Source organism: Stenotrophomonas sp. 1337, from assembly GCF_031455455.1.
GTDB classification, from domain to species: Bacteria; Pseudomonadota; Gammaproteobacteria; order Xanthomonadales; family Xanthomonadaceae; genus Stenotrophomonas; species Stenotrophomonas indicatrix.
Window position 1 is genome coordinate 680,058 of sequence record NZ_JAVDSR010000001.1, and the last position, 115,343, is coordinate 795,400.

General features: G+C 67.1%; 96 protein-coding genes and 1 pseudogene (2 of these 97 cut by a window edge). 73 read left to right on the forward strand and 24 right to left on the reverse strand.

All coding sequences use genetic code 11. The features are described from left to right. The 3 genes in view from flgJ to flgL are tightly spaced (at most 8 nt apart) and all read left to right on the forward strand, a layout consistent with a single transcriptional unit that may run on beyond the window. On the forward strand, positions 1–820 hold the 3' portion of the coding sequence (gene flgJ, locus J2X70_RS03085) for a flagellar assembly peptidoglycan hydrolase FlgJ (RefSeq protein WP_025879102.1). It extends 374 nt beyond the left edge of the window; 820 of the gene's 1,194 nt are visible here — the last part of the coding sequence; its start codon lies beyond the left edge, outside the window; the stop codon is at positions 818–820. Positions 821–828: 8 nt separating this feature from the next. Then, positions 829–2,709 carry a flagellar hook-associated protein FlgK gene (flgK, locus tag J2X70_RS03090; protein ID WP_025879101.1) on the forward strand — a complete coding sequence of 627 codons (1,881 nt, stop codon included), beginning with the start codon at positions 829–831 and terminating at the stop codon, positions 2,707–2,709. Next, the gene (gene flgL / locus J2X70_RS03095) at positions 2,706–3,908 is read left to right on the forward strand and encodes a flagellar hook-associated protein FlgL (RefSeq protein WP_033831049.1); all 1,203 of its coding nucleotides are present in this window, start codon (positions 2,706–2,708) and stop codon (positions 3,906–3,908) included. Before flgK ends, flgL begins: the two co-directional genes overlap by 4 nt. A 318-nt stretch (positions 3,909–4,226) precedes the next feature. Here the strand turns inward: flgL and J2X70_RS03100 are convergent, their stop codons facing one another. Next, the gene (locus J2X70_RS03100) at positions 4,227–4,409 is read right to left on the reverse strand and encodes a hypothetical protein (protein ID WP_144435750.1); all 183 of its coding nucleotides are present in this window, start codon (positions 4,407–4,409) and stop codon (positions 4,227–4,229) included. 31 nt (positions 4,410–4,440) lie between these two features. On the opposite strand from J2X70_RS03100, the gene J2X70_RS03105 reads away from it, so the two are divergent. The 53 genes and pseudogenes from J2X70_RS03105 (at position 4,441) to J2X70_RS03365 (ending at position 62,201) form a co-directional block, all read left to right on the forward strand. Then, a complete protein-coding gene (locus J2X70_RS03105) occupies positions 4,441–5,661 on the forward strand; it encodes a flagellin (RefSeq protein ID WP_309908898.1) in 1,221 nt (406 codons plus the stop codon). 72 nt (positions 5,662–5,733) lie between these two features. After that, on the forward strand, positions 5,734–6,930 hold the full coding sequence (locus tag J2X70_RS03110) for a flagellin (RefSeq protein ID WP_059064146.1): 1,197 nt from the start codon (positions 5,734–5,736) through the stop codon (positions 6,928–6,930). Positions 6,931–7,016: 86 nt separating this feature from the next. Beyond that, positions 7,017–8,186, forward strand: a complete 1,170-nt coding sequence (locus tag J2X70_RS03115; RefSeq protein ID WP_059064145.1) for a flagellin — start codon at positions 7,017–7,019, stop codon at positions 8,184–8,186. Between the two features lie 443 nt (positions 8,187–8,629). Then, the gene (fliD, locus tag J2X70_RS03120; protein ID WP_222389696.1) at positions 8,630–10,048 is read left to right on the forward strand and encodes a flagellar filament capping protein FliD; all 1,419 of its coding nucleotides are present in this window, start codon (positions 8,630–8,632) and stop codon (positions 10,046–10,048) included. A 129-nt stretch (positions 10,049–10,177) separates the two neighbouring features. Then, positions 10,178–10,594: a flagellar export chaperone FliS gene (gene fliS / locus J2X70_RS03125; RefSeq protein WP_025879005.1), complete on the forward strand. Its 417-nt coding sequence runs from the start codon at positions 10,178–10,180 to the stop codon at positions 10,592–10,594. Beyond that, positions 10,591–10,884, forward strand: coding sequence for a hypothetical protein (locus J2X70_RS03130; protein WP_025879004.1), 294 nt, complete (start codon positions 10,591–10,593; stop codon positions 10,882–10,884). Before fliS ends, J2X70_RS03130 begins: the two co-directional genes overlap by 4 nt. Next, positions 10,881–11,459, forward strand: a complete 579-nt coding sequence (locus J2X70_RS03135; protein ID WP_025879003.1) for a PilZ domain-containing protein — start codon at positions 10,881–10,883, stop codon at positions 11,457–11,459. The genes J2X70_RS03130 and J2X70_RS03135 overlap by 4 nt, the downstream gene beginning before the upstream one ends. A gap of 91 nt (positions 11,460–11,550) precedes the next feature. After that, positions 11,551–12,183 (forward strand): response regulator transcription factor, encoded by a 633-nt coding sequence (locus tag J2X70_RS03140; protein WP_059064142.1) that lies wholly within the window; start codon positions 11,551–11,553, stop codon positions 12,181–12,183. Positions 12,184–12,483: 300 nt separating this feature from the next. Further along, positions 12,484–13,893, forward strand: coding sequence for an RNA polymerase factor sigma-54 (gene rpoN, locus J2X70_RS03145; RefSeq protein WP_025879001.1), 1,410 nt, complete (start codon positions 12,484–12,486; stop codon positions 13,891–13,893). Positions 13,894–13,907: 14 nt separating this feature from the next. Further along, positions 13,908–14,285, forward strand: coding sequence for a response regulator transcription factor (locus J2X70_RS03150; RefSeq protein WP_025879000.1), 378 nt, complete (start codon positions 13,908–13,910; stop codon positions 14,283–14,285). Further along, positions 14,282–15,787 carry a sigma-54 dependent transcriptional regulator gene (locus J2X70_RS03155; protein ID WP_309908906.1) on the forward strand — a complete coding sequence of 502 codons (1,506 nt, stop codon included), beginning with the start codon at positions 14,282–14,284 and terminating at the stop codon, positions 15,785–15,787. Before J2X70_RS03150 ends, J2X70_RS03155 begins: the two co-directional genes overlap by 4 nt. 249 nt (positions 15,788–16,036) lie before the next feature. Continuing rightward, positions 16,037–16,453, forward strand: a complete 417-nt coding sequence (locus J2X70_RS03160) for a hypothetical protein (RefSeq protein ID WP_025878998.1) — start codon at positions 16,037–16,039, stop codon at positions 16,451–16,453. A 451-nt stretch (positions 16,454–16,904) separates the two neighbouring features. Continuing rightward, entirely contained in the window at positions 16,905–17,270 is a 366-nt protein-coding gene (gene fliE, locus J2X70_RS03165; protein WP_025878997.1) for a flagellar hook-basal body complex protein FliE, read from the forward strand. Between the two features lie 12 nt (positions 17,271–17,282). Next, positions 17,283–18,929, forward strand: coding sequence for a flagellar basal-body MS-ring/collar protein FliF (fliF, locus tag J2X70_RS03170; RefSeq protein WP_025878996.1), 1,647 nt, complete (start codon positions 17,283–17,285; stop codon positions 18,927–18,929). 10 nt (positions 18,930–18,939) lie between these two features. Beyond that, a complete protein-coding gene (fliG, locus tag J2X70_RS03175; protein WP_025878995.1) occupies positions 18,940–19,926 on the forward strand; it encodes a flagellar motor switch protein FliG in 987 nt (328 codons plus the stop codon). Further along, positions 19,923–20,564, forward strand: a complete 642-nt coding sequence (locus J2X70_RS03180) for a FliH/SctL family protein (RefSeq protein WP_032974835.1) — start codon at positions 19,923–19,925, stop codon at positions 20,562–20,564. The genes fliG and J2X70_RS03180 overlap by 4 nt, the downstream gene beginning before the upstream one ends. After that, positions 20,561–21,961 (forward strand): FliI/YscN family ATPase, encoded by a 1,401-nt coding sequence (locus J2X70_RS03185; RefSeq protein ID WP_309908910.1) that lies wholly within the window; start codon positions 20,561–20,563, stop codon positions 21,959–21,961. The genes J2X70_RS03180 and J2X70_RS03185 overlap by 4 nt, the downstream gene beginning before the upstream one ends. Next, complete coding sequence (fliJ, locus tag J2X70_RS03190; protein ID WP_025878992.1) at positions 21,958–22,425, forward strand: flagellar export protein FliJ; 468 nt, start codon at positions 21,958–21,960, stop codon at positions 22,423–22,425. Before J2X70_RS03185 ends, fliJ begins: the two co-directional genes overlap by 4 nt. After that, positions 22,425–23,588 carry a flagellar hook-length control protein FliK gene (locus J2X70_RS03195; RefSeq protein WP_309908912.1) on the forward strand — a complete coding sequence of 388 codons (1,164 nt, stop codon included), beginning with the start codon at positions 22,425–22,427 and terminating at the stop codon, positions 23,586–23,588. The genes fliJ and J2X70_RS03195 overlap by 1 nt, the downstream gene beginning before the upstream one ends. Positions 23,589–23,786: 198 nt before the next feature. After that, a complete protein-coding gene (locus J2X70_RS03200; protein ID WP_105164006.1) occupies positions 23,787–24,302 on the forward strand; it encodes a flagellar basal body-associated FliL family protein in 516 nt (171 codons plus the stop codon). A 10-nt stretch (positions 24,303–24,312) separates the two neighbouring features. Then, entirely contained in the window at positions 24,313–25,317 is a 1,005-nt protein-coding gene (gene fliM / locus J2X70_RS03205) for a flagellar motor switch protein FliM (protein ID WP_025878989.1), read from the forward strand. Beyond that, the gene (gene fliN, locus J2X70_RS03210) at positions 25,314–25,649 is read left to right on the forward strand and encodes a flagellar motor switch protein FliN (protein WP_025878988.1); all 336 of its coding nucleotides are present in this window, start codon (positions 25,314–25,316) and stop codon (positions 25,647–25,649) included. The genes fliM and fliN overlap by 4 nt, the downstream gene beginning before the upstream one ends. Further along, on the forward strand, positions 25,646–26,050 hold the full coding sequence (fliO, locus tag J2X70_RS03215) for a flagellar biosynthetic protein FliO (protein ID WP_033831039.1): 405 nt from the start codon (positions 25,646–25,648) through the stop codon (positions 26,048–26,050). The genes fliN and fliO overlap by 4 nt, the downstream gene beginning before the upstream one ends. Position 26,051: 1 nt before the next feature. Continuing rightward, positions 26,052–26,831, forward strand: a complete 780-nt coding sequence (gene fliP / locus J2X70_RS03220) for a flagellar type III secretion system pore protein FliP (protein ID WP_025878986.1) — start codon at positions 26,052–26,054, stop codon at positions 26,829–26,831. Positions 26,832–26,940: 109 nt separating this feature from the next. Continuing rightward, a complete protein-coding gene (locus J2X70_RS03225; protein ID WP_005413254.1) occupies positions 26,941–27,210 on the forward strand; it encodes a flagellar biosynthetic protein FliQ in 270 nt (89 codons plus the stop codon). 16 nt (positions 27,211–27,226) lie between these two features. Continuing rightward, on the forward strand, positions 27,227–28,018 hold the full coding sequence (gene fliR / locus J2X70_RS03230) for a flagellar biosynthetic protein FliR (protein WP_025878985.1): 792 nt from the start codon (positions 27,227–27,229) through the stop codon (positions 28,016–28,018). 161 nt (positions 28,019–28,179) lie between these two features. After that, positions 28,180–30,309: an EAL domain-containing protein gene (locus J2X70_RS03235; protein ID WP_309908917.1), complete on the forward strand. Its 2,130-nt coding sequence runs from the start codon at positions 28,180–28,182 to the stop codon at positions 30,307–30,309. 166 nt (positions 30,310–30,475) lie between these two features. After that, positions 30,476–31,606: a flagellar biosynthesis protein FlhB gene (gene flhB / locus J2X70_RS03240; protein ID WP_033831035.1), complete on the forward strand. Its 1,131-nt coding sequence runs from the start codon at positions 30,476–30,478 to the stop codon at positions 31,604–31,606. Then, positions 31,603–33,705 (forward strand): flagellar biosynthesis protein FlhA, encoded by a 2,103-nt coding sequence (flhA, locus tag J2X70_RS03245; RefSeq protein ID WP_059064124.1) that lies wholly within the window; start codon positions 31,603–31,605, stop codon positions 33,703–33,705. Before flhB ends, flhA begins: the two co-directional genes overlap by 4 nt. Positions 33,706–33,850: 145 nt before the next feature. Continuing rightward, on the forward strand, positions 33,851–35,476 hold the full coding sequence (gene flhF / locus J2X70_RS03250; RefSeq protein ID WP_309908920.1) for a flagellar biosynthesis protein FlhF: 1,626 nt from the start codon (positions 33,851–33,853) through the stop codon (positions 35,474–35,476). Next, positions 35,463–36,350 carry a P-loop NTPase gene (locus J2X70_RS03255; RefSeq protein WP_025878980.1) on the forward strand — a complete coding sequence of 296 codons (888 nt, stop codon included), beginning with the start codon at positions 35,463–35,465 and terminating at the stop codon, positions 36,348–36,350. The genes flhF and J2X70_RS03255 overlap by 14 nt, the downstream gene beginning before the upstream one ends. Further along, a complete protein-coding gene (locus tag J2X70_RS03260) occupies positions 36,347–37,090 on the forward strand; it encodes an RNA polymerase sigma factor FliA (RefSeq protein WP_025878979.1) in 744 nt (247 codons plus the stop codon). Before J2X70_RS03255 ends, J2X70_RS03260 begins: the two co-directional genes overlap by 4 nt. Positions 37,091–37,109: 19 nt before the next feature. After that, a complete protein-coding gene (cheY, locus tag J2X70_RS03265) occupies positions 37,110–37,502 on the forward strand; it encodes a chemotaxis response regulator CheY (protein ID WP_005413247.1) in 393 nt (130 codons plus the stop codon). Further along, a complete protein-coding gene (locus tag J2X70_RS03270) occupies positions 37,502–38,107 on the forward strand; it encodes a protein phosphatase CheZ (RefSeq protein WP_025878978.1) in 606 nt (201 codons plus the stop codon). Before cheY ends, J2X70_RS03270 begins: the two co-directional genes overlap by 1 nt. Before the next feature lie 2 nt (positions 38,108–38,109). Beyond that, positions 38,110–39,936 carry a chemotaxis protein CheA gene (locus J2X70_RS03275; RefSeq protein WP_309908923.1) on the forward strand — a complete coding sequence of 609 codons (1,827 nt, stop codon included), beginning with the start codon at positions 38,110–38,112 and terminating at the stop codon, positions 39,934–39,936. 146 nt (positions 39,937–40,082) lie between these two features. Beyond that, the gene (locus J2X70_RS03280; protein WP_025878976.1) at positions 40,083–40,823 is read left to right on the forward strand and encodes a flagellar motor protein; all 741 of its coding nucleotides are present in this window, start codon (positions 40,083–40,085) and stop codon (positions 40,821–40,823) included. A gap of 1 nt (position 40,824) precedes the next feature. Next, positions 40,825–41,721, forward strand: a pseudogene (motD, locus tag J2X70_RS03285) (flagellar motor protein MotD); the annotation flags it as partial. A 121-nt stretch (positions 41,722–41,842) separates the two neighbouring features. Then, the gene (locus J2X70_RS03290; protein ID WP_100436239.1) at positions 41,843–42,625 is read left to right on the forward strand and encodes a ParA family protein; all 783 of its coding nucleotides are present in this window, start codon (positions 41,843–41,845) and stop codon (positions 42,623–42,625) included. Then, a complete protein-coding gene (locus tag J2X70_RS03295) occupies positions 42,622–43,986 on the forward strand; it encodes a chemotaxis protein CheW (protein ID WP_309908926.1) in 1,365 nt (454 codons plus the stop codon). Before J2X70_RS03290 ends, J2X70_RS03295 begins: the two co-directional genes overlap by 4 nt. Before the next feature lie 94 nt (positions 43,987–44,080). Beyond that, positions 44,081–44,389: an STAS domain-containing protein gene (locus J2X70_RS03300; protein WP_032975458.1), complete on the forward strand. Its 309-nt coding sequence runs from the start codon at positions 44,081–44,083 to the stop codon at positions 44,387–44,389. Then, complete coding sequence (locus J2X70_RS03305) at positions 44,386–44,751, forward strand: response regulator (RefSeq protein ID WP_025878971.1); 366 nt, start codon at positions 44,386–44,388, stop codon at positions 44,749–44,751. The genes J2X70_RS03300 and J2X70_RS03305 overlap by 4 nt, the downstream gene beginning before the upstream one ends. Before the next feature lie 45 nt (positions 44,752–44,796). Then, the gene (locus J2X70_RS03310) at positions 44,797–46,776 is read left to right on the forward strand and encodes a chemotaxis protein CheA (RefSeq protein ID WP_025878970.1); all 1,980 of its coding nucleotides are present in this window, start codon (positions 44,797–44,799) and stop codon (positions 46,774–46,776) included. A 386-nt stretch (positions 46,777–47,162) separates the two neighbouring features. Then, the gene (locus tag J2X70_RS03315) at positions 47,163–49,409 is read left to right on the forward strand and encodes a methyl-accepting chemotaxis protein (protein ID WP_025878969.1); all 2,247 of its coding nucleotides are present in this window, start codon (positions 47,163–47,165) and stop codon (positions 49,407–49,409) included. A gap of 213 nt (positions 49,410–49,622) precedes the next feature. Next, entirely contained in the window at positions 49,623–50,396 is a 774-nt protein-coding gene (locus J2X70_RS03320) for a flagellar brake protein (RefSeq protein ID WP_025878968.1), read from the forward strand. A 292-nt stretch (positions 50,397–50,688) separates the two neighbouring features. Then, a complete protein-coding gene (locus tag J2X70_RS03325) occupies positions 50,689–51,180 on the forward strand; it encodes a chemotaxis protein CheW (RefSeq protein WP_025878967.1) in 492 nt (163 codons plus the stop codon). Positions 51,181–51,317: 137 nt separating this feature from the next. After that, positions 51,318–51,701 (forward strand): hypothetical protein, encoded by a 384-nt coding sequence (locus J2X70_RS03330; protein ID WP_025878966.1) that lies wholly within the window; start codon positions 51,318–51,320, stop codon positions 51,699–51,701. Between the two features lie 98 nt (positions 51,702–51,799). Then, complete coding sequence (locus J2X70_RS03335) at positions 51,800–54,175, forward strand: methyl-accepting chemotaxis protein (RefSeq protein WP_263930286.1); 2,376 nt, start codon at positions 51,800–51,802, stop codon at positions 54,173–54,175. A gap of 518 nt (positions 54,176–54,693) precedes the next feature. Next, a complete protein-coding gene (locus tag J2X70_RS03340) occupies positions 54,694–56,958 on the forward strand; it encodes a methyl-accepting chemotaxis protein (RefSeq protein WP_309908931.1) in 2,265 nt (754 codons plus the stop codon). A gap of 32 nt (positions 56,959–56,990) precedes the next feature. Next, on the forward strand, positions 56,991–57,860 hold the full coding sequence (locus J2X70_RS03345) for a CheR family methyltransferase (protein ID WP_032975462.1): 870 nt from the start codon (positions 56,991–56,993) through the stop codon (positions 57,858–57,860). After that, positions 57,857–58,453 carry a chemoreceptor glutamine deamidase CheD gene (cheD, locus tag J2X70_RS03350; protein WP_025878962.1) on the forward strand — a complete coding sequence of 199 codons (597 nt, stop codon included), beginning with the start codon at positions 57,857–57,859 and terminating at the stop codon, positions 58,451–58,453. Before J2X70_RS03345 ends, cheD begins: the two co-directional genes overlap by 4 nt. Further along, on the forward strand, positions 58,450–59,523 hold the full coding sequence (locus J2X70_RS03355) for a chemotaxis response regulator protein-glutamate methylesterase (RefSeq protein ID WP_099783897.1): 1,074 nt from the start codon (positions 58,450–58,452) through the stop codon (positions 59,521–59,523). Before cheD ends, J2X70_RS03355 begins: the two co-directional genes overlap by 4 nt. Before the next feature lie 87 nt (positions 59,524–59,610). Further along, positions 59,611–61,206 carry a hypothetical protein gene (locus tag J2X70_RS03360; protein ID WP_309908934.1) on the forward strand — a complete coding sequence of 532 codons (1,596 nt, stop codon included), beginning with the start codon at positions 59,611–59,613 and terminating at the stop codon, positions 61,204–61,206. Positions 61,207–61,250: 44 nt separating this feature from the next. Then, the gene (locus tag J2X70_RS03365; RefSeq protein WP_309908936.1) at positions 61,251–62,201 is read left to right on the forward strand and encodes a hypothetical protein; all 951 of its coding nucleotides are present in this window, start codon (positions 61,251–61,253) and stop codon (positions 62,199–62,201) included. 178 nt (positions 62,202–62,379) lie between these two features. Here J2X70_RS03365 and acnB read toward each other — a convergent pair whose 3' ends face one another. Genes acnB through J2X70_RS03380 form a run of 3 tightly spaced genes read right to left on the reverse strand, consistent with a single transcriptional unit; the run spans position 62,380 to position 65,644 of the window. Beyond that, the gene (gene acnB, locus J2X70_RS03370) at positions 62,380–64,971 is read right to left on the reverse strand and encodes a bifunctional aconitate hydratase 2/2-methylisocitrate dehydratase (protein WP_105163998.1); all 2,592 of its coding nucleotides are present in this window, start codon (positions 64,969–64,971) and stop codon (positions 62,380–62,382) included. Between the two features lie 40 nt (positions 64,972–65,011). Beyond that, positions 65,012–65,413 carry a type II toxin-antitoxin system VapC family toxin gene (locus tag J2X70_RS03375; RefSeq protein ID WP_025878956.1) on the reverse strand — a complete coding sequence of 134 codons (402 nt, stop codon included), beginning with the start codon at positions 65,411–65,413 and terminating at the stop codon, positions 65,012–65,014. 6 nt (positions 65,414–65,419) lie between these two features. After that, positions 65,420–65,644 carry an AbrB/MazE/SpoVT family DNA-binding domain-containing protein gene (locus tag J2X70_RS03380; protein WP_025878955.1) on the reverse strand — a complete coding sequence of 75 codons (225 nt, stop codon included), beginning with the start codon at positions 65,642–65,644 and terminating at the stop codon, positions 65,420–65,422. Positions 65,645–65,834: 190 nt separating this feature from the next. On the opposite strand from J2X70_RS03380, the gene bamE reads away from it, so the two are divergent. Then, positions 65,835–66,206: an outer membrane protein assembly factor BamE gene (gene bamE / locus J2X70_RS03385; RefSeq protein WP_025878954.1), complete on the forward strand. Its 372-nt coding sequence runs from the start codon at positions 65,835–65,837 to the stop codon at positions 66,204–66,206. A gap of 257 nt (positions 66,207–66,463) precedes the next feature. Continuing rightward, complete coding sequence (gene acnA, locus J2X70_RS03390; protein ID WP_309908940.1) at positions 66,464–69,217, forward strand: aconitate hydratase AcnA; 2,754 nt, start codon at positions 66,464–66,466, stop codon at positions 69,215–69,217. A 120-nt stretch (positions 69,218–69,337) separates the two neighbouring features. Here acnA and J2X70_RS03395 read toward each other — a convergent pair whose 3' ends face one another. Further along, entirely contained in the window at positions 69,338–70,888 is a 1,551-nt protein-coding gene (locus tag J2X70_RS03395; protein ID WP_025878952.1) for a BCCT family transporter, read from the reverse strand. Between the two features lie 170 nt (positions 70,889–71,058). Here J2X70_RS03395 and betI point away from each other — a divergent pair, with 170 nt between their 5' ends. The 5 genes from betI (at position 71,059) to J2X70_RS03420 (ending at position 77,920) form a co-directional block, all read left to right on the forward strand. Then, complete coding sequence (gene betI, locus J2X70_RS03400; protein WP_025878951.1) at positions 71,059–71,649, forward strand: transcriptional regulator BetI; 591 nt, start codon at positions 71,059–71,061, stop codon at positions 71,647–71,649. Positions 71,650–71,690: 41 nt separating this feature from the next. Further along, positions 71,691–73,163 (forward strand): betaine-aldehyde dehydrogenase, encoded by a 1,473-nt coding sequence (gene betB, locus J2X70_RS03405; protein ID WP_088101334.1) that lies wholly within the window; start codon positions 71,691–71,693, stop codon positions 73,161–73,163. A gap of 101 nt (positions 73,164–73,264) precedes the next feature. Continuing rightward, positions 73,265–74,947: a choline dehydrogenase gene (gene betA, locus J2X70_RS03410; RefSeq protein ID WP_309908943.1), complete on the forward strand. Its 1,683-nt coding sequence runs from the start codon at positions 73,265–73,267 to the stop codon at positions 74,945–74,947. A 262-nt stretch (positions 74,948–75,209) separates the two neighbouring features. Next, positions 75,210–76,886: a long-chain fatty acid--CoA ligase gene (locus tag J2X70_RS03415; RefSeq protein WP_059064111.1), complete on the forward strand. Its 1,677-nt coding sequence runs from the start codon at positions 75,210–75,212 to the stop codon at positions 76,884–76,886. A 161-nt stretch (positions 76,887–77,047) separates the two neighbouring features. After that, positions 77,048–77,920, forward strand: coding sequence for a crotonase/enoyl-CoA hydratase family protein (locus J2X70_RS03420; RefSeq protein ID WP_025878947.1), 873 nt, complete (start codon positions 77,048–77,050; stop codon positions 77,918–77,920). 96 nt (positions 77,921–78,016) lie between these two features. On the opposite strand, the gene J2X70_RS03425 is transcribed toward J2X70_RS03420, so the two are convergent. The 8 genes from J2X70_RS03425 to J2X70_RS03460 form a co-directional block, all read right to left on the reverse strand. Continuing rightward, a complete protein-coding gene (locus J2X70_RS03425) occupies positions 78,017–80,188 on the reverse strand; it encodes a response regulator (protein ID WP_032975476.1) in 2,172 nt (723 codons plus the stop codon). Then, entirely contained in the window at positions 80,185–81,330 is a 1,146-nt protein-coding gene (locus tag J2X70_RS03430; RefSeq protein WP_025878945.1) for a two-component system response regulator, read from the reverse strand. Before J2X70_RS03430 ends, J2X70_RS03425 begins: the two co-directional genes overlap by 4 nt. 203 nt (positions 81,331–81,533) lie before the next feature. After that, on the reverse strand, positions 81,534–83,045 hold the full coding sequence (gene lysS, locus J2X70_RS03435) for a lysine--tRNA ligase (protein WP_309908946.1): 1,512 nt from the start codon (positions 83,043–83,045) through the stop codon (positions 81,534–81,536). Positions 83,046–83,222: 177 nt separating this feature from the next. After that, a complete protein-coding gene (locus tag J2X70_RS03440; RefSeq protein ID WP_025878943.1) occupies positions 83,223–84,863 on the reverse strand; it encodes an acetolactate synthase large subunit in 1,641 nt (546 codons plus the stop codon). A gap of 75 nt (positions 84,864–84,938) precedes the next feature. Beyond that, entirely contained in the window at positions 84,939–86,330 is a 1,392-nt protein-coding gene (locus tag J2X70_RS03445; RefSeq protein ID WP_309908948.1) for an NAD-dependent succinate-semialdehyde dehydrogenase, read from the reverse strand. Positions 86,331–86,963: 633 nt separating this feature from the next. Beyond that, positions 86,964–87,746: a helix-turn-helix transcriptional regulator gene (locus tag J2X70_RS03450; RefSeq protein ID WP_025874707.1), complete on the reverse strand. Its 783-nt coding sequence runs from the start codon at positions 87,744–87,746 to the stop codon at positions 86,964–86,966. Between the two features lie 99 nt (positions 87,747–87,845). Beyond that, positions 87,846–88,971, reverse strand: a protein-coding gene (prfB, locus tag J2X70_RS03455) for a peptide chain release factor 2 (protein WP_099783880.1) whose coding sequence is annotated in 2 segments (ribosomal slippage) — positions 87,846–88,895 and positions 88,897–88,971 — 1,125 coding nt in all. Because the reading frame shifts where the segments join, the coding sequence is not laid out codon by codon here. 90 nt (positions 88,972–89,061) lie between these two features. Further along, positions 89,062–89,904 (reverse strand): LytTR family DNA-binding domain-containing protein, encoded by an 843-nt coding sequence (locus tag J2X70_RS03460; RefSeq protein ID WP_309909065.1) that lies wholly within the window; start codon positions 89,902–89,904, stop codon positions 89,062–89,064. Between the two features lie 197 nt (positions 89,905–90,101). On the opposite strand from J2X70_RS03460, the gene J2X70_RS03465 reads away from it, so the two are divergent. Next, a complete protein-coding gene (locus J2X70_RS03465; protein WP_309908950.1) occupies positions 90,102–91,310 on the forward strand; it encodes an acyltransferase family protein in 1,209 nt (402 codons plus the stop codon). A gap of 76 nt (positions 91,311–91,386) precedes the next feature. Here J2X70_RS03465 and J2X70_RS03470 read toward each other — a convergent pair whose 3' ends face one another. Next, positions 91,387–94,296, reverse strand: a complete 2,910-nt coding sequence (locus tag J2X70_RS03470) for a VIT domain-containing protein (protein WP_309908952.1) — start codon at positions 94,294–94,296, stop codon at positions 91,387–91,389. A 133-nt stretch (positions 94,297–94,429) separates the two neighbouring features. Between J2X70_RS03470 and J2X70_RS03475 the strand changes: the two genes are divergently transcribed. Beyond that, positions 94,430–95,479 (forward strand): DUF1176 domain-containing protein, encoded by a 1,050-nt coding sequence (locus J2X70_RS03475; RefSeq protein WP_309908954.1) that lies wholly within the window; start codon positions 94,430–94,432, stop codon positions 95,477–95,479. Between the two features lie 40 nt (positions 95,480–95,519). Here the strand turns inward: J2X70_RS03475 and recJ are convergent, their stop codons facing one another. Further along, positions 95,520–97,277, reverse strand: a complete 1,758-nt coding sequence (gene recJ / locus J2X70_RS03480; protein ID WP_279207859.1) for a single-stranded-DNA-specific exonuclease RecJ — start codon at positions 97,275–97,277, stop codon at positions 95,520–95,522. A 121-nt stretch (positions 97,278–97,398) separates the two neighbouring features. On the opposite strand from recJ, the gene J2X70_RS03485 reads away from it, so the two are divergent. Further along, positions 97,399–98,442 carry a DUF1176 domain-containing protein gene (locus J2X70_RS03485; protein WP_309908957.1) on the forward strand — a complete coding sequence of 348 codons (1,044 nt, stop codon included), beginning with the start codon at positions 97,399–97,401 and terminating at the stop codon, positions 98,440–98,442. Then, entirely contained in the window at positions 98,339–99,508 is a 1,170-nt protein-coding gene (locus tag J2X70_RS03490) for a DUF1176 domain-containing protein (protein ID WP_309908958.1), read from the forward strand. Before J2X70_RS03485 ends, J2X70_RS03490 begins: the two co-directional genes overlap by 104 nt. Positions 99,509–99,625: 117 nt before the next feature. Here J2X70_RS03490 and J2X70_RS03495 read toward each other — a convergent pair whose 3' ends face one another. From J2X70_RS03495 to dapB, 6 genes are all read right to left on the reverse strand, one after another. Then, the gene (locus J2X70_RS03495) at positions 99,626–100,546 is read right to left on the reverse strand and encodes a phosphoglycerate mutase (protein WP_025874723.1); all 921 of its coding nucleotides are present in this window, start codon (positions 100,544–100,546) and stop codon (positions 99,626–99,628) included. A gap of 3 nt (positions 100,547–100,549) precedes the next feature. Then, positions 100,550–101,014 carry a transcription elongation factor GreA gene (gene greA / locus J2X70_RS03500; RefSeq protein WP_025874725.1) on the reverse strand — a complete coding sequence of 155 codons (465 nt, stop codon included), beginning with the start codon at positions 101,012–101,014 and terminating at the stop codon, positions 100,550–100,552. An 8-nt stretch (positions 101,015–101,022) separates the two neighbouring features. Then, positions 101,023–104,265, reverse strand: coding sequence for a carbamoyl-phosphate synthase large subunit (gene carB / locus J2X70_RS03505; protein ID WP_309908960.1), 3,243 nt, complete (start codon positions 104,263–104,265; stop codon positions 101,023–101,025). A gap of 54 nt (positions 104,266–104,319) precedes the next feature. Then, complete coding sequence (locus J2X70_RS03510; protein ID WP_309908962.1) at positions 104,320–104,868, reverse strand: hypothetical protein; 549 nt, start codon at positions 104,866–104,868, stop codon at positions 104,320–104,322. Then, positions 104,868–105,998, reverse strand: a complete 1,131-nt coding sequence (carA, locus tag J2X70_RS03515) for a glutamine-hydrolyzing carbamoyl-phosphate synthase small subunit (protein ID WP_080148846.1) — start codon at positions 105,996–105,998, stop codon at positions 104,868–104,870. The genes J2X70_RS03510 and carA overlap by 1 nt, the downstream gene beginning before the upstream one ends. A 289-nt stretch (positions 105,999–106,287) precedes the next feature. Then, entirely contained in the window at positions 106,288–107,016 is a 729-nt protein-coding gene (dapB, locus tag J2X70_RS03520) for a 4-hydroxy-tetrahydrodipicolinate reductase (RefSeq protein WP_080148847.1), read from the reverse strand. 159 nt (positions 107,017–107,175) lie between these two features. On the opposite strand from dapB, the gene J2X70_RS03525 reads away from it, so the two are divergent. Together J2X70_RS03525 and J2X70_RS03530 are read left to right on the forward strand one after the other, a co-directional pair. After that, positions 107,176–107,571: a MerR family transcriptional regulator gene (locus J2X70_RS03525; RefSeq protein ID WP_059064101.1), complete on the forward strand. Its 396-nt coding sequence runs from the start codon at positions 107,176–107,178 to the stop codon at positions 107,569–107,571. A 55-nt stretch (positions 107,572–107,626) separates the two neighbouring features. Then, positions 107,627–108,208: an NAD(P)H-dependent oxidoreductase gene (locus J2X70_RS03530; protein WP_059064100.1), complete on the forward strand. Its 582-nt coding sequence runs from the start codon at positions 107,627–107,629 to the stop codon at positions 108,206–108,208. Between the two features lie 184 nt (positions 108,209–108,392). On the opposite strand, the gene J2X70_RS03535 is transcribed toward J2X70_RS03530, so the two are convergent. From J2X70_RS03535 to J2X70_RS03545, 3 genes are read right to left on the reverse strand one after another with little or no spacing between them, the layout of a single operon-like run. Beyond that, complete coding sequence (locus J2X70_RS03535) at positions 108,393–108,647, reverse strand: DUF6587 family protein (RefSeq protein WP_025874739.1); 255 nt, start codon at positions 108,645–108,647, stop codon at positions 108,393–108,395. Then, the gene (gene feoB / locus J2X70_RS03540; RefSeq protein ID WP_032975492.1) at positions 108,647–110,509 is read right to left on the reverse strand and encodes a ferrous iron transport protein B; all 1,863 of its coding nucleotides are present in this window, start codon (positions 110,507–110,509) and stop codon (positions 108,647–108,649) included. Before feoB ends, J2X70_RS03535 begins: the two co-directional genes overlap by 1 nt. Continuing rightward, positions 110,506–110,760 carry a FeoA family protein gene (locus J2X70_RS03545; RefSeq protein ID WP_025874743.1) on the reverse strand — a complete coding sequence of 85 codons (255 nt, stop codon included), beginning with the start codon at positions 110,758–110,760 and terminating at the stop codon, positions 110,506–110,508. Before J2X70_RS03545 ends, feoB begins: the two co-directional genes overlap by 4 nt. Positions 110,761–110,880: 120 nt before the next feature. On the opposite strand from J2X70_RS03545, the gene J2X70_RS03550 reads away from it, so the two are divergent. The 4 genes from J2X70_RS03550 to J2X70_RS03565 all read left to right on the forward strand — a co-directional run. Further along, positions 110,881–111,669, forward strand: coding sequence for an enoyl-CoA hydratase-related protein (locus J2X70_RS03550; protein ID WP_033831003.1), 789 nt, complete (start codon positions 110,881–110,883; stop codon positions 111,667–111,669). 1 nt (position 111,670) lies between these two features. Further along, positions 111,671–112,057 carry a VOC family protein gene (locus J2X70_RS03555; RefSeq protein ID WP_025874747.1) on the forward strand — a complete coding sequence of 129 codons (387 nt, stop codon included), beginning with the start codon at positions 111,671–111,673 and terminating at the stop codon, positions 112,055–112,057. Between the two features lie 172 nt (positions 112,058–112,229). Continuing rightward, the gene (locus tag J2X70_RS03560) at positions 112,230–113,123 is read left to right on the forward strand and encodes a hydroxymethylglutaryl-CoA lyase (RefSeq protein WP_080148851.1); all 894 of its coding nucleotides are present in this window, start codon (positions 112,230–112,232) and stop codon (positions 113,121–113,123) included. Continuing rightward, on the forward strand, positions 113,120–115,343 hold the 5' portion of the coding sequence (locus J2X70_RS03565) for an EAL domain-containing protein (RefSeq protein WP_088100900.1). It continues 350 nt past the right edge of the window; only the first 2,224 of its 2,574 coding nucleotides appear in the window; it begins with the start codon at positions 113,120–113,122; its stop codon lies beyond the right edge, outside the window. The genes J2X70_RS03560 and J2X70_RS03565 overlap by 4 nt, the downstream gene beginning before the upstream one ends.

Consider the following 115,343-nt stretch of genomic DNA (forward strand, 5'->3'; position numbering starts at 1 on the left):
CGTGCGCATGCTGCAGCAGATGGCGGCCGGTGTGCAGGATGGCGCGCAGTCCTCCGTCGCCCCGATGGAGCAGGCGCTGGACCTGATTGCGGGCCGGGAAAGCAGCGGCATGCACCGTTCGCTGGGGACCGACGATCCCTATGCCGGTGCCATCGGTGGCGCCGATTGGGCCGCTGCCAGCGACCAGTGGGCGCCGACCGCCAGCAACCGCGGCAGCAGCGGCACCCCGGCCGATGCACTGGCCACGCGCACCGCCGTCGCCCAGTTGGGCGCACACACCCCGGAAGGCTTCGTCGCCAGCATCTGGCAGCACGCACAGAGCGCGGCCAAGGAACTGGGCGTGGACGCCCGCGCCCTGGTTGCCCAGGCAGCGCTGGAAACCGGCTGGGGCAAGCGCCAGATCAAGCATGCCGATGGCAGCACCTCGCACAACCTGTTCGGCATCAAGGCCACCGGCTGGAAGGGCCAGAGCGCTACCGCCGGCACCCATGAGTATGTCGATGGCGTGCGCCGCAACGAGACCGCCAGCTTCCGCGCCTACACCTCGCCTGCAGAGAGCTTTGCCGACTACGTGCGCCTGCTGAAGACCAGCCCGCGCTACCAGCAGGCGCTGCAGGCCGGCACCGATGTGCAGGGCTTCGCGCGCGGCCTGCAACGCGCCGGCTACGCCACCGACCCGCGCTACGCGGCCAAGATCGCCGCGATCGCCGGCGGCCCGACCATCGAGCGCGCCGTGGCCGCCGTGGCCGACGCCGGCTCACGCATCGGCCAGACCTTCGCCAGCACCGCAACCGCGGCGCTGGGTATCACCCGTCGTTGAGGAACCCCATGTCCAGCGTACTTTCCACCGGTACCAGTGCCCTGCTCGCCTTCCAGCGTGCGTTGGCCACCACCAGCCACAACGTGGCCAACCTCAACACTCCCGGCTACAGCCGGCAGAAGGTCGACTTCGCCACCGCCACCCCGCAGAACTACGGCTATGGTGACGTTGGCAACGGCACCCGCATCGTCGACATCCGCCGCGCCGCCGACCAGCTGGCGATCTCGCGCCTGCTCGACAGCGGCGGCGAACTGGCACGCCTGAAGCAGCTCTCGGGCATGGCCGACCGGGTCAATGCCCTGTTCTCCGACGCGGCCACCAACGTGGCCGGGGTCTGGTCGAACTTCTTCGATACCGTCAGCGGCCTGTCCTCCAATGCAGCGGGTACTGCCGACCGGCAGAACATGCTCGATGGCGCCAAGGCCCTGGCCAACCGCTTCAGCCAGCTCAACACCCACCTGAACAACCTCAATGGCGAGGTCAACAATGGATTGATGGCCGGTGCCACCGAAGTCAACCGGCTGGCGTCGGAGATTGCGCAGATCAACGGTGCCATCGGCACCAACATCGCCAACGCCGCGCCCGACCTGCTGGACCGCCGCGACCAGCTGATCTCGCAGCTGGTGGGCTACACCGGCGGCACCGCGGTGATCCAGGACGGCGGCATCATGAACGTCTACACCGCCGGCGGCCAAGCGCTGGTGGTGGGCACCACTGCATCGAAGGTCACCACGGTGGCCGACCCATACCAGCCGGAGCGCCTGCAGCTGGCGCTGCAGACCCAGGGCGGCACCATCACCCTGGACCCGAAGGCCGTGGGCGGCCAGATCGGCGGCCTGCTCGAGTTCCGCGACACCGTGCTGACTCCGGCCCAGGCCGAACTGGGCAAGCTGGCCGTGGGCCTGGCCGAGACGTTCAACAGCACCCATCGCCAGGGTGTGGATCTGTACGGACAGATGGGCGGCGACTTCTTCAACATCGGCACGCCGCGTGTCACCGGCAATGCCGGCAACACCGGCACCGGCGCGATCACCGCCAGCTACGGCGACCTCGGCAAGCTGGAAGCACAGAACATCGTGCTCAAGTTCGATGGCAGCAACTGGGCCGCCAGCCGCGCCGACACCGGCGCCAGCGTGCCGCTGACCGGCACCGGTACCGCTGCCGACCCGTTGATCATCAACGGCGTGAAGCTGGTGGTGGGCGGTGCCCCGGCGGCCAACGACCGCTTCCTGCTGCAGCCGACGGCTGGCGTAGCCGGCAGCCTGGAGATGGCGATCACCGATCCGTCGCGCATTGCCGCGGCCGCCGCCATCAAGGGCGCTGCCGCACTGGCCAACACCGGCACCGGCAAGCTGAGCGGCGTGACCGTGACCGATGCGGCCAACGCCAACCTGCGCAATCCGGCTGCGATCGTGTTCACCTCGGCCACCACCTACACCATCGATGGCGGCCCGCCGCAGACCTATACGCCCGGGCAGACCATCAGCGCCAACGGCTGGAGCTTCGTGCTCGATGGCGTGCCGAAGAATGGCGACACCTTCAACATCACCCCGACTCCGGCCGGCTCGTCGGACAACAGCAATGCCACCAAGCTGTCCAAGGTGGAATCGGCCAAGGCGTTCAACGCCGGCACGGTGACGCTGGGCGGCGCATTGGGCGGGCTGACCACCCAGGTCGGTGCAGCAGCGCGTTCGGCGGAGTATTCGCTGGGGGCGCAGCAGGTGATCGCCGACCAGGCACAGGCAGCGCGTGACGAAGTGTCCGGCGTCAACCTCGATGAGGAGGCGGCCGACATGCTGCGCCTGCAACAGGCCTACCAGGCCGCCTCGCAGCTGATCTCCACCGCCGATTCCATGTTCCAGACCATCCTGGGAGCCGTGCGCCGATGAGCAACCGCATCTCCACCGGAATGATGTACAGCCAGTCGGTAGCGCTGATGATGGCCAAGCAGGCCAAGCTCAGCCACCTGGAACAGCAGATCGCCACCGGCAGCAAGATCGTCAGCGCCAAGGACGATCCGGTCGCTGCAGGCGCTGCGGTGGGCCTGGACCGCAGCCTGGCCGCACTGGAACGCATGAAGCTCAATGGCAACAACGTGCAGAACCGCCTGGGCGTGCAGGAAAACACCCTGGCCCAGGTCAACGACCTGATGGCGCGCGTCAACGATCTGACCATCCAGGCCAGCAATCCCGCCTTGAGTGCGCCCGACAAGAAGACCCTGATCACCGAGTTGAACCAGATCCGCGAGGGCCTGCTGTCGCTGGCCAACAGCAGCGACGGCACCGGCCGCTACGTGTTCGGCGGCACCAACGACAGCGATCCGCCCTTCGCCAAGATTGACGGCAAGGTCGTCTATCGCGGCGACCAGACCCAGCGCCAGGTGGAAGTCGGCCCGGATACCTACGTGCGCGACGCCCTCCCCGGCAGCGAGATCTTCCTGCGCATCCCCACCGGCGATGGCTTCGTCGATGGCAGCGCAGCGGCAGGCAACGCCGGCAACGGCGTGCTGACCAATATCACCCGTGATGGCAGCGACAGCTGGAACGGGCAATCGTTCAGCGTGCGCTTCACCGCGGCCGACCAGTACGAAGTGCTCGACGGCGCCGGCAACGTAACCGGCACCGGCACCTACAAGGCCGGCAGCGAACTGGAGATCAATGGCGTTCGCCTGCAGATCGCTGGCGCGCCAGCAACAGGTGACAGCTTCAACGTGCAGGCCGCCAGCAGCCGCGACATCTTCGGCACCATGGACAAGCTGATCGCCGCACTGGATGCCGATACCGGTACCCCGGCGAAGATGGCCGCGCAGCAGAACGAACTGCAGAGCGCATTGCGTGATGTCGGCCGCGCGGCGGAACGGATGATCGATTCGCGCGCTGCCGGTGGCGCGCAGCTGAAGGCGCTGGACAACGCGGCGGAGATGCGTGAGGCCAACGGCGTGACGCTGAAAACCACGCTGTCGGAGATGCGCGACCTGGACTACGCCGATGCGTTGAGCCAGTACCAGCTGGAAAGCACCGCACTGCAGGCGGCACAGACGCTGTTCTCGCAGATGCAGTCGATGTCACTGTTCAACAAGATCCGCTGATTCCACGCGCCAGCGCTGGAGCCCAAGGCCGCGATGCCCTGCATCGCGGCCTTTTTCGTTTCTGCGGTCATGTACCGCTGCGCTCGCCGGGCATGGCCCGGCGCTACCGAAGGGTTGGCTCTGGTAGCGCCGGGCCATGCCGGCGGATGTTCCGAAGCGCTGGCCCTGGTAGCGCCGGGCCATGCCCGGCGGATGTTCCGAAGCGTTGGCTCTGGTAGCGCCGGGCCATGCCCGGCGGATGTTCCGAGATCGCCCATCAAGCCCAGCCGGCCCCCGCCGATACCTTCATCAGCGTGGGTTGGGCATGCCCGACCGCCCCTACCAGGAGTTGCCTTGACGCTTCTCCAGGGCGGAAATCCCCGGAAAAACAGCTTTCAGCGAAGAAATTCGGTTGCAACGAAATTCCCGGCTAAAGGTTGTTGACAAAGCGCCGTTATTCATTTGGCAACGGCGAAGCACACAGCCAAACAAAAAAATCAGGCGGCGCTTCGTTTCATTCACCAACGGGTTCCACATAAGAGGAGACGACCCCATGGCACAGGTAATCAACACCAATACGATGTCGCTCAACGCTCAGCGCAACCTGAGCACCAGCGGCAGCTCGCTCGCCACCACCATCCAGCGCCTCTCGTCCGGCCTGCGCATCAACAGCGCGAAGGACGACGCCGCCGGCCTGGCTATCAGCGAGCGCTTCACCACCCAGATCCGTGGTCTGGACGTGGCCATCCGCAACGCCAACGACGGCATCTCGCTGGCCCAGGTGGCCGAGGGCTCGCTGAACGAAGTGGGCAACAACCTGCAGCGCATCCGCGAACTGGGCGTGCAGGCCTCCAACGCGACCAACTCGGCCAGCGACCGCAAGGCGCTGCAGGCTGAAGTGACCCAGCTGGTCAGCGAAATCGACCGCGTCGCCAAGCAGGCCGACTTCAACGGCACCAAGCTGCTGGACGGTTCGTTCACCAGCCAGCTGTTCCAGGTGGGCGCCAACGCCGGCCAGGCCATCGCCATCAACAGCGTGGTCAACGCCAAGGCCGATTCGCTGGGCGCGGCCAGCTTCGCCAACGGCTACACCGGCACCAGCCTGGCTGCAGCCGACAAGGCCACCGCCGATACCACCTTCTCCGGCCTGCAGATCTCGGTGACCCCGCCGGGCGGCGCCGCCACCACGGTCACCGTCAGCGACTTCACCGTGAAGGCAGGCGAATCGATCACCTCGGCCACCGCGGCCGCGATCAACAACAAGCTGGGCGAAACCGGCGTGGTCGCCTCCGTCAACGCCGGCGTGGTCAGCCTGGCCTCGGTCAAGGACGGCCAGACCTTCGCTCTGGGTGTCAGCGCGGCGACCCCGCCGGCCGGCGCCACCGCCGCCACCATCGCCGGCCTGGGCCTGACCGAGACCAGCACCAACGGCGGCACGCTGACCGGTGCAACGGCCAGCTTCGTCAAGGACCTGAACGTCACCACGGCCGAAGGCGCACAGAAGGCGATGTCCATCGTCGACAAGGCCCTCGAATCGGTCAACAGCGTGCGCGCCGACCTCGGCGCGATCCAGAACCGCTTCACCTCGGTGGTCGCCAACCTGCAGACCTCCTCGGAGAACCTGTCCGCATCGCGCAGCCGCATCCGCGATACCGACTTCGCCAAGGAAACCGCCGAGCTGACCCGCACCCAGATCCTGCAGCAGGCCGGTACGGCCATGCTGGCCCAGGCCAACCAGGTACCGCAGAACGTGCTCAGCCTGTTGCAGCGCTGACATGAGCCGCCCCCGGGGCACGTCGGGGGCGTCTAACCCAACTCACGTGCAACCGCTCAAGGACCTCTCCTCATGGCACAAGTAATCAACACCAACACGATGTCGTTGAATGCTCAGCGTAACCTGAGCACCAGCGGCAGCTCGCTGGCCACCACCATCCAGCGCCTGTCCTCCGGTTCGCGCATCAACAGTGCCAAGGACGATGCGGCCGGTCTGGCGATCTCCGAGCGCTTCGGCACCCAGATCCGCGGCACCGACGTGGCCATCCGCAATGCCAATGACGGCATCTCGCTGGCACAGGTCGCCGAAGGTTCGCTGACCGAAATCGGCAACAACCTGCAGCGCGTCCGCGAGCTGTCGGTGCAGGCCTCCAACGCCACCAACTCGGCCAGCGATCGCAAGGCGCTGCAGGCCGAAGTGACCCAGCTGGTTTCGGAAATCGACCGCGTCGCCAAGCAGTCGGACTTCAACGGCACCAAGCTGCTGGACGGCACCTTCTCCAGCCAGCTGTTCCAGGTCGGCGCCAACGCTGGCCAGGCCATCGCAATTGATAAGACCATCGATGCCAAGGCCAATGCCCTGGGCGGTGCGCAGTTCGCCACCGGCGCTCTGGCCGTCACCGTGCCGGCTGACGGCACCACCGCTGGCACCATTACCGGCCTGTCGATCACCGACAGCAAGGGCAACGCCGTCAGCTTCGCCGACCTGAAGGTAGAGGCTACCGGCACCGCCGCCGGCACCCAGAAGGCTACGGCCACCGCGCTGTCGGCGGCGATCAACGCCAAGATCGGTGAGACTGGCGTCTACGCCGAAGTCAACGCGGCCGGCACCGGCGTGGACCTGACCTCGGTCAAGGACAGCGTGGACAAGGACGGCGCCTTCAAGGGCTTCGCCGTGGCCGTCACCGGTGGCACCTTCGCCGCTGGCCAGACCGCGCCGGCCGTAGCTGCCAAGCAGTTCGCCGACAAGATCGACGTGTCCACCGTTAAGGGTGCACAGCAGGCGATGGAAGTGGTCGACAAGGCCCTGGGTGCGATCAACAGCACCCGCGCCGACCTCGGTGCGATCCAGAACCGCTTCACCTCGGTGGTGGCCAACCTGCAGACCTCGTCGGAAAACCTGTCGGCGTCGCGCAGCCGCATCAAGGACACCGACTTCGCCAAGGAAACCGCTGAGCTGACCCGCACCCAGATCCTGCAGCAGGCCGGTACGGCCATGCTGGCCCAGGCCAACCAGGTGCCGCAGGGCGTGCTCAGCCTGCTGCGCTGATCCGCTTCTTGATCGACCACCGGGCGGCGGCCGAGCTGCCGCCCGGTTCCTGAAATACGTTCCACCTTCGCCAAAGGAAAAGCACCATGGCACAAGTCATCAACACCAACACCATGTCCCTGAATGCTCAGCGCAACCTGAGCACCAGCGGCAGCTCGCTCGCTACCACCATCCAGCGCCTGTCCTCCGGTTCGCGCATCAACAGCGCCAAGGACGATGCGGCCGGCCTGGCGATCTCCGAGCGCTTCGGCACCCAGATCCGCGGCACCGACGTGGCCATCCGCAATGCCAACGACGGCATTTCGCTGGCCCAGGTCGCCGAAGGTTCGCTGACCGAAATCGGCAACAACCTGCAGCGCGTCCGCGAGCTGTCGGTGCAGGCCTCCAACGCCACCAACTCGGCCAGCGACCGCAAGGCGCTGCAGGCCGAAGTGACCCAGCTGGTTTCGGAAATCGACCGCGTTGCCAAGCAGTCGGACTTCAACGGCACCAAGCTGCTGGACGGCACCTTCTCCAGCCAGCTGTTCCAGGTCGGCGCCAACGCTGGCCAGGCCATCGCCATCGACAAGACCATCGATGCCAAGGCCAACGCCTTGGGCGGTGCGCAGTTCGCAACCGCAACCGCTGATGTCGGCGGCGCTGATGCTGTCGATACCACCATTGCGGCCTTCACCATCACCGACAGCAAGGGCACCGTTGTCAATTTTGATGCGATGACCGTCAAGAGCGTCGGCGACGCTGCAGCCAACGCCATCGCAGCTGGCAAGGCCGCTGCTACTGCAATCAACGCAAAGATCGGCGAGACTGGCGTCTACGCAGAAACCGCAGCCGATGGCGCCCTCACGCTGACCTCCGTCAAGGACAGCGTGAACAATGCTGGCGTCGCAACTGCTTTCACCTCGACCATCCTCGGCTTCACGGCCGGTGCTGCTGCCACCAACCAGTACGCCGACAAGATCGACGTGTCCACCGTGAAGGGTGCACAGCAGGCAATGGAAGTGGTCGACAAGGCCCTGGGTGCGATCAACAGCACCCGCGCCGACCTCGGCGCGATCCAGAACCGCTTCACTTCGGTCGTTGCCAACCTGCAGACCTCCTCGGAGAACCTGTCGGCGTCGCGCAGCCGCATCAAGGACACCGACTTCGCCAAGGAAACCGCTGAGCTGACCCGCACCCAGATCCTGCAGCAGGCCGGTACGGCCATGCTGGCCCAGGCCAACCAGGTGCCGCAGGGCGTGCTCAGCCTGCTGCGCTGATCCACGGCAAGAAGGCGCCGCTACCGTCGGGTTGAACCGACGGTAGCGGCAACCCGACAGCCACGGCGTACTCAGGTGCCGGCCATGCCCGGCCCGGGAAGCTTCCCGAACCGGCTTGGCATCGCCCGCCCCTGCGGACCTCTCTTTCAGCGTTGTGCATGTTGACTGTACGTACCGGGCGGCTTCGTCTCCCCCCGATTGTCAGTAGCCTGATCCCTCCCCTGCATTGGGGGAGGGTTTTTTACAGACCCCCGGCAGCCCGCGGTGAACCCACCCGCACCCTGCCCCAGACCTCCTGCAACCGGCGTGCCAGAACCGCCCCACCGGCCAGTGGCACGGCGCATGCATCAACGAAGTCCTCAAGACCCAGCGGCACAGGCCGCTATTTTCGTTGACGACGGGCCGCCGTACGACGGCCAGGCCCGTATACCAGGAGAAACGACGTGGCAGACTTTGGATACGGTGGCATTGGCTCAGGGCTGGACATCTCCAGCATCGTCAACCAGCTGGTCGCAGCGGACCGCAAGCCGGCCGACAATGCGCTGAACCTGCAGCAGTCCAAGACCAAGATGCAGCTGTCGTCGCTCGGCACGGTCACCTCGGCCTTCGACAAGCTGAAGACCGCCCTGACCGCGTTGAAGGCCACCACCGCTTTCGACACCCGCACGGTAACCGCCTCGGGCAAAGCACAGCCAGGCAATACCGAGGATGTGCTGACGGCATCGGTGGCGCTGTACGACCTCGGTACCAGCAAGGCGGCCGCAGCCAACGGTACCCACAAGGTCGAGGTGAAGAACCTGGCGTCGGCGCACAAGCTGATCGCCGACACGTCGGTGCCCAAGACCGATACCTTCGGTGCCGGAACCTTGACGCTGACCGTCGGCGTGGGCGACAAGGCCAAGACGATGAACGTGCAGGTGGAGGAAGGCGACACGCTTACCACCGTCCGCAACAAGATCGACGCCGCCGGCCGCAAGGAAGGCGTGCAGGCCACGCTGATCAGCTCCGGCGACAACCAGTACCTGTCCATCGCCCAGGAAAAGACCGGCGCGGCCAGCGCGATCAAGCTGGAATACGCCGGCAGCGATCCGAAGCTGGGCGCACTGGTCGGCAGCCTGAAGGAAAACAGCCCCGCCAAGGATGCGGTGTTGACCATTGACGGCGTGGAAGTGGTGAGTGCCAGCAACACCGTGACCGACGCGGTGCCAGGCCTGACCCTGAACCTGAAGGTGCCGGGCCTGAGCACCGTCACCATCAGCACCGACACCACCGCCGCAACCAAGGTGATGCAGGAGTTCGTCACCGCCTACAACGCGGCCATCGCGGCGATCAACACCGAAACCAAGTACGACGCGAAGACCAAGGAAGCCGCCGCGCTGACCGGCGATGCGCAGATGCGGGGTGCGATCGCCCAGCTGCGTTCGACGATGTCCGGTGTGCTCAAGGACCTGGCAGGCGACCAGCTGGATGCCAAGGCACTGGGCCTGCAGACCCGCGGCTATCCCAACGCCGATGGCACCCTGGTGCTGGACAGCACCAAGTTCGCCGCAGCCCTCGCCGCGCAGCCGGAGAAGATCCGCCAGGCGGTCACCGGCGATACCGGCGGTGCCGGCCGGCTGTATTCACTGGTGGACGGCTACGTCAGCACCACGGTTGGCAAGGAAGGCGCCTTCGTCGCCCGCACCAAGGGGCTGAACACCACGCTGGACAACATCGACAAGCGCCGCAAGGACCTGGACGCGCGCATGGTCGGTGTCGAGGCCCGTTACAAGAAGCAGTTCGTGGCATTGGACAGCCTGATGGGCAAGCTGCAGCAGAGCAACACCGCCCTGCAGCAGCAGCTGGCCCAGTTGAACCGCTGAGGAAACACGCACGGCGCTCAAGTTTGGCGCCGTACGCACCGATAACGGACGCAACAGCAATCATCGCAGTGCCGGCGTCAACGGTCCCTTCGACCGCACCCCGGCACCCCGCGCAAGGGAGAATCACGAATGTACGGTTCCAGCCGTCAGTACGCCGAGCAATACCGCCAGGTGGGTGTGACCAGTGCGGTCGCCGATGCCGATCCGCACAAACTGGTGGCGCTGCTGCTGTCTGGCGCGCTGGAGCGCGTGCGCCGTGCACAGGCCACCCTCGACCAGGGCGACCAGGCCGGCAAGGGCAAGGCGATCGGCGAAGCGTGCGCGATCGTCGCCCACCTCAACGGCTCGCTGGACCATGAAGCCGGCGGCGAAATCGCCGGCAACCTGTCGGCGCTGTACGACTACCTGCTGCAGCGCCTGACCGAAGCCAACCTGCACAACGACCGCGCTGCGCTGGACGAATCGCTGCAGCTGCTGGGCGAGATCGACGGTGCCTGGAATGCCATTCCGCACGAACAGCGCCGTCCCGCGGCGGTGGCGCCATGAGCCTGCTTGAACTCAACGCGCAGCTGGATGCCTTCGAGAAGGCCCTCGACGAAGAGGCCTTCGAACAGGCCGACAGCCTGCTCGATGGCCATGACAGCACCCTGCACGCACTGCTGAGCCAGCCGCTGGGCAGCGCCGACCACGCGCCGCTGTCGGCCCTGCTGGAGCGCCAGCAGAGCCTGCTCGGCCTGCTGCGCCAGCGTCGCGACGCAGTCTCCGTGCAGATGCAGGACGGCCGCCGCTCCCTTCGCGCCGCGCATGCCTACCTGCAGGCAGAATCGCTGGCATGACCGTGCTGCCGACCACGTCCCTGCACCACCCGGCTGAAAGCGAGCTGTTCGACGAAACGCTCAGCTGTGAACTGGCCCTGCCCGCCGAGTTCCAGGCCGGCAGTGCAGTGGGCCGGACCAGCAGTGCCGAAGGCCTGCTGCGCAGCCTGGCACTGGTCGAAGACAGCCGCATCGACGAACACGAAGAACGCAGCGAAGCCAGCTTGCAGCTGCAGCGCCTGGAAGCCAAGGTGGACCTGACCATGGTCCTGCTCGGCCGCCTGATCCGCCAGCAGGGCCAGGAACCCACGCTGCGCCCGGTGCGCTGGTCGCGCCGTGGCATCCGCCTGCAGCTGGGCCCACGCAGCGGCAGCACGCCCGGCCAGGCCGGCGTTGTCCGCCTACAACCCAGCGACTGGCTGCCCGACCATATCGACCTGCCGGTGGAAGTGATCGCCGAAGCGGCCGATGGCGGTGGTGGTCACTATCTGTGGCTGCGCTTCCATCGCCTCGGCGATGGCCTGGAAATGGCGATGGAGCGGCATCTGTTCCGGCTGCACCGCCGGCAGGTGGCCGAGGCCCGCCGCGCACGCTGAAATCTGCCACCATGCAGGCGGACGGACAGCCCTTGGCGTGCCCGTTCAGCTAAGTTAAGGTGGATACCCCTCCCCAACCTCCAGCGTGCCTGTGCGAGTTCTCATCGTCGACGATCACACCCTGGTTCGCGCCGGCCTGGCGCGGCTGCTGCAGGGGTTTGCCGACGTGCACCTCGTCGCCGAGGCCAGCAATGCCGAACAGGCACTGCAGATGGCCCTGCAGCACGCACCGGACGTGGTGTTGATGGACCTGTCGCTGCCCGGCCGCACCGGCCTGGAAGCGCTGAGCGACATCCGCCTGCGCGCACCCGGCACGCGCATCGTGATGATGACCATGCACGACGACGCCGCCCACGTGCGCGACGCCCTGGATCGGGGTGCCGTCGGTTTCGTGGTCAAGGATGCCGCACCGCAGGAGCTGGAACTGGCGCTGCGTGCCGCGCATGCAGGCCAGGTATTCCTGAGCCCGCAGATCTCGGCCAAGATGCTGGCGCCGATGCTCGGTCGCGAAAAACCGACCGGCATTGCCGCACTGTCGCCGCGCCAGCGCGAGATCCTTCGCCGCATCGGCAAGGGCGAGAGCAACAAGGAAATCGCCGCCGATCTTGGTATCAGCGTCAAGACGGTGGAGACCCATCGCGCACGCATGATGGAATCGCTGGGTTGCCGTCGCGCCAATGATCTGCTGCTGCTGGCCGCGCGCCACCAGCACGAACTGGAATGACGTCCCCGCGTCGGCGGTAACGCCGCAGCGCCACTGGCAGGGCCGGCGCCGAAATACCGTCACCCACGCGCATCCCGACGGGATTCCGTACAGCACGCACGACCTGCCGCCGTGGCCGCTGACCACGAATCAATGACTTGGTGCGCGTAATCGTCAAAATCCCGCGCTTGTGTAGGGGTTTTCCCTACACGGTGTCGGGAACACCACCAACACCCTCAGGAACCCCCCGATTCCGCCCTTGCCGGATCAAAAGCAAGATGTGTTCCACAAGGCGTCGGGGAGCGGCGCCGGGGAACCACGATGAAGGCTTCACTCTCGACCCAGCTGGGCCAACAACTTCACCTCACCCCGCAGTTGCTGCAGTCGATCCGGCTGCTGCAGCTCGACGGCCTGCACCTGGAACAGGAAATCCAGCGCCTGCTGGACTCCAATCCGCTGCTGGAAATCGAAGACGCCGAAGCGCCCGCCGCCGAAGCTACCGATCCGGCCACCACCACGCTGGATACGGCCGCGTTCGACGAACTGCCCGAATCCTCGATGTGGGAGGTGTCCGGCGCCAACTGGCAGGACGGCGACGACGACCGCATGGCGCGCATCGCCGCTGGCGAGTCGAGCGACCCGCAGCTGCGCGTGCTGCAGCGCCTGGCGCTGGATCTGGACGAGCACGAACTGGCCGTGGCCGCCTTCTGGCTGGAACACTGCGACGATGCCGGCTACCTGCAGGCACCGCTGGCGCAGCTGCAGCTGCTGGCCAGCGCGCAGTTCGACATCGATGCCGACGGCGTTGAAGCTGTCCGCCAGCACCTGCTGCAGGGCGAGCCGGCCGGCATGGCCGCGCAGGACCTGCGCGAATCGCTGCTGGCCCAGCTGTGCAGCCTGCACGGCGTGGTGCCGGCCCGGCATCTGGCTGCGCGCATCCTGCAGGGCGCGCTCGATGCCTTGGCCGCGCACGACTACCCCGCCCTCGCCCGTCAGCACGATGCCGAGATCGAGGACGTGCGCGAAGCCGTCCGCCTGATCCTGTCGCTGCAGCCGCGCCCGGGCGACAGCCTGCTGCCCGAGCGCAATGCAGTGGTGGTGCCGGACGTGGTCGCCTGGCACGCCGACGAACAATGGAAGGTGGCGCTGAACCCGGCCACCAGTCGCAGGGTGTCGATCAACAGCCAGTACGAACAGGCTCTGGCTGACAGCGGTGAGGCGGCCCCGGCACTGCGCGAGATGCTGCAGGAGGCACGCTGGTTCAGCCGCGGCCTGTCGATGCGTTACGACACCCTGCTGCGCACCGCGCGGGTGATCGTCGAGCGCCAGGCAGCCTTCCTGGTGCGTGGCGAGGAAGCCATGGCACCGCTGACCCTGAAGGAAGTGGCCGAAGAAATCGGCATGCACGAATCCACCGTTTCGCGCATCACCACCGGCAAGTACCTGCAGACCCCGCGCGGCACCTTCGAACTCAAGCACTTCTTCGCCGTGCGCCTGGAAGGGGCCAGTGTGTCCGGCCAAGCGGTCAAGGCCATGGTCCGCCGCCTGATCGACGCCGAACCGGCCGGACGCCCGCTGGCGGACGAGGCCATCGCTGGCCTGCTGTCCCGTCAAGGGGTGAACATTGCCCGTCGAACCGTCGCAAAATACCGCGAACAACTGGATATCGCCCCGGCCCGCGAACGGCGCCGGGTCAACGCCAGGCAACCGCAGCTGGCCCGGGTGGGCTGAAAAGGATGTTGGACATGAACAAGCTCACAGTTCTGCTGGTCGATGACCACGAGGGCTTCATCAACGCGGCCATGCGCCACTTCCGCAAGATCGACTGGCTGCAGATCGTCGGCAGCGCCGGCAACGGCCTGGAAGCGATCGAACGCTCGGAAAGCCTGCGCCCGCAGGTGGTATTGATGGATCTGGCGATGCCGGAAATGGGCGGCCTGCAGGCCACCCGCCTGATCAAGTCGCAGGATGATGCCCCGTACATCGTGATCGCCAGCCACTTCGATGACGTCGAGCATCGCGAGCACGCACTGCGCGCCGGCGCCGACAACTTCGTCAGCAAGCTGTCCTACATCCAGGAAGTCATGCCGATCCTGGAAGGCCTCAGGGAGGAACGGTCGTGAGCGAATCGCGCATCCTGGTACTGGACAACGACGCGGTGCGTGCCGAGCGCACCGTGGCCCTGCTGGAATTCATGGACTTCAACCCGCGCTGGGTTTCCGACGCGGCCGATTTCGACCTGACGCGCCAGCGCCAGAACGACTGGATGGCGGTGATCGTCGGCAGCCTGGACGACAGTGCCGCCAGCACCGCCCTGTACGCCTGGCTGGGGGGCAGCAGCCTGCCGCCGCCGGTGCTGCTGGCCGACGGTGACGCGACTGCGTTCGCGCAGCGGCATGGCCTGCACGAAGCCAACATCTGGCCGCTGGAAGCACCGCTGCGTCACGCACAGATGGAAGCCCTGCTGCGCCGCGCCAGCCTCAAGCGCCTGGATGCCGAACACCAGGCCGGTGCCGTGCAGGACCAGGGACCGACCGGCAACGGTCCGGCGGTCAGCGGACTGCGCACGATGATCGAGCAGGTCGCCGCGTTCGACACCACCGTGCTGGTGCTGGGCGAATCGGGCACCGGCAAGGAAGTGGTCTCGCGCAGCATCCACCAGCGCTCGCCGCGCCGCGATGGCCCGTTCGTGGCGATCAACTGCGGCGCGATTCCGGCCGAACTGCTGGAAAGCGAGCTGTTCGGCCACGAAAAGGGCGCCTTCACCGGCGCGCTGACCGCACGCAAGGGCCGTTTCGAAATGGCCGAGGGCGGCACCCTGCTGCTCGATGAGATCGGCGACATGAGCCTGCCGATGCAGGTCAAGCTGCTGCGCGTGCTGCAGGAGCGCAGCTTCGAGCGCGTCGGCGGCAACCAGACCATCCGCTGCAACGTGCGGGTGATCGCCGCAACCCATCGCGACCTGGAAAGCCGCATTGCCGATGGCAAGTTCCGCGAGGACCTGTTCTATCGCCTCAACGTGTTCCCGATCGATGTGCCGGCCCTGCGCGAACGTCGCGAAGACCTGCCGGCGCTGGTGGAAACCATCGCCACCCAGCTGGCCCGCACCGGCCGCGGCGAAGTGCGCTTCACCCCGGAAGCGCTGCAGGCGCTGGCCGGCTACGAGTGGCCGGGCAACGTGCGCGAACTGACCAACCTGGTCGAGCGCCTGGCCGTGTTGCACCCAGGTGGCTCGGTGCGCGTGCAGGACCTGCCGGCACGCTACCGCGGCGACGCCGCGCTGGCCGTACCCGCTGTGGTCGCGGCCGCTCCGGTGGTCGCCAGCGAAGAACGCCTGGACCTGCGCAGCTTCTCGTTCCACACCCCGGGCAGCGGCAACCAGCCGTCACTCGAGCATGGCATCGCCGTCAACCGCGCCGCAGCGCCGGCCGCGTTGCCGGACGACGGCCTGGACCTGCGCAACCACATGGCCAACATCGAACTGGGCCTGATCAACGAAGCACTGGAACGCACCCAGGGCGTGGTTGCCCACGCCGCCCAGCTGCTCGGCCTGCGCCGCACCACCCTGGTGGAAAAGCTGCGCAAGTACGGCATCGAACGCGAAGCGGCCGAACTGGCCAGCTGACACGCGTTGCCAGCATGAAGGGGGCACGAGCGCCTGGGCTTGCCCGGGCGTTGGTGTTTGTGGGGGTCCGCCTGATGCGCGGGCGGGTCCGACGGTTCCATGGCAGCGGCCGGATTGCTCAGTAGATCCACGCCATGCGTGGATGACGGGCGACGGTACCGGGAATATTTCGCTGCATTTGCACGTTTTCCTACAGACAACGCAACCGCACCGCGGAGCATGGCAAGGACGTCCCAACGAGGTTCCGCCATGCATCGCCTGACTCTGCTTGCCGCCCTACTCTTCCCTGCTCTGGCCACAGCCGCCGACTGCGCCCTGCCCACCACACTCGACCAGCGCCAGTTCACCAACCTCAGCGATCCGCTATACCAGCCAGATAATCCGAATGCCGGACGCATGGTGCAGGTCAGCTTCGGCAGCAATCAGTACGTGCTGCACATCCTCGGCACCGACCTCCGCATCGGCGGCAGCTACCGTTACCAGCAACTGGCTCCGCACATTGCGGAAATCCAGATGACAGAAGCCCACCCCGCCGGCCCCGCCCGCTACACCCTGCTGCTGACCTGCCTGACCGACCACCAGGGTCGCTTCATCTACACCCAGCACGACGGCCCCATCGCCCCACGCCAGCGCCAGAATTCCGGCCGCTGGACCCTGCAGCCATAGGCCAAAAAACCGACGCCGGTGAAATGACGCGTCACACGCCTCGAGAGCAGCATTCATGCATGGCGTGGATCAAGCGTGTCGACCAAGGTCGACACCTACCAAGCGCAGCGTGCCGACCAACGGTCAGCACCCACCAACAGCAGCAGGAACCTGTCGAAGGCGGGGTGGGTCCGGTTGCGGGGGTGTCCGCGGCATGGATGCCGCGGCCAAGCCCCCATGGACGGGTTTACGGCGTCCCCCGCAACCGGACCCACCCCGCCATCCCTCAGGAAACCCGCTTTGGCTGTTGCTGTTGAGGTTGCCGGCCAGCGGCCGGCACTACCGCGGGGCGCGGGGTGCAACCCCGCAAAGCAATACCCCCCTCACTTCACTGAACCGATCAGCCATTTCGGCACGGCACTTGCACTAGCTCCAGCAGACACCCCCATCCCTGTTTCTGGAACCGTTGCAGATGTCCCACTCCGTCACTTCGATCCTTTCCCAGATCCGCTCCTACCAGACCCAGGTGGGACAGCCCGCGCTCAACCCGCTGGCCGAAGCGCCGCGTAGCAATGCCCTGCCGGGCACGGTGCTGGATGCGCCGCAGGTCCAGCCTGCCAGCTTCACTGAAACCCTGCGCGGCGCCATCGCCGGCGTCAACGATGCGCAACAGAAATCCGGCGCGCTGGCCAAGGCCTTCGAACTGGGTGAACCCGGTGCCGACCTGGCCAAGGTGATGGTCGCCTCGCAGCAGTCCCAGATCGCCTTCCGCGCCACCGTGGAAGTCCGCAACCGTCTCGTCCAGGCCTACCAGGACGTGATGAACATGCCGCTGTAAGGATAGAACCGCATGGCCCTGTCGCTCTCCAAGGAATCCCTGAACGCCGAAAAGGCGGGCCAGTGGTTCGATCGGCTGCAAAGCCTGCAGATCACCCGTCGGCTCGGACTGATGGCGATGATCGCCGTGGCCGTCGCGGCCGGGCTGTTCGTGTTCTTCTGGTCGCAGAAGCCGGGCATGGTGCCGCTGTACACCGGCCTGGACCAGAAGGCCACCGCTGAAGCGACCGATCTGCTGCGTGCCGCACAGATTCCGTTCCAGCTGGACCCGGCCACCGGTGGCATCACCGTGCCGGAGAAGAACCTGCATGATGCCCGCCTGAAACTGGCGGGCTCGGGCCTGACCGACAGCGGCAAGCTCGGCTTCGAGCTGATGGAGCGCGACCCCGGTTTTGGTGTCAGCCAGTTCGTGGAAAGTGCGCGCTACCAGCACGCGTTGGAAACCGAGCTGTCGCGCACCATCAACACGCTGCGCCCGGTGCGCGATTCGCGCGTGCACCTGGCCATTCCCAAGCCCAGTGCGTTCACCCGCCAGCGTGATGTGGCCAGTGCCTCGGTTACCCTTGAACTGCGTGGCGGCCAGCAGCTGGAACGCAGCCAGGTTGATGCGATCGTGCACATGGTTGCTGCAGCCATTCCCGATCTGGCGCCGGAACGGGTGACCGTGGTCGACCAGAGCGGTCGCATGCTCAGCGTCAGCGACCCCAACAGCGAAGCGGCCGTCAACGCCGCCCAGTTCGAACAGGTGCGCCGCCAGGAAACCTCGTTCAACCAGCGTATCCGCGAGCTGCTGGAACCGATGACCGGCCCCGGCCGGGTCAACCCCGAAGTCAGTGTCGACATGGACTTCTCGGTGACCGAGGAAGCGCGCGAGCTGTACAACGGCGAGCCGCAGAAGCTGCGCAGCGAGCAGATGAGCGAAAACACCAGCAGCACGCCGGGCCCGCAGGGCGTACCGGGTGCCACCAGCAACAGCCCGCCGGGCCAGGCCGCCGCACCGGCCACCGCGCAGGCACCGACCGAAAGCAGCAAGAACGCGACCCGCAACTACGAGCTGGACCGTACCCTGCAGCACACCCGCCAGCCGGCCGGCCGCATCAAGCGCGTGTCGGTGGCGGTGCTGGTGGACAACGTGCCGCGCGCCGGCGCCAACGGCAAGGTTGCACCGCAGCCGCTGTCGGCGGCCGAACTGACCCGGGTCGAGGCACTTGTCAAGCAGGCCGTCGGTTTCAGTGCCGAGCGTGGCGACACCGTGTCGGTGATGAATGCCCCGTTCGTGCGTGACACCACGCCGGTGGAAGGCCCGGCCTGGTGGGAACTGCCGTGGGTGCACGATGCCGGCCGCATGCTGCTGGGTGCGCTGGTGGTGATGGCGTTGCTGTTCGGCGTGCTGCGCCCGGCACTGCGCGGCATCACCGGGCAGAACCGCAAGAACGAAGAACTGGCGCTGGAACCGCACACCGCGGACGTGCAGCTGGTCGATGACGATGGCACCCCGCTGCCGGCGCTGGGCGCCGACCGGGTCAGCCTGGGCGGGCCGGAAGCGCTGGCCCTGCCGGTGGATTCTTATGAGGAACGATTGCGGATGGCCCGTGAAGCCGTGAAGACCGACTCCAAGCGCGTGGCCCAGGTGGTCAAGGGCTGGGTGGCCAATGACTGAGGTCGCGCCCCTGACCGGCGTGCAGCGCGCCGCCGTCCTGTTGCTGTCGCTGGGTGAACTGGACGCGGCCGAAGTGCTGCGCCACATGGAGCCGAAGGAGGTGCAGAAGATCGGCATCGCCATGGCCACCATGTCCGACATCACCCGCGAACAGGTGGAACGGGTGATGGACCAGTTCAGCCAGGAACTGGGCTCGAAGACCTCGCTGGGCGTGGGCTCGGACGACTACATCCGCAACATGCTGGTGCAGGCGCTGGGCAGCGAAAAGGCCGGCAACCTGATCGACCGCATCCTGCTGGGCCGCAACACCACCGGCCTGGACGCACTGAAGTGGATGGACCCGCGTGCGGTGGCCGACCTGGTGCGCAACGAGCATCCGCAGATCATCGCCATCGTGATGGCGCACCTGGAAACCGACCAGGCTGCCGACGCGCTGAAGCTGCTGCCCGAGCGCACCCGCGTGGACGTGCTGCTGCGCATCGCCACCCTCGACGGCATTCCGCCCAATGCGCTGAACGAACTCAACGAGATCATGGAACGCCAGTTCGCCGGCAACCAGAACCTGAAGTCGTCCAACATCGGCGGCGTGCAGTGCGCGGCCAACATCCTCAACTTCATGGACAGCGGCCAGGACCAGGCGATCCTGGGCGAGATCGCGCGCATCGACGCACCGCTGAGTGGCCGCATCCAGGACCTGATGTTCGTGTTCGACGACCTGGTGGACCTGGACGACCGCGAGATGCAGCTGGTGCTGCGCGAAGTGAGCGGCGAGCGACTGGGCCTGGCCCTGCGCGGCGCCGACATCAAGGTGCGCGACAAGATCACCCGCAACATGTCCCAGCGTGCAGCCGAGATCCTGCTGGAAGACATGGAAGCGCGCGGCCCGGTCCGCCTGTCCGACGTGGAAGTGGCGCAGCGCGAGATCCTCGCCATCGTCAAGCGCATGGCCGATGAGGGCACTGTCACCATCGGCGGCAGCGCGGAGGCGATGCTGTGAGCAACGTCGTGCGCTGGCTTGCCCCGGACCTGCTGGCCCAGCCCGAACCGGTGCTGGACCACGACGAGGCCTTCGAACTCACCGAGCCGGACCCGGAGCATGAGCCGGAGCCGCCGTTGCAGCTGCCGACCCTGGAGGAAATCCAGGCGATCCAGGACAGCGCCGAGAAGGAAGGTTTCGACCAGGGCCATGCCGATGGCTTCAGCCAGGGCCAGGCCGAGGTGCGCCGCTTGGTCGCGCAGATCGAGGGCATCCTCGACAACTTCGGCCGGCCGCTGGCACGCCTGGAAAATGAAGTGGTCGGCGCCCTCGGCGAACTGGCGGTACGCATCGCCGGTGCGCTGGTAGGCCGTGCCTACGAGGCCGATCCGGCGCTGCTGGGACAACTGGTCGGCGAGGCGATTGACGCCGTCGGCGGCAGCAACCGCGAGGTGGAAGTACGCCTGCACCCCGATGACATCAACGCCCTCGCCCCGTTGCTGACCCTGTCGCCGCAGCAGCGCCTGGTGCCTGACACCAGCCTGAGCCGTGGCGACCTGCGCGTGCATGCCGAAGCGGTACGCATCGACGGCACCCTGGAAGCCCGCCTGCGCGGCGCGCTGGACGCCGTGATCCGCCAGACCGGAGCCATCGCATGAACACACATACCGCTTCGCAGCCGTCGCCGCCGGCCGACTGGGCCGTGGCCCGCAACCTGCGTCTGGCCAACCGCCTCGACGGCCTGAAAGTCGACACCGCGCACGGTCGCGGGCTGATCCGCGAAGGCGTGCTGCGGCGGGCGGTCGGCCTGACCCTGGAAGCGGTCGGCTGCGAAGCGCCGCTCGGCGCCAGCTGCAAGGTGGAAGTGGTTGACGGCGGCTGGGTCGATGCTGAAGTGGTCGGCTTCGCCGGCGAACGCACCTACCTGATGCCCAGTGCCGAACTGCACGGGCTGCTGCCGAATGCGCGGGTGGTGCCCTCGGCACGTCGTGGCGGCGTGGAAGTGGGCGAAGGCCTGCTCGGCCGTGTCATCGACAGCGATGGCGTACCGCTGGATGGCAAGGGGCCGATCCGCGCTGAAGGCCACGTCGGCATGGCCGGCGTTTCGATCAATCCGCTGGCGCGCGAACCGATCACCCAGCCGCTGGACGTGGGCGTGCGCGCGATCAACGCGCTGCTGCCGATCGGCCGCGGCCAGCGTGTGGGCCTGTTCGCCGGCTCCGGCGTCGGCAAATCGACGTTACTGGGCATGATGACCCGCTACACCGCCGCCGACGTGATCGTGGTTGGCCTGATCGGTGAGCGTGGCCGCGAAGTGCGCGATTTCGTTGAAAGCACGCTGGGCGAGGAAGGCCTGCGCCGCGCGGTGGTAGTGGCCAGCCCGGCCGACCGGCCGCCGCTGGCCCGCCTGCATGGCGCCTACCGTGCCACGGCCATCGCCGAGTGGTTCCGCGACCAGGGCCTGAACGTCCTGCTGCTGATGGATTCGCTGACCCGCTTCGCGCAGGCGCAGCGCGAGATCGGCCTGTCGGTGGGCGAGCCGCCCACCACCCGCGGCTATCCGCCATCGGTGTTCGCCAAGCTGCCGGCACTGGTGGAACGTGCAGGCAACGGCGCCAAGGGGCGCGGTTCGATCACCGCCTTCTACACCGTGCTGACCGAAGGCGACGATCCGCAGGATCCGATCGCCGATGCAGCGCGCGCGATTCTTGACGGCCACATCCTGCTCTCGCGCCGCGTGGCCGACAGCGGCCTGTACCCGGCCATCGATGTGGAATCGTCGGTCAGCCGCGTGGTCACGGAAATCGCCGACGAACCGTGGCGCCTGCGCATCCGCAAGCTGAAACGGCTGGTGTCGGCCTACTCGGCCAACCGCGACCTGATCGCCATCGGCGCCTATCAGCGCGGCAACGACGCGGCAACCGATGAAGCCCTTGAGCGCTGGCCGGAAATCATGGAATTCCTCGGCCAGGATGTGGCCAAGGCCGCAGATCTACCGCACAGCCAGGCGGCGTTGCAGCGCCTGGTGGAACAAGAGAACGAGAGGCTGACATGATCCAGTCCAAGCGCATCGACCCCCTGCTGAAGCGGGCCCAGGAACACGAGGACGCGGTCGCCCGCGACCTGGCCGAACGCCAGAACGTGCTCGACACCCATCTGTCGCGCCTGGACGAACTGCGGCGCTACGCCGAGGAGTACGCCAACGCGCAGATGGCCGCGACCAGCCCGGCGCAGCTGTTGAACCGGCGCGCATTCCTGGACCGGCTGGACAGCGCGGTGGAACAGCAGCAGCAGACCGTCAACGGCAACCTCGAAAAAGTGGAGGCCGAACGCGCGCGCCTGATCCTGGCCAGCCGTGACAAGGCCGTGCTGGAGCAGCTGGCCGCCAGCTACCGCGCGCAGGAAAAAGTGGTGACCGACCGCCGCGACCAGCGCGAGATGGATGACATCGGCGCACGCCGCGCGCGCCTGGCACAGACCGAAGACCAGGACGATGGCGAGCAGGGAGGCCGGTCGTGATGCCCTCCCCGTTGAGCAGCAACGCCAGCGCACCGACGCCCGGCGGCAGTGGCAATGCCGGCAGCGCACGTGCCTCGCGCAGCGATTCCGGCAAGGATTTCGGCCAGATGCTGCAGGGCGGCAGCGCCTCGACCGGCACGCCCGCTACCGCCACAAACGCCAGCAATCCGGCAACACCGGCCAACGCTGCAACACCACCCGACGGCAACCCGGGCAAGGCGACGCCGCGGCCGACCGACGGCGAAGCAGCCGCCACGGACGCCAGCACATCGACACCTGCTGTACCGGCAACGTCGGCTGCCAGCGACGACAAGGACACCCCGGCCAACGCGGACGACGCGCCCTGGCCGCCACTCGGATTGGCCGGCCTGATGCTGGCCGTGCCCGCCGGCGTCGATCCGGCGCCTGTGCTGCCGCCGCCAGCGGCCAGCGATGCCGAAGGCGGCGCGCTGCCCTCCGCTGCACTGGCACCCGCGACCGCCGCAGTGGCGACCAACGCGAGCCAGGGCGCGGCAGCGCCGACCGCCAGCGCTCCGGCATCCGCTGCCGGCGATGATGAGGCCAGTGGCCTGCCGCTGCCGGAGCTGGTGATGAGTGGCAAGGCATTGGATCGTGCTGACGACGGTGACAGCCTGCAGATCGGCGACCGCGCACCTCCGGCGCCGCTGCAGCCCCCCCTGCCCGCCGCCCTGCAGGACCTGAAGGCCGCACTGGCCAGCAATGCCGTCTTCAATGGCGAACCGACTCCGAAGCCGGTGCTGGGCGATGATGGTTTCGACCAGGCCATCGGCGCGCGCATCGGCTGGCTGGCCGACCAGAAGATCGGCCATGCCCACATCCGCCTCAATCCGGAAGACCTGGGGCCGGTGGACGTGCGCCTGCAGATGAACGGTGACAAGGTCCATGCCAGCTTCAGCAGCCCGCATGTGGATGTACGCCAGGCGCTGGAAAGCAGCCTGCCGCGCCTGCGTGAACTGCTCGGCGAGCAGGGCTTCCAGCTGGCCCATGCCGATGTCGGCCAGCAGCACAGTGGCGACGGCACTCCGGGCAGCCCGGCGGGCGGCGGCGGTCGTGGTGGTGACGGAGAACCGTCACTGGGCGACACCACGGTGTCGGCGTCGCAGCTGATCCGCCAGCGCGGGTTGTTGGACGCGTACGCCTGACCGTGCGTGCCGACCAAGGTCGGCACATGGCAGTACACGGGTAGCGCGGGCCATGCCCGGCGGATTCCCGACATTCCGCCGGGCATGGCCCGGCGCTGCCGATATGAACACCCGACGGAATTCCGTCACCGCCCTCCCCGGCCGCTCCGGCACACCCCTTGCATATCCCGGTGAAGCAACCCTCAGGAGCTTCACCCCGTGGCCGCAGCCGCTGACAAAACCAAGAAGACCGCCGACAAGGACAAGACCGCCAAGCCGCGCAGTCCGATCCTGATCACCGCCCTGGTCGCCATACTGGCCGCCGGTGCCGCCGGTGGCGGCGTCTGGTTCTTCACCCAGTCCAAGCACGAAGACAAGGCCGCGCAGGCGCCGAAGAAGACCACCACCCCGGCCCCGGCCCAGTACTTCGCGCTGGAACCGGCATTCGTGGTCAACCTCAACGGCTCGATCGACGGCCCGCGCTACCTGCAGGTGGAAGTGCAGCTGATGACCCGCGATCCGGCCGCGCTGGAAGCGATCAAGACCCATGCCCCGGCCATCCGCGCGCGCCTGCTGATGCTGTTCTCGCAGGTCAGCCCGCAGCAGATCGCCGACATCGCCGGCAAGCAGAAGCTGCAGGCCGATTCGCTGGCCGAAGTGCAGAAGGTGCTGAAGGCCGAGACCGGCAGCAACGGTGCCGACGACCTGCTGTTCACCAGCTTCGTGACCCAGTAAGGGCTCCCCGATGAATGACCTGCTGTCCCAGGATGAGATCGATGCCCTGTTGCATGGCGTGGACAGTGGCGCGGTCGAAACCGAGCCGGACGCCCCCAGTGGCGAAGCACGCTCCTACGATTTCGCCAGCCAGGACCGCATCATCCGCGGTCGCATGCCGACCCTGGAAATGGTCCACGAGCGTTTTGCGCGCCTGTGGCGGATCGGCCTGTTCAACCTGATCCGGCGTTCGGCCGAACTGTCCGTGCGCGGCATCGAGCTGATCAAGTTCAACGACTACATGCACTCGCTGTATGTGCCGACCAACCTGAACCTGATCCGCTTCAAGCCACTGCGCGGTACCGGCCTGATCGTGTTCGAACCGACCCTGGTGTTCGCCATCGTCGACAACTTCTTCGGTGGTGACGGGCGCTACCCGACGCGTATCGAAGGCCGCGAGTTCACCGCCACCGAAATGCGGGTGATCCACCTGCTGCTGAAGCAGACCTTCGCCGACCTGCGTGAAGCGTGGGCACCGGTGATGGACGTGGAATTCGAGTACATCAACTCGGAGATCAACCCGCACTTCGCCAACATCGTGACGCCGCGCGAATACGTGGTGGTGTGCCGCCTGCATGTCGAACTCGACGGCGGTGGCGGTGACATCCACGTGACCCTGCCCTACTCGATGCTGGAGCCGATCCGCGAACTGCTCGACGCCGGCATCCAGAGCGACCGCAACGACCGCGACGAGAGCTGGGGCCGCACCCTGCGCGAGCAGCTCAACGTGGCCGAAGTCACCCTGTCCAGCGTACTGGCCAGCAAGCGCATGACCCTGCGCGACCTGACCCGGCTGAAGGTCGGCGACATCCTGCCGATCGACCTGAGCCCGCAGGTGCCGCTGTGCGTGGAGAACATCCCGGTGTTCACCGGTGAGTTCGGCGTCGCCAACGGCATGAACGCCGTAAAGATCACCGCTACCCATCCGCCGGGCACCCGTCCGCGCGTACCCGTCATCCAGGAAGACCCGCAATGAACGATATCGACGCCCTCGAACCGACCCCGGCCCAGTTCAGCAACCTGCAGGCCGATGAAGCGACCGGCCCGGATTTGAACCTGGACGTGATCCTCGATGTGCCGGTGACGCTGTCGCTGGAAGTCGGCCGCGCCCGCCTGCCGATCCGCAACCTGCTGCAGCTCAACCAGGGTTCGGTGGTTGAGCTGGAACGGGGTGCCGGCGAATCGCTGGACGTGTTCGTCAACGGCACGCTGATCGCCCATGGCGAAGTGGTGGTGATCAACGACCGCTTCGGCGTGCGCCTGACCGATGTGGTCAGCCCCAGCGAGCGGATCCGGAGACTGCGTTGAGCCTGCTCGCCACCACTCTGGCCGTCGCCAAGACGGCCCCGCAGATCGGCCAGCATGCGCCGGCCGCACCGAGCCTGTTCGGTGCGGTACTGGCCCTGCTGGCAGTGCTGGCCCTGGTCATCGGCCTGGGCTGGCTGCTCAAGCGCCTGCCCGGCAGCGGCTTCCGCCCGGCCGAGGGCATGAAGCTGGTGGCGAGCCTGAATGTCGGCGCCAAGGAACGCGTGGTGGTGGTCGAGGTCAATGGCCAGCAACTGCTGCTGGGCGTCACCGCCGGTGGCATCAACGCCCTGCACACCCTGCCCGAACCGCTGCCACCGCCTGCGCCGGTACGCGTACCCGACCTGAAGAACCTGCCGAATTTCGCCCAGCTGCTGCAACAGCGGCTGCGCAAGGACCCCTGACATGCGTGTTACCCGTTCCCGTCTTGCCACCCTGCTGCCGTGGCTGAGCCTGATCGCCCTGTGCCTGCTGCCTGCGTTGGCGTTCGCCGCCCCGGGCGCGCCGACCACGCCGCTGCCGGACATCAACGTCGGCAAGATCGGCGGTGCGCCGGTCAGCCTGCCGTTGCAGACACTGCTGTTGATGACGGCGATCACCCTGATCCCGTCGATGCTGCTGGTGCTGACCTCCTTCACCCGCATCATCATCGTGCTGGGCCTGCTGCGGCAGGCGCTGGGCACCGGCCAGACGCCGTCCAACCAGGTCCTGCTGGGCCTGGCCCTGTTCCTCACCGCGATGATCATGCTGCCGACCTGGGACAAGGCCTGGAGCACCGGCATGGCGCCGTACCTCAATGGCGAGATCGACTTCCAGACTGCCTGGACGCTGACCACCACGCCGCTGCGCGCCTTCATGCTGGCGCAGATCCGCGAGACCGACCTGATGACCTTCGCCGGCATCGCCGGTCACGGCACCTACGCCAGCCCTGATGCGATTCCGTTCCCGGTGCTGGTCGCGTCGTTCGTCACCAGCGAACTGAAGACCGCCTTCGAGATCGGCTTCCTGATCTTCATCCCGTTCGTGATCATCGACCTGGTCGTGGCCAGCGTGCTGATGTCGATGGGCATGATGATGCTGTCGCCGATGCTGGTCTCTGCGCCGTTCAAGATCCTGCTGTTCGTGCTGGTCGATGGCTGGGTACTGACCGTCGGCACGCTGGCGGCCAGCTTCAATCCGGCCTGATCCGAAGGTCAGCCGAGCATGGCTCGGCTCTACAGAGGCGACGCCGGGCAGTGCCGGCCGCCGCATTGACCACCGCCGGGCCTGGCCCGACGCTACCGATGGAACCATGATGTCCCCCGAACTTGCCTTGACCGAACTGCGTGGTGGCCTGATTACCGTGCTCTGGGTGGCCGGCCCGCTGCTGCTGACCGTACTGGTGGTCGGCGTGGTGGTGGGCGTGGTGCAGGCGGCGACCCAGCTCAACGAGCCGACCATCGCCTTCGTTGCCAAGGCCGCGGCCCTCACAGCGGTGTTGTTTGCACTGGGCAGCCTGCTGATCGGCCATCTGGTCGAATTCACCACGCTGCTGTTCCAGCGCATCCCGCACCTGATCGGCTAGACGGACGCGCACGCAGATGGACGCCGCCACCCAGATGGCTGCCGATGGCCTGAACGCCTTCGGCATGATCGGCACCGTGCTGTGGACCATGCTGCGCATCGGCGCAGTGGCCATGGCGATGCCGATGATCGGTACCCGCGCGGTGCCCGGCCGGGTGCGGGTGATGCTGGCCGGCACCCTGGCCATCGCGTTGGCGCCGCTGCTGCCGCCGGTACCGGACTGGACTGGCTTCGACGCCGCTACCGTGCTGACCATCGCCCGCGAGCTGGCGATCGGCGTGGCCATCGGTTTCATGCTGCGGCTGGTGTTCGAGGCTGGTGCCATGGCCGGCGAACTGGTCGCCCAGGGCACCGGCCTGGCGTTTGCGCAGATGAGCGACCCGCTGCGCGGCGGCACCTCCGGTGTCATCGGCCAGTGGTTCTATCTGCTGTTCGGCCTGCTGTTCTTCACCGCCAACGGCCACCTGGCGCTGATCTCGCTGGTGGTGGACAGCTACCGCGCCCTGCCCATCGGCGCGCCCCTGCCCGACCCGCACGCCTTCTTCAGCATCGCCCCGACCTTCCTGCTGACCGTGCTGCGTGGCGCGCTGAGCCTGGCCATCCCGCTGACCGTAGCGATGCTGGCGGTCAACCTGGCCTTCGGCGTGCTGGCCCGCGCCGCACCGGCGTTGAATCCGATCCAGCTGGGCCTGCCGGTCTCGCTGCTGCTGGGCCTGTTCCTGCTGACCCTGCTGGTCGGTGAAATGGGGCCGCCGGTGCAGCGCCTGTTCGATGCAGCCTTCCAGGCGGCCGGTGCGGTGACCCGCTGACGTGGTCGTCACGTTCTGCTGCTTGCCGTCCCCCCCGGTGCCCGCGTTAGAGTGAATGCGCAGCGACCGGGGGGACGCTGCAACCGGCGGCTCTGGTCGCCTGCCTTGCGCATGCCCCACCGTAGTTTTTCCGTTGACAGGCAGGTCCGGGAGACTGACGAATGCTGGTAGGCACGTACAACCCATGGCTGGTGGCGACCTCACTGCTGGTTGCAGTGATGGCGTCCTACACCGCACTGGCGATGGCCGGGCGCACCGTCACCGCGCCCGGCAAGGGCGCGACCTGGTGGTGGCGCCTGGGCGGCGGTTTTGCGATGGGGCTGGGCATCTGGTCGATGCACTTCATCGGCATGCTGGCCTTCGACCTGCCCATTCCCTTGGGCTACGACCTGCCCATCACCCTGCTGTCGCTGGCACTGGCAATCGGCTCGTCGGTGTTCGCGCTCTGGCTGGTATCGCTGCGCACCCTGCCCCATCCTCGCCTGGCCGGCGGTGCGCTGCTGATGGGCAGTGGCATCGCCAGCATGCATTACGTGGGTATGGCCGCAATGCGCATGCAACCGGGCATCGACTACCAGCCGGTGTGGCTGCTGCTGTCGCTGCTGGTCGCAGTGGCCGCGTCGTGGACTGCCTTGTACGTGGCCTTCCGCCTGCGCGCACAGCACACCCGCATCGGTGACCGCCTGGCCGCCGCCGGCCTGCTCGGCCTGGCCATCGTCGGCATGCACTACACCGGCATGGCCGCCGCCCGCTTCCCGGAAGGCAGCGTCTGCGGCGCAGCGGTGGGCGATGGCCTGCAGAACAACTGGCTGGCGATGCTGGTGGTGGTGCTGACCGTGGCGATCCTGGCGGTGGTGCTGGTGGTGTCCTGGCTGGACCAGCGGGTGGAGGCGCAACTGTTGCGCCTGCGCAATTCGCTGCTCAGCACCTCCTTGACCGACGCCCAGCAGGAACTGACCCAGGCCGCGCTGCACGACCCGCTCACCCGCCTGCCGAACCGGCTGCTGCTGCAGCGGCGCATCCTGCAGGCCCTGGCCGAGGCCGAACAGGGCGGCAGCCGCTTCGCGGTGATGTTCATGGACCTGGATGGCTTCAAGCAGGTCAACGATGCCTATGGCCACCAGGCCGGCGATGCGCTGCTGGTAGCCGTGGCAGAACGCACCCGCCAGCTGCTGCGGCCGCACGACATGCTGGCACGGCTGGGCGGCGACGAATTCGTGCTGGTGGTGCGCATCGAACAGGACGAGGACCTGCCGACCCTGGCCCGGCGCATCCTGCAGGCGGTGGGCAGCGGCCCGCTGCTGCCGGACCACGAGCTGCAGGTGAGCGCCAGCATCGGCATCGCGATCTGCCCCGACCATGCCGCCAGCGAACGCCAGCTGATGGCCTTCGCCGATGCCGCGATGTACCAGGCCAAGGAGTCGGGCCGCAATGCGTTCGTGCTGTTCGCCGACTGGATGAACGACAGCGCCGAGCAGCAGTTCCGCCTGCTGGCCGACCTGCGCCGCGCGATCGGCAGCGAGCAGCTGTTCCTGCATTACCAGCCGAAGATCCGCGTGGCTACGCAGAAGGTGGCTGGTGCCGAAGCGCTCATCCGCTGGCGTCATCCGGAACAGGGCCTGATTCCGCCGGACCGCTTCATCCGCCTGGCCGAGCGCAGTGGCGCGATCAACGAGATCGGCCGCTGGGCGCTGGACCAGGCCTGCCAGCAGCTGCGCCACTGGCACGATGCCGGCCACGAAGGCTGGACGATGTCGGTGAACCTGTCACCGGTGCAGTTCAGTTCGCCGCACCTGCTGCAGGACGTGCGCGAGGTGATCGAGCGCTACGCGATCGCCCCGCGCAACCTGGTGCTGGAGATCACCGAAAGCACGGTGATGCGCGATACCGATACCAGCCTGCGCCTGCTGCAGAGCTTCTCCGCCCTGGGCGTGGGCATCTCCATCGATGATTTCGGCACCGGCTACTCCAGCCTGCTGTACCTCAAGCGCCTGCCGGCCACCGAAATCAAGATCGACCACGCCTTCGTGCGCGACCTGGAACACAGCGCCGAAGACGTGGTGATCGTGTCGGCCATCGTTGCGCTGGGCCATGCGCTGGACATGGATATCGTGGCCGAGGGCGTGGAGACCGCCGCGCAGCGCGCCTACCTGGAACGGCTGGGCTGCGACTACCTGCAGGGCTTCCTGCTGGGCCGGCCAGTGGACGCGGCCCGCTTCATGCAGCTGCACGACCTGCCGCGGCCACGGGTGGAACTGGCGCAGAGCCCGCAGGCCCGGCCCCCGGGGTAGCGCCGGGCCATGCCCGGCGGATGCAATGATCCAGGCTGCCCGCTCGCCGGGCATGGCCCGGCGCTACCGGTACCTGCTCCGGCAGGCGCCAACTGCGGTTGGCACATGCACCCGTAACGGAACGATTCTTGCACGCACCCCGGCATTCCCTGCTGCAGTGCCTGTGATGTCCGAGAACGAATCCGCCGGCGAAAAAACCGAACAACCGACCGAAAAACGCCTGCGCGACGCCCGCGAACAGGGCAACCTGCCGCGCTCGCGTGAACTGGGCACGGCCGCCGTGTTCGGCGCCGGGGTGATCGCGGTGATGGCCATGAGCGGCTCGATGGCCAGCGGCGCCAGCGCCTGGATGCGCCATGCGCTCAGCCCCGAACAGAGCCTGCGCCAGCACCCGAAGGCGCTGTTCGGCCACTTCGGCGACCTGCTGCTGCAGCTGATGTGGGTGATCGCCCCGCTGGTGCTGGTCTGCCTGCTGGCCAGTTTCCTGGCGCCGGTGGTGATGGGCGGCCTGCGCTGGTCGGCCAAGGCGATGATGCCCGACATCAACCGCATGAACCCGATGAGCGGGCTCAAGCGCCTGTACGGCCCCGAAGCCATCGCCGAGTTCATCAAGTCGCTGCTGCGGGTGGCCTTCGTCGGCGTCGCCGCCGGCATGGTCGTATGGACCAGCTTCAACACCCTGCGCGGGCTGATCCACCAGCCGCTGGAAACGGCCATCGGCGACGGCCTGGGCTTCACCCTGCGGCTGCTGCTGGCCACCGCCGGGGCGATGCTGGTGCTGGCCGCCATCGACGCGCCGTACCAGCGCTGGAACTGGATGCGCAAGCTGAAGATGACCCGCGAGGAGCTGCGCCGGGAGATGAAGGAAAGCGAAGGCAGCCCGGAAGTGAAGGGCCGCATCCGCCAGCTGCAGCAGCAGATGGCCAACCGCCGGATGATGGAGGCGGTCCCCACTGCCGACGTGGTGGTGGTCAACCCCACCCACTACGCGGTGGCCCTGAAGTACGAAGGCGGGGCCATGAATGCCCCCACCGTGGTCGCCCTGGGCGTGGATGAAACCGCCCTGCGCATCCGTGAAGTGGCCGACGGCAACAAGGTCGCCATCGTCTCTGCCCCGCCTTTGGCACGCGCCTTGTATCGGGAAGGCCAACTCGGCAAGGAAATCCCCGTGAGACTGTATTCAGCCGTCGCCCAGGTCCTCTCTTACGTCTACCAGCTGCGCAGCTGGCGGACCGGCCCGATGCCGTCCACGCCGCACATCCAGGTTGATGAGTTCGGCAACGGGGGCCGTCCATGAGCGCCCAGGCATCCAGCTTCAATACCCGCCGCGCGCTTGAAATGATCCGCCAGGGCCTTGGCGCGCCGCTGATCGTGCTCGCCCTGCTGGCCATGGTCGTGGTGCCGCTGGCCGCGCCGGTGCTCGATGCGCTGTTCACCTTCAACATCGCCATCTCGCTGATGGTGCTGCTGGCGGTGGTCTACGTGAAGCGCCCGCTGGACTTCACCATCTTCCCGATCGTGCTGCTGATCACCACCATGCTGCGGCTGGCGCTGAACGTGGCCTCCACCCGCGTGATCCTGCTCAACGGCCAGAACGGCCACGAAGCGGCCGGCAAGGTGATCGCCGCATTCGGCGAGTTCGTGATCGGCGGCAACTACGCCGTCGGCATCGTGGTGTTCGCGATCCTGACCATCATCAATTTCGTGGTCATCACCAAGGGCGCCGGCCGCGTCTCGGAAGTGACCGCGCGCTTCATCCTCGACGCCATGCCCGGCAAGCAGATGGCGATCGACGCCGACCTCAACGCCGGTTTGCTGACGCGCGAGGAAGCCAAGCTGCGCCGCGAGGAAGTACGCGAGGAAGCCGACTTCTACGGTGCGATGGACGGTGCCAGCAAGTTCATCCGCGGCGACGCGATCGCCGGCATCCTGATCCTGTTCATCAACATGCTGGGCGGCCTGGCCGTGGGCGTGCTGCAGCATGGCATGCCGTTCGGCGATGCCGCCGCCACCTATACGCTGCTGTCGATCGGTGACGGCCTGGTGGCGCAGCTGCCGGCGCTGCTGGTCTCCAGCGCGGTGGCGATGCTGGTTACCCGTGCCTCGCGCTCGCAGGACATGGCGCAGGCGATGACCGGCCAGGTGTTTGGCCAGTACCGTGCGCTGGCCATCACCGCCGGCATCCTCGGCGTGGTCGGCCTGGTGCCGGGCATGCCCAACGTCGCTTTCCTGACGCTGGCGGCCATCCTCGGCTTCATCGCCTGGAAGGTGTACCGCAAGGGCCTGGTGCCGGCGCAGGCCGACACCGCTGCAGGCGACACCAACGCACTGAACGCGCTGGGCCGCCCCGCGGCCCCCGCACCCACCGCGGAACTGAGCTGGGACGAGCTGCGCCCGGTCGATCCGCTGGGCCTGGAAGTGGGCTATCGATTGATTTCGCTGGTGGACAGCAACCAGGGCGGCGAGCTGATGCCGCGCATCAAGGGCGTGCGCCGCAAGCTGACCCAGGACGTCGGCTTCCTGATTCCCTCGGTCCACATCCGCGACAACCTGGAACTGCCGGCCAACGGCTACCGGGTACTGGTGCATGGCGTGCCGGTGGCCACTGCCGAGATCCATCCCGACCGCGAACTGGCGCTGGACCCGGGCAGTGCCCTCGGTCCGCTGGAAGGCATCGCCGGCAAGGACCCGGCCTTCGGACTGGACGCGACCTGGATCCAGCCACACCAGCGCGCCCAGGCCGAAACCCTGGGCTATACCGTGGTCGACCCGGCCACGGTGGTGGCCACCCACCTTTCGCACCTGATCCGCGAGCACGCACCGGAACTGCTCGGCCACGAGGAAGTGCAGCACCTGCTGGCCAACCTGGCCAAGAGCGCGCCCAAGCTCGTCGAAGATCTGACGCCGAAGGCGCTGCCGCTGTCGGCGGTGGTGCGCGTGCTGCAGAACCTGCTGGTCGAGCGCATTCCGATCCGCCAGCTGCGCAAGATCGCCGAAGCACTGGTCGAACACGCCCCGCACAGCCAGGACCCGGCCACGCTGACCGCCGCCGTGCGCACCGCACTGGGCCGCTTCATCGTGCAGGAGATCGCCGGAATGTCGGCGGAGCTGCCGGTGTTCACCCTCAACCCGCAATTGGAACGTGTCTTGCAGGAGTCCACGCAGGGCAACGGCGCCGCGCTGGAACCCGGACTCGCTGAGCGACTGCACCAGAGCCTGGCCGAATGTGTCAGCAAGCAGGAAGCCCGCAACGAGCCCGCGGTCGTGCTGGTACCAGGCCCGGTGCGTGCCGCGCTGGCCCGCCTGGTCCGCCACAGCGTTCCGTCGCTGTCGGTCCTGGCCTACAGCGAGGTGCCGGAGGACAAGCGCCTGAAGCTGGTCGGAACGATCAGCTGACGCCGCCCTGCAACGCGCCAGAAAACAGACACCACTTTCAAACACCCGCAACAGACAGATTCCAAGGGGAACCCGAACCGTGCAGACCACCGACCATCCGCGTTCTCCGACCGCCACTCCGCCGACTTCGTCCCGTGACCACAGCATGAAAATCAAACGATTCGTCGCCGCCGACATGCGCTCGGCCATGAACCTGGTGCGCAAGGAACATGGTCCTGATGCCGTGATCCTGTCCAACCGCCGGATCGAGGAAGGCATCGAGATCGTGGCCGCCGCCAACTACGATGAGAGCGCCGTGCAGCGCGCCCTGGAAGCGTCGCGCCGCGACGTGGCACCGCCGCCCGCGCCGAAGCCGCGCAGCGCCGCCGACGCAGTGATCGCCGCGGTCACCCGCCGTCGCAGCGGCGCCCCGGCACCGGAGCCGGTGGCCGCCACCACCTCGGCCGTCGCCGCCCTCGCCCGCGCCGCCGTCGGCGCTACCGGCCGCACGCTGGACAGCGCCGACGAGATCGTGCCGACGCGTGGCAGCACCGGCTTCGCCGCCACCCTGGCGCGCGCCGCCGTCAATGAATCGACGCTGCCGGAACAGATCTTCGCCCCGTTCGCCGACGCCATCGTGGCGCCCTCACCCTCGCCTGCGGCAGCCGCGCCGGTGAACCGCGCCCGCTTCCAGATCGACCCGCCGCTGGAAGACAGCGCGCAGATGCCGGCAGTGACGCCGCCGCCGTTGCCGGTTGCCCTCCAGGCCACCACGGCACCCGAAGACGAAGCCTCACGCGCGCAGGTTGCCGTGCAGCCGACCGAGGCTGCACCGGCACCGATGCCGGCGCTGGCGCCAGCACCCGCGCTGACCCTGGTCGCCGATGACGCCGAGATCCGCCACCTGCGCCAGGAAGTGGCCGGCATGCGCCAGGTGATCGAGCGCGAGATGAACCGCTTCACCGACGAGCGCCTGCGCGGCAGCCCGGTGCGTGCCACCGCGCTGGACCTGATGGACGAGTACGGCTTCGATGCCGGCATCGCCCGCGACGTGGCCATGCAGATCCCGCTGGAAACCGAAGCGCATCGCGGTCGCGGCCTGATGCTGGGGCTGATCTCGCGCAAGCTGCCGATCGCCCCGGTCGATCCGATGGAGGAAGGCGGCGTGATCGCCCTGGTCGGCCCGACCGGCGCCGGCAAGACCACCACCATCGCCAAGCTGGCCTCGCGCTTCGCCGAAGCCCATGCCGCCCGCGACGTCGCCCTGGTCACCACCGATACGATGCGCATCGGCGCCCGCGAACAGCTGTACGGCTACGGCCGCCAGCTCGGCATCGCCGTGCACGAGGCCAACAGCGGCACCGACCTGGACCAGCTGCTGGAACGCCTGAAGGATTACAAGCTGGTGCTGATCGACACCGCCGGCCTGGGCCCGCGCGACCGTGCGCTGGCCGCCCAGCTGCAGTGGCTGCGCGCCGCCCGCCAGGTCCGCACCCTGCTGGTACTGCCGGCCAACACCAGCTTCGGCGACATGGACGAGGTGGTCCGCCGCTTCGGCGCGGCCAACCTGCAGGGCCTGGTGCTGAGCAAGCTGGACGAGACCGGCCGCTTCGGCAACGCCCTGTCGGTGGCGGTGGACCACAAGCTGCCGATCACCTGGGTGACCGATGGCCAGGACGTCCCGGACGACCTGCACCGGGCCAGTGCGGCCAATCTTGTACTTCGCCTTGAAGATTTGCGCCGCGCGGCCGATATGCCCTGCAACCCGGAGTTGAACCATGCCGTCGCGTGAGTACGCCAAGCTGACCACCACCTTCCCGCTGACGGCGACCCGCAGCGAGCCGCTCGGCCCTGTGCGCACGATTGCCGTGACCGGCGGCAAGGGCGGCGTCGGCAAGACCAACGTATCGGCCAACCTGGCCGTGGCGCTTGCGGGAATGGGCAAACGCACCCTGTTGCTGGACGCCGACCTGGGCCTGGCCAACATCGACGTGATCCTGGGCCTGAGCCCCACCAACACCCTGGCCGACCTAGTCGCTGGTCGCTGCAGCCTGGATGACGTGATCATCGAAGGCCCGAACGGCGTGCTGGTGGTACCGGCTGCGTCCGGCCGCCGGCACATGGCCGAGCTGGCCCCGGCCGAGCATGTCGGCCTGGTCAACGTGTTCTCCGAACTGGAGCGCGAGCTGGACATCATGGTGGTGGACACCGCCGCCGGCATCACCGATGGCGTGCTGACCTTCTGCCAGGCCGCGCAGGACACCGTGGTGGTGGTCTGTGATGAACCGGCCTCGATCACCGACGCCTATGCGCTGATCAAGGTGCTGTCGCGCGAACGTGGCGTGGACCGCATCCAGGTGGTGGCCAACATGGTGCGCGACCCCAACGAAGGCCGCGTGCTGTACGAGAAGCTGACCCGCGTCTGCGAGAAATTCCTCGCCGACGTCTCGCTGAACTACCTGGGCTGCGTGCCGCAGGACGACTGGCTGCGCCTGTCGGTGCAGCGCCAGCAGCCGGTGGTGAAGGCCTATCCGTCCAGCCCGTCGGCACTGGCGATCACCGAGATCGCCCGCCGCACCGCCCGCTGGCAGGCACCGACCGAGCCGCGCGGTGGCGTCGAGTTCTTCCTCGAACGCATCATCAAGCAGCGTGGGGTGGCAGCATGAAAGGCGCCGCCCAGTACAGAGAGGTCCAGCGCACGGCGGCCAACGAGGTCATCGCCCAGCACTCGGACCTGGTGCGGCGCATCGCCCACCATCTGGCCGCACGCCTGCCGGCCAGCGTTGAGGTGGACGACCTGATCCAGGCCGGCATGATGGGCCTGATCGAAGCCTCGCGCAGCTACGACGCCGACCAGGGTGCCTCGTTCGAGACCTACGCTTCGATCCGCATCCGCGGTTCGATGATCGATGAGATCCGTCGTGGCGACTGGGTACCGCGTTCGGTGCACCGCCGTGCACGTGACGCTGCGGCCACCATCCGCCGCCTGGAGCAGAGCACCGGCCGCGCCGCCAGTGCCACCGAGGTGGCCGCCGCGATGGAGATGCCGCTGCCCGAGTACCTGCGCCTGATGGAGGACGCCTCGCGCGGCCAGGTACTGAGCCTGGAGTCGCGCATTGAAGACCAGGGCGAGCTGGACACCGTCGCCCAGGGCGGCCCGACCCCGCAGCAGGTACTGGAACGTGGCGAGTTCGGCCGCGAGCTGGGCAATGCCATCGGCCACCTGCCCGAGCGCGAACAGCTGGTGCTGTCGCTCTACTACGAGCAGGAACTGAACCTGAAAGAGATCGGCGCAGTGCTCGGCGTGAGCGAGTCGCGGGTCTGCCAGATCCACGGCCAGGCGGTCCTGCGCCTGCGTGGCCGACTGAAGATTTTCGAGGCGGCCGACGCCGGCCTCGAGAGCTGATCAACAAAGGAACTCTGCTTTGAACAAGAACATGCGCATCCTGATCGTCGACGATTTCTCGACCATGCGTCGTATCGTCAAGAACCTGCTGGGCGATCTGGGCTTCACCAATACCGCCGAAGCCGAGGACGGGCATGCCGCGCTGTCGCTGCTGCAGAGCCAGCCGTTCGACTTCGTGGTCACCGACTGGAACATGCCGGTGATGACCGGCATCGAACTGCTCAAGGCCATCCGTGCCGATGCCAAGCTGAAGACCCTGCCGGTGCTGATGGTGACTGCCGAAGCCAAGCGCGAGCAGATCATCGAAGCGGCGCAGAACGGCGTGAACGGTTACATCATCAAGCCGTTCACCGCACAGACGCTGGAAGAGAAGCTCGGCAAGATCTTCGAACGCCTGGCGGCCAGCGCTTGATGGATACCACGGTCGACAAGAGCGCCCTCGCCCTGCGCCTGCAGGAAGCCCTGGATGCACTGGAATCCGGCGACGAGGCGGCATGGCGCCAGCGCATCGACGGCCTGGTCGCGCTGCGCACCCAGCCGATGATGAGCGGCCTTTCGCGGCTGGCCCGCGAGCTGGGCCAGGCGCTGGGCGAACTGCCGACCGTGCCCGATGAAGCCGGCGAGCTGGACGATGCCTGCGCGCGCCTGGACCACGTGGTGGCGATGACCGAACAGGCCACCCACCGCACCCTGGACCTGGCCGAAGAGTGCCGCAGCCTGACCGAACAGCTGCGCGCCGACGGCCTGCAGCCGGGCCAGGACGTGCAGCTCGACCGCATCCGCCACAACCTCACCGAGATCGCCCTGACCCAGAGCTACCAGGACCTGACCGGGCAGATCATCCGTCGCGTGGTGGGCATCGTCCGCCGCGTGCACGAAGGCTTCGGCGCGCTCGGTCTGCCGCCGGAACAGCATCGCACCGATCCGGAACTGGCTGGGCCGGCACTGAAGGGACTGGACCGCCATGCGGTCTCGCAGAACGACGCCGACGACCTGTTGTCGGATCTGGGGCTGTAACCATGGGCGCAGTAGCCGACGACATCACTGCCGATTTCATCATCGAGGCCCAGGAGATCCTGGATCGCCTCGGCGAACAGCTGGTGTCGCTGGAACAGGCACCGCAGGACAATGAACAGCTCAACGCGGTGTTCCGTGGCTACCACACGCTGAAGGGCGGCGCAGGTTTCCTCGGCATCACCGCAATGGTCGAGCTGTGCCACGCCGCCGAGGAAGCGCTGGGCGCCGCACGCGCCGGCCAGGCCGTCCTGCAGGCGCATCACTTCGATGCCGCCCAGCAGTCACTGGACTACCTGCAATCGATGCTTGACGCGGTGTCTTCGGGCACCGAGCCGGGCTTTGCGCCGCCCGAACTGGTCGCCCAGTTCGACGTGCATGGCGGCGGCGCGGCCGCGCCTTCGGCCGCGACGCCGGGTGCGGGCGGTGGCGACCTGATCACCGACGACGAATTCGAGGCCCTGCTCGACCAGCTGCATGGCGGCAAGGCGCCGACAACCGTGGCGGCGGCGAAGAAGGCCGACGACATGATCAGCGAGGACGAGTTCGAGGCATTGCTCGACCAGCTGCATGGCGGCGCCGCCCCGGGCAGCAACACCACCGCAGCGGCTGTTGCGGTACCGGCACCGCGACCGGCGCCCACGCCGGCCCCGCCCGCTGCCAAGCCCGCACCCAACAAGCCTGTCGCCGAAGCCGAACACACCGTGCGCGTGGACACCAAGCGCCTGGACGCCATCGTCAACCTGATCGGCGAACTGGTGCTGTCACGAAACCGGTTGAAGACGCTGCGCGCGCGCCTGCGCGATGAAGAGCTGGACCGCGCCGTGTCCACGCTGGATATCGCCACCGCGCGCCTGCAGTCGGCGGTGATGCGCACCCGCATGCAGCCGGTCGGCAAGGTGTTCTCGCGCTTCCCGAAGGTGGCGCGCGACGTTGCGCGTTCGCTGAAGAAGGAAGTGGACCTGGAACTGATCGGCGCCGAAACCGAGCTCGACCGCAACCTGGTCGAAGCGTTGGCCGACCCGCTGGTGCACCTGGTCCGCAACGCCATCGACCATGGCGTGGAAATGCCTGACCTGCGCGAAGCGCAGGGCAAGCCGCGGATGGGCCACGTGCGCCTGTCGGCACAGCAGGAAGGCGACTACGTCAGCATCGAAGTGCAGGACGATGGCGCCGGCATCGATCCGGAAAAGCTGCGCGCCAAGGCGCGCGAGAAGGGCCTGATCGATCCGGAAGCCGCCGCTCGCCTGAGCAGCGAGGAATGCCTGCACCTGGTGTTCCTGCCAGGGTTCTCGACCAAGCAGCAGGTCACCGACATTTCCGGCCGCGGCGTCGGCATGGACGTGGTGCAGTCGCGCATCCGTGAGCTGAGCGGGCAGATCCAGATCCAGTCGGAACTGGGCCGCGGCAGTCGTTTCATGATCCGCGTACCGCTGACCCTGGCGATCCTGCCGACCCTGCTGGTGCAGGCCGGCGAAGACGTCTACGCACTGCCACTGGCCCGTGTGATGGAAGTGCTGCATGCGCCGCGCACCTCGTTGGGCTGGTTCGACGGCCGCGCCGTGCTCGACCGCCGCTCGCACACGCTGGCGCTGGTCGACCTGCGGCAATGGCTGGATGTGACGCCGGCCACCTCGCCCCTGCTGACCATCGTCGTGCTGCAGGCCGGTGAAGCACGCTTCGGGCTGGTGGTGGACCAGGTGCGCGGGCGTGAGGAAGTGGTCATCAAGCCACTGCCCAAGGCCCTGCGCGGCCTGCGTGGTTATGCCGGTGCAACCCTGATCGGCGATGGTCGCATGGCGCTGATCCTGGACGTGGACGGGCTGCGCTGAAGCCCGCCGGGCATGGCCCGGCGCTACCGGAAACGTCCCCGCAGGGTAGCGCCGGGCCATGCCCTGCAACCCGAAAACTGTGACTACCGTCTGTACACGACCTACCGGTGTCTCAAGTCCCATTCATACAAGCCGATACCGGACCCATGGATAGACTCAGCCTCATTGGACTTTTCCTCGCCCTGGCCTCGCTGGTCGGTGGCAGCATCCTCAAGGGCGCCGGCCTGGCGTCGTTGTGGTCGCCTGCGGCGTTCGTGATCGTCATCGTCGGCACCATCGCCGCCATCCTGCTGCACACCTCGCCAGCGGTGTTCAAGCACGCCTTCAAGATCGTGCGCTGGGTCGTGCGGCCGCCGCACAGCGACCGTCGCGAACTGATCCAGCAGATCGTGGAATGGAGCAACATCGCCCGCCGCCAGGGCCTGCTCGGCCTGGAATCGCAGGTGGAAGCGCAGCAGGACCCGTTCCTGCGCAAGGGCCTGCAGCTGCTGGTGGACGGCGTTGAACCCGAATCGATCCGGCACATGCTGGAGATCGAACTGGGCAGCCAGGAGCACCAGGACCAGGCCGCCGCCAAGGTGTTTGAAAGCATGGGCATCTATGCACCCACGCTGGGCATCATCGGCGCCGTGCTCGGCCTGATCGCGGTAATGAAGAACCTCGCCGACCCGAGCAAGCTCGGCCACGGCATCGCCGCCGCGTTCACCGCCACCATCTACGGCATCGCCTCGGCCAACCTGCTGTTCCTGCCCATCGCCGCCAAGCTGAAGGGCGTCATCGCCCATTCCAGCCGCGACCGCGAAATGGTCATCGAAGGCCTGATCTCGATTGCCCAGGGCGAGAACCCGCGCAACATCGAAACCAACCTCTCCGGCTTCCTGCACTGACATGGCCCGCCGCAAGCACCACGAAGAGCACGCCAATCACGAGGCATGGGCCATCCCCTATGCCGACCTGATGACGCTGCTGCTCGCCTTCTTCGTGGTCATGTACGCGATCTCCTCGGTCAACGAGGGCAAGTACCGGATCATGGCCGACGCCCTCACCGATGCCTTCGGTGGCGCGCCGCGCACCATCAATCCGGTGCAGGTGGGCAACAAGCAGGTGCAGGGCGGCGGCTGGGACAGCCCGTCGGTGATCAAGTCCGGCACCACGATCGGGCCGTCCGCTCCCGCGCCCTCGCACGACCCCACCCTGCTGCCGGCGATGGCCTCGCAGATGCGCATGCCGGTGTCGGTGCACAACCAGGAACAGATCGCGCGTGCCGAGCGCCAGCTCAACAGCATCGCCGACCGCCTGACCGCCGCGCTGGCGCCACTGATCGACCGCGGCATGATCAGCGTGCGCCGCACCGAGCTGTGGATCGAAGTGGAGATCAACAGCGACATCCTGTTCCCAACCGGCTCGGCGGCGCTGGACGTGCATGCGCGCGACACCCTGGCCAGCCTGGCCGGCGTGCTGCGCGACGTGCCCAACAGCGTTCGCGTGGAAGGACACACCGACAACGTGCCGATCGCCACCGCCACCTTCCCGTCCAACTGGGAACTGTCGGCCGGGCGCGCGGCCAGCGTGGTGCATCTGTTTGCCGACCAGGGGCTGCAACCATCGCGGCTGGCGATGGTCGGCTACGGCCAGTTCCGCCCCCGCGAAGACAACGACAGCGCACAGGGCCGCAATCGCAACCGGCGGGTGATGGTCATCATCCTGGCCGACACCAGTCATTCGGTGGACCCGCTCGGCGAACGCCTGAATGCCGCCACCGGCACTGCCCGCGGCGCCAGCGAACAGGCCACCGCAGCACCGGCCACCACCCCCACTTCCCCCATCGCACCGGTGCAGTTGCCACCGGTGCCGGCTGGCAGCCGTGTCGGCGCCGCCGTTCCCCCGGCAATGAAGGAGTAATCCGATGCGCATCTGGGCAGTCGCCAACCAGAAGGGCGGAGTCGGCAAGACCACCACCACCCTCGCCCTCGGTCGCGGCCTGGCCGCGCTCGGCCACCGCGTGCTGCTGATCGATCTCGATCCGCATGCGTCGCTGACCCGCGCCTTCGGCGTGCCGATCGAGCCGGCACCGGCCGGCGTGCTGGAACTGTTCGGCGCACCGCCGGGCGAGCTGTCCACGCTCAGCCATGCCAGCAACATCGGTGGACTCGATTACGTGTGCGCGCAGGCCTCGCTGGCCACGCTGGAACGACGCAGCGCCAACCAGCCCGGCCTCGGTCTGGCCCTGCAGAACGCGCTTGCCCGTCACCAGGGCCAGCACGACTACATCCTGCTGGACTGCGCACCGACCCTGGGCCTGCTGATGATCAACGCACTGGCCGCGGCCGATCGGCTGATCATTCCCACCCAGGCCGAGCCGTTGGCCCTGCACGGCCTGGATGGCATGGTCCGCACTGGCGAGATGGTCGAGCGTTCGCGCCGCCGCCCGCTGCCGATCTCGATCCTGCCAACGCTGTTCGACCGCCGCACCCGCACCGGCAATGAATCGCTGCGCGCCATGCAGGACCGCCACGCGAGCCGCGTCTGGGAAGACGCGATTCCGATCGACACTCGCATCAGCAACGCGGCCGGCCTGACCCTGCCGAGCATCGGCGAGGACTACCCGGGACGCGGCCTGGCGGCCTATCGACGCGCGTTGAACTGGATCCTCGGTGAGGACGCACGTGCCCTGGAGCAGGCGGCATGAACACCACTGGCATGCTGGACGACTATCTGGACGAACTGCTCGGCGACATTGCCGTCGCACCGGTCGCCACTGATGCCGCGCCACGCCCGACGAGCGCAGCGGCCGACGGCGAGCGCGAGCCGACCTGGGATGATCTGCCGGCCGAAGTGGTCTACGAAACCGACGCCGTCGCAGTGGCTCCGGCCAACGACGATGCTTCGCTCGAAGCCGCCTTCGACGCCGTTGCCTTGCCTGCAGCCGATACCGGGCGCGAGCCGACCTGGGACGATCTGCCGGCCGAAGTGATCTACGAAACCGACACCGTCGCAACCGCTCCGGCCAATGATGATGCGGCGCTGGAAGCCGCCTTCGACGCCGTTGCCACGCCTGCGGCCGATACCGGGCGCGAGCCGACCTGGGACGATCTGCCGGCGGAAGTGATCTACGAAACCGACGCCGTCGCAACCGCTCCGGCCAATGATGATGCGGCGCTGGAAGCCGCCTTCGACGCTGCTGCCGCACCTGCCGCCGACGCTGACCGCGAGCCCACCTGGGACGACCTGCCGGCCGAGGTCGTCCATGAAACCGCGCCCGTGGCCACTGCCGCTGTCGCACCGCCCGCGCCGGAACCCACCTGGGATGACCTGCCGGACGAAGTGATCTACGAAACCGACGCCGCCGACAGCCTGGCGCACACCGACAGCCCCGGATTGCAGGCCGCCTTCGAAGCCGCCGCCGACGGCGAGGTGGTTGCTGCCATCGCTGCGCCGGCCGTTGCCAAGGCCGCCGCGCGCCCCGCACCAGCACCGATGCCATCGATGACCCGCGCCGCTGTCGCACCGCCGCCGCAGTTCGCGGTGGACACCCCCTCCAGCAACCGCCCCGGTTCCTGGCAGGAGCTGCAGGCCCAGGCGCATCAGCCCGCCAGCAGCCCGCATCCGCAGAACCGCCGCGCCGGCGAACGCACGTCGCGTTGGCTGCGCCTGCGCTGTGGCACCCAGGCCTACGCGCTGGAACTGCTGAAGGTGCAGGAAGTGGTGCTGCCGGTGCCGTTGCTGCCATTGCGCGGCACTGCCCCGGAAATGCTCGGCATCATGAACCTGCGTGGCCAGGTGGTGCCGGTGATGGATCTCGGCCTGCACCTGGGTGCAGCCTCCGCCGAGGATGACGCGCAGACCCGCATCGTCGTGCTTGAAGAGAACGGCGAGACCCTGGGCCTGCGTGTGTCGGCCGTGGAGGACGTCGCCAACCTGACCGACTCGCAGATCGAACCACCCGATACCGCCCGCATCTGCCAGATCTCCAATGAACTGTTCCGTGGCGTGGCCCGCATCAGCCAGCGGCCGATGATCCTGCTCGACGCCACGCAGCTGCTGGGGTGAATCCGTGCTCTGAATCGGCGCTTCGCGCCGATACCCCTAAAGAACCGCCCCACGGTGCCGTTATGAATGCTGGAACCGTTTGTCCGGAGCAACGATGAGCACTGTCGAACTGGGTGAGGATCTCGGCATCGAGAGCAGCACCGAGCTCAAGAACCGCCTTTCGCCCTTGGTGGCGGAAGCAGGCGAGCTGACCCTGGATGCAAGCCAGGTCGGCCGCATCCACACCGCCAGCATGCAGGTGCTGTGCGCCTTCGTGCAGGCCCGCCGCGAGGCAGGCCTGGGCACCGGCTTCCACGGTTGCACTGCAACCTTCCGTGACGCTGCACGCCTGTTGGGCGTCACCCAGGCCCTAGGCCTGGACGTACCCCATGACAACCTGAAATCTGTGGAGAACGCTGCATGAGCGCACGTATCTTGGTGGTGGACGATTCGGCGTCGATGCGCCAGATGGTTTCCTTCGCCCTCACCTCGGCCGGTTTTGCCGTCGAAGAAGCTGAAGACGGCGCGGTCGCGCTCGGACGTGCCAAGGGCCAGCGCTTCAATGCGGTGGTCACCGACGTCAACATGCCGAACATGGACGGCATCGCGCTGATCCGCGAGCTGCGCCAGCTGCCGGACTACAAGTTCACGCCGATGCTGATGCTGACCACCGAGTCGGCAGCGGACAAGAAGTCCGAAGGCAAGGCCGCCGGTGCCACCGGCTGGCTGGTCAAGCCGTTCAATCCCGAACAGCTGGTCGCCACCGTGCAGAAAGTGCTGGGCTGATCGCCCCGCACTGCTCCCCCTCTTCGCTTCCGGATCGCCACTGCCATGAGCATGGACCTGCAACGCTTCCACGCCACCTTCTTCGAGGAGAGCCGCGAAGGCCTCGACGCCATGGAGGCTGGCCTGCTGGCCCTGGAATCGGGACAACAGGACCCGGAGATCATCAACTCGGTGTTCCGTGCCGCCCACTCCATCAAGGGGGGCGCAGGCACGTTCGGCTTCGATGCCATCGCCGGGCTGACCCACGTGCTGGAAACGCTGCTCGATGAGCTGCGGGCCGGCAAGCGCGCACTGGAAGGCAACGCCGTCGATGCGATGCTGTCGTCGGTGGACGTACTGCGCGCCCTGTTGCGCGAGGCCGAGCACGGCCAGCCCGCCGATCCTGCAGCGGTTGCTGCGGTGAAGGCGCGCCTGGAAGCGGTGCTGTCCGGCCAGGCACCCGCCGCCGCTGCACCCGCTGCCGCCAGCAAGGTGGACGACACGCCGGAAGCCTGGCAGATCGGCTTCACCCCGGCGCCGTCACTGTTCATGAGTGGCAACGACCCGTTGCGCATCATCCGCGAACTGGAACACCTGGGTTCGCTGCAGGTGGCCGCGCGCATGGATCGCCTGCCCGGCTTCGCCCAGCTCGACCCGCTTGAAGCCCACCTGGCGTGGGACCTGGGCCTGGTCGGCAAGGTGCCGCGCAGCAAGATCGAAGACACCTTCGCCTGGGTGCTGGACGACTGCGAACTGGACATCCGTCCGGCCGCACCGCCAAGCCTGGCCACGCAGGCACCGGCTGCCGCGCCGGTCGCTGCGCCTGCGCCCGCCGCTGCCGCACCGACGGCCAGCACCGGGGCCAGCCAGGAAGCAGAAACCTCCATCCGTGTCAGCGTCGACAAGGTCGATGCACTGATCAACCTGGTCGGCGAACTGGTCATCACCCAGGCCATGCTCAAGCAGGTCTCGCACGCGCTGGACCCGGTGCATGCCGAGAGCCTGTTCGCCGGCCTGGACCTGCTTGAACGCAATACCCGTGACCTGCAGGAGGCTGTGATCGGCGTGCGCATGCTGCCGGTCGACGCAGTGTTCCGCCGCTTCCCGCGCCTGGTCCGCGACCTGTCCGGCCGCCTGGGCAAGCACGTGCGCCTGCGCACCATCGGCGAAGGCACCGAGCTGGACAAGGGCCTGATCGAGAAGATCGCCGATCCGCTGGTGCATCTGGTCCGCAATTCCATCGACCACGGCCTGGAAATGCCGGACGTGCGTCGCGATGCCGGCAAGGACGAGACCGGCACGATCACCCTGGCGGCCTCGCACCAGGGCGGTCATATCGTCATCGAAGTCAGCGACGACGGCCGCGGCCTGAACCGCGAGAAGATCCTGGCCAAGGCGCAGGAACGCGGCCTGGCCGTACCGGACAACCCCACCGACTCGCAGGTCTGGGACCTGATCTTCCAGCCCGGCTTCTCCACCGCCGATGCGGTCACCGACCTGTCCGGTCGTGGCGTGGGCATGGACGTGGTCCGCCGCAACATCCAGGCGCTCGGTGGCGAGGTGCAGATTGAAAGCGGCCTCGGCACCGGCACCCGTACGCTGATCCGGCTGCCGTTGACCTTGGCCATCCTCGACGGCATGACCGTGGCGGTGGCCGGCGAAACCCTGATCCTGCCGCTGGCCTACGTGCTTGAAGCACTGCAGCCGCAGCCTGACGACATCCGCAGCATGGCCGGCGAAGGCCGCGTGCTGCGCGTGCGTGGCGAATACCTGCCGATCCTGTCGCTGAGCGAGTACTACGGCTATGGCCAGCGTGCACCCGGCAGTGAATCGCTGGTGGTGGTGGTTGAAGGCGATGGCCAGAAGATCGCGCTGGAAGTGGACGAACTGGTCGGCCAGCAGCAGGTCGTGGTGAAGAACATCGAGAACAACTACCGCCGTATCGGCGGGGTCTCCGGTGCCACCATCCTCGGCGATGGCCGCGTCGCCCTGATCGTCGACATTGGCGGCCTGGTGCGTTCGCTGCGGGTGCCGCAGGCCGCCTGAGCTGCGCTACACGTTGTACCTGACCGCCGTCCTCCGGGGCGGCGGTTTTCGTTTGCGCGCGGGCGCAGGCAGCAATCGTACCCACGCGCAACGCGGCGGCGCCCGCAACTGTGAACTCCGTCGTCCTGCGTCGTGAACCTGATCGGGCGCATGGTTTCGCCTGAAACCACGCCGCCACGGCGAAAGCCCCGCCACTGCTTGCTTTCCGTTGGTTTCCCCCTACGCCAGCGAATGTGACATCGGTCCATAAAGTACGGCGCAGCTGCGCCGCTATCTCGGGTTGACGGCAGTCACCGATCCTTCACCCGGCACCACCGTTCCCTCCTGCAACGACCTTTTGCCCGCGGCGCCGCCGCCGGTATTCTGCCCACCTTGGAGCACCCTGCATGAAGTGGTTCCACGATCTGCCCATCGCCCGCAAGCTGGCTGTGGGATTCACCCTGACCACCCTGATGACCGTCGTGCTGGGTGCGTTCGCCCTGGTCCGCCTGTCCGAAGCCAACGCCAAGCTGACCTCGATGGCGACCAACGACATTCCATCGGTGCAGTACCTCGGTGAAGTGCGCTCGCAGCTGGGTGAGTTCCGCACCTATGAACTGGCCCAGATCAGCATGCTGGACCAGCCGGAGAAAGTGGCCGACTACAACAAGCGCATGAACGACACCGCTGCAGTGGTGCGCGAGCAGCTGGCGGCCTATGCCAAGCTGCCGTCCGGCGACAAGGAGCGCACGCTGTACCAGGCCGTGCAGGCCGACGTCGATGGCTACTTCGCCGCCAATACCAAGCTGCGCGAAGCGGCCACCGCCGGTGATGGCGAAGCGGCCCGGCAGATTTCCGATGAGCAGTCGCGCCCTCTGCGCCGCAAAGCCTTCGAAGACCTGAAGGCGCTGGGTGCGCTGCTGGGAACCCAGATGCAGGGCAAGATCGACGACGCCAACGCGACCCACCGCAACAGCATGCTGGCCATCATCGCCGCCATCGTGCTGCTGGTCGTGGTCGCCGCCACCCTGGCGGTGATCATCTCGCGCGCCGTGGTCGGCCCACTGGGCAAGGCAGTGCATGCCATCCAGGCCGTCGCCCGCGGCGATCTCAGCGTCACTACCCAGGCCACCGGCAAGGATGAGGCGGGTCGCATGTTGGCGGCCACCGCGGAGATGACCGCGATGCTGCGTCGCTTCTCCGAGCAGACCCAGCTGATGGCACAGATGCATGCCGGCCCCGATATCAGCCACCGCATTCCGGAAGACTTCCCGGGCGTCTATGGCCAGCTCGCCGGCGGCATCAACACGGTGATCTTCGAACACCTCGATGCGATCCGTGATGCCATCGATGTGCTCAACCAGTACGCCACCGGCAACCTCGCCCCCGATGCGCGCCGGTTGCCGGGCAGCCGCGCGATCCTGCACGAATCGATGGATGCGGCCAAGGCCAGCCTGCTGGCCATCAACACGCAGATCCAGCAGCTGGCATCGGCCGCTGCCGCCGGCGACTTCAGCCAGCGCGGCGATGCGCAGCGCTTCGATCACGATTTCCGCGTGATGATCGAGCAACTCAACAGCATGATGGAGGTCGCCGACGGCAATCTTGGCCAGCTGTCGCAGCTGCTGCAGTCCATCGCCGCGGGCGACCTGACCGCACGCATGGACGGCCAGTTCCACGGCGTGTTCGCCCGCATGCGTGACGATGCCAACACCACCGTCGCCCAGTTGACCCAGATCGTCAGCCAGATCCAGGCCAGCACCTCGAGCATCACCCTGGCCTCGGGCGAAATCGCCTCCGGCAATAGTGACCTGTCGCGCCGTACCGAACAGCAGGCCGCCAATCTGGAAGAAACCGCCGCCTCGATGGAGGAACTGACCTCCACCGTGCGCCAGAACGCCGAACATGCGCGCCAGGCCAACCAGCTCGCCATCGGTGCGCACGGCGTGGCCTCGCAGGGCGGTGAAGTGGTCGGCCAGGTGGTCACCACCATGTCGGCCATCGAAGCCTCCTCGAAGAAGATCGCCGAGATCATCTCGGTCATCGATGGCATCGCCTTCCAGACCAACATCCTGGCGCTGAATGCCGCAGTGGAAGCGGCCCGTGCCGGCGAACAGGGCCGTGGCTTCGCCGTAGTCGCCAGCGAAGTGCGTACCCTCGCCCAGCGCTCGGCCGCCGCTGCCAAGGAAATCAAGGGCCTGATCGACGAATCGGTCGGCAAGGTCGCCGAGGGTTCCAGCCTGGTCCACCAGGCCGGCAGCACCATGGGCGAGATCGTCGCGTCGGTGCAGCGCGTGACCGACATCATGGCCGAGATCTCCGCCGCCTCGCAGGAACAGTCGGCCGGCATCGAGCAGGTCAACCAGACCGTGGTGCAGATGGACGAAACCACCCAGCAGAACGCCGCGCTGGTGGAAGAAGCCACCGCCGCAGCGCGGGCGATGGAAGACCAGGCCGCACAGCTGGGCGAGGCCGTCGCACGCTTCCGCCTGGCCGCACCGAGCGCGGGCAATGCGATACCGCGCGCAGCCATGGCCGTGGCCAGCAGTGCTCCGCGCAAGGCGGCGCCCGCATCCATCGCCGCACCCGCGCGCGTGCGCAAGCCCGTTGCGCAGCCGGCCCTGGCCGGTGACGGCGACTGGCAGGAGTTCTGATCGCAGCATCGGGGTGGCCGCGCGCCACCCCGTCAGCGGAAAGGCAGCGCCGGGCCATGCCCGGCCCGGGCACCACGCTTGCCCGACCGCCGCGGGCATGGCACAACGGAGCAAACGAGTGCGTTCGGTGCTACATAAATCCGCAACGCAGCCGATACCTCTTTCGAGCCACGCGCCCACACGCGTCGGCGCCCGCCCCTGACCACAGATTCCATGTCCGACGGCCACGACACTGCACTGCCCGAAGTCCATGCGGCCGATGCCGCGGATGATCGCTTTCTGGTCCGCAACCCCCGCCAGGTGCGGCAGCTGCTGCGTTCACTGATCGACCAGCGATCACTGATCAACGCCCATATCGACGGCCGCGATCGATCCTTCCCCACCGCCCTGCTTGAACTGGACGACGACGAGGATTTCCTGCTGCTCGATGGCAGCCCGCAGGAGGCCTCCAACCGCGCCGCCGAACAGTCCGACCACCTGCTCTGCTTCGCCCAGCTGGAACGGGTACTGGTGCGTTTCCGCCTGCATGACCTGCAGCGCGTGGACAACGAGGGCCATGTGGCGTTCCGTGCACCGCTGCCCGATGAACTGGTGCACCTGCAGCGGCGCGAACTGTACCGGCTGGAGACCCCCATCACCGACTCACCGCAATTGCTGCTGCCACCGGGCGAGGCCCGCGCCGAAGCCTTGTCGATGCGCGTGGTGGACATCAGTGGCGGCGGCCTGGCGGTAACCGTGCCCACCGACTGCGCCATCTTCAGCCTGCAGCAGCGCTACCGCGCGCAGCTGTCGATGCCCGATGGCCCGGACCTGCAGATCGAACTGGTGGTCTGCAACCTGCTGCCGCAACGCCTGCCCAACGGCACCGAGGTCAAGCGCGTCGGCATGCGCTTCGACGACCTGCCGCGCGGCGGCGACAGCGCCATCCAGCGCTACATCTTCCGCATCGACCGCCAGCGCAAGGCACGCCGCAACGGCGAGCTCTGACACCCCCACGGCGGGCAGTGCCGGCCGCTGGCCGGCAACCTCGAAACCGCGTGGATGCAGGAGCCGGTGGATCCACGCCATCCGTGGATGCAGGAACCAGTAGATCCACGCCATGCGTGGATGCAGGAACTGCCGGCCAGCGGCCGGCACTACCCCTCCCCGGTAGATCCACGCCATGCGTGGATGCAGGATTGCCGGCCAGCGGCCGGCACTACCAGATGCCTAAAGTCCCCCACCCAGGGGCCGATATCGAGCCTGACACCGGCACTTCCGGCAGAACCAGGACCCCTCGATGAACGACAAGAACAGCTCCGCCGCCGGCGCCGATGGCGAATTCCTCAGCTTCACCCTCGGTGCCGAGCACTACGGCGTGGACATCCTCAAGGTGCAGGAAATCCGCGGCTACGACGCCGTCACCCGCGTCCCCGATGCCCCGGACTACATCAAGGGCGTGATCAACCTGCGCGGCACCATCGTGCCGGTGATCGACCTGCGCCTGAAGCTGCGCCTGGAAGACGCCCGCTACGACGCCTTCACCGTGATGATCGTGCTCAACGTGGAAGACCGCGTGGTCGGCATCGTGGTCGACAGCGTCTCCGACGTGATCCCGCTGTCGGCCGAGCAGATCCGCCCGACCCCGGAATTCGGCGCCGCCGTCGACACCCGCTTCATCTCCGGCATCGGCACCCACGACGACCGCATGCTGATCCTGCTGGATATCGAAACCCTGCTGGACAGCGCCGACATGGGTCAGACCAACGTCGTCGAAGACGCTGCCGCCTGAGCAAACGGACCTTTTTCACGTTTCTGTTACGCAGCCCTTCAGTTCCCCTCATCCACGCCGATAGGGGGACAGAAGCCGGTCGCGCAGGAACGCGCCAAGGCCGGATCCACCATCACCATCCCCGGAGAATCACCCCGATGAAGTCCCTGCTTGCGTTCGTTTCGGCTGCCGTCCTGGCCACCACCGCTTCCTCCGCCTTCGCGCAGTCGGCCGAGATGATTCCGCCGGAGATGGCACCGCGCGCCGTCGGCAAGGACGGCATGGTCTGCGGCAAGGTCGAAAAGGCCCGCTTCGCAGAAGGTTCCGAAGGCCAGCCGACCTTCCTGTACATGGGCGGCGCCTTCCCGCGCCACACCTTCTCGGCACGCATCGCCGGCGAGAACCGCGGCAAGTTCTCCTTCCCGCTGGAAACCCTGGAAGGCAAGACCGTGTGCGTGATCGGCAAGATCCAGCGCGACGCCTCGCGCGCGGAAATCGAAGTCAGCTCGCCGTCCAGCCTGAAGCTGGCCAACATCAAGTAATCCGCTGTCCGTCAGACCGCGCCGGCCAGCGTGCCGGCGTGGCTGTTGCAACCGGGCCCCGCGCCCGGCCGCGTCTGCCTTAGGAGATCGCAACGCCCATGCCGTGGATCAACAACCTGAAACTGATGCCGAAGCTCATGCTGACCTTCGGTGTCCTCTTGCTGGTGATGCTGCTGCAGGGCATCGTCGCCTACCGTGGCCTGCATTCGCTGAACAACGTGACCACCGAACTGGCTGGTTCACGCATGGAGAGCATCCGCATGGCCGGCGAGATGCGCGGCATGCTCGGCGAGTACCGCAACAGCGCCTACCAGCAGCTGATCCGCGCCAGCGACGACGTCAAGGCCGACGCCCGCAAGCAGGCCGTCGAACTGCGCACCAGCATGGACAAGTCGATCAAGGACTATCCGAAGCTGGTCGACAACGCACAGCAGAAGAAGCTGTTCGACACCTTCGCCAAGGACTGGAAGGACGCGCTGGCCTCCTATGACAGCGTCACCGAAATGCTGGAGCTGGACCTGCCCGACGATGCGATCGACACCTTCGTCGGCGAGACCCGCACCAAACACCGCAAGGCCGGCGCCGCGCTTGAAGCGCTGATCGCCGAAGACAACCGCCTCGCCCGCGCCTCGCGCGACGAAGCCGCCTCCACCTACTCCGCCTCGGCCGTGCTGATCGTCATCGCCCTGCTCGGCGGCGCCGCTCTCGGCCTGGTGCTGGTGTGGCTGTTCGCCCGTGCCCTGGTCGGCAGCGTGCGTGGCGCCGTCTCGGTGGCCAACGACGTCGCCGGTGGCAAGCTCGATGGTCACATCGATGTCAGCCGCCAGGACGAAGTGGGCGAACTGATGCAGGCCATGCAGCGCATGCAGCGCGATCTGCGCGAACGCACCGAAACCGACCAGGCCATCGCCCGCGAGAACCTGCGCATCCGCACCGCGCTGGATTACAGCTCGACCGGCGTCTACCTCACCGACCCCAACAACACCATCGTCTACAGCAACCGCGCCCTGCAGCAGACCCTGGCCCAGTACCAGGACGAGCTGCGCCGCGACCTGCCCGACTTCGACGTCCACGCCTCGCTGGTCGGCAAGCCGGTCACCGTGCTTGAACACCGCGGCGAGATGGACAACACCCTGCTGGCCAACCTCAAGCAGCATGGCGTTGCCCGCCGCCCGATGCAGTACGGCGATGCCCAGTTCGCCCAGGTCGTGTCGACCATCCGCAACGAAGACGGCGACACCGTCGGCTACGTGGTGGAATGGCGCGACCGCACTCAGGAAGCGCAGGTCGAGGCGGAAGTGGCACGGGTGATCGCCCAGGCCGCTGCCGGCGACCTGTCCGGCCGCATCGATGCCAACGACAAGGAAGGCTTCTTCCTGCAGCTGGCCCAGCAGATCAACGGCCTGCTGGACGCCAACTCGGGCAGCATCGAACAGATTTCCGGCCTGCTCGCCGCACTGTCGCAGGGTGACCTGACCGTGCGCATGCATGGCGACTACCAGGGCGTGTTCGCCCGCATGCGCGACGATGCCAATGCCACGGCCGCGCAGCTGAGCGAGATCGTCACCCGCATCAAGCAGTCCAGCCGTGCGATCAGCTCGGCCGCCGGCGAAATCGCCTCCGGCAACAGCGACCTGTCGCGCCGTACCGAACAGCAGGCCGCCAATCTGGAAGAAACCGCCGCCTCGATGGAGGAACTGACCTCCACCGTGCGCCAGAACGCTGAGCACGCACGCCAGGCCAACCAGCTCGCCATCGGCGCGCACGGCGTGGCTTCGCAGGGTGGCGAAGTGGTCGGCCAGGTGGTCACCACCATGTCGGCCATCCAGGCCTCGTCGAAGAAGATCGCGGAAATCATCTCGGTCATCGACGGCATTGCCTTCCAGACCAACATCCTGGCGCTGAACGCGGCGGTGGAAGCGGCCCGTGCCGGCGAACAGGGCCGTGGTTTCGCCGTGGTCGCCAGCGAAGTGCGCACCCTCGCCCAGCGCTCGGCCGCCGCCGCCAAGGAGATCAAGGGCCTGATCGACGACTCGGTCGGCAAGGTCAACGACGGCTCGGCGCTGGTGCACAAGGCCGGCGCCACCATGGGCGAAATTGTTGCCTCGGTGCAACGCGTGACCGACATCATGTCCGAGATCTCTGCTGCCTCGCAGGAGCAGAGCGCCGGCATCGAGCAGGTCAATCAGACCGTGGTGCAGATGGACGAAACCACCCAGCAGAACGCCGCGCTGGTGGAAGAAGCCACCGCCGCCGCACGTGCGATGGAAGAACAGGCGGGCCACCTGAGCGAGGCAGTCTCGATCTTCGTGGTCGACGAAGCCGAAGCCGTGGTCGCCACGCGCGCACCGGCACCGCGCGCGTCGGCACCGGCAGCCCCGGCCCCGGCAGCGGCCGCACCGCCGGCCCGCCGCAGCACCGGCGGCCGATCCATGGCCACCGAACTGGCTGATGGAGACTGGCAGGAATTCTGATTCCCGCCTGACCTGAGGCACGAAAACGCCCCGGCCCTGCGCTGGGGCGTTTTCTTTTGCGGCCTCGCCAGGTGTTGTCCAGCCAACGGCGCAGTGCTTCCGGGGTCAGATCCGTTTTCCCGCGGAAAACGGATCTGACCCCTCTTTCCACCCGCCGACACCAATGCACTTGCCATCCGAGCCAGTGAAACCCGAGGGGATGGGTCGGGGCGGCCAGGCGGGACCGTTGGCGCCATGGATGGCGCCATCGAGCCCCCATGGATGGGTTTACGGCGTGTCCCGCCAGCCCATCCCCGCACGGCTCCCCCTCAACATTGCAGGGCCGACCATCCGCTGTTGCTGTTGCTCTCGCTCCAAAAGCCTGCCGCAGGCAGCGCCGCAGCCGCCGCTGCGAACAAACCTGAATACGTTCGAACAGCCCACCTCAATCCCCCGCCCCCGCGGCCGATAACGGTCATGTCACCGCTGCTCCCGATCAGCACCGGCGCCTCCACCCACCACCACCCGGGTACTGCTCGATGAATCTCCTGCATCGCTGGCAACACTACTTCAGCAATCTCTCCGTCCGACGCAAGCTCAATCTGCTCACGCTGCTGATCGCACTCGGCGTGATCGCGCTCTCGGTGATCGCTGCCCGCATGCAGTACCTGGACCTCAATGAAACCCGCAAGTCGTCGTTGAAGACCCAGGTTGAACTGACCTACGGCATCCTCGACCACTACCACGGGCTGGCCGCCAGCGGCGAACTCACCGAGCCCGCGGCCCGCCAGGCCGCGCTCGATGCGCTGGCGCGCATGCGCGCCGACAGCGATACGTATTACTACAGCGTCTACGACACGAACTACCGCGTGTTGATGCATCCGTTCCGCAAGGACCTGATCGGCAAGGACATGAAGGACTTCCGCTCCGAGGACGGCGTGCAGCTGTTCCACGACCTGGTGGAAGTGGCTCGCAAGGGCGGCGGGGTGGTCTCCTACAAGTGGGCCAAGGCCAACAGCGAAGGCCTGTACGACAAGGCGTCCTACGCCGGCCTGTTCAAGCCCTGGAACTGGGTGGTCAGCAGCGGCGTATACATGGATGACGTGCAGCAGCAGGCACTGGTCTTCACCGCCATCATGACCCTGGCCGGCGGCGTGCTGGTGCTGATCGTGCTGGCATTGAGCTGGGTCATCGGCAACCGCATCGCACGCCCGCTGAAGCAGGCCACCGCCGTGGCCGAAGGCATTGCCGGCGGCAAGCTGGACAGCCACATCGGCCCGCAGCCGCATGATGAAACCGGTCGCCTGCTGGAGGCCATGTCGCGCATGCAGCAGCAGCTGCACGCGGTCATCAGCGGCCAGCGCGAGATGGCGCGCCGCCACGATGGCGGTGAACTCAGCTACCGCATCGACGCCAGCAGCTTCCCCGGCGAATACGGACTGATGGTGCAGGAAACCAACGTCCTGGTCGGCAGCCACGTGCAGACCCTGCACGATGTACTGAACGTCGTGCAGCAGTACGCCGTGGGCGACCTCAGCAGCGACATCGCGCGCTATCCGGGCGAAAAGGCGGCGATGACCACCACCGTCGACACGGTCAAGGCCAACCTCGGCCGCATCAACGCCGAGATCAAGCAGCTGGCCAGTGCCGCCGCCGCGGGCGACTTCAGCCAGCGCGGCGATGCACAGCGCTTCGATCACGATTTCCGCACCATGCTGGAAAACCTCAATGCCATGATGGCAGTCAGCGATGACAACCTCGGCAAGCTCTCGCAGCTGCTGTCGTCCATTGCCGACGGCGACCTGACGGCACGCATGCACGGTGACTACCAGGGCGTGTTCGCTCGTATGCGCGACGATGCAAACGCCACGGTCAGCCAGCTGACTCAGATCGTCGGCCAGATCCAGGCCAGTGCCTCCAGCATCACCCTGTCGGCCGGCGAAATCGCGTCGGGCAACAGCGATCTGTCGCGCCGTACCGAGCAGCAGGCCGCCAATCTGGAAGAAACCGCCGCCTCGATGGAGGAACTGACCTCCACCGTGCGCCAGAACGCCGAACACGCGCGCCAGGCCAACCAGCTTGCCATCGGCGCGCACGGCGTGGCCTCGCAGGGCGGCAGCGTGGTCGGCCAGGTGGTCACCACCATGTCGGCCATCGAAGCCTCCTCGAAGAAGATCGCCGAGATCATCTCGGTCATCGATGGCATCGCCTTCCAGACCAACATCCTGGCGCTGAACGCCGCGGTCGAAGCGGCCCGTGCCGGCGAACAGGGCCGTGGCTTTGCCGTAGTCGCCAGCGAAGTGCGTACCCTCGCCCAGCGCTCGGCCGCCGCTGCCAAGGAAATCAAGGGCCTGATCGACGACTCGGTCGGCAAGGTCGCCGAGGGTTCCAGCCTGGTCCACCAGGCCGGCAGCACCATGGGCGAGATCGTCGCGTCGGTGCAGCGCGTGACCGACATCATGGCCGAGATCTCCGCCGCCTCGCAGGAGCAGTCCGCCGGCATCGAGCAGGTCAACCAGACCGTGGTGCAGATGGACGAAACCACCCAGCAGAACGCCGCGCTGGTGGAAGAAGCCACCGCTGCAGCACGGGCGATGGAAGACCAGGCCGCACAGCTGGCCGACGCCGTGGCGATCTTCCGCCTCGACAACCAGGTCGCTGTCGCAGTGAAGGCGGTGACCGCCAAGGTCGCGCCGAAGGCTGCCAGCCCTGCGCCTTCGCGACCGTTGTCGACGCCCGCACCGATCCGCCGTACCCACTCCAGCACCGTCGTCTCCAACGACGGCGACTGGCAGGAATTCTGATCCTCGCGGCGGCTCCGGCCGCCGCCCCGCCGATGGACACGTCACCCGTGCAGAGCCCTACCCCCATCGTCAGCGGTACGCGCGAATTCGAATTCGCCGACCGTGATTTCCGCCGCGTCTGCGACCTGATCTACCAGCGCGTGGGCATCGCCCTCGCCCCGGCCAAGCGCGACATGGTGTACGGACGCCTGTCGCGCCGGCTGCGCACGCTGGGCATGCGCAGCTTCCAGCAGTACCTGGACCACCTGGAACAGGGTGATGGTGACGAGTGGCAGGCATTCACCAATGCGCTGACCACCAACCTCACTGCGTTCTTCCGCGAGCCGCACCATTTCGACAAGCTGCGCGAAGAGCTGCAGCAGCGCAACGGGCGCGGTCCGCTGCTGTTGTGGTCGTGCGCCGCCTCCACTGGCGAAGAGCCCTACTCGATGGCGATCACCGCGTGCGAAGCGTTCGGCACCCTGAAGCCGCCGGTACGCATCGTCGCCACCGACGTCGACACCCAGGTGCTGGCCACCGCCGGGCGCGGCGTCTACAACATCGACCGTGTCGCCGGCCTCGACCCGGACCTGCGTCGCCGCTATTTCCAGCGTGGCAGTGGCCCCAACGAAGGCCAGTGCCGCGTACTGCCGGCGCTGCGTGAACTGATCGAATTCCGCCCATTGAACCTGCTGGCACCGCGTTACGACGTCGGCGGTCCGTTCGATGCGCTGTTCTGCCGCAACGTGATGATCTACTTCGACAAGCCGACCCAGCGCGCGATTCTTGGCCGCCTGGTCAACCACCTGGCCGACGACGGCCTGCTCTATACCGGCCATTCGGAGAACTACCTGCACGCTGCCGATCTGATCCAGCCCTGCGGGCGCACCCTGTACCGTCGTGCAGCAAAGGCCGGCGCATGAACGCATCACTGCGTACCGACGATGTGATGCGCTACCAGGACGCACGCTTCAAGACCATCGCCGCCAAGCTGCTGCCAACCCAGTACCTGGTGGTGGATGACACCACCGCGCTGACCACTACACTCGGCTCCTGCGTGGCCGCTTGCCTGCGCGACCCGGTACTGAAGATCGGCGGCATGAACCACTTCCTGCTGCCCGAAGGCAACGCCGGCGACGGCGCGCCCGCACGTTATGGCAGCTATGCGATGGAACTGCTGATCAACGACATGCTCAAGCGCGGCGCCCACCGCAAGCGCATCGAGGCGAAGGTGTTCGGCGGCGCCAACGTGCTGAAGGGCTTCACCAGCAATCCGGTAGGCACCCGCAACGCCGAGTTCGTGCGCCAGTACCTGCAGGCCGAACACATCCCGATCCTCGCCGAGGACCTGTGCGGCATCCATCCGCGCAAGATCTGGTTCTTCGCCGATACGGGCCGCGTGGTGGTGCAGCGCCTGCCGCATGCCCACGAAGCCGAAGTCGCCGCGACCGAATCGGCCGTGCGCGCACGCCTGTCCAAGGCCCCGGTCACCGGTGGCGTGGAGCTGTTCGAATGACCCTGACCGGCAACGCCCCCTGCCGGGTCCTGATCGTCGACGACTCCGCCGTCGTGCGGCAGATGCTCACCGAGATCTTGTCCAGCGATCCGGCCATCGACGTGGTCGGCACCGCCGCCGACCCGCTGCTGGCCCGCGAGAAGATCAAGCGCCTGGCCCCGGACGTGATCACCCTGGACGTGGAAATGCCACGCATGGATGGCCTGGCGTTCCTGGAAAACCTGATGCGCCTGCACCCGCTGCCGGTGGTGATGATCTCTTCGCTGACCGAACGCGGCGCCGATACCACCCTGCAGGCACTGGGCCTGGGCGCGGTGGACTTCGTGTCCAAGCCCAAGCTCGACGTGGCCCGCGGCCTGCAGGGCTATGCCGATGAAATCATCGCCAAGGTAAAGATGGCTGCGCGTTCCCGGGTGCGCCCGCTGGTACGCGTGGCCACGCCGAAACTCACGCTGGATGCCGCCCCTGCCGCGCGCCCGGCAGCAACGCAGTTCCGCACCACCGACCGCCTGATCGCCATCGGCTCGTCGGCTGGCGGTACCGAAGCATTGCGCGTGGTGCTGGAAGGCATGCCCGCCGACGGTCCGGCCGTGGTGATGACCCAGCACCTGCCCGCCAGCTTCAGCACCGCCTTCGCCGAACGACTGGACCGTCACTCGGCAATGGCCGTGCGCGAAGCCAGCGACGGTGAAGCGGTGCTGCCCGGCCACGCCTACCTGCCTCCGGGCGGCAAGCACCTGCGGATCATCCGCGACGGTGCGCGCTGGCGCTGCCGTGTCGACGATGGTCCTGCGGTGAACCGGCACAAGCCTGCGGTGGACGTGCTGTTCCGCTCAGTGGCACAGAGCGCGGGCGGCAATGCCATCGGCGCGATCCTCACCGGCATGGGCGACGACGGTGCACGCGGCCTGCTGGAAATGCGCCAGGCCGGCGCGCCGACGCTGGTGCAGGACGAGGCGACCAGCGTGGTCTGGGGCATGCCCGGCGCGGCCTTCAAGCTCGGCGCGGCCGAGGAACAGGTGCCGCTGGAGCGCATTGCCGAACGGTTGCTGGCGCTGGCGCGCGGCTGATCGACCACAGCGCCGCAGCGCTTCATCCCGTCTTTCAAACGCCGGCCCCGGAGGGGCCAGCTGTTTCGTTCTTCAAGGAGCTTCACCATGGCCCAGCGCCGCTTCCCCACCCGAACCTCGCTGCTGACTGCCGCGCTACTGGCCCCGCTGGCGGCCACGTCTGCCGCACAATCAGCACCGCCGCACACAACACCCGTCGCTGCCACCGCCACCGCTACCACCACCGACCACCCTGCCCCCTGGACTGATCGCGTACAGATCCAGAGCGGTCCGGCCGGCGCGCTGAAGCGTATGCACGCACCCGACGTGGCGCTGCGCATCGTCACTCCCGATGACAGCGAGGCGCTCACGCCTAAGGGGCTCGCGCTTCTCTTCAGCGGCAACGAGCCGGACTACTTCCAGCGTAACAACCTGCCCGGCAGCATCATCGAAGGACAAGCCAGTCCCGCCATCACGCTGATGCCAAACGTGGCCAAGGCGCTGGTGGGCGGCTACTTCCGCTATGCACCCGACGCGCTGCCCGCGCAGACCAGTACCCTGCGCTTCAGTGCAGACACGTGGGCACTGGTGCACCAGGGCAACACGCGCAAGGATCCCCTCTACCGCCTCAACCACTCCAGCACCATCGAGCAGCGGCGTGCCGACGGTACGCTGGCGGAAATCATCAGCTGCAATGACAGCGACAACCGCGCAACCCTGGAAGCATGGCAGGCCGATGATTACGCGCGGCTCAAGGGGGCCGCGCAGATGATCACGATGAAATGCACCGAGAAGCTGGTCAAGAGGATCCCCGCAATGTACCCGCGCCCGTTGGCCGCTGAAGATGTCAGCGCCTACGCTGACGGCGCCGCTCCCCCGGCACGGGTGCGCGTCTACGCAGCCTTGGGGCGCACCACCACCCTGTACACCGATGCCGCCTGCCGCGAGGATTACCGCGACAGGATCGACGTCAAGTACAACAACGCCGGTGACAAGGGCCTGCTCGGCATCCCCGTCACGGAAACCCTGCGCAGCAAAGAGAACGAGCGGTTTTCCACGCTCAGCTACCAGGAATACGAAGTACCCGGTGGAAAGCCGCTGATCTTCGAGGCACGTTTCGACGCAAGCAGTCGCGTGTACTGCGACGGCAAGCTGTCGGGCCAGTTCGTGGCCGGGCCCGGCCAGGATTACGAAGTGGAATTTGAAGTGGCCGACAAGATCTGTCGGCTGCATATCCGCCAGGTGCATGCCGACGGCAGCATGACACCGCAGCAGTCACGGGCGACCCCCACGATCTGTGAGGGCACCCGCGCGCCGGTCCGCATCGAGCCACGCCAGGACATGCAGGTGCTGCTGTTCAGCCCCGGCGAGCTGCAGATCCAGGATGCCAACCAGAGCAGCGCGCCGAAGCAGCTGAGTGACGATACGGGCAGCAGCGAGGCACTGCAGCAGATGCTGCAGCAGGCCAGTAGCAAGCCCGGCACGCGCCTGTGCGTGGTGGTACCGGCCGCGGATTACAGCAGCGTCCTGCACGATGCCGTGCGCGAACGCGTGCTGGATGCGCCGCAGGTGTTGCCCAGTCTGTGGGAGGAGACGTCCACGGTGAACCAGCGCCGCAATGCCGCCGCCGATGCTCCGGTCGACATCGCCGCCGCGGTCACGCGCTGCAAGGCTTTCCCGATCAAGGAATTCGCGGCGCAGTGAGTTGCAGCGCGCGCACCCATCACGTTTCCCCAAGGAGTACCACCGTGGCATTACGCCCAGCCTGCCTCACCGCCGCGATCGCGGCCAGCCTGCTGCAGGCTCCGTCGGCCTACGCCGTCGACGAAGCACCCACGCCTGTCGCCGCCTCTGCGGTCACGTCCGGGGCATCACCCGATCCGGCAACGGACGCCACGCCCGTAACCGATATCGCCGAGGCCGCACCGGCAGCTGCGGCCGTCGCCGGACCAGCCGTCGGGGACGTCACAGTGGCTGTGGCCCCCGCACTGGATCTCAGCAGCCTGCAACGAGTAAAGGTCACTTCCGGCTTGGGCGTCGGGCCCAACGGCAATCGCGTGGGCGACCATGTGCTGCGCCTGGTGATGCGCGGTGACACCGCCGCCGTCACCGCAGCCAAGGTCGGTCTGTCTGCCTTGGCGTTCGTCACCGGCGTGGGTGACATCGGCACCAGCAACAGCTTCAGCAAGAACAACGTGCGCGGCGAGGACATCCAGTCCGTTCCCAGCCCGGCCTTCGGTGCGTTGCCCGGCATGATCCGCGAGCAGCTGGCGCTCTATTTCACGGCCCATCCCGGCGCCATTCCCAGTGACGAGCGCACCGTGGAAGCCAGCGCCGGCCAGTGGTCCCTGGTGTACCAGAAGCTCAGCGACGCAGAGACCCCGTATGAGCTGCGCCACGATGTAACCATCGGCTTCCCGCTGGTGCGCAAGCTGTTCCGCAGCGCCAGTGGCGGCCAGGGCGTGCACTGCCAGGACGAAGCGCGGGTTGCTCCGCTGCAGGAATGGCAGGCCGACGACTACGCCAAGGCGAAAGCTGCATCGCGTGAGTTCGCCGAAGCCTGCATCGTCCGCTTCGTCGCCGAGCTGCCGCGCCTGTTCCCCGACCACGGTGCGTTGCCGGAAACGGCCGCGGAACCGGAGCTGCCGATGGACACGCCAGCGGTGACCGAGGAAGCGGCCGCCGCCGCCCAGGCCTGACCCCGGACGGACCTGAATCGCGACTAGTGCCGGCCGCTGGCCGGCAGCGCTCTTGACCTCGCACGGCTGCCGGCCAGCGGCCGGCACTACCAGGCATCATCGGCACCACAAAAAACCCCCGGCTCTCACCGGGGGTTCTTCGTTTCAACGGGCTGCCGGCCAGCGGCCGGCACTACCCTCAGGCAGCGACCGTGTTGGCCACGTCCTGGTATTCCTCGATCTGGTCGAAGTTCATGTAACGGTAGATCTCGCTGCCGCTGGCGGCGATCACACCGATATCGGCCATGTACTCTTCCTTGGTCGGAATGCGGCCCAGGCGCGAGCAGATTGCCGCCAGTTCCGCCGAACCCAGGTACACGTTGGTGTTGCGGCCCAGGCGGTTCGGGAAGTTGCGGGTCGAGGTCGACATCGCGGTGGAGCCTTCGCGGATCTGCGCCTGGTTGCCCATGCACAGCGAGCAGCCCGGCATTTCCATGCGTGCGCCGGTCGCGCCGAAGGTGCCGTACACGCCTTCCTTGGTCAGCTCGGACGCATCCATCTTGGTCGGCGGGGCCACCCACAGGCGGGTCGGCAGGTCACGCTTGCCTTCCAGCAGCTTCGCAGCCGCGCGGAAGTGACCGATGTTGGTCATGCACGAACCGATGAACACTTCGTCGATCTTGGCGCCAGCAACTTCGGACAGGGTCTTCACGTCGTCCGGGTCGTTCGGGCAGGCCACGATCGGCTCGTGGATGTCGGCCAGGTCGATCTCGATGACGGCGGCGTACTCGGCGTCGGCATCCGGCTCCAGCAGCTCCGGGTTGGCCAGCCACGCTTCCATCTTCTCGATGCGGCGCTGCAGCGAGCGCGGATCCTGGTAACCCTCGGCAATCATCCACTTCAGCAGCGTGATGTTGCTGGTCAGGTACTCGATGATCGGCTCCTTGTTCAGGCGCACCGAGCAGCCGGCCGCCGAACGCTCGGCCGAGGCATCGGACAGTTCGAAAGCCTGTTCGACCTTCAGTTCCGGCAGGCCTTCGATTTCCAGGATGCGGCCGGAGAAGATGTTCTTCTTGCCAGCCTTGGCCACGGTCAGCAGGCCCGACTTGATCGCGTACAGCGGGATCGCGTTGACCAGGTCACGCAGGGTCACGCCCGGCTGCATCTTGCCCTTGAAGCGCACCAGCACCGACTCCGGCATGTCCAGCGGCATCACGCCGGTGGCAGCGGCGAAGGCAACCAGGCCCGAACCGGCCGGGAACGAAATGCCCACCGGGAAACGGGTGTGCGAGTCGCCGCCGGTACCGACGGTGTCCGGCAGCAGCATGCGGTTGAGCCAGCTGTGGATCACGCCATCGCCCGGACGCAGCGAGACGCCGCCGCGGGTGGAGATGAATTCCGGCAGGGTGTGGTGGGTCTTGACGTCCACCGGCTTCGGGTAGGCCGCGGTGTGGCAGAACGACTGCATCACCAGGTCGGCCGAGAAGCCCAGGCAGGCCAGGTCCTTCAGCTCGTCGCGGGTCATCGGGCCGGTGGTGTCCTGCGAGCCCACCGAGGTCATCTTCGGTTCGCAGTAGGTGCCCGGGCGCATGCCCTGGCCTTCCGGCAGGCCACAGGCGCGGCCAACCATCTTCTGCGCCAGCGAGAAGCCCTTGCCGGTGTCGGCCGGCTGCACCGGCAGGCGGAACAGGTCGGTCGGGGCCAGGCCCAGCGCTTCACGCGCCTTGCCGGTCAGGCCACGGCCGATGATCAGCGGAATGCGGCCACCGGCGCGCACTTCGTCGAACAGCACTTCGGACTTGACCTGGAACTCGGCGATCACTTCGCCGTTCTTCAGCGCCTTGCCATCGTACGGACGCAGCTCGACCACATCGCCGTGCTCCATCTTCGACACGTCCAGCTCGATTGGCAGCGCGCCGGCATCTTCCATGGTGTTGTAGAAGATCGGGGCGATCTTCGAACCCAGGCAGACGCCACCAGCGCGCTTGTTCGGGATGTACGGAATGTCATCGCCGGTCCACCACAGCACGCTGTTGGTGGCCGACTTGCGCGAGGAACCGGTGCCGACCACGTCGCCGACATAGGCGACCAGATGGCCCTTGTCCTTCAGCGACAGGATCTGCTGGATCGGGCCGCGCTTGCCGTCTTCTTCCGGGGTGAACGCGGCGTCGTCACGCTTGTTCTTCAGCATCGCCAGGGCGTGCATCGGAATGTCCGGGCGGGTGGTCGCGTCCGGTGCCGGCGACAGGTCGTCGGTGTTGGTTTCGCCCGGCACCTTGAATACGGTGACGGTCAGGCTCTGCGGCACTTCCGGGTTGCTGGTGAACCACTCGGCATCGGCCCAGCTCTGCATCACGGCCTGGGCGTTGGCGTTGCCCGCCTTGGCCTTTTCCTGCACGTCGTGGAAGGCATCGAACACCAGCAGGGTCTTCTTCAGCGCGTCGGCAGCGATGGCGCCAACGCTGGCATCGTCCAGCAGCTGCACCAGCGGCGCGACGTTGTAACCGCCCAGCATGGTGCCCAGCAGTTCGGTGGCGCGCTCGCGGCTGATCAGCGGGTTCTGCTCGCTGCCCAGTGCGATCGCGGCCAGGTACGAGGCCTTGACCTTGGCAGCGTCATCGACGCCGGCCGGCACGCGGTGGGTCAGCAGGTCGAGCAGGAACTCGGCCTCGCCCTGCGGCGGGTTCTTCAGCAGTTCGATGACATCGGCCGTCTGCTGCGCGGTCAGCGGCAGGGGCGGGATGCCAAGCGCAGCGCGCTCGGCGACGTGGTGGCGGTAGGCTTCCAACATGACAACTCCCGGGTAATGCGTAGGTTGAAAAAAAGTGGGCTCAGGCTTGCGGCACGATCAGCTTCAGGCCCTTGAAGTAGTCGCGATAAAACGTGTCGTTCCAGGTGATCAGGCCATCGCACTGCAGCAGGGCGTGCGCGCCGATCATGAATTCGTCCAGGCCACGGCGATGGCTGCCGCCGCGCTGGCGATGGCGGCGATGCATCTCACCCGCGCGCAGTGCCGACTTGGCTTCCAGCGCGTTGAAGTGCACGCCCATTTCTTCCAGCGCTTCCAGCACCTCGGCACCGCCGCGCAGGGCGGCACAGATCTCGGCCAGGGTCGCGCCGCAGACCACCACGCGGCCACCGACCAGGCTCTGCCGCAGGCAGGCTTCCACCGCATCGGCCTGCGGGCCGTTGCTGAGCAGTTCGACCAGCACCGGTGAATCGACGGCGATCATCACCGCTTACTCCTCGTCGCGCAGGTCGCGCACGGCCGCATCAGCCGATTCGAAGCCGTCCAGCGAGAACTTTCCGCGGGCGCGGGAGATCGCATCGTCCACGCTCTTGCGCAGGATGATCCGGCTGCCTTCCAGCTCCACCTTCAGCAAGGTGCCCTTGGTCAGGCCCAGCGCATCGCGCACTGCCTTGGGCAGGGTGATCTGTCCGCGTTCAGCAACGGTGGCTTCCATGGGGTACGCCTCAAAAAGTATGTATGAATTATACATACCCGTCGCATCCGGAACAAACCTCCCGATATGTGACCCTGATCCCGCGTCAGTCGCAGCCGGGGGTTAGACTCGCCCAGCAGCCCTGCTGCGCCCCGGCTGGACGCCCCGGCGTTCCAACCGCACCTATCCGCTCCATAAATAAGGAAGTTTCATGCGCGCGCTCGCCCTTGCCCTGATCCTCGCAGCCCCGCTGGCCGTTTCGACGACCTCCGCCCATGCCAACCCGTTCGGCGCCTACACCACCGGCATCGAGATCACCCAGCAGCAGATGGACACCCTGGAAGTGGGCAAGACCACCCAGGACAACATCCGTGAGAAATTCGGCGCCCCCGGCCGCCGCGAACAGCTGGGCGACACCCAGGTCTGGTACTACGACTTCGTGAAGATCAAGAGCTTCGGCAAGAACATCCAGGAAGCGACCGTACTGGAGTTCAACAAGCAGGGCGTGCTGACGGCCAAGTCCAAGAGCAACGCTGTCGGCAAGACCGGCAATCCGCTGATCGATGCCGCCAACGGCAAGTAAGTCCTGCAGCCGATGCATTCCTGGACGGGGCGCCCATGAGCGCCCCGTCTGCGTGCGGGCTGGCGCAAAAACGATGCACACGCTGACACGAAGGCTACACACACCGCTGTAACCTTGCGTTCCAAGCCTGCCGGGTCATTGCCGGGCGCTGGATCGCCGATACTGGGCAGGATCCGGGGCCGGAGTGCCACCGGCAAACGCAAGCAGGCCCGCCCATGCGGGCCACTGCAAGCCATCCGCAAGAGGAGTCATCCCGCATGAGCGATTCGTTCTCCACCCGCAGCCAGCTGGACGTCGGCGGCAAGACCTACGACTACTTCAGCCTGCCCAAGCTGGGCCAGCGCTTCGACATTTCCCACCTGCCCTACTCGATGAAGATCCTGCTGGAGAACCTGCTCCGGCACGAGGATGGCGGCGTCACCGTCGGCAAGGATCACATCGAGGCCGTCGCCCGCTGGCAGCCCAGCGCCGAACCGGATACCGAAATCGCCTTCATGCCCGCGCGCGTGGTCCTGCAGGACTTCACCGGCGTGCCCTGCGTGGTCGACCTGGCCGCGATGCGCGATGCGGTAGTCAAGCTCGGCGGCCGCCCCGAACAGATCAATCCGCTGATTCCCTCCGAACTGGTCATCGACCACTCGGTGCAGGTGGATGTGTTCGGCAAGCCCGACGCACTGGACCTCAACGGCAAGATTGAATTCCAGCGCAACCAGGAACGCTATGGCTTCCTGCGCTGGGGCCAGAAGGCCTTCGACAACTTCAAGGTGGTGCCGCCCAACACCGGCATCGTCCACCAGGTGAACCTGGAAAACCTGGCCCGCGTGGTGATGACCGCGGACAAGGACGGCAAGGCCGTTGCGTATCCGGATACCGTGTTCGGCACCGACAGCCACACCACGATGATCAACGGCATCGGCGTACTCGGCTGGGGCGTGGGCGGCATCGAAGCCGAGGCCGCCATGCTCGGCCAGCCTTCGTCGATGCTGATTCCGCAGGTGGTCGGCTTCAAGCTGACCGGCAAGCTGCCCGAAGGCGCCACCGCCACCGACCTGGTGCTGACCGTCACCCAGATGCTGCGCAAGCTCGGCGTGGTCGGCAAGTTCGTGGAGTTCTACGGTGATGGCCTGCAGCACCTGCCACTGGCCGACCGCGCGACCATCGGCAACATGGCCCCCGAATACGGCGCCACCTGCGGCATCTTCCCGATCGACAACGAATCGCTGACCTACCTGCGCCTGTCCGGCCGCAGCGAAGAGCAGATCGCCCTGGTCGAAGCCTACGCCAAGGCGCAGGGCCTGTGGCACGACGCCAACAGCCCGCATGCGCAGTACAGCACCACGCTGGAACTGGACATGGGCACGGTGAAGCCCTCGCTGGCCGGCCCCAAGCGCCCGCAGGACCGCGTGCTGCTGGAAGACGTGCAGAAGAACTACCGCGACGCGCTGGTCGGCATGACCGCCAACCGCGACAAGCGCAGCGAGGATGTCTCCACCTTCGTCAATGAAGGCGGCGGCGCCGCAGTGGGCAACGAGCAGCTGGCCAAGGGCTACGCCGACATCGAGATGGACGGCAGGAAGGTGCGGCTGAAGGATGGTGCGGTGGTCATCGCCGCCATCACCTCGTGCACCAACACCTCCAACCCGGCGGTGATGATCGGCGCCGGCCTGCTGGCCCGCAACGCGGCCGCCAAGGGGCTGGACCGCAAGCCGTGGGTCAAGACCTCGCTCGGCCCAGGCTCGCGCGTGGTCACCGACTATCTTGAAAAGGCCGGCGTTCTCACCGAGCTGGAGAAGATCGGCTTCTACGTGGTGGGCTATGGCTGCACCACCTGCATCGGCAACTCCGGCCCGCTGCCGACCGAAGTCAGTGCCGGCATCGCCAGTGGCGACCTGGTGGTGACCTCGGTGCTGTCGGGCAACCGCAACTTCGAGGGCCGCGTGCACCCCGAAGTGAAGATGAACTACCTGGCCAGCCCGCCGCTGGTGGTGGCCTACGCCATCGCCGGCACCACCGACATCGACCTGACCACCGAACCGCTGGGTATCGGCAGCGATGGTCAGCCGGTGTACCTGCGCGACATCTGGCCGAGCAACAAGGAGATCGGCGACGTCATCGCCGCCACCGTCGGCCCGGAGATGTTCAAGCAGAACTACGCCGACGTGTTCAAGGGCGATACCCGCTGGAACACCATCGCCTCGCCGGACGGTGACCTGTACGAATGGAGCGATGCGTCCACCTACATCAAGAACCCGCCCTACTTCGATGGCATGACCATGCAGGTCGGCAGCATCGATGATGTGCACGGCGCACGGGTGATGGGCCTGTTCGGCGATTCGATCACCACCGACCACATCTCCCCGGCCGGCAACATCAAGAAGGATTCGCCGGCAGGTCGCTTCCTGCAGGAGCGCGGCGTGCAGCCGGCCGACTTCAACAGCTACGGCAGCCGCCGCGGCAACGATGACGTGATGGTCCGCGGCACCTTCGCCAACATCCGCATCAAGAACCTGATGTTCGGTGGCGAAGAAGGCGGCAACACCCTGTACTACCCGGGCAACGGCGGCCAGCCGGAAAAGCTGGCGATCTACGATGCGGCGATGAAGTACAAGGCCGACAAGGTGCCGCTGGTGGTGCTGGCCGGCAAGGAATACGGCACCGGCTCGTCGCGTGACTGGGCCGCCAAGGGCACCCTGCTGCTGGGGGTGAAGGCGGTCATCGCCGAAAGCTTCGAACGCATCCACCGCTCCAACCTGGTCGGCATGGGCGTGCTGCCGCTGCAGTTCCGCAACGGCGAAAACGCACAGTCGCTGGGTCTGGATGGCTCGGAAGTGATCGATGTCACCGGCCTGCAGGATGGCGCCAGCAAGCGCGCCACGGTCACCGCGACCAAGGCCGATGGCACGAAGAAGACCTTCGAAGTCTCGGTGATGCTGCTGACCCCGAAGGAAGTGGAGTACTTCCGCCACGGCGGCCTGCTGCAGTACGTGCTGCGCCAGCTGGCTGCACGTTGATCGAACGTACTGCGTAGGTAGAGCCAGGCCATGCCTGGCTGCGACAAGACAAAAGGGCCGGATCCTCACAGATCCGGCCCTTTTCTTTGCTGCTCGCCGGGCGTGGCGGCCCGGCGCCACCTACCGTCGCGGCGCGTCCGGGTCGGTACGCAGCGCCTTCAGCAGGCCCCACATGTAGAACGCCAGGATGAATGAGAACGGCAGGCCGCACAGCACCACCGCCGTCTGCATCGCGCTGAAGTTGCCGGCCAGCAACAGGCCGACACTGGCCACGGTGATGCCCGCCGCCCAGAACACGCGCAGCCAGATCGGCGCGTCATGCCCATCCTCCACGCCATCATCGACACGCCGGGTACACAGGTTGGCGATCATCAGCGTGCCCGAATCGACCGGGGTCAGGAACAACACGAAACCAATGACCACTGCCGCACCAGCGATGTACGGCGCTGCGGGCAAGTATTCCAGCAGCTTGAACAGGGTCATCGCCGCATCGTGCTGAGCCACTTGGCCCAGCACCGCCTGGCCGTGGTTCAGCACCAGGTCGATGGCGGTGTTGCCGAAGATCGACAGCCACGCCAGCGTGAAACCCAACGGGATCAGCAGCACGCCCATGATCACTTCGCGGATGGTGCGGCCGCGCGAGATGCGCGCCACGAACAGGCCCACGAACGGCGCCCAGGCAATCCACCACGCCCAGTAGAACAACGTCCACGAGCCCATCCACTCACGCCCCTTCGGGTCGTTGAGGTACATGTCGAAGCTCTTGCGCACGAACGCGCCCAGGTAGTCGCCGGTGTTCTGTACCAGGCCATCGAACAGGTGCAGGGTTGGCCCGGTCACCAGCACGAACAGCAGCAGCAGGCACAGCAGGCGCACGTTGAGGTTGGACAACCAGGCGATGCCCTTCTCCACGCCGGCAACCACGCCGATGGTGGCCACGACCATCATCACCAGCACGATCGCCACCAGCACCTGCGGCGTATCCGGGATGTGGAACAGGTAGACCAGGCCGGACTGCACCACCAGCGCACCGATGCCGAGGTTGGTGACCATCGAGATCAGCGTCGCGAGGATGCCGAAGCCATCGACCATGTCGCCGATGCGGCCATGGATGCGCTCGCCGAAGATCGGGTACAGCGCCGAACGCAGGGCCAGCGGCAGGTTGCGGCGGTAGGCGAAGTAGCCCAGCGCCACGCCGACCAGCGCGTACAGCGCCCAGCCATGCAGGCCCCAGTGCAGGAAGGTCAGCACCATCGCTTCGCGGCCCGCGGCGACGGTGCCGCCGGGCTGCCCGGGCGGGTTGAGGAAATGGTCGAGCGGCTCGTAGGCGCCGTAGTACAGCAGCGCGATGCCGATGCCGGCCGAGAACAGCATCGACACCCAGGCCACGTAGCCGAACGCCGGCGATTCCTCGTTATGGCCCAGGCGGATGCGCCCATACGGCGAGAACGCCAGCCACAGCACGAAGCCCAGGCAGGCCACGATCAGCAGCATGTACCACCAGCCGAACGCCGCCGAGACCTCGGCCTGTGCCCATTGCAGCCAGTGCTCGCTGGCCTCCGGGAAAAAGACGGTCAACGCACCGAGGATGCCGATGGAGACCGACGAACTGAAGAACACGAAACGGTTCAAGCGCAGGGGCGAGCGCTTGGGATGAGCCAGGGAAGACATGGGGTCGTCTCATCAGTCCAGGGGGGCACATGGGCGGGGCCGGACCGGAAACCGGGCCCATGGCGTGGGGGCGCGACCGGCATCGTAGGGTTTATTGATTGAACGTTCAATCAATAAAAAGTATGATCTTCACCAGCCCGGCATTCCGGGTCGCAATCCGTGGAGAGACAATGCCGAAGAAAGGCGTGGAACCGGTCCGCCGCGAGCAGCTGATCCGGGCCACTTTCCAGACCATCGACGAGATCGGCATGGCCGATGCCACCGTCGCCACCATCGCAAGGAAGGCCGGCCTGTCCAGCGGCATCGTCGCCCACTACTTCGGCGACAAGGACGGCCTGCTCAATGCGGCGATGCGGCAGATCCTGCGCGAACTGAAGGCAGCCGTTGCCCGCTATCGCGACGCCGCCGCCGGCGACGCACGTTCACAGCTTCGCGCCATCGTCGATGGCAACTTCGACGACAGCCAGACCAACGGAACCGCCATGCGCGTATGGCTGACCTTCTGGGCCGCCAGCATGCATCAGCCGGAACTTGCGCGGCTGCAGCGCGCCAACGACCAGCGACTGTTCTCCAACCTCTGCCATCAGTTCAACCGCCAGTTGCCGCATGCACAGGCACGCCTGTCCGCACGCGGGCTGGCCGCGATGATCGACGGCCTGTGGCTGCGCGGCAGCCTGGTCGGTGGTGACTTCAACGCCGACAAGGCGCGCCGCATCGCCTACGGCTACATCGATTTCCAATTGCAGGCCAACGCGCCCTGAGCGCGCCACGACCCCGCCCCATCCCTTCCAGGAGCAAGCCGATGACCACCCTGCCCGTGCAACAGCTCTACATCCACGGCCGCCGCGTCGACGCCACCAGCGGCAAGACCTTCCAGACCGTCAACCCTGCCAATGGCCAGGTGCTGGCCGACGTGCAGATCGCCAGCCAGGCCGATGTCGAACGCGCCGTTGAAAGCGCCAGCGAAGGCCAGAAGGTGTGGGCAGCGATGACCGCCATGGAGCGCTCGCGCATCCTGCGCCGTGCCGTCGAGATCCTGCGCGAGCGCAACGACGAGCTGGCCCACCTGGAAACCCTGGATACCGGCAAGGCGCTGGCCGAAACCACCACGGTGGACATCGTCACCGGTGCCGACGTGCTGGAGTACTACGCCGGCCTGGCCACCGCCATCGAAGGCATCCAGCTGCCGCTGCGCGAATCGAGCTTCTTCTATACCCGCCGCGAGCCGCTGGGCGTGGTCGCCGGCATCGGCGCCTGGAACTACCCGATCCAGATCGCCATGTGGAAGTCGGCCCCGGCCCTGGCCGCCGGCAATGCAATGGTCTTCAAGCCGTCCGAAGTGACCCCGCTGACCGCGATCAAGCTGGCCGAAATCTACACCGAAGCCGGCGTGCCGGACGGCGTGTTCAACGTCGTGCAGGGCCCGGGCCGCGAGATCGGCAACTGGCTGACCGAGCACCCGGTGATCGAGAAGATCTCCTTCACCGGCGGCGTGGCCACCGGCAAGAAGGTCATGGCCAGCGCTGCGTCGTCGTCGCTGAAGGAAGTGACGATGGAACTGGGCGGCAAGTCGCCGCTGGTGATCTGTGACGACGCCGATCTGGACCGTGCCGCCGACATCGCGGTGATGGCCAACTTCTTCAGCTCCGGCCAGGTCTGCACCAACGGTACCCGCGTGTTCGTGCCGCGCAGCATGCTGGCCGCGTTCGAAGCTGCCGTGGTGGAGCGCGTCAAGCGCATCCGCATCGGCGACCCGATGGCTGAAGAGACCAACTTCGGCCCGCTGACCAGCTTCCCGCACATGGAAAACGTGTTGCGCTTCATCGAAAGCGGCAAGAGCGAAGGCGCGCGCCTGCTGACCGGCGGCGGTCGTGCCACCGACGGTGCCCTGGCCGACGGCGCCTACGTGCTGCCGACCGTGTTCTCCGACTGCCGCGACGACATGACGATTGTCCGCGAAGAGATCTTCGGGCCGGTGATGAGCATCCTCGCCTACGACGACGAGGACGAAGTGATCCGTCGCGCCAACGACACCACCTTCGGCCTGGCCGCAGGCGTGGTCAGCAAGGACATCAGCCGCGCACATCGCATCATCCATCGCCTGGAAGCCGGCATCTGCTGGATCAACACCTGGGGCGAGTCGCCGGCGGAAATGCCGGTCGGCGGCTACAAGCAGTCCGGCGTTGGCCGCGAGAACGGTATCTCCACCCTCGGCCACTACACCCGCATCAAGTCGGTGCAGGTCGAGCTGGGCGACTACGCCAGCGTGTTCTGACCGGCGCGCCCTGAGCACCGCCCATCGTCCGGCCACCGCGCCGATCCGACATTCCGCCGGGACGCCTGCATGCAGCGCGCCCGGCCTGCAGGAGAGCAACCATGAGCACCCATAACGAGTACGACTACATCATCATCGGCGCCGGTTCGGCCGGCAACGTGCTGGCCACCCGCCTCACCGAAGATGCCGATGTCAGCGTGCTTCTGCTGGAAGCCGGTGGCCCGGACTACCGGCTCGATTTCCGTACCCAGATGCCCGCCGCACTGGCCTTCCCGCTGCAGGGCCGCCGCTACAACTGGGCGTACAAGACCGATCCCGAGCCCTTCATGAACAACCGCCGGATGGATTGCGGTCGTGGCAAGGGCCTGGGCGGTTCGTCGCTGATCAACGGCATGTGCTACATCCGCGGCAACGCGATGGACTACGACAACTGGGCCGGCATGCCGGGCCTGGAAGACTGGACCTACCTGGACTGCCTGCCGTACTTCCGCAAGGCCGAAACCCGTGACATCGGCCCGAACGACTACCACGGCGGCGACGGCCCGCTGCGCGTCACCACGCCCAAGGCCGGCAACAACGAACTGTTCGCGGCGATGGTCGAGGCCGGCGTGCAGGCCGGTTACCCGCGCACCGACGACCTCAACGGCTACCAGCAGGAAGGCTTCGGCCCGATGGACCGCACCGTCACGCCGAAGGGACGCCGCTCCAGCACCGCGCGTGGCTACCTGGATATGGCCAAGCCGCGCCCGAACCTGACCATCGTCACCCACGCGCTGACCGACCGCATCCTGTTCTCGGGCAAGCGCGCAGTGGGCGTGCAGTGGCTGCATAGCGACCAGCCGCAGCGCGCCACCGCGCGCCGCGAAGTGCTGCTCTGCGGTGGTGCCATCGCCTCGCCGCAGATCCTGCAGCGCTCCGGCGTCGGCCCGGCCGACCTGCTGCGCAGCCTGGACATCGACCTTGTGCACCACCTGCCCGGCGTCGGCGCCAACCTGCAGGACCATCTTGAGATGTACCTGCAGTACGAGTGCAAGAAGCCGGTCTCGCTGGCCCCGGCACTGAAGCTGTACAACCAGCCGGCGATCGGCGCCGAATGGCTGTTCCTGGGCACCGGCATCGGCGCCAGCAACCAGTTCGAAGCCGGCGGCTTCATCCGCAGCGATGCCGAGTTCGACTGGCCCAACCTGCAGTATCACTTCCTGCCGGTGGCGATCAACTACAACGGCTCCAACCCGATCAAGGCGCACAGCTTCCAGATGCATGTCGGCTCGATGCGCTCGCCCAGCCGTGGCCGCATCCACGTGCGCTCGAAGGATCCGCGCGAAGATCCCAGCATCCTGTTCAACTACATGTCGCACGACCAGGACTGGCGCGAGTTCCGCTCGGCAATCCGGATCACCCGCGAGATCTTCGCGCAGCCGGCGTTGGCACCGTACAGCGGCCGCGAGATCTCGCCGGGCAGCGCGCTGCAGACCGACGCGCAGATCGATGCGTTCGTGCGCGAGCATGCGGAGACCGCCTACCACCCGTCGTGCTCGAACAAGATGGGCCACGCCGATGATCCGATGGCGGTGGTTGACGGCCAGGGCCGCGTGCACGGCCTGGAAGCCCTGCGCATCGTCGATGCGTCGATCATGCCGCAGGTGGTCACCGGCAACCTCAACGCACCGACCATCATGATCGCCGAGAAGCTGGCCGATGTAATCCGTGGCCGCGCGCCGCTGCCGCGCAGCACGGCTTCGTACTACAAGGCCAACGGCGCGCCGGTGCGCAACAAGAGCTGAGTCTCCGGCCATCGGAATCATCCGCCGGGCATGGCCCGGCGCTACCAGGCGAGCTTTGCCTTCGGTCGACGGGCATGGCCCGGCACTACGAGGCGAGCTTTGCCTTCGGTAGCGCCGGGCCATGCCCGGCGGCTTTTGGCGCATACGGCCGCGCAGTGTCCACCCTCTTCGCGTTTTCCCTACGGGACGGTATGCTGCGGAGAGCGGTTCTGGCGGATACTGTCCGCGCCGCACCCATCATTACGATTCCTGGAGGGGGAATATGAGTCTGGATCGTCCCTGGCTGCAGAGCTATCCGAAAGGCGTTCCCGCCGAAATCGACGTCAACGAGTTCCATTCGGTAGTTTCGGTCTTCGACGCCTCCGTCGCGAAGTACCGCGACCGACCGGCCTACTCCAGTTTCGGCAAGACCCTCACCTACGGTGAGACCGACGCCCTGGTCGAACAGTTCGCCGCTTACCTGCTGGGCGAGCTGAAGCTCAAGAAGGGCGACCGCGTCGCCCTGATGATGCCCAACTGCCTGCAATACCCGATCGCCACCTTCGGCGTGCTGCGTGCCGGCCTGACCGTGGTCAACGTCAACCCGTTGTACACCGCGCGCGAGCTGAAGCATCAGCTGGTCGATGCCGGCGTGACCGCGCTGGTGGTGGTGGACAACTTCGGCGACACCGTCGAACAGGTCATCGCCGATACCCAGGTCAAGCAGGTCATCACCACCGGCCTGGGCGACCTGCTCGGCGCCAAGGGCACGATCGTCAACTTCGTGCTCAAGTACGTCAAGAAGATGGTGCCCAACTACCATCTGAAGGGCGCGATCCGCTTCAAGCAGGCGCTCAAGCTGGGCAGCCGCCACACCCTGCCGAAGGTCGAGATCGACCATGACGACGTGGCGTTCCTGCAGTACACCGGCGGCACCACCGGTGTGGCCAAGGGTGCGATGCTGACCAACCGCAACCTGATCGCCAACATGCAGCAGGCCTCGGCCTGGATCAGCGCATCGGGCATCGAGATGGGCAAGGAATGGATCATCACCGCCCTGCCGCTGTACCACATCTTCGCGCTGACGGCGAACGGCCTGGTCTTCATGAAGTTCGGTGGCTGCAACCACCTGATCACCAACCCGCGTGACATGAAGGGCTTCGTCAAGGAGCTCAAGTCGGTGCGCTTCACCGCGATCACCGGCGTCAACACGCTGTTCAACGGCCTGCTCAACACCCCCGGCTTCGACACCGTCGATTTCTCCTCGCTGAAGGTGACCCTGGGCGGCGGCATGGCCGTGCAGCGTGCGGTCGCCGAGCGCTGGAAGAAGACCACCGGCGTCACCCTGGTCGAGGCCTACGGCCTGACCGAGACCTCGCCGGCGGCCTGCATCAACCCGCTTACCCTGGCCGAATACAACGGCTCGATCGGCCTGCCGATCCCCTCCACCGATGCCTGCATCAAGGACGACAACGGCAACATCCTGGCGCTGGGTGAAGTGGGCGAGCTGTGCATCCGCGGCCCGCAGGTGATGAAGGGCTACTGGCAGCGCCCGGAGGAAACCGCCAAGGCCATCGACGCCGACGACTGGCTGCACACCGGCGACATGGCGAAGATGGACGAGCACGGCTTCTTCTACATCGTCGACCGCAAGAAGGACATGATCCTGGTGTCCGGCTTCAACGTGTACCCCAATGAAGTCGAGGACGTGATCGCGATGATGCCGGGCGTGCTGGAAGTGGCCGCGGTCGGCGTACCGGACGAGAAGTCCGGCGAGGTGGTCAAGGTGGTCATCGTCAAGAAGGACCCGAACCTGACCGCCGAGATGGTCAAGGAGCACGCCCGGGCCAACCTGACCGGCTACAAGCACCCCAGAATCGTTGAATTCCGAAAAGAGCTGCCGAAGACCAACGTCGGCAAGATCCTGCGTCGCGAACTCCGCGATACGCCCGCCCCGTAAGGGTTTCGGGAAAGTTGAACGCGCTCAGGCCCGGGTCGGCAACGACCCGGGCCTTTTCGCATGCGCGGGCCCGGGGCCGGTGTAGCATCGCCGCGTGAGTGGACCGTTCGGCCCGCCGGCCACCACCTTGATCTGCGGGCCGCACCGCCGAGGACCCTTCCATGAGTACCATCGAAAAGCTGCCCAGCAGCGGCTCGCCCTATGCCACCATCCGCACCCAGGACAGCGCCGACGGCGCCGCACACTGGCTGTTCATGCACGCCGATGCCTCCACCGGCGTGCGTCCCTGCTGCCGCAAGGACATGCTGGACGAGATGTGGAGCTACATGAGCGCCATCACCCGCGGGCCGGCGCAGCGCCACAGCGGCCAGCTGCGCCATTTCGTGCTGGCCTCCGACGCCGCCGCCTACAACCTGGGCGGCGACCTTGACCTGTTCACCCGCCTGATCCGCGAAGGCAACCGCGACCTGCTGCTGACCTACGCCCAACGCTGCGTGGAGGGCGTTCACCACCTGCACACCGGCTTCGGCGGCGACGTCCGCTCGATCGCCCTGATCCAGGGCGATGCGCTGGGCGGTGGCCTGGAAATGGCCCTGGCCTGCCACACCATCGTGGCCGAGGAAGGGTGCGGCATGGGCCTGCCCGAAGTGCTGTTCGGCCTGTTCCCGGGCATGGGCGCCTACTCGTTCCTGTGCCGCCGGGTGGCGCCGCAGCTGGCCGAGAAGATCATCCTCGATGGCCGTATCTACAGCGCCGAGGAGATGCACGCGATGGGCGTGGTCGACGTGCTGGTCAGGAAAGGTGAAGGCCGCGGCGCGGTCGAAGAGATGATCCGCCAGCAGCAGCGCCTGCCGCAGTCGTACCTGGCAATGAATGCCGCGCGCAACCTGGCGCAGGCGGTCAGCTATGACGAACTGCTGGAAATCACCAAGGTCTGGGTCGATTCGGCACTGGCCCTGGGCGATCGTTCGCTGCGCACCATGGACCGTTTGATCAAGGCGCAGACCCGACGCGCCAATCTGGATGTGGCCTGATACGTTCCCCTCCCCCGCAGGGTTCAAGCCCGGCTGGCCACCGGGCTTTTTTTATGCGGCGCGCAGTCATCGACAACCCGCCGCGCAAGCCCGGCTCTACCGCTCGCCGTCGTCGGCCACGCCGCGTGCCTTGCGTTCGGCGCGCGCATCCAGCGCCTGCCGGCCTTCCTTGATGGCCCCCTGCAGCACCGCAAGACGCTGCCGCCATTCGGCCTTGAGCTGCCAGTCGGCCATCCGCATCAACTCACCGGCGCGGTTGGACGCGCGCACCAGGCCCAGATTGCTGGCCACGCCCTTGATCGCATGCGACTGCTCGCGGAAAGCACCCCAGCGTGCCGCTTCACCATCACCTTCGGCCTTGCGCAGGCACGACTCGGCATCGTCCAGGCACTGGCGGATGAACTCGCGCTCGAAACCCTCGCCCATTCCCAGCGAGGCCAGCTCATCAAGCACGCCGGTATCGAGCACGCCATCGAGGTTGGTGACGGTGCGCACGATCGGCGGCGCACTGGCCTTGAGCTGTGCGTTGTTGGCAATCTCGGCCAGGGTGTCCAGCAGTCGCACGGCCACCACGGGCTTGGCCAGGAACGCATGTGCACCGGCCTGGGTACAGCGCTGGATGGCTTCGGGAGTGACGTCGGCGCTGAGCACCAGCACCGGCGTGCGCGGGCCGCCGCCGGCCTGCATCACCCGCAGCTCCTTCAGCATGTCCAGGCCACTCATGCCCGGCATGTGCAGGTCGACGATGGCCGCATCGAACTCGCTTTCAGCCAGTGCGTCGAGCACCGCCTCGCCCCCATCGACGCACAGCACCTTGTGCCCGGCCTTCTGCAGCAGCCGCTGCAGCACCATGCGGTTGGCCTCGTGGTCGTCGGCGACCAGGATCTGCATGCTGCGCACGCGCGCGCGATGGCGCAGGAACGGATCGGCGAAGGCGATGACGTTGCCGCCGGCACCGGTTTCGTCGCCAGCAGCAAGGGTCGGTACCGCACCCGGGACCACCGGCTGCGGCGGCGCGAACGGCAGCTCCACCCAGAAGTGGCTGCCCTGCGGCGGGTTGTCCAGGTAACCGATCTCGCCGTCCATCGCTTCGACCAGCCCCTTGGCGATGGTCGTACCCAGACCGGTACCCTCATGGCGGCGGGCCATGCTGACGTCGGCCTGCTCGAAGGCCTCGAACAGACGCGGACGCATCGCCGGTGCAACGCCGATACCGGTGTCGAGAATGTCGAAGCGCAGCCGCACCCCACCCTGGGTGTCGGCGTGGACAACGCTGACGCGGATCTCGACCCGGCCGTGATCGGTGAACTTGACCGCGTTGCCGGCCAGGTTGAGCAGGATCTGCCGCAGATGCCCGACGTCGCCGCGCAGGGTCGGCGGCACGGTCTCGGCCACCTTCACCCGGTAGTCCAGGCGCTTGGCCTTGGCCTGCGGCAACAGGATCAGGCCGATCGCCTGCATCACTTCGGAAAGAACGAAATCCTCGGCGACCACGCGCAGCTTGCCGGCCTCGATCGCCGAGATGTCCAGCACTTCCTCGACCAGCGCCAGCAGGCTGCGCGATGACGCCTGGATGGTACTCACGCACTCACGCTGCTCGTCATCCAGGCGCGTGGTCGCCAACACTTCTGTCATGCCATTCAATCCATTGAGTGGGGTACGAAACTCGTGGCTCATGTTGGCCAGGAATCGACTCTTGGCTTCGCTGGCGCGCCGCGCCTCGGCCATCGCTTCGGTCAACTGCCGCAGCAGCGTGGAAAAATACAGGGGAACCGCCGCCAGGCCAAGCCACAGGCCGATGGCCAGGCGTGCGTTCTGTTGCCAATAGGGGGTCGACAGCGCGGTACTGCCGAAGCTGACCATCGCCATCGCCACGGCCACATACAGGTAGTGGTTGCCGAAGCGCATGCCGTTGCCCACCGTCACCCACATCACCACGATGTAGACCCACGACAGCGGCTCGCCCATCTGGATCATGCCGGCGGCTATCAGGCCGTAGTCGGCCAGCATGCCCAGTACGCGGCGCGGATCGGAACGCTGCGGCCGCCACAGCAGCCAGCCGAACAACAGCAGCGACAGACTCAGCCCGGTCAACACGATCGCCAGCACACCGACATACTGGGTGTGCGGCAGATCGTGCCGCGCCGAAGGCAGCAGCACGTAAGCCAGGATCAGGCTGATCAGGACGATGCGGACGATCTGCTGCCCGTGCTCGCTGTCCTGCCGCTGGGACAGGCGCAACCGCAATCGCGACAGCAGGCGTTTCACGCGCCCAGTCCCGGCCGTGCAGAGGCGGTGGAGTGCTCGGCGCAGATCTGTTCCAGCTGCTCACGGCCGCGCAGCAACGCGTCCACGCAACGCGGATCGAACAGGCGCCCGCGCTGGGCATACAGGTAGGCCATGGTGGCTTCCATCGTCCACGCTTCCTTGTAGGGGCGCGGCGAGATCAGCGCATCGAACACGTCGGCCACAGCGACGATGCGTGCCTCCAGCGGAATCGCATCGCCGACCAGGCCATCGGGATAACCACTGCCGTCGTAGCGCTCATGGTGACGCAGCGCGATCAATGCACCGACCTGGATGAAGCGGTTCTGGCTGCCGCTGAGCAGTTCATGGCCAATGCGTGGATGCCGTCGCATGATCGCCAGCTCCTCATCATTGAGCTTGCCCTGCTTGAGCAGCACCGCATCGGGAATGGCGATCTTGCCCATGTCGTGCAGCGGCGCGGCCATCTCGATCAACTTGACGTCGTCTTCCGGCAGGCCCAGCTGTTCGGCGATCAGGCCAGCCACACGCGCCATGCGCTCAAGGTAGGCACTGGTGCCGGCATCACGGAACTCGATCGCACGCGCCAGCCGCGAAAGCGTCTCGCGCTCGCGCTCCTCCACCTCGTGCATGCTGGCCAGCAGCCGCTGCTCCAGCGACAGCGCACGCTGCTTCACGTTCTCGGTCTGCTGGCGCAGCTGCAACAGGTTGTAGCAGCGTGCGCGCAGTTCGCGCGGGCGGATCGGCTTGACCAGGAAATCAATCACGCCGGCTTCCAGTGCTGCCTGGCGGATCGGCTCATCACCCACCACGGTGATCAGGATCACCGGAATATCGCGATGTTTAGGCAGCCGGCGGAAGCGGCGGGCGAATTCCAGCCCGTCCATCTCCGGCATGCGGTAATCGAGAAGCAGCAGGTCGACCGGGTACGATTCGCACCATGCCAACGCCGTCAACGGATCGCCGAAGTCATGCACGCTCAGTTCCGGCGCGATGTCCTCGATGACGTGACGGAGCATCGTCCGTGCGGAAGTCTGGTCATCGACGATGACGATGTTCAAGGCGTTCTCTGCCTGCTTTCTCGACCATGCTGAAAGGTCAGCGGGCGAGGATACCCCGCCGCTGTGCACGCTGGCACCCTGCATCGGCTCGACTCCCGTCACAAGCTCCCCGATTCATGATCGTCGTCACAATGTGAAGCGGATTCTCCACATCGCGGCCTCCCCTGACCCCATGAAGCCATAGCCGGTGTCAAGGTTGTGCAATAACGATACGCCGAGTGCGGGATGCGTCAATGGCGCCGTCTCAAACCGAGACGACGCGCACAAACGGACGCCGAAAACGCCGGTTACTGCTCCGGACGCATGTACGGGAACAGCAGCACGTCGCGGATCGAGCTGCTGCCGGTCAGCAGCATCACCAGGCGATCGACGCCGATGCCAAGGCCGCCGGTCGGCGCCATTCCGTACTCCAGCGCACGGATGTAGTCGGCGTCGTAGTGCATGGCCTCGTCATCGCCGCCTTCCTTCGCCGCCACCTGCGCCTGGAAGCGCTGGGCCTGGTCTTCCGGGTCGTTCAGCTCGGAGAAGCCGTTGGCCAGCTCCTTGCCGTTGACGAACAGTTCGAAGCGGTCGGTATAGCCCGGATCGTTGTCGTTGGCGCGGGCCAGCGGCGAGACCTCCACCGGGTGATCGGTGATGAAGGTCGGCTGGATCAGGGTGTGCTCGACGGTGGCTTCGAAGATCTCCAGCAGCAGCTTGCCCCAGCCGTAGGACGGCTTGACGCGGATCTTCAGGCGCTCGCAATGGCGCAGCAGCGCGTCACGGTCGGTGCAGTCGGCCGCGGAGATTTCCGGGTTGTGGTGGCGCACCGCCTCGTCCATGCGCCAGCGGCGGAACGCCGGGCCCAGGTCGATGTTGGCGCCGTCCCACTCGACCACGGTGGTGCCGTTCACCGACTGTGCCACGTCACGGATCACGCCTTCGGTCAGGTCCATGATCTCGTTGTACGTGGCATAGGCCTCGTACAGTTCCATCATGGTGAATTCCGGGTTGTGGCGGGTGCTGACGCCTTCGTTGCGGAAGTTGCGGTTGATTTCGTAGACGCGTTCCAGGCCACCGACGGTCAGGCGCTTGAGGTACAGCTCCGGCGCAACGCGCAGGTACAGGTCAAGGTCCAGCGCGTTGTGGTGGGTGGTGAACGGCTTGGCCGCCGCGCCGCCGGGGATGTAATGCATCATCGGCGTTTCGACTTCGAGGAAGTCGCGGTTGTCCAGCCATGCACGCATCGCACGGATGATCTTCGAGCGCTTGATGAAGACCGCGCGCGACTCCGGCGTCACGATCAGGTCGACGTAACGCTGGCGATAACGCTGTTCGACGTCGGCCAGGCCATGCCACTTGTCCGGCAGCGGGCGCAGCGACTTGGTCAGCAGACGGATCGATTCGGCCTTGACCGACAGCTCGCCGGTCTTGGTGCGGGTCAGGCCACCTACGACAGCGATGATGTCGCCCACGTCCCAGCCCTTGAAGGCGGTGTAGGCATCGCCCAGCACGCTGCCCTGCAGGAACAGCTGGATGCGGCCCGATTCGTCCTGGATCTGGGCGAAGCTGGCCTTGCCCATGACCCGCTTGGCCATCAGGCGACCGGCCATCTTCACCTGGCGGCCGTTGCCTTCCAGGGTTTCGGCGGTCCACTGCTCCGTATCGGCGAATTCTTCCTGCAGGCTGCCGGCGAAGTCCTCGCGACGGAAGTCGTTCGGATACGCGATCCCCTGCCCGCGCAGCGCTTTGAGTTTCTCACGGCGCTCGGCGATCAACTTGTTTTCGTCGACGGGGGGGGTATCGGTAGCTTCGCTCATGGATCTGCGGGAATCGTGTAGTGAGGGGGAGTGTTGCGCCCGGCGCAGCCGGTTGCCCAGCATACCAAAAGCGCCCTGTCCCGGCCTCGGGCCGCCCCTGCTCCGGTAGCCGCCAACCTTGGTTGGCGCTCACCGTGTCGACCAAGGTCGACACCTACCGGGCTCGGGGGGCGACACCTACCCGTTTCCCGGGAATGCCTGCCGCAGCTCATCCACCAGCACCCGCTGGTTCTCCGAATAGTCCACCGGCACCGACACCAGATGCACGCCGCCCGCGGTGAAGGCCGCTTCCAGGGTCGGAATGAACTGCTCGATCGCCGTCACCTCGTGCCCCTGGCAGCCATAGGCCTCGGCGTATTTGACGAAATCCGGATTGCCGAAGGTCATGCCGTAGTCGGCGAAACCATCCACCGCCTGCTTCCAGCGGATCATCCCGTAGGCGCCGTCGTTGAGGATCAGCACTACCAGGTTCAGGCCCAGCCGCCGCGCGGTCTCCAGCTCCTGGCTGTTCATCATGAAACCGCCATCGCCACACACCGCCAGCACGCGGCGCTGCGGGTACAGGATCGAGGCCATGATCGCCGACGGCAGCCCCGCGCCCATCGTTGCCAATGCGTTGTCCAGCAGCAGCGTATTGGCCACCTGGGTACGGTAGTTGCGCGCGAACCAGATCTTGTACATGCCATTGTCCAGCGCCACGATGCCGTCCGGCGGCATCACCTGGCGCACGTCATGCACCAGCCGCTGCGGCGTGAAACCGGCCTCTTCGGCGCGGTCGGCGATGTGCTCCAGGATCGTCGCGCGCAGCGGCAGCAGTGCAGCGGCGTTGTCCACCCTGCCCTCGATACGGTCGGCCAGCAGGGTCAGCGAGCGGCCGATATCGCCGATCACCTCCACCTGCGGGAAGTACACCTGCTCCACCGCGGCCTGCGAGTAGCCGATGTGGATGACCGTGCGGCCACCCGGGCGCATCACGAAGGGCGGCTTCTCCGTCACCTCGTGGCCAATGGTCACGATCACGTCGGCCTGATCGATGGCCATGTGCACGTAGTCGCGCTCGCTCAGTGCCGCCGTGCCCATGTACAGGCCCGAGCCACCGGCCACCGCGCCCTTGCCCATCTGCGTGGTGACGAACGGGATGCCGGCCCGCAGCACGAAGGCCGACAGCGCTTCGCTGGACTGCGGTCGCGACGCCGCCGACGCGATCACCAGCAGCGGACGCTTGGCCTCGCGGATGATCTGCGCCGCACGGTCCAGCGCCTCGGGACTGGCGATCGGCCGATCCACCGGGTGTGGCGGGATCAGTGCAACGTCCTCGACCTCCATCGCCGCGATGTCCTCGGGCAGTTCCAGCAGCACCGGCCCGGGGCGCTCCTCCAACGCCGTGCGGAAGGCCTCGCGGACGATGGTGGGGATGGTGCGCGCCGAAACGATCTGCCGCGCCGACTTGGTCAGTGGCTTCATCGTGCTGACGATATCCACGATCTGGAAGCGCGCCTGCTTGCTGGCCACGATGCCCTTCTGCCCGGTGATCATGATCACCGGCCACGCGCCGAGCAGTGCGTAGGCGGCACCGGTGGTGAAGTTCAGTGCACCCGGGCCGAGCGTGGCCAGGCACACGCCGGGCTTGCCGGTCAGGCGGCCGTAGGTGGCGGCCATGAACACGGCAGCCTGTTCGTGGCGGGTGATGACCAGCTCGATGCTGGAATGGCGAAGCGACTCGACGACATCGAGGTTCTCTTCACCGGGAATGCCAAAAATGCGCTCGACGCCCTCGTTTTCGAGTGCGGCGACGAGCAGATCGGAACCCTTGGACATGGAATGACGTCCTTCTCGCAGTGCGTGATGATGGAACGTTGCAGGGATGCTGACAGGAACGGTGGATGGCCCGCGTCAACGGCGGTCGAACCACACCGTCTGCGCGTTGACGAACTCGCGGATGCCGAAGTGCGACAGCTCGCGGCCGAAGCCGCTCTTCTTCACTCCGCCGATCGGCACGCGTGGATCGGAGGCAGAGAAACCGTTGACGAACACGCCACCGGTCTGCAGCCGGCGCGCCAGCTGCATCGCGCGGGCGTGGTCGCCGGTCCACAGATTGCCGCTCAGCCCGAACTCGCTCTGGTTGGCCAGTTCCACCGCATGGTCGGCGTCGCGCGCGCGGCTGATCGACGCCACCGGCCCGAAGGTCTCGGTGTCGAAGGCCTGCATGCCCGGCTCGACGCCCGCCAGCACGGTGGGTGCATAGAAACTGCCGGGGCGATCGAGCTGCTTGCCGCCCACGAGCAACTGCGCACCGGCCTCGACCGACGCACGCACCTGTGCATCAAGCTGTTCAAGCAGGTCCTGCCGGGCCATCGGTCCGATCCGGTTGCCGGCCTCGCGGCCATCGCCCACGATCAGCGCCTGCACGCGCTCGCAGAACAACGCCACGAAACGCTCATACACGGCGTCTTCGACGATGATGCGCTTGCCGGCAATGCACACCTGCCCGGTGTTCTGGAAGCGCGAGGCCACCGCGGCATCGACCGCTGCCTCCAGGTCGGCGTCGGCCAACACGATGAATGGATCCGAGCCACCCAGCTCCAGCACCACCTTCTTCAGCGCCTGCCCGGCCTGCGCGGCGATGCTGCGCCCCGCGGCGACGCTGCCGGTCAGGGTCACGGCAGCGATGCGGTCATCGGCGATGGCGGCACTGGTTCCCTCGCGGCTGATGTTGGCGGCGATGAAGGTGCCGTCGGGCAGGCCCGCGTCGCGCCACGCAGCGGCGAGCAGCCCGGCGGTGCCGACGATGTTTTCGGCCGGCTTCAGCAGGAAGCCGTTGCCGCCCATGAGGATCGGCACGGCCGCGCGCATCACCTGCCAGTACGGGAAATTCCACGGCATGATGCCGAGCACAACGCCCAGCGGCAGGTAGGAGACATAGGCCTTGTTGTCGGCCACCGCGGTGGGCTCATCGCGCAGGAACGCCGCACCGTTGTCGGCGTACCAGTCACACAGCACCGCGCACTTCTCGATCTCGGCCAGCGACTCGGCGTGGACCTTGCCCATTTCGGCAGTGGCCATCGCGGCCAGCGGTTCACGGTCGCGGCGCAGCACGGCAGCCATCGCACGCAGCACGCTGGCGCGTTGTTCCAGTGACTGCGCGCTCCAGGCTGCAAAACCGGCCTGGCCGCGGTCGAGGATGGCTTCCAGTTCGACGTCGGTGGCGAAGGGGTGGCTGGCGATCTGCTGGCCGGTCGCCGGATCGCGGGAAATGGCAGCGGGGGCTGCGGGAGAAGCGGACATGCAGGTCTCCTGTTGTCTCGACAACGGGCGGCTGCCCGTTTCCTGACAACGAATGTGGACCCGATCGATGGCAGCAACAAGGCGTCTGCGTATCCTGTGACCTGTACTTACCTGCCTGAATGGGGTTGATCGGCAGGGCTGCGCCCTGGTACGCGCCATCGCATGCGCGCTGCCGCTCCCACGCTTCGCTACGCGAACCGCGGGCCCCACTTACCAGCCCCCATACCCCCGCCGCTTCGCGGCCGCCCCCTGACTCAGGGGGCTCTTCTCCAGACCCAACCCGGCGCCTCCAGTAGATCCACGCCATGCGTGGATGAATTTCCATCGAGATCGACTATCTCGAATTGAAACCGAAAAGCATCCACGCATCGCGTGGATCTACCGTGTCGACCAAGGTCGACACCTACCAACAGCAGCGGAGATCTGTCAGAGGTGGGGCGGTGTCGGAGTGCGGGGTGTCAGCCGCATGGATGCGGCTGCCAAGCCTACACGGACGTACTTGCGGCGTCCCCGCACTCCGACACCGCCCCGCCACCCCACGGAAAGCCCGCTGTTGCTGTTGCTGTTGCTGTTGAGGTTGCCGGCCAGCGGCCGGCACTACAGCAGGTGCAGGGCGCAGCCCTGCCGACCAACCTACCTTCGCGGCAGGTAGGTCACCAGTGACAGGTCATGCCGGCTCTCCGGCACCAGCGCCACGTACTGCAGGTCCAGCAGCCCGCGCGTGGGATGGTTCAGCTTCTTCGCACCTTCGTCGAAACGACGCACATCGTGCTCGGGCCACCACTGGCGGAACTGCTCGCTGTGCGCACCGATGTCCTCGGCCAGTGCCAGGAACGGCGCCTTGTCCGGCGCCTGCGCCATCGCCGCGCGGAAGCTGGCCAGCAGCCCGCGGGTCATTTCTTCCCAGTTGAGGATCAACGTGCGGTAAGGCGGATACAGGAACATCAGCCGCAGCGTGTTGCGTTCGTGCGGCGCCAGCTGACCGTAATCAACAAACAGATCGGCGATGGCCGGGTTCCAGGCCAGGATGTCGAATCGGGTATTGCGCACGTAGGCCGGGATCGGCTGCATCGCCTCCACCAGCTGGCGCAGGCCGTCGGTCACCGTCTCGTCGGGCGATTCCAGCGGCACGCCATAGCCGGACAGCGCGAACGCGTAGGCGCGCTCGTCGTCGCTCAATCGCAGTACCTGCGCCAGGCGCTCCAGCACCTCGGGCGAGGCGCGCACTTCGCGGCCCTGCTCGATCCAGGTGTACCAGCTGACACTGACCCCGATCGCCAGTGCGACTTCCTCGCGCTTCAGGCCCGGCGTGCGTCGGCGGCCGGCTGGCAGCCCCAGCGTTGCTGGGTCGACCCGCGCACGGCAGGCCTTGAGAAAGCCTCCCAGTTCCTTGCGTTCGGCTTCACTGCGCATCATCGCCCTGCCCTGCAGGTTTCAACGGCGTTGCGGGACGCCGAAGACGTCCCGCAACGCAGGGCCCGGGCAGCGGACGGTACCGCTGTCGCCGGGCACGCATCAGGCATCGATGCGCTTGGAGCCGACCGCCAGGCCGGCCTTCAGGCTGGCCTCGACGAACTCGTCCAGGTCACCGTCGAGCACCTTCTGCGTATCCGAACGCTCGATGCCGGTGCGCAGGTCCTTGATACGGCTCTGGTCGAGCACGTAGTTGCGGATCTGGCTGCCCCAGCCGATATCGGACTTGGTGGCTTCCACCGCATCACGCTCGGCGTTGCGCTTCTGGATCTCCAGCTCGTAGAGCTTGGCGGCCAGCATCTTCATCGCGTTGTCGCGGTTCTGGTGCTGGCTGCGGCCGGTCTGGCAGGCCACGACCGTGTTGGTCGGGATGTGGGTGATACGCACCGCCGACTCGGTCTTGTTGACGTGCTGACCACCGGCACCGGACGAGCGGTACACGTCGGTCCGCAGATCGGCCGGGTTGATGTCGATTTCGATGTTGTTGTCCACTTCCGGCGACACGAACACCGAGGTGAAGCTGGTATGGCGGCGGTTGTCCGAGTCGAACGGCGACTTGCGCACCAGGCGGTGCACGCCGGTCTCGGTCTTCAGCCAGCCGTAGGCGTAGTCGCCTTCCACGCGCAGCGTGGCCGACTTGATGCCCGCGACGTCGCCACCGGACACTTCCATCAGCTCGGTCTTCCAGCCACGCGATTCACACCAGCGCAGGTACATGCGCAGCAGGATCTCGGCCCAGTCCTGGGCTTCGGTACCACCGGCACCGGCCTGGATGTCGACGAACGCCGGAGCGTTGTCCATCTGCCCGGAGAACATGCGCTGGAATTCCAGCTTCTCCACGTGCGCCTGGTGCTTGTCCAGGTCGGCCACCACGGCCAGCGCGGTGTCCTCGTCCTGCTCGGACTCGGCCAGCTCCAGCAGTTCGGTGGCGTCGCTCAGGCCTTCCAGCACCGCGGCGATGCCGCCCACGGTCTTTTCCAGGGTCGAGCGCTCGCGCCCCAGGTTCTGGGCGTATTCGGCGTTGTTCCAGACGTCGGGGCTTTCCAGCTCCCGCGTTACTTCCTCAAGACGCTCTTTCTTGGCGTCGTAGTCAAAGATACCCCCGGAGCGACAACACGCGATCGGTCAGATCGGCGATGCGCTGGCGGACAGGATTCAGTTCGATCATGTCGGCGGTTATGCATTCAAAAGATGACTGCAAATGATACCGCAGGCCGGGGTGAACCGGCGCAGAAGCCGGTCCCGCCCCGACACGCCCCTACCCGCCCAAGGCCTGGCGCAGCAACGGCAGCTGGCGCCGGCTGCAGGGCACCTTGACCCCATCGGCCATGTGCAGCAAGGCCTCACCCCCATCCAGCGGCTCGATCGAGCGCAGCTGGTCACGGTTGACCAGCCAGCTGCGGTGGCTGCGCAGGAACAGGACCGGGTCCAGCCGCGCCTCCAGCACCGCCATGGTGATCCGCAGCGGGTAGTCATGCCCGCGCACCCGCAGGTTCACATAGTTGCCGGCGGCCTGGGCGTACTCGACGTCGGCCGTGGCCACGAGGAACTCCTTGCCCAGCTTGCGCACAAGGAAATGGTCGGGGCGATCGACCGGTTCGACCGGCGGGCCCTCATCGGGGGCGGCAAGCAGGGTCGCTTCACCCTGGCGGCGGCGGCCGAACCAGGCCAGGGCATGGACTGCCGAGACCAGCAGCGCATAGGTCTGGATGTCCTTGAAGAACTCGTAGAACCATTGCGCCGGCCAGTCCCCAAAGGTGTAGTGGCTGCCAAGCACGGCGTGGGCGGCCTTGCGCAGCAGGACCATCGCACTCACATGCAGCAGCCACCATGCAACCGCGCCCAGCAGATACGGCGCCAAGCGCTGTTGCCAGGTATCGGTGTGCAGCGGCCAGCGCGAAGCGGCGCGGATCAGCACCGCCAGCAGCAGCAGCGACACCAGCGCACTGCTGAACTCGTCAATCGTGGCCGCCATCCATTGGGAGGGCAGCCCATCGCGCGCCGCCATCATGGCCTTGGCCAGCACATTGGCCGCCGCCGTCCCCAGGAACAGTACGACCCAGAACACGGCTGCCTGCCGCCCTTGCCTGCCGTTGCCCATCGATTCGCCACGCACGTCCGGGTCCTGCTGGTTGTACTCATCCATCACTGGATTATCGCCAACCACAGCCCCGCTGACGTACGCCATTCGTCCCCCCGCCCCGCCACTGGGCCCTGCCGGGCATCCAACCGCCCCTTGCTGCTGGCGACAGCCCACAAGGACTTCCACTCTGCGAGGACGCCAACACGGATACCGCCATGACCCGCCGCCACGACCTCGACACCCTGCGTATCGGTGCTTTCGGGCTGTTGATCCTCTACCACGTGGCCATGGCCTACGTGGCCGGATGGGACTTCCACCTCAAGAGCGTCCACACCGCGGAGTGGCTGCAATGGCCGATGATCGCGCTGAATCGTTGGCGCATGCCGCTGCTGTTTGCCATCTCCGGCATTGCACTGGGCCTGTGCCTGCCCGCGCAGGGCCGTTGGCGGTTCGCGTTGCGGCGCGGCGGGCGGCTGTTGTTGCCGCTGTTGTTCGGCATCGTCGCGGTCGTTTCGCTGCAGGCCTACTGTGAAGCGGTGGACAAGGGCGACGTCACGCCAGGGCTCGGCGCATTCCTGTGGCGCTACTGGCAGTTCCGGCCGTGGCCGGGAGCCAGCTTCACCGGTGCCGCCTATGGCTTCACCTGGAACCACCTGTGGTACCTGGCCTATCTGATCCCTTACACGCTGCTGGCGATCGTGTTGGCCAGCGTAGTGCGGCCGCAGCGCCACCGCCTGCCGGGCCTGCCTGCGGGCGACCGCTGGGTGGCCACGCTGGGCCTGCTGCTGCCGGTGCTGTGGCTGGCGTGGGCGCTGCTGGTGATCCTGCCCGCCCACCCGCCAACCCATGCGCTGGTCGATGACCTGTACGTCCACGCCGAATCGCTGCCCCTGTTCCTCGGCGGCTTCCTCGCCGCGCGCTGGCAGCGCGGCTGGGATCTGCTGGTGCGCGGCCGGCGGTTGACCCTGGCGCTGGCCGTTGTCGGGCTGACTGTCGAACTGGGCATCCGCGCGTTGGGGCGGATGCCCGACCTCGGCGATCTGCCGCAGTGGGTGCTGGCGCTGCCGTGGGCGCAGACCGAGCGCGTTGGCCGAGCGCTGTACACCTGGTGTTCCCTGCTGGCCCTCTTCGGATGGGCGCAGGTCCTGCTGGCGCGGCCATGGCGTGGCCTGGGCTACTGCCGCGAGGCGGTGTTCAGCTGGTACATCCTGCACCAGACCGTGCTGATCATGCTGTTGTACTGGTTGCGTCCCCTGCAGCTGGGCGCATGGCTCGAGCCGGCGCTGGTGATTGTCGGCACCGTCGCCGGCTGCCTGCTGATCCATGAACTGCTGGTACGCCGTGTGCGCTGGCTGCGGCCGCTGTTCGGGTTGCGTGCCGCACCGCTATCGTCGCCTGCAGTGCGCGTCGTGCCGGCACAATAAGGCCTGCGCCCCGTGGAACCGAGCGTACGCTCGGCTCCACAAGGCGAGGGCTGCGACAGCCACGCATGGCGTGGCTCTACTTCACCTCGAACTCGCCGACCAGCACCGTCTCGGCACGATCCTTCAGCCGCATCGTGATCATCTGGTCCTTCTGCTTCGGCGTGCCCCAATGGGTAGTCAGGCGCAGCATCAGCGTCGTCGCACCGGTCACCAGCTGCTGGCGGCTGCCGAAGTAGTTCGCCTCCACCTTGTACTTGCCCGGCTTGGCGTTGCGCAGCGAGAACTGTTCCGGACCATAGCCACCGGTGAAGTCCTGCGACATCTGCCCACCCTGGTAGGTCAGGCGGTTGCCGTAGTACGCACGCTCGCCGTTCGGGTCGGTGACCCACAGGTCCATGTCGCTGTTGTCGGCATCCCAGGCCAGCACCACGCGCAGGTCCAGCGGCATCGCCTGCAGCAGGCGCGGGTCGATGCCGGTGGTATCCAGGCGCGGCTTGCTGCCGGCCACCAGGTTGGTCAGTTCATCCAGGGCGATCAGCGCGATGCCGTCGAAACGACCATCCCACGGCCGCACGACCACCTGGTACAGCGGCGCCAGCGCCTGCTGCGGCTTGCCCGCTGCGGCCAGCGCCAGGCCCAGATCACGGAAGCTCTGCGGTTCCTCCTGCCCCATCGCCAGCACCTGCTCGAACACCGGCACCGCCAGTGCGGGTGCATCGGCCTGCAGCAGGCGATAGCCGAGAACGCGCAGCAGATGGCGGTTGTCCAGCTCCATCTCGGCCAGGTTGGACAGCACGCGCAGGGCAAGATCGCGCTGCCCCTGTTCGATCAACAGGTCGGCCACGTCGAGGAAGAACGCACTGCTGTTGGCGTTCGCAGCGCGCTCGGCCAGATAGCGGTCGTACAGCTGCGACGACGGCCCCTGGCGCAGGCGGCGGGCGACCGGCGAATCCGATTGCCAGGCAGCCAACCGGATTCCCAGCTGGCCGTCATTGGCGGCGGCCGGTGCATTGGACGCCGTGGGTTCGATGGCAACGGCATCCATCGCGGCCTCCAGGCCGGCAGGTGCCTGCCGCGGCGGCGATCGACGGGCGCGCGCGCTGCTGGACTCCGCCCGCTGCTCGGCGGCAACGGCCATCGGCGCTGGCGCGGGAGGAGGCGCGGCGAGCATCGCCACCGGGGCAGCCGCATACGCATCCTGACCGACCACTTCCAGCGCCTTCGCCTGCACGCGCATGCCCTTCGGCCAACGGCGGCTCCACCATTGCTGGCGCTGCTGCCACTGCGTCACCACCTTGTCCAGGCGCTGACGGTCGGCGGCATCGCGATCTGCAACCTGGCGTGCGAAGCGCTGGTCGTACTGGGCGCGCAAGGCACCTGCGGGGCGGATCGCGTAGCGCAGGTAGTCGTCCAGCGTTTCCAGCACGATCAGTGAAGTGTCCGGGCCCACCAGGCTGAACTGCTGCGACAGGCGCTGCATCGCCTCGCGATTGCCGCGCCGATCGGTCGACAACTGCTGCAGGCGTGCCTGTGCCCACAGGCCGGCCAGCAGATCGCCATCGGCGCTGGTGGAGCTCTCCGGCAGTGCCTGCCATTGCCCACCGGCAATGCGCACCCGCATCGGCACACCTTCGGCCGCCAAACGCGCATGCAACCACAGCCAGCCCTGGGCCTGGCTGCGGCGGTCGACCACCACGTCCTGCACGCCACGGCCGGCATCGATCTGGACATCCAGCGGCATCGACAGCAGCTCCCGTGCAGCGGCATCGATATCGCTGCCGAGCGCCACGAAACTGCCAGCATGCGCCTCGCTCCAACCGCGCAGGCGGGTGGCATCGGTGCGTGCGCCGGCACTGCTGACCGCAAACAGGCGCTGATCGGCGGCCAACGCCGGCAGTGCTTCCGGCCCATAGGTCAGCAGGCCGTCGCTGACCATCAGGTACTCCTTCACCGAGGGCTGCGGCTGCCACTGCGCCAATGCACTGGCGCCATCCGGCTGCACCGCCATCAATGCGCGCCGCAGTTCACTCCAGTCACCGCTGCGTATACGGAAATGACGCACGGGCTCGGCGCGATCACGCAGCACGGTCAGCGCGACGTTGCCCTCGCCCATCGCAGCAAAGTAGCGATCCAGCAGCGCGAACTCGCGGGTGCGGTCGCGCTGGCCTGCGGAACCCGAACCGTCCCAAAGCAGGCCCACCTCCGATGGCACACGGCGGGGCGCGATCGACGTCGGCACCGGCAGCTGCGCCAGCAGGTAGTGACCGTCCTGCCAGCGGGCAACCTGCACCTGTGCCTTGCGCTCGGCCGGCAGCGTCCATTGCAGCTGGGCCGGCAACTGCGCGCCACGTCCTTGCCAGTGCAGGCGGCCATCGGCGATGCGGAACGGCGCGCTTCCTGCCTCAGCCTCCTTCGGTGCCCGCACGTCCAGTTCGACGGCTGCGGCGCCGGCGACGAACTGCAGCGGCAGTGTCCAACGCCAGCCCTGCCCGGCATATGCCAGCGGCTCGCGTACGACCAACTGCACGCGGCGGCTGCCGCCGGCCGGCAGCGGATACACGCGCAGCCGGAACTGGTTGCCGGCGGTCTGCTCCAGCAGGCCCGGGTCGACGCCACGACGGGCGATCTCCTCGAACACTTGACGACCGCGGTCCTTGGGCACCGGTACTGCCTCGCGCAACTCGCCGTTGATGTCCAGGGCGAACCCGGTGATCTGCTGGCCCTCGGCCAGCGGGAACTGCAGCTCGCCTTCCAGCACGCGCTGGTTGGGGTTATGGAACTCCAGGGTGATACGGGTCTGGGCGATACCGGCCTGGACCTCGCCTTCGATGCGGGCATGTCGCAGCTGCACGGGCTGTTCGGCGGCGGGCGCGATCAGCAGCGGTGTGGACGTCATCGGCGGTGCCGGACGCCGCGACGCCTGGGGCAGTGCCGGCCAGCTTGCCAGGGCCAACAGCAGTACGGTGCAGCAACGGGCGAAGACCATGACAGGACTCCAGTGGGATCGTGACTGCTTGAACGCACCAACCGGGAGGACGGGGTTAACGTGATTCGATGCTGGTTCTTCGCTGCCCCTGGGCGCACCATGTGCGACTTCCCGATCCCGTGCAAGGATGCCCATGCGTTCTCCCCTGCTTCCCACCCTGCTGGCCCTGTGCTGGCCGTTGGCCGCCGGCGCCGTCGATGCGCCTGCAGGCCTCTATTTCCAGCATCACGACTGGGTCGTGGCCTGCGACAACACGCGCACGTGCCGCGCGGCCGGCTACGCCAGTGGCGATGACAGCACCCTGAGCGTGCTGCTGACCCGGGCGGGCGGCCCCAATCAGGCCATCAGCGGTCGGATGTCGTTGCAGCCGATCGATGACCAGCCGCAGCCCAAGGGCGCGCTGCACCTGCGCATCCAGCAGCGTGACCTCGGTGTGCTGGCGCCGGCCACGGAGCCGGGTGTCCATGTGCTCAGCGCGGCACAGACCAGCGCAGTGCTGTCCGCGCTGGTGCGCGATGGTGGCATCGCGGTTGTCGATGCCGCCGGCCACACGTGGCCGCTGTCGGACAAGGGCGCAGCGGCTGTGCTGTTGAAGACCGACGAGTTCCAGGGCCGCGTGGGCACGCCGGGCGCGGTGATGCGCAAGGGGGCCGCTGCCGAAAGCAGCGTGCCTGCCGCCGTTGCCAAACCCGTGGTGCGCAAGGCACCGACGCTGTCGACGCCACCGGACGACCCGGCGTTTTCCAAGCTGGCCGCCTCGCCGGCGCTGCGTGCGGCGCTGCGCGCCACTCTGGAAGAACCCAGCTGCGAAGGCCTGCTCGACACCGACCCGGATCTTCCGATCAGCAATTCACCACTGCAGATCCAGCGCCTGGACACCAAGCATCTGCTGGTCAACGTCCCCTGCTGGCGCGCGGCCTACAACACCGGTGATGGTTACTGGGTCATCGGTGAGAAAGCGCCCTACCAGCCGCAATGGGTGACCAGCGACGCGATCGACTACGGCGACGGACAGATCGTCGCCTCGCACAAGGGCCGCGGTCTGGCCGACTGCGTGTCGGATGAAACGTGGACGTGGGATGGCACCCGCTTCGTCGCGACCTCGGCGATCAGTGGCGGCCTGTGCCGCGGCGTTCCCGGGGGTACCTGGGAACTGCCGACGCGGGTGACCGACGTACGCTGACCCTTCCGAAGCGATAGCGCCGGGCCATGCCCGGCATGGACTACGCCGGCAGGCAGTGCTCGACGATCAGCTGGATGGCGGCGCCGCCACGATAGTCATCGCAGGCGAGCCGGTAGGCGAGATGCACGTGGCGACCGGGCGCATTGCCGTGCCAGCCGCCGAAATGGATCGCGTTGATCGTGCCGGGTACGCCGGGCAGGCGCAGTTCCAGCTTCAGATGACGCTCCTTCAGCACGCGCCAGTTGGCCACTTCGAAGTGGCCATCGAACAGCGGCTCGGGAAAGCCCTGCCCCCATGGACCCGCCAAACGCAGCGCATCGGCATGGCGATGATCGAGTTCGTCCGCGGCCAGTTCGCCGTCGCTGAGCACCTGCTGCTGCAGTGCAGCCGGGTCGAGCATTTCCAGCACGGTGGCGACGAACGCGGCTTCGAAGGCAGCCAGATGATCCAGACGCATGCTCAACCCGGCGGCCATCGCGTGACCGCCGAAGCGCTCGATCAAGCCGGGATGGCGCGCATCGACCAGCGCCAGCGCATCACGGATATGCAGGCCGGCGATCGAACGCGCCGAGCCGCGCAGGGTGTCGGCGCCCGGCTCGGCCGGCGCGAACGCGATCACCGGCCGATGCAGGCGATCCTTCATCTTTGAAGCAACCAGTCCAACCACGCCGGGGTGCCAATCAGCATCGAACAGGCAGGCCGCCACCGGGCGCTGCCCTGCGGTATCGAGCACCACCCGCGACAGCGCGTGTTCGGCGTCATCGGTCATCGACTGCTGGACCGCACGCCGCTCGGCGTTGATCTGTTCCAGCGTCTGCGCGATGTCGCGGGCTTGCCGCGGATCTTCGGTGAGCAGCAGGGCGATACCCAATGCCATGTCTTCCAACCGACCGGCCGCGTTCAAGCGCGGGCCAAGCCCGAAGCCGATGTCGGTGGCGGTCAAGCGTGCAGCATCGCGGCCGCTGGCCTCGATCAATGCCTTCAGGCCGACGCAGCCCTGGCCATTGCGCAGCCTGCGCAATCCTGCGCTGACCAGGGCGCGATTGTTGGCATCGAGCACCACCAGGTCGGCCACTGTGCCCACCGCCACAAGATCCAGCAGCGTGGTCAGGTCCGGCCCTTTGCCATCGGCAAATACCCCCGCTTCGCGCATCTGCCGGCGCAGCGCCATCAGTACGTAGAAGATCACGCCGACACCGGCCAGCGCCTTGCTGGGGAAGGCGTCGCCGTCGAGGTTGGGGTCGACGATGACATCGGCCGGTGGCAGCAGTGGACCGGGCAGATGGTGATCGGTCACCAGCACCTGCCAGCCACGCGCCTTGGCCGCGGTCACGCCGGCATGGCAGGCAATGCCGTGGTCGACGGTGACCAGCAGATCCGGCTGCAGCGCAGCCAGCTCGTCCACCAGTGACGGCGACAGACCATAGCCGTGCACCATGCGGTTGGGCACTGCGTGGAAGACGTGCTGCGCGCCGAGCATGCGCAGCCCACGCACACCGACCGCGCAGGCGGTGGCGCCGTCGCAGTCGAAATCACCGACTACCAGGATGCGCTTGTCGGCGGCGATGGCTTGCACCAGCAGGTCCACTGCTGCGTCGATGCCGGTCAGCAGTTCCGGCGCATGCAGGTTGCCGAGCTTGGGCAGGGCCAGCTCCGGCGTGTGCGCACCACGTGCGGCATACAGGCGGGCCAGCAGGGGCAGCGTGCCCTCCGGCCAGCTACCGGGCGCGACTGCATCGCGACGGCGGATCATCGGCGTATCGGAAGACGGCAGCGCAGCATCGGCGGCAAGGGACATCGGCATCGCCGGGTTGCGGAAGACCCGCGCATGATACCCCGCTCGGCTCGCCAGGCTCTTCCGGGCTTGGCGCAAGCGTGGCGATCGCCCATGCTTGTTCGCTTCTGAAACGGAATTCGCCATGTACCGCCTGCTGTCCGTACTGCTTGCCAGCCTCCTGCTGCCACTTGCTTCCCAGGCCGCAAACACGCCGCCAACCCTCGGTATCGAGTTCGTACACCACGACTGGTTCCTGGCCTGCGACAACACCGGCACCTGCCGTGCAGCCGGCTACAGCCCTGAAAAGGCGGACAGCCTGCTGGGCCTGATGCTGGAACGTGCCGGCGGCCCCGGCACGGCGGTGAAGGCGCGGCTGCGGGTCGGCGAGGATGGCGAAAGTGCAGTGCCTGAAGGTTCAATGCGCCTGCACGTGAACGGCCGTGATCTGGGCCCAGTGCAGGACACCGGGGCCGACGAGGCAGTGATGCTGCGGCCGGCGCAGGTAGAAGGCCTGCTGGCCGCCCTGCCCGGCCAGGCCCGTATCGAGGTGATCGACAGCAGGGGCACGCGCTGGCCGATTTCCGATCGTGGTGCCGCCGCGGTGCTGCTGAAAATGGACGAGGTCCAAGGGCGCGTGGGCACGCCCGGTGCGCTGGTACGCCGCGGCACGCGTGCCGAAGCGAGCGTGCCCGCCGCAGTGGCCAAGCCGGTGATCGTGCGCGGTGTGCTGGCGGCCGGCCGCCCCGGCGATAGCGAGCTGGGCAGCAGCGAAGCGCTGCGCGACGCGCTGATTGCCACGCTCGGCGACAACGACGACTGTCCGCGCCTGATCGAGTACAAGGGAACACCGGAAATGGTGATCGAGCGGTTGGACGACCACCATGTGCTGGTGCAGGCGTTGTGCCAGATAGGCGCGTACAACTACAGCAATGGCTTCTGGATCGCGCGCGATCAGCCGCCGTTCGCACCTGAGACGGTCACGCTGGAGGCAGAGGGCTTCTCGCGCTCCGATCGCACGTTGTACGCGCGCTACAAGGGCCGCGGCATCGGCGACTGCGTTTCCGGCTGGGACTGGGCCTGGGATGGCCGCAGATTCCAGCCAAGCAGTGCGTTCAGTACCGGCCTGTGTCGTGGCGTGGCGGGCGGGCACTGGACGCTGCCGACGCTGGTCAGCACGGTCCGCTGACCCGGAAGCCTGGAACATGACTACGCTTCGATGTCCTCTACTGGTGCTGGCGTCACTGACGCTGGCACCTGTCAGCTTCGCCGGCACGCCCGCGCAGTTCACGTTCCTTGAACAGAACGGACACCTGGCATGCGATAACACAGGCACCTGCCGGATAGTGGCGTTCGGCCCACCGGCCGCGTTGATGCTGGGCGTGCTCATCGAGCGTGCCGCTGGACCAGACACCCCCGTGACGGCGCGATTGTCGCTGGCTGATGGCAGTGACGGCGCGCCCCGCAGCCCGCGGGTGCATCCAGAGGGCCGGCTGCGGCTGCATGTGGATGGCGCGGACCTGGGTGATATCGGCCCGGTGGATGCGCTTGAGGCCGGCCTGGCTCTGGCACCACCACATGCGCAGGCGCTGCTGGATGCACTGGTGCGCGGGCGGCCGGTCAGGATGACCGACACGGCGGGCCAGGCATGGCCATTGGCAGAGAGCGGTAATGCCGCACTGCTGCTGAAGATGGACGAGGCACAGGGCCGCTTGCACACCCCAGGGGCGTTGGTGGGCAAGGGTTTGCGGCCGGAATCGCAGGTGCCGGCCGCACGGGTGGCACCTCGCCTGGTGCCGCCACCGCTGCTGGTTGAAGCCCACGACGAGGATGCCGCGCTGGCCGAACGTGCCGATCTACTGCAAGCGCTGCTGCCGCGCGCCGAGGCCGGCGCGGGTTGCGCTGCAGCCTCTTCCCGCCACCTGCGCATCGAGCGGATCGATGCAACGCATGTGCTGGCGATGTTGAACTGCACGACCGGCCGCTACATCCGGCCAGCCGGCAGCTGGGTGATCCGCGACCGAACGCCCTTTGCGCCCGTGCCGATCACCGCATCCACGCTGTTCCCGCTCTACCCGCACGCCGTGTTCCTTGAAGAAGGCGTTGCAAGCGCTACGGACCGCTGCGGGATAGACCGGCATTGGGCCTGGGATGGAGCCCGCCTGGTGCTGGCGGCAACCTTCGTCGGCCGGCACTGCCTGGGCGTCGGTCAGCGCCACTGGCAACTGCCGACCTACGTTACGGAATTGCGCTAGGGCATCCGCCGGGCATGGCCCGGCGCTACTACCCCGTCAGGCGTCGTGAAGCTGCCGTGGCTTCTTCCAGAACTGCGCTAGGGCATCCGCCGGGCGTGGCCCGGCGCTACCACCACGTCAGGCGTCGTGAAGCTGCCGTGGCTTCTTCCAGAACTGCCAGCGCTGGCCGCGATCCAGCTGGAACTGCAGGCCGTCCTCGAAATCCAGCACCAGGCGCTGCAGCTCGCCACGCTTGAGCGCGGCCAGCAGCGGCCGGATTGCATCGTTGCCCAGCTGCTGCAGCGAGCGCAGCTGGCGCAGGTCGACCAGTGCATCGACCGACTGCTCGCCATCCACCGCGACACCTGCGGCCTGGGCCAGGCCCTGCAGCAGCGCATCGCGGCTGCGCACCTGCGCGTGCGGCGTGGCCACCGATACCGGCATCACGCCACCACCCCAGAACCACAGCGAATTGATCGGCTGCTGGCCCTGCGCGGCGCGCTGCTGGTTCCACGAGTGGGTGTGCAGCAGCACCTGCGCTTCGGTCATCAGTGCGCGCCAGCGACGGCCCGCCTCGCCCGGCGGCAGGTGCGAGAACAGGTCATCACCCAGCACCTCGTCGGGGCTGTCGAACTCCGGCAGTTCAGTACCGATGGGCAGGCGCAGGTACCAGCGTGACGGATCGGGTGCATCCAGCACGAAGCCTGCATCCGCAAACAGCGGCTGCAGCACGGGCAGCAACGCCAGCGTATCGGCCAGGCTGGGCCGCAGCGTTTCGCCGTGGCCCATCATCCGCGCGCCATGCATGTCCGGCACCATGCAGGCCGGATCGGCACGCAGCCAGCAGGCGCCGGCGGCATCACCGACGTCACGCTGGCGGGTCAATGCGGCCACCGGCCAGTGCGGCGCGGCCACCGTGAAGTGGCGCAGCAGCTGCGCGCGTTCACCGGCATCGCCCTGCGAAGTGGTGGCGCGGCCCAGGGCGCGCGCCACGTCATCCGGCAATGCAGCCACCGCAAAGCGGCTGCGCGCCGGCAACAGCAGGGTTGCCGTCGCCACGGATCAGTCCTGGTAGCTGACGCTGACGATCTCGTACTCGCGCTGGCCGGCCGGCGCATCGATCACGATAGAGTCACCTTCCAGCTTGCCGATCATCGCGCGGGCGACCGGCGAGGAAATCGCGATCAGGCCGAGTTTGATGTCCGCTTCCAGATCACCAACGATCTGGTACTTCTTCTCTTCGTCCGATTCCACGTCGGCCAGGATCACGCTGGCCCCGAACACCACCTTGGAGCCTGCATTGAGCTTGCTCACGTCGATGATCTCGGCGTGCGACAGCTCGCCTTCCAGCTGCTTGATGCGGCCTTCGATGAAGCCCTGTTCCTCGCGCGCGGCGTGGTACTCGGCGTTCTCCTTCAGGTCGCCGTGCTCGCGCGCTTCGGCGATCGCGGCAATCACCTTCGGACGCTTGACCGACTTCAGGTGATCCAGTTCGTCGCGCAGACGCTGCGCGCCCTTCATCGTGATGGGTGCTCTCATGCGTTCAACTCCTTGTGCAGTTCCTGCAGCGACCAGACCGGGCCGGTACCGCGGAATTCCAGTGAATCCACCAGCGCCTTGGCACCGGCAATGGTGGTCGAATAGGTGACACGGTGCTGCAGTGCCTCGCGACGGATCGAGAACGAGTCGTTGATCGCGGCACGGCCTTCGGTCGTGTTGACGATATAGACGATCTCGCCGTTCTTGATCGAATCGACGATGTGCGGGCGACCCTCGACCACCTTGTTGATGATCTCGCAGTCCATGCCGTGCTGCTGCAGCCACGCTGCGGTGCCACGGGTGGCAACCAGGCTGTAACCACGCGCCAGCAGGGCCTTGGCCACCGGCAGCACGCGCTTCTTGTCCGGGTCGCGCACCGACACGAACGCCTTGCCCACTGGCGGCGCCTTGATGCCACCGGCTTCCTGCGCGCGCGCGAAGGCGGCGTTGAAGCTGCGGCCCACGCCCATCACCTCACCGGTGGAGCGCATCTCCGGCCCGAGGATCGGGTCGACGCCCTGGAACTTGGCGAACGGGAAGATCGCTTCCTTCACCGAGTAGTAGTCCGGCACGATTTCCTTGGTGGCGCCCTGCTCTTCCAGGGTCTTGCCCGCCATGCAGCGCGCCGCGATCTTGGCCAGCGGCATGCCGGTGGCCTTGGACACGAACGGCACGGTGCGCGAGGCACGCGGATTCACTTCCAGCAGGAAGATGGTGTCGTTGCCTTCCTCATCGGTCTGGATCGCGAACTGGGTGTTCATCAGGCCCACCACGTTCAGGGCCTTGGCCAGCTCGACCACCTGGCGACGCAGCTCGGCCTGGGTTTCAGCCGACAGCGAGTAAGGCGGCAGCGAGCAGGAGGAATCGCCCGAGTGCACGCCAGCCTCTTCGATGTGCTCCATCACGCCACCGATCAGGACGTTGCCTTGGGCGTCGGCGATGATGTCCACGTCGCACTCGACGGCGTTGTCGAGGAAGCGATCCAGCAGCACCGGCGAATCGTTGGATACCTTCACCGCGTCACGCACGTAGCGGGCCAGATCGGATTCGCCGTAGACGATTTCCATCGCGCGGCCACCCAGCACGTAGCTCGGGCGCACCACCAGCGGGTAACCGATCTCGCGCGCCAGCAGCAGGGCTTCCTGGTCGTTGCGGGCAATGCGGTTCGGCGGCTGCTTCAGGCCCAGGTTGTCCACCAGCTGCTGGAAGCGCTCGCGGTCTTCGGCCAGGTCGATCGAGTCCGGGCTGGTGCCGATCACCGGCACGCCGTTGGCTTCCAGCGCGCGGGCCAGCTTCAGCGGGGTCTGGCCGCCGTACTGCACGATCACGCCCTTGGGCTGCTCCAGCTCGACGATTTCCAGCACGTCTTCCAGGGTCAGCGGTTCGAAGTACAGGCGGTCGGAGGTGTCGTAGTCGGTCGACACGGTTTCCGGGTTGCAGTTGACCATGATGGTTTCATAGCCGTCCTCGCGCAGCGCCAGTGCCGCGTGCACGCAGCAGTAGTCGAACTCGATGCCCTGGCCGATGCGGTTCGGGCCACCGCCGAGGATCATGATCTTGTCGCGGTTGCTCGGCGCGGCTTCACACTCGTCCTCATAGGTCGAGTACAGGTAGGCGGTGCCAGTGGAGAACTCGGCGGCACAGGAGTCCACGCGCTTGTACACCGGGCGCACCTTGTGTGCGCGACGCAGCGCACGCACGGCCGCTTCGTTGGTGCCGGTCAGCTGGGCCAGGCGGGCGTCGGAGAAGCCGGCACGCTTGAGCTTGCGCAGGCGCGCCGCATCCAGTGCGTCGATGCCATCGGCTGCGACCTGGGTCTCGGCGGCGATGATTTCTTCGATCTGGTCCAGGAACCACGGATCGATGTAGGACAGCTTGAAGATGTCCTCCACGCTCATGCCGGCGCGGAACGCGTCGGCGACGAAGAACAGGCGCTCCGGACCCGGCGCCTTCAGCTCGCGGCGCAGGGTCTGCAGATCGTCTTCACTGGTCAGGTCCAGGCCGGTCGGGTCGAAGCCGACCTTGCCGGTTTCCAGGCCACGCAGGGCCTTCTGCATCGATTCCTGGAAGGTGCGGCCCATCGCCATCACCTCGCCCACCGACTTCATCTGGGTGGTCAGGCGCGCATCGGCAGCCGGGAACTTCTCGAAAGCGAAGCGCGGAATCTTGGTGACGACGTAGTCGATGGACGGCTCGAACGAGGCCGGGGTCAGGCCGCCGGTGATCTCGTTCTTCAGTTCGTCCAGGGTGTAGCCCACGGCCAGCTTGGCCGCGACCTTGGCGATCGGGAAGCCGGTGGCCTTGGACGCCAGCGCCGAGGAACGCGACACGCGCGGGTTCATCTCGATCACCACCACGCGGCCGGTGTCCGGGTTGATGCCGAACTGCACGTTCGAACCACCGGTATCCACGCCGATCTTGCGCAGCACGGCGATGGAGGCATCACGCAGGCGCTGGTATTCCTTGTCGGTCAGGGTCTGCGCCGGGGCCACGGTGATCGAGTCACCGGTATGCACGCCCATCGGGTCCAGGTTTTCGATCGAGCAGACGATGATGCAGTTGTCCGCGGTATCGCGGACCACTTCCATCTCGAATTCCTTCCAGCCCAGCACCGACTCTTCGACCAGCACTTCGGTGGTCGGCGACAGTTCCAGGCCGCGGTTGACGATCTCGATCAGCTCTTCGCGGTTGTAGGCAATGCCGCCGCCACTGCCGCCCAGAGTGAAGCTGGGGCGGATGATGGTCGGATAGCCGACGCGGGTCTGGATCTCCAGCGCTTCGTCCAGCGTATGGGCAACGGCAGCGGTCGGGCACTCCAGGCCGATCTCGCTCATCGCCACGCGGAACAGCTCGCGGTCTTCGGCCATCATGATCGCTTCGCGCTTGGCGCCGATCAGCGCGACGTTGTACTTCTCAAGCACACCGTTGTCGGCCAGGTCCAGCGCGCAGTTCAGCGCGGTCTGGCCACCCATCGTCGGCAGCAGCGCGTCGGGCTTCTCCTTGGCGATGATCTTCTCGACGGTCTGCCAGTTGATCGGCTCGATGTAGACGGCGTCGGCCATCTCCGGGTCGGTCATGATCGTGGCCGGATTGCTGTTGACCAGCACCACGCGGTAGCCCTCATCTCGCAGGGCCTTGCAGGCCTGGGCGCCGGAGTAATCGAACTCACAGGCCTGGCCGATGACGATCGGGCCGGCACCGATGATGAGGATGGTCTTGAGGTCAGTGCGCTTGGGCATTTTCTTCTCTAAGTCAGTACAGCGTGACAAGGGGGAGTGATCGCACGCTGTCGATCAGGAAATCTCTTCGGGTTTCAGCGCAATCCCGCACTGGTCCTGCAATCCCTGGCTCAGTTTCACCGCAAATTCGTCGGGGACGCTCATTGCATCGAAACCAGCATCCAGGCGCTTGAAGGACGTACTGCCGAGAAAGGCGTCGAATCCGGCGGCGTACGCCTCGTCGTTGACGTTGACCGACGCGTCCGCTGCCGACTCCGGGAGCCCGCGGGTGAGGATCAGGTAACCCTTTCCGGACGGTGTGGCCAGGAAGCGCGACCAGTCCGCGACGACCGCGTCACCGTCCTCGCCAAGGCTGTTGATCAACGACTGGCGCGCATGAACGTAGAAGAACGACTGGATGGAGGTGCGGGCGCATTGGCGATCGCTTTCGGCCAGCGCTTTGAGCGTTGGCACCTCCTCGACCATCATCGCCGCCGACGACGCACCGACCGAGTCCTTCTTCAACGTGTGCAGCAGCGCGTCCATGTCCGCAGCGGACGCCGGCGCAGCCTGTGCCGCACCCGCGGCGCAGCACAGCGACAGCAGCAGAGCGGCGCTGCGCATCAAGCCTTCGCCTCGGCCATCAGGGTCACGAAACGATCGAACAGCGGACCGACGTCATGCGGGCCCGGCGAGGCTTCCGGGTGGCCCTGGAACGAGAACGCCGGCACATCGGTGCGGGCGATGCCCTGGTTGGTGCCGTCGAACAGCGAACGGTGGGTCACCCGCAGCGTGGCCGGCAGACTGGCTTCATCGACCGCGAAGCCGTGGTTCTGCGAGGTGATCATCACCCGGCCGCTGTCCAGGTCCTGCACCGGATGGTTCGCGCCGTGGTGGCCATGGCCCATCTTGATCGTCTTCGCGCCCGAGGCCAGGCCCAGCAGCTGATGGCCCAGGCAGATGCCGAAGGTCGGAATCTTCACGTCGATGAAGGTCTTGATCGCGGCGATCGCGTAGTCGCACGGTTCCGGGTCACCCGGGCCGTTGGACAGGAACACGCCGTCCGGCTTCAGCGCCAGCACTTCAGCGGCCGGGGTCTGCGCCGGCACCACGGTGACCTCGCAGCCGCGCTCGGCCAGCATGCGCAGGATGTTGGTCTTCACGCCGAAGTCGTACGCCACGACCTTGTACTGGGCCGGCACGCTGACGAAGGCGTTGGCGTCCAGGTCCAGCTGGCCCTCGGTCCAGACGTAGGTCTTGTCAGTACTAACGACCTTGGCCAGATCCATGCCCTTCAGACCCGGGAACTTGCGGGCCGCTTCCAGTGCCTTTTCCACGTCGATACCGTCGCCGGCCATCAGCGCGCCGTTCTGGGCGCCCTTCTCGCGCAGGATGCGGGTCAGCTTGCGGGTGTCGATGCCGGCGATGGCGACCACGCCACGCTGGATCAGCCAGTCCTGCAGCGACACCTGGCTGCGCCAGCTGCTCGGGCGGCGCGGTACGTCGCGCACGATCAGGCCGGCCGACCACACCTTGGACGCTTCATCGTCCTGGTCGGTCATGCCGGTGTTGCCAATGTGCGGATAGGTCAGCGTGACCATCTGCCGGGCGTAGGACGGGTCGGTCAACACTTCCTGGTAGCCGGTCATGGCGGTGTTGAACACCACTTCACCGACGGACAGGCCGGGCGCGCCTACGGATTCGCCCTCGAATACGGTGCCGTCTTCGAGGACGAGGATTGCGGCTTGGGTCACGGAATTCTCACTTTGGCTACCGAGGGGGTGCCGAAGTCACGCCTGCGCTTCACGGAAATCCGGTTGCAAAAAAGCGCGGACGTACGGTCTGGGACCGGTCCGGCTTTCGTGATTCGGCGAGTGCGAATTGTAGCGGTGCCGGGGCGCTCGCGCCAGCGGTTATCGCCATTCATGAACAGGCGATTGCGCATTCATTTCAATCCGGGGCCGTATGCAGGCACCCAAGGGTAGCGCCGGGCCATGCCCGGCGGATCTGCCACCGACGCCGGGCATGGCCCGGCGCTACCGTTTACAGGGGGCCGTCCAGCAGGTCACGTACCCGGTAGTTGCCAGCCGCCCGGCCCTGCAGCTGGCGAGCGGCAAACAGCGCCCCGCGGGCAAAGATGTCGCGGTTGGTGGCCCGGTGCACCAGCTCGATGCGCTCGCCCAGGCCGGTGAACTGCACCAGATGCTCGCCGACGATGTCTCCGGCGCGCAGGCTGGCGTACTGCGGCTCGGCCCCGCCCCGCTGCGCCGCGGCCCCCAGGGTCAACGCCGTGCCCGAGGGAGCGTCCTTCTTCTGCATATGGTGCGATTCGACGATGTCGCAGTTCCAGCCGGCCAGCGCCTGCGCTGCACGTTCCACCAGCTCATCGAGCACCGCCACGCCCAGGCTGAAGTTCGACGCCCACACCAGCGGGATCTTCGCCGCCGCTGCTTCCAGTGCCTGGCGCTGCACACTGGAAATACCGGTGGTGCCCGATACCAGTCCCGCACCGCGCTCCACGCACAGTGCCAGCAGCGCATCGAAGCCCTCGGGCAGGCTGAAGTCGATCGCCACATCGAACACCGGCGCCCCCGGCAACTCGCTGGCCGCGAAGAACGGCACGCCGTCGATCACCCGCTGCGCCGGCGCGCGGCCGGTCACCGCAGCGACGATCTGCAGGGAATCAGGATGTTCGGCGGCCAGCCGCAACAGGGCCTGGCCCATGCGCCCGGAGGCGCCGTGAATAAGCAATCGCAGGGGAGTCTGGTTCATGCACGCAGGCTAGCGGCAGCACGCATGGTCCGGCAAGCACTGTCGCTGCTACGCTGCGTGCCCCTTCAAGCGCTGGCCCGCACCTCATGCACCTTTGCAAACCGCCCGCGCCAAGCGCTGACGCCATCATGCCGCCTGCGCGGATGCAGGGCTGAAACGGTGCGCATTTCCGAAGTCGCCCGCCGTACCGGCGCCAGCGCCAAGGCCATCCGCCTGTACGAGGCACGCGGCCTGCTGCCGCCAGTGCCGCGCCTGAACCGCTATCGCGACTACAGCGAGCAGGACGTGGCCTGGGTGCAGCTGATCCGGCAGGCACTGGGGCTGGGCATCGGCTTGGCCGCCATCACCCGCCTGCAGCGTGGCGACGGCCAGCTGGACTGGCCAGCCGTGCTCGCCCTGCTGGAACGCCAGCGCACTGCGATTGCCGCCGAGCGCGAGCGCCTTGCCCGCGTCGAGGTCGAACTGCAGCAGGTGGGTGACGAGCTGCGGCAATGGCTGCAGCAGGGCGATGGCACCTGCGTGCTGGTTCCCGCTGGCTGCCCTGGCGGGGTTTGACTCTGCCCTTGGGGCATAGCGCAACGTCGGATGCTTTCCAGCCCCCGAGACTGCCGTGCCCCGCTCCATCCTGATCCTGCTTGGCCATCCCGACCGCGACAGCCTGTGCGGCACCCTCGCCCAGCGCTACGCGACCGCCGCCCGCAACGCCGGCCACCGCGTGCACATGATCGCCCTGGGCGACCTTCAGTTCGACCCGGTGCTGCGCCACGGTTATCGCCAGATACAGCCGTTGGAAACCGACCTGCAGGATGCAGCAGACGCGATCCAGGCCTGCGACCACCTGGTGCTGGTCTACCCGACGTGGTGGGGCGCGATGCCGGCACTGCTGAAGGGCTTCTTCGACCGCGTGCTGCTGCCGGGCTTCGCCTTCCGCTACCGGCGCGATTCGGTGTGGTGGGACCGGCTGCTGGCGGGGCGCAGCGCGCGGGTCATCACCACGCTGGATACGCCGCCCTGGTACTACCGCTGGATCTACCGCGACCCGGGCATCACCCAGATCCGCGCCACCATCCTTGAGTTCTGCGGCATCCGCCCGGTGCGGGTCAGCCGGCTGGGTCCGGTGCGCAGTAGCACGCCGCAACAGCGCGAACGCTGGTTGGCACTGGCAGCGGAGCTTGGCACGCGGGCAGGTTGACGCATCGCCGCGAACCGGTCGCCTCACCCTGCCTGCAACGTAGATCCAAGTCCTGCGTGGATGATCAATTCCGACACCGCTGGAGGACAGCGCTGGGGATGGGTAGATCCACGCCATGCGTGGATGATCAATCGGCAGTGCGGACCAAGGTCCGCACCCACCAGGGCAGCGCCCAGACGCCTCTCTAGTGCTGCTTCGGCGGCGTCGGTCCGCAGCTGTCGCAGCCGCCGCACGCACCGCCCCCGCCAGTGGCCGGCGGCGCGATCTTCCGGCCCAGCGCCTGCAGCCAGGCCGCACGGCCCGGCTTCAGCAGCGCCAGTGCCAGCGCACCGCGCAGCTTGCGCACGGTGCCGGGCGCCTGCTTCTTCAACACCACCCACGCACTGACCAGCACGGCCACCGCGATGATCAGGTACTGGACCAGCAGCCCGGCGTCCATCAGCCGCCTCCCAGCGCCACGGTCACCTGGTAGGTGATCAGCGCCGCGACATAGGCCGCAGCAAACAGGTAGAACGCCGAGAAGCCCATCGTCTTCCACGAGTTGGTCTCGCGCTTGATGGTGGCCAGCGTCGAAATGCACATCGGCGCGTAGATGAACCACACCAGCAGGGCCAGGCCGGTAGCCAGCGACCAGCCGTCGGCCACCACCGGCGACAGTGCGGAGATCGCCGCATCGTCATCGGCGGCCGACAGCGCGTACACCGTCGCCAGCGAGGACACCGCTACTTCGCGCGCAGCGAGGCCCGGAATCAGCGCGATGCAGATCTGCCAGTTGAAGCCCAGCGGCGCGAAGATCGCGGTCATCGCATGACCGATCTGGCCGGCGTAGCTGTAGTCGATGGCCGGCATCGTCGCGTCGGCGGGCGCGCCCGGGAACGACAGCAGGAACCACAGCAGGATGGTCAGCGCCAGGATGATGCCGCCGACACGCTTGAGGAAGATCATGCCGCGCTCGTACAGGCCGACGGCGAGGTCGCGCGGATGCGGAATGCGGTACGACGGCAGCTCCAGCATCAGCGGGTGCTCGCTCTTGTCGCGGCGCCACTTCTTCATCACCCACGACATCACCAGCGCGCTGAGGATGCCCGCCACGTACAGGCCGAACAGCACCAGGCCCTGCTGGTTGAAGATGCCGATCCTGCCGGCCGGTATGAACGCACCGATCAGCAGCGCATACACCGGCAGCCTTGCCGAGCAGGTCATCAGCGGCGCCACCAGGATCGTGGCCAGGCGGTCACGCGGGTCCTGGATGCTGCGGGTGGCCATGATGCCCGGCACCGCGCAGGCAAAGCTGGACAGCAGCGGGATGAACGACCGCCCCGACAGGCCGGCCGCCGCCATCATGCGGTCCAGCAGGAACGCGGCGCGTGGCAGGTAACCAGACTCTTCCAGCGCCAGGATGAAGGCGAACAGGATCAGGATCTGCGGCAGGAACACCACCACGCCGCCCAGGCCGGCGATGATGCCGTCGGTCAGCAGGCTGGTCAGCGGACCTGCTGGCAGCACGCTGGCGGCCAGCTCACCTAGCCAGGCGAAGCCGGCCTCGATGCCATCCATCAACGGCGTGGCCCAGGCGAACACCGCCTGGAAGATCAGGAACATCACCACCACCAGCGTGATCAGGCCGAACACCGGATGCAGCAGCCAGCGGTCCAGCGTGTCGTCGATCTTCGCCGTCCGTGCCGGCATCCGCACGGCTGCGGCCAGGATCGCGCGCACCTGCGCGTGGTAGTCCACACCGCTCTCAACGCCGGCCAGCGGCGCATCCAGGTGCGGCACCATCGTATCCAGGCGTTCCACCAGTGCACGCGCGCCCTGCTTGCGTACCGCCACGGTTTCCACCACCGGCACACCGATCTCGCGCTCCAGCGCGGCCACATCGATCTGGATGCCGCGGCGCTGCGCGGCGTCGACCATGTTCAGGGCGATGATCATCGGCTTGCCCAGCTCGCGCAATTCCAGGGCGAAGCGCAGGTGCAGGCGCAGGTTGGTTGCGTCGATCACGCACAGAAGGACGTCCGGCGCGGCCTCGCCCGGGTAGAACCCTCGGCACAGGTCGCGGGTGATCGCCTCGTCCAGGCTGGCCGGCTGCAGGCTGTAGGCGCCCGGCAGGTCGAGCACGGCGAACTCGCGGCCGGACGGCGCACGCAGGCGGCCTTCCTTGCGCTCAACGGTGACGCCGGTGTAATTGGCGACCTTCTGCCGGCTGCCGGTCAGCTGGTTGAACAGCGCGGTCTTGCCGCTGTTGGGGTTGCCGACCAGCGCGATGCGCAGCGGGGCGGCGGTTGCGGTGGCGCTCATGCACGTCCCTCCTGGCTGGCCGGGTCGATGACCACGCGCCGGGCCTCACTGATACGCAGCGCGAAACGGGTGAACCCGACCTGCACCAGCAGCGGCTCGCCACCAACCGGGCCTCGCGCCACCAGGCGCACTTCCTCGCCCTTGACGAAGCCCAGCTCGCGCAGGCGCCGGGCGATGGCATCGTTGGCATGCAGGTCCTGCACGGAATCGACCACGGCCGAGGCGTGCAGGGGCAGTTCGGACAGCGTCATCTAGCGTGTTCTCTGCTGGATGTAAATGGTTCTCGATTCTAACATTCCCGCGTCGCGTCATGGCCCATGACCAATGGCCCGCTATGATCCATACAGGTATGGAGCAACCCCCGGAATCCCATGAACGATGCTTTGCAGATCGAGCGCAACGGTGCTGTCCTGACCCTCTGGCTGAACCGGCCGGAGCTGCACAACGCCTTTGACGCCGGCCTGATCGCCCGGCTGACCGCAGCCCTGGAAGCGGCCGGCCGCGATGACACGGTGCGCACGGTGGTGGTGGCCGGCCACGGTGCCTCCTTCTCTGCCGGTGCCGACATGCAGTGGATGCGCGGCATGGCCTCCGCCAGCGAGGCCGACAACCGTGACGACGCCCTGGCCCTGGCCCGGCTGATGCGCACCCTGGACGAGCTGCCCAAGCCCACCCTCGCCCGCGTCCACGGCGCGGCCTTTGGTGGTGGCGTCGGCCTGGTGGCCTGCTGCGATATCGCCATCGCCACCAGCGCCGCCCGCTTCGGCCTGACCGAAAGCCGCTTGGGCCTGCTGCCAGCAGTGATCTCGCCCTATGTGATCGAGGCCATCGGCAGCCGCCAGTCCCGCCGCTGGTTCGCCACCGGCGAGCACTTCGACGCCGACACCGCCCTGCGTATCGGCCTGATCCACCAGCTGGTGGAGCCCGAACGCCTGGACGAGGCGGTGCAGCGACAGTTGGCCCTGCTCGACAAGGCCGGGCCGATCGCCTCGGCTTCGGCCAAGCTGCTGGTCCGGCAGGTTCGCGACGCCCATGACCGCGACAGCCTGGACCGTGACAATGCCGCCCTGATCGCCCGCCTGCGGGTATCGGCCGAGGGCCAGGAAGGCCTGGGTGCCTTCCTCGACAAACGCGCGCCGCACTGGGTCACGGAGGCCTGACATGCTGGACCATATCGGCTTGAACAGCGGCGACCTGCCGCGCAGCAGGGCCTTCTTCCTGCAGGCGCTGGCACCGCTGCAGATCGGCGTGGTGATGGAGGTCAGCGCCGAACAGACCGGCGCCCACGACCACGTGGGTTTCGGCAACCACGGCAAGCCGTTCTTCTGGCTGGGCAATGCGGCGCCGCTCAGCCAGGGCGTGCACGTGGCCTTCGTCTGCGCCGAACGCGCCCAGGTTGATGCCTTCCACGCCGCCGCGCTGGCCGCAGGGGGGCGCGACAATGGCGCGCCCGGCCTGCGTCCCTGGTACCACCCGGACTACTACGCCGCCTTCGTGATCGACCCCGACGGCAACAACATCGAGGCGGTCTGCCACCTGCCCGGGTAGACCCCTGCGTCGCCACCAGGCGCAGGCGTGGCCGCTTGTGCGACCCGCCTGCGTATCTCATCTGGCAGCCTGGCGAAGACCGGGCCGCCCCCCGTTTCCCAGGAACCGTCGTGACCCCAGCCGATCCCATCCGCCCTGCCCGCCCCGCCCCGCTTTTCATGGGGGTGCCGCGATGAGCGATTTCGTCCGCATCGTCGAGGTCGGCCCGCGCGACGGGCTGCAGAACGAAAAGCAGGCCGTGGCCACCGCCGACAAGATCGCCCTGATCGATCGCCTGTCGGCCACCGGCCTGCGTACGATCGAGGCAACCAGCTTCGTCAGCCCGCGCTGGGTCCCGCAGTTGGCCGATGCTGCCGAGGTCTATGCCGGCATCCAGCGCCGCCCGGGCATCGCCTATCCGGTGTTGGTGCCGAACGAACAGGGCTACGACCGTGCGCGCGCCGTCGGCGTGCAGGAAATCGCGGTGTTCACCGCTGCATCGGAAGCCTTCAACCGCACCAACACCAACGCCGGCATCGATGAATCGCTGGCCCGCTTCGAGCCGATCCTGCGCCGTGCGGCCGCCGACGGCGTGCGCGTGCGTGGCTACGTCTCCACCGTGCTCGGCTGCCCGTACCAGGGCGAAGTGCCGCTGGCCGATGTGGTGCGCGTGGCCCGCGCACTGCACCAGATGGGGTGCTATGAGATCTCGCTGGGTGACACCATCGGCGTCGGCACGCCACGCAAGGCCCGCGCGATGCTGCAGGCGGTGGCTGCCGAGATCCCGATGAGCGCACTGGCGGTGCACTTCCACGATACCTACGGCCAGGCCATCGCCAACATCGCCGCCTGCCTGGAAGAAGGCGTGCGCGTGGTCGACAGTGCGGTGTCCGGTGCCGGCGGCTGCCCGTACGCGAAGGGCGCCAGCGGCAACGTGGCCAGCGAGGACGTGGTGTACCTGCTGCAGGGCCTGGGCCTGGAGTGCGGGGTCGACCTGCCGTCGCTGGCCGAGACCGGCCGCTGGCTGGCCGGACTACTCGGCCGCGCGACCGCCAGCCGCGTCGGGCAGGCGCTGGCAGCGACATGAATGACAGCGGCCCGCGCGACCGTCCGGCCATCGGCGATACACCCGCCGCAACCGACGTCGCGCTGGCCGCTCTGGACGCGGCGCTGGCTGCTTCGCCGCCGCCGGCCCAGGCCAGGCTGCTGCGCCAGGCACGGCAGGCGCTGGCGGATGCGCAGCAGCGCGAACTGGATACCCAGGCACGCTATGCCGCGTTGTTCGACGCCGTGCCCGACCCGGTCAGCATCCTCAGCGCCGAAGGCGTGGTGCTGGACGTCAACCGCGCAGGCATCGTCGCCTACGACCGCCCGCGAGAGGACATTGTCGGCCAGCCGATCGAACTGCTCAATCCCGACCTGCCCAGCGACCATCTGCAACCGGTGTGGGAAGCGCTGAACCGCGGCGACACCTACGTCATCGAAGTGACCAACATGCGCGGTGATGGCAGCCGCTTTCCGGTGGAGGTGCACTCGGCCGGCTTCCAGGACCGCGGCCAACCCTGCATCGTCGCCGTCGCCCGCGACCTGAGCGGGCGCTGGCGCGCAGAGTCACGCTATCGCCTGTTGATGGAATCGATCGACAAGGGCGTGATCCTGTTCGACCGCGACCTGCGCGTGCTGTCGGCCAACCCGGCCGCACATCGCATCCTCGGCCTCACCGGTGGCGGCGTGGGCTTGAACGCGATGCTCGATCCCGAAGCGTGGATCATCGTCGACGAGCATGGCCACCCGTTGACCCAGTCACAGTGGCCGACCAGCCGCTGTTTCCAGGCCGGGCGGGTGATCCGCAGCACCATCATCGGCCTGTACCACCGCCCGCGCGGACGCATGCTGTGGTTGTCCACCACCAACGTGCCGGTGTTCGGCAACGGCTGCGACCAGGCCGACCATGTCTATGCGATGTTCAGTGACATCACCGAGCTGAAGCGCAACAACACCCTGTTCGCACGCGCGCAGTCACTGGCCCATATCGGCGGTTGGGAGTGGGATCGCGGCCTGCAGCGCCTGTACCTCACCGATGAAGCGCGGCGCATCGTCGGCCAGCCGGCCGACCTGGAGGACATGCCCGACCTGCTGGACTGCCTGCGCAGCGACGACCGCGCCGCCCTGCAGCAGGCGCTGGCCGATACCATCGAACACCGCAGCAGCTTCGGCCTGGAGCTGCAGGGCCAGCGCCGCGATGGCCACTCGTTCTGGATCCGGATGATCGGCGAGGTCTCGGCCGGCGATGTCGATGCCGCCCGCATCACCGGCACCGTGCAGGACATCACCGAGCGCAAGCAGGCCGAGGAAACCCTGCGCGTGCAGGCCCGCACCGACCCGCTGACCGGAATCATGAACCGCGATGCAGTGCTGAGCGACCTCGGCGTGCGCATGGACAGCCCCAGCCACGACCGCGTGGCGGTGCTGTACATCGACCTGGACCGCTTCAAGGTGGTCAACGACCTGCTTGGCCACAACGCCGGTGATGAACTGTTGATCGAAGCGACCCGGCGCATCGCCACTGCGATCGGCACCGAAGGCCTGCTTGCACGCTTTGGCGGCGATGAGTTCCTGGTGATCTGCGACCTGCGCGACCAGCCGGACCAGGCCGAACAGCTGGCCGAGCGCATCACGGCGGCGTTCTCGGCACCGTTCCAGCTGGGCAGCGACGAGTTCCCGGTGACCGCCAGCATCGGCATCGCCCGCGCACCGCGCGATGGCAACCGGCCGCAGCAGCTGATCCAGAACGCCGACACGGCGATGTACGAGTGCAAGCGCCGCACCCGCAACGGTTGGCAGGTGTTCTCCCCGGAACTGGCACAGCGCCAGCATGACCGCCTGCAGATCGAGAGCCGGCTGCACAAGGCCCTTGATGGGGAAGAGTTCCACCTGGTGTACCAGCCACAGGTCAACCTGCGCAGCGGCGCCACCATCGCCTGCGAGGCGTTGATGCGCTGGCACAACACGCAGCTGGGGCAGATGCGCCCGGACCTGTTCATCCGCCACGCCGAGCACACCGGCGACATCGTGCGCATCGGCCAATGGGCGCTGCGCGAAGCCTGCCGGCAGGTACGGCAATGGCAGGACGACGGGCTCGGCCTGGTGCGGGTGGCCGTCAACGTGTCCTGGCGCCAGTTCGTCGGTGAGGATCTCGCCCGCTGGGTGCGGCAGGTGCTGGACGAATTCGGCCTGCCCGGCAGCGTGCTGGAACTGGAGTTCACCGAGCGGGTGCTGATCGAGGATGCGCCGGACACCCTGCGCA

Bases quoted from the DNA above. Each gene is read 5' to 3' on its own strand.
- flhA (WP_059064124.1), top strand. From the start codon at position 31,603: ATGAGCGCCCAGGCATCCAGCTTCAATACCCGCCGCGCGCTTGAAATG.
- J2X70_RS03305 (WP_025878971.1), top strand. From the start codon at position 44,386: ATGAGCGCACGTATCTTGGTGGTGGACGATTCGGCGTCGATGCGCCAG.
- J2X70_RS03415 (WP_059064111.1), top strand. From the start codon at position 75,210: ATGAGTCTGGATCGTCCCTGGCTGCAGAGCTATCCGAAAGGCGTTCCC.
- J2X70_RS03340 (WP_309908931.1), top strand. From the start codon at position 54,694: ATGAATCTCCTGCATCGCTGGCAACACTACTTCAGCAATCTCTCCGTC.
- J2X70_RS03445 (WP_309908948.1), bottom strand. From the start codon at position 86,330: ATGTCCGCTTCTCCCGCAGCCCCCGCTGCCATTTCCCGCGATCCGGCG.
- dapB (WP_080148847.1), bottom strand. From the start codon at position 107,016: ATGAACCAGACTCCCCTGCGATTGCTTATTCACGGCGCCTCCGGGCGC.
- feoB (WP_032975492.1), bottom strand. From the start codon at position 110,509: ATGAGCGCCACCGCAACCGCCGCCCCGCTGCGCATCGCGCTGGTCGGC.
- J2X70_RS03330 (WP_025878966.1), top strand. From the start codon at position 51,318: ATGAAGTCCCTGCTTGCGTTCGTTTCGGCTGCCGTCCTGGCCACCACC.
- J2X70_RS03485 (WP_309908957.1), top strand. From the start codon at position 97,399: ATGTACCGCCTGCTGTCCGTACTGCTTGCCAGCCTCCTGCTGCCACTT.
- fliJ (WP_025878992.1), top strand. From the start codon at position 21,958: ATGATCCAGTCCAAGCGCATCGACCCCCTGCTGAAGCGGGCCCAGGAA.
- J2X70_RS03235 (WP_309908917.1), top strand. From the start codon at position 28,180: ATGCTGGTAGGCACGTACAACCCATGGCTGGTGGCGACCTCACTGCTG.
- J2X70_RS03460 (WP_309909065.1), bottom strand. From the start codon at position 89,904: ATGGGCAACGGCAGGCAAGGGCGGCAGGCAGCCGTGTTCTGGGTCGTA.
- J2X70_RS03260 (WP_025878979.1), top strand. From the start codon at position 36,347: ATGAAAGGCGCCGCCCAGTACAGAGAGGTCCAGCGCACGGCGGCCAAC.
- betA (WP_309908943.1), top strand. From the start codon at position 73,265: ATGAGCACCCATAACGAGTACGACTACATCATCATCGGCGCCGGTTCG.
- J2X70_RS03465 (WP_309908950.1), top strand. From the start codon at position 90,102: ATGACCCGCCGCCACGACCTCGACACCCTGCGTATCGGTGCTTTCGGG.
- flgL (WP_033831049.1), top strand. From the start codon at position 2,706: ATGAGCAACCGCATCTCCACCGGAATGATGTACAGCCAGTCGGTAGCG.
- J2X70_RS03440 (WP_025878943.1), bottom strand. From the start codon at position 84,863: ATGTCCAAGGGTTCCGATCTGCTCGTCGCCGCACTCGAAAACGAGGGC.
- flgK (WP_025879101.1), top strand. From the start codon at position 829: ATGTCCAGCGTACTTTCCACCGGTACCAGTGCCCTGCTCGCCTTCCAG.
- J2X70_RS03345 (WP_032975462.1), top strand. From the start codon at position 56,991: ATGGACACGTCACCCGTGCAGAGCCCTACCCCCATCGTCAGCGGTACG.
- bamE (WP_025878954.1), top strand. From the start codon at position 65,835: ATGCGCGCGCTCGCCCTTGCCCTGATCCTCGCAGCCCCGCTGGCCGTT.
- betB (WP_088101334.1), top strand. From the start codon at position 71,691: ATGACCACCCTGCCCGTGCAACAGCTCTACATCCACGGCCGCCGCGTC.
- J2X70_RS03150 (WP_025879000.1), top strand. From the start codon at position 13,908: ATGAACAAGCTCACAGTTCTGCTGGTCGATGACCACGAGGGCTTCATC.
- J2X70_RS03185 (WP_309908910.1), top strand. From the start codon at position 20,561: ATGAACACACATACCGCTTCGCAGCCGTCGCCGCCGGCCGACTGGGCC.
- J2X70_RS03545 (WP_025874743.1), bottom strand. From the start codon at position 110,760: ATGACGCTGTCCGAACTGCCCCTGCACGCCTCGGCCGTGGTCGATTCC.
- J2X70_RS03300 (WP_032975458.1), top strand. From the start codon at position 44,081: ATGAGCACTGTCGAACTGGGTGAGGATCTCGGCATCGAGAGCAGCACC.
- J2X70_RS03320 (WP_025878968.1), top strand. From the start codon at position 49,623: ATGTCCGACGGCCACGACACTGCACTGCCCGAAGTCCATGCGGCCGAT.
- J2X70_RS03395 (WP_025878952.1), bottom strand. From the start codon at position 70,888: ATGTCTTCCCTGGCTCATCCCAAGCGCTCGCCCCTGCGCTTGAACCGT.
- J2X70_RS03275 (WP_309908923.1), top strand. From the start codon at position 38,110: ATGGGCGCAGTAGCCGACGACATCACTGCCGATTTCATCATCGAGGCC.
- J2X70_RS03550 (WP_033831003.1), top strand. From the start codon at position 110,881: ATGAACGATGCTTTGCAGATCGAGCGCAACGGTGCTGTCCTGACCCTC.
- fliE (WP_025878997.1), top strand. From the start codon at position 16,905: ATGTCCCACTCCGTCACTTCGATCCTTTCCCAGATCCGCTCCTACCAG.
- carB (WP_309908960.1), bottom strand. From the start codon at position 104,265: ATGCCCAAGCGCACTGACCTCAAGACCATCCTCATCATCGGTGCCGGC.
- J2X70_RS03310 (WP_025878970.1), top strand. From the start codon at position 44,797: ATGAGCATGGACCTGCAACGCTTCCACGCCACCTTCTTCGAGGAGAGC.
- J2X70_RS03475 (WP_309908954.1), top strand. From the start codon at position 94,430: ATGCGTTCTCCCCTGCTTCCCACCCTGCTGGCCCTGTGCTGGCCGTTG.
- J2X70_RS03160 (WP_025878998.1), top strand. From the start codon at position 16,037: ATGCATCGCCTGACTCTGCTTGCCGCCCTACTCTTCCCTGCTCTGGCC.
- recJ (WP_279207859.1), bottom strand. From the start codon at position 97,277: ATGTCCCTTGCCGCCGATGCTGCGCTGCCGTCTTCCGATACGCCGATG.
- J2X70_RS03325 (WP_025878967.1), top strand. From the start codon at position 50,689: ATGAACGACAAGAACAGCTCCGCCGCCGGCGCCGATGGCGAATTCCTC.
- flhF (WP_309908920.1), top strand. From the start codon at position 33,851: ATGAAAATCAAACGATTCGTCGCCGCCGACATGCGCTCGGCCATGAAC.
- J2X70_RS03470 (WP_309908952.1), bottom strand. From the start codon at position 94,296: ATGGTCTTCGCCCGTTGCTGCACCGTACTGCTGTTGGCCCTGGCAAGC.
- J2X70_RS03135 (WP_025879003.1), top strand. From the start codon at position 10,881: ATGACCGTGCTGCCGACCACGTCCCTGCACCACCCGGCTGAAAGCGAG.
- betI (WP_025878951.1), top strand. From the start codon at position 71,059: ATGCCGAAGAAAGGCGTGGAACCGGTCCGCCGCGAGCAGCTGATCCGG.
- J2X70_RS03295 (WP_309908926.1), top strand. From the start codon at position 42,622: ATGAACACCACTGGCATGCTGGACGACTATCTGGACGAACTGCTCGGC.
- cheD (WP_025878962.1), top strand. From the start codon at position 57,857: ATGAACGCATCACTGCGTACCGACGATGTGATGCGCTACCAGGACGCA.
- J2X70_RS03195 (WP_309908912.1), top strand. From the start codon at position 22,425: ATGCCCTCCCCGTTGAGCAGCAACGCCAGCGCACCGACGCCCGGCGGC.
- J2X70_RS03360 (WP_309908934.1), top strand. From the start codon at position 59,611: ATGGCCCAGCGCCGCTTCCCCACCCGAACCTCGCTGCTGACTGCCGCG.
- J2X70_RS03375 (WP_025878956.1), bottom strand. From the start codon at position 65,413: ATGATCGCCGTCGATTCACCGGTGCTGGTCGAACTGCTCAGCAACGGC.
- J2X70_RS03280 (WP_025878976.1), top strand. From the start codon at position 40,083: ATGGATAGACTCAGCCTCATTGGACTTTTCCTCGCCCTGGCCTCGCTG.
- J2X70_RS03130 (WP_025879004.1), top strand. From the start codon at position 10,591: ATGAGCCTGCTTGAACTCAACGCGCAGCTGGATGCCTTCGAGAAGGCC.
- J2X70_RS03315 (WP_025878969.1), top strand. From the start codon at position 47,163: ATGAAGTGGTTCCACGATCTGCCCATCGCCCGCAAGCTGGCTGTGGGA.
- J2X70_RS03450 (WP_025874707.1), bottom strand. From the start codon at position 87,746: ATGATGCGCAGTGAAGCCGAACGCAAGGAACTGGGAGGCTTTCTCAAG.
- J2X70_RS03355 (WP_099783897.1), top strand. From the start codon at position 58,450: ATGACCCTGACCGGCAACGCCCCCTGCCGGGTCCTGATCGTCGACGAC.
- J2X70_RS03255 (WP_025878980.1), top strand. From the start codon at position 35,463: ATGCCGTCGCGTGAGTACGCCAAGCTGACCACCACCTTCCCGCTGACG.
- fliF (WP_025878996.1), top strand. From the start codon at position 17,283: ATGGCCCTGTCGCTCTCCAAGGAATCCCTGAACGCCGAAAAGGCGGGC.
- J2X70_RS03105 (WP_309908898.1), top strand. From the start codon at position 4,441: ATGGCACAGGTAATCAACACCAATACGATGTCGCTCAACGCTCAGCGC.
- rpoN (WP_025879001.1), top strand. From the start codon at position 12,484: ATGAAGGCTTCACTCTCGACCCAGCTGGGCCAACAACTTCACCTCACC.
- acnB (WP_105163998.1), bottom strand. From the start codon at position 64,971: ATGTTGGAAGCCTACCGCCACCACGTCGCCGAGCGCGCTGCGCTTGGC.
- lysS (WP_309908946.1), bottom strand. From the start codon at position 83,045: ATGAGCGAAGCTACCGATACCCCCCCCGTCGACGAAAACAAGTTGATC.
- J2X70_RS03430 (WP_025878945.1), bottom strand. From the start codon at position 81,330: ATGCAGGGTGCCAGCGTGCACAGCGGCGGGGTATCCTCGCCCGCTGAC.
- J2X70_RS03225 (WP_005413254.1), top strand. From the start codon at position 26,941: ATGTCCCCCGAACTTGCCTTGACCGAACTGCGTGGTGGCCTGATTACC.
- J2X70_RS03490 (WP_309908958.1), top strand. From the start codon at position 98,339: ATGGCCGCAGATTCCAGCCAAGCAGTGCGTTCAGTACCGGCCTGTGTC.
- J2X70_RS03335 (WP_263930286.1), top strand. From the start codon at position 51,800: ATGCCGTGGATCAACAACCTGAAACTGATGCCGAAGCTCATGCTGACC.
- J2X70_RS03560 (WP_080148851.1), top strand. From the start codon at position 112,230: ATGAGCGATTTCGTCCGCATCGTCGAGGTCGGCCCGCGCGACGGGCTG.
- J2X70_RS03115 (WP_059064145.1), top strand. From the start codon at position 7,017: ATGGCACAAGTCATCAACACCAACACCATGTCCCTGAATGCTCAGCGC.
- flhB (WP_033831035.1), top strand. From the start codon at position 30,476: ATGTCCGAGAACGAATCCGCCGGCGAAAAAACCGAACAACCGACCGAA.
- J2X70_RS03110 (WP_059064146.1), top strand. From the start codon at position 5,734: ATGGCACAAGTAATCAACACCAACACGATGTCGTTGAATGCTCAGCGT.
- fliS (WP_025879005.1), top strand. From the start codon at position 10,178: ATGTACGGTTCCAGCCGTCAGTACGCCGAGCAATACCGCCAGGTGGGT.
- J2X70_RS03270 (WP_025878978.1), top strand. From the start codon at position 37,502: ATGGATACCACGGTCGACAAGAGCGCCCTCGCCCTGCGCCTGCAGGAA.
- J2X70_RS03535 (WP_025874739.1), bottom strand. From the start codon at position 108,647: ATGGACGCCGGGCTGCTGGTCCAGTACCTGATCATCGCGGTGGCCGTG.
- J2X70_RS03555 (WP_025874747.1), top strand. From the start codon at position 111,671: ATGCTGGACCATATCGGCTTGAACAGCGGCGACCTGCCGCGCAGCAGG.
- fliR (WP_025878985.1), top strand. From the start codon at position 27,227: ATGGACGCCGCCACCCAGATGGCTGCCGATGGCCTGAACGCCTTCGGC.
- J2X70_RS03380 (WP_025878955.1), bottom strand. From the start codon at position 65,644: ATGGAAGCCACCGTTGCTGAACGCGGACAGATCACCCTGCCCAAGGCA.
- J2X70_RS03510 (WP_309908962.1), bottom strand. From the start codon at position 104,868: ATGCGCAGCGCCGCTCTGCTGCTGTCGCTGTGCTGCGCCGCGGGTGCG.
- acnA (WP_309908940.1), top strand. From the start codon at position 66,464: ATGAGCGATTCGTTCTCCACCCGCAGCCAGCTGGACGTCGGCGGCAAG.
- fliN (WP_025878988.1), top strand. From the start codon at position 25,314: ATGAACGATATCGACGCCCTCGAACCGACCCCGGCCCAGTTCAGCAAC.
- J2X70_RS03420 (WP_025878947.1), top strand. From the start codon at position 77,048: ATGAGTACCATCGAAAAGCTGCCCAGCAGCGGCTCGCCCTATGCCACC.
- J2X70_RS03290 (WP_100436239.1), top strand. From the start codon at position 41,843: ATGCGCATCTGGGCAGTCGCCAACCAGAAGGGCGGAGTCGGCAAGACC.
- fliP (WP_025878986.1), top strand. From the start codon at position 26,052: ATGCGTGTTACCCGTTCCCGTCTTGCCACCCTGCTGCCGTGGCTGAGC.
- fliM (WP_025878989.1), top strand. From the start codon at position 24,313: ATGAATGACCTGCTGTCCCAGGATGAGATCGATGCCCTGTTGCATGGC.